Raw genomic sequence first — 115,343 nt, forward strand, 5'->3', positions numbered from 1 at the left:
CGCTAAACCAACTAACATCTCTAAGTGGGATTTGTTCTAAATAGTGATTTGCGCTTTTATAATCGCCCTGTGAAATAGCCATCTCAGAAAGCATTAACCATGGCCGCACGGAATGCTCATCTGCGTTGATTGCCTTTTGAAGATACTTTTCGGCTTGTGTATTTTCTTGTAATTTGAGTAAACCTTGTGCCCTTTCACAGTAAAAATGAGAAATGCACTGACACAATTCCTCGGAATCCCCATGATTGCCCATCATGCTTTCCGCTAACTCAATTGCTCTGTCCCATTCTTTGGTTGTTTGATAAATTCCGAAAAGTTGCAATTGAGCTTGAACATAATAGTCCCGACTGGTTAACAACTGAAGAAAAGTGCTTTCTGCTCTTTCTAAAAATCCGGCTAACGCGTAGTCTCTGCCAAGTTCGAACAATGCGGTTTCTTTTGCCGTTGACTCTATTCCATCACGAGAAACAAGTGTTTGATGAATCTTAATCGCGCGATCTAATTCACCTCTATGGCGAAAGAAGTTACCCATAGAGACATGGGTTTCTGCGTTGGCAGTATTCACATCAATCATTTTGATTAATGTATCGACCGCTTTATCTGGTTGATCTGATAAAAGAAAGTTAAGGCCTTTGAAATAATGCTTGGAAAGAATACTAGAAGATTTTCTTTGTGCTTGTCGCACACTATTCCGCCCCATTACCCAACCATAACCGGCAGCCACTGGAAGCAACAAGAACAACAATTCAAGCATTTAGTTAACTGGATGTTTGTTTAAATTTTTGAGCTTTTTATCTAGGGATGAAATTTTCATTCTGAGTTTCAAACTGAAAAGCCCCCAAACAGCAGACGCCAGTATGACACCAACGATAAAGCTCAACGCTATTAATACGGCCAATGTGAAGGAGTGTGTCCCCCAGAAGTAATCCAACATGACTACGCCTGTATTATTAGCGCCAATAATAATGGCACCGACAAGCACAGTTAGCGAGATAACAATAAGAAAAAACAGCGTCAAAGTATTTCCCCTTAAACGACAAATAGAAGGCTAGCTTAGATGGTAATTCTACGCGTAAATCTATATGGAAACGACTCTTTCAACAAGCCAAATTTAAGGACAACACAATAACAAAAACGGCACCCTAATTGGAGTGCCGTTCTAAAGTTTTTAAATCTGATTATTGGTCAACGCCATTAACACGTTCCCGCAATTCTTTGCCGGGCTTAAAATGAGGGACATACTTCCCATCCAATTTAACAGACTCGCCCGTTTTAGGGTTTCGTCCTACTCTTGGAGCGCGATAATGCAGAGAGAAACTACCAAATCCCCTAATTTCAATTCTTTCCCCTTTTTGTAGGGTTTGTGCCATTTGCTCAAGAATCTCCTTAACAGCAATTTCAACATCTTTTGCCTGCATATGCCGGGCTTTTGCGGCCAATCGCTCGATAAGTTCTGATTTGGTCATGTAAACCTCTTCGTCAACCGGAAATAATCTAATTACTTACAATTAAAAAAGGGGTGAATAATCACCCCTTTATACTATAAGCATAGCAGCGAAGTGCTTATTCTTCTCCCTTCGCAGCTTTGAAAGCTTCAGCCATTGCATTTGAGAAGCCAACTTCTTCAGTTTTGTTGACTTTAGCCATCGCTTCTTTCTCTTCTGCTTCGTCCTTAGCACGTACAGAAAGGTTAATAATGCGGTTCTTACGATCAACGCCTGTATATTTAGCTTCGATCTCATCACCTTCATTAACTACTGTAGTTGCATCTTCAACACGCTCACGAGCAAGATCCGCTACACGAATGTAGCCTTCAACTTCTTCAGCTAGCTGTACGGTCGCGCCTTTCGCATCAACAGAGATAACCTTACCAATAACAATAGCACCTTTCTTTTTATCTGTCAGATACTTATTGAATGGATCTTCGTCAATTTGTTTAACGCCTAAAGAAATACGCTCGCGCTCTGCATCGACTTGTAGAACAACCGCTGTGATTTCGTCACCTTTCTTATAGTCACGAACTGCTTCTTCGCCAGTTTTGTTCCAAGAAATGTCAGACAAATGAACTAAGCCATCGATGCCGCCATCAAGACCGATGAAGATACCAAAGTCGGTAATTGACTTAATCTTACCAGTGACTTTGTCACCTTTGTTGTAAGACTTAGCAAACTCTTCCCAAGGATTAGCAATGCACTGTTTCAAGCCTAGTGAAATACGGCGACGTTCTTCGTCGATTTCAAGAACCATAACTTCCACAGTATCACCCAAGTTAACCACTTTAGATGGGTGGATGTTTTTGTTAGTCCAATCCATTTCAGAAACGTGAACTAGACCTTCAACGCCTTCTTCAACTTCAACGAAGCAACCGTAGTCAGTTAGGTTGGTAACTTGACCTGTTAGCTTAGAACCTTCTGGGTAACGAGAAGCAATTCTCTCCCAAGGATCGCTGCCCATTTGCTTCATACCAAGAGAAACACGAGACTTCTCTTTGTCGAACTTCAATACTTTAACGTTGATTTCATCACCAACGCTTACAATCTCACTTGGGTGCTTAACGCGTTTCCAAGCCATATCAGTGATGTGTAACAAGCCATCTACGCCGCCTAAATCAACGAACGCACCATAATCAGTAAGGTTCTTAACGATACCTTTAACTTCTACGCCTTCATCTAGGGCTGCTAAGAATTGCTCGCGTTCTGCACTGCTTTCTTCTTCGATAACAGCACGACGTGAAACAACAACGTTGTTACGCTTAGCATCTAGCTTGATTACTTTAAATTCTAGTTCTTTACCTTCAAGGTGAGTAGTATCGCGAACAGGGCGAACGTCAACCAATGAACCCGGTAGGAATGCACGAACTGCGTTAACTTCAACTGTGAAGCCGCCTTTAACTTTACCGTTAATGATACCAGTAACTGTTTCTTTCTCTTCGTAGGCTTTTTCTAACTCAACCCAAGCTTCATGGCGCTTAGCTTTTTCACGAGAGAGGATAGTTTCACCGAAACCGTCTTCAACAGCATCAAGAGCAACATCCACTTGATCGCCAACTGCGATTTCTAATTCGCCTAGAGTATTTTTAAATTGTTCAGCAGGAATAGCACTTTCTGATTTTAAGCCAGCATCCACCAAAACAATGTCTTTATCGATGGAAACTACAGTACCGCGAACAATGGCACCTGGACGTGTTTCTAATTCTTTTAGGCTTTCTTCAAAAAGTTGAGCAAAATTTTCAGTCATAATTAAGTTTTAAATGTCAGTCCACCGCAATCCATCACAAGTGGGGTAGTTAAATAAAAGCGCCGTCTTCCTTATTTGGCACTCACAGTAGATGTTAGCTTTTTAGCTTCCCATCGATTAAAATTTCTATTTTTTCAAGAACTTGCTCTATCGACAAGTCCGTTGAATCAATTAGTATTGCGTCTTCGGCCGGTACTAACGGCGCCACCGAACGACTCGAATCCCGCTCGTCTCGCGCTTTTATATCGGTTAAAAGGCGCGCTATGCTAACATCACGCCCGGAGTCTTGCAAGATTCCAGAATTCAGTAACTGATTATAGCGACGCTTAGCGCGTTCTTCTGCCGAGGCGGTCAAAAAGAACTTTACATCTGCATTTGGAAATACAACCGTACCCATATCCCGTCCATCGGCAACCAAGCCGGGCACTTCTTTAAAGGCACGTTGTCGGCGCAATAAAGCCTCTCGAATTCGAGGTAACGAAGCGATTTGTGAAGCAGACTTACCCACTTCTTCTTCTCGAATGGCAAAGGTGACATCTTCCCCTTCAAGCACCACTCGAGGTTGCCCCTCTTTTGTGGTCTCGAAGTTCACATCTAAACTTGATGCCAAAGGCACTAATGCGTCTTCGTCATCCGTTGATATGTGGTGATGCATGGAAGCTAATGCGAGTACCCGGTAGATAGCGCCGCTATCTAAAAAATGCCATCCTTTCTTCTTTGCCAGTGCTTGACTGATAGTCCCTTTACCAGCTCCACTGGGGCCATCAATTGTCACTACCGGTGCTTGCTGCATATTGTCTCCACATATGTTTTGCCCGAAAAAAACGGCGCAATTATACGCCGTTAGTATTTAGGTGCAATGACGGAATGTTTAAATTTCATTAAACCTTATAGCTAATTGTCTCAAAGCGCTGAAAATAATCCGGGAACGTTTTTGATGTACACTTGGGATCATTAATAATTACTGCCGTATTACTCAACGCGACTAAAGAAAAACACATTGCTATACGGTGATCATTGTAGGTGTCAATTTCGGCTAATTGAATTTGTTTAGGCGGCGTAATTTCAATAAAGTCATCCCCCTCAACAACATCAGCTCCCACTTTACGTAGCTCTGTCGCCATCGCATTAAGTCTATCAGTTTCTTTTACACGCCAATTATAAATATTACGAATTGCCGTTGTACCTTCAGCGAATAAGGCAGCCGTAGCAATTGTCATTGCGGCATCAGGAATATGGTTCATATCCATATCCACCGCTTTAAGCGGCGCACCTGTTACCTTGATGTAACTATCGTCCCACTCAATTTTTGCTCCCATAGCTTCAAGCACTTCAGCAAATTGAATATCCCCCTGAACACTACTTTTACCAATGCCTGTGACTTTGACCTCGCCCCCCTTTATTGCGCCAGCGGCCAAAAAATAAGAAGCCGATGATGCATCACCTTCAACCATGTAACGACCCGGAGAGCAATACTGCTGGTTTCCCTTAATTCGGAACACCTGATAGTTGTCATTTTCAACGACAACACCAAAAGCCTTCATAATATGCAAGGTGATATCGATGTAAGGCTTAGATACCAATTCACCAACAACATAAATTTCTGTATTCCCTTCAAAAAGAGGCGCAGCCATTAATAATGCAGTGAGAAACTGACTCGATACACTGCCATCAATATTGATTTTTCCGCCTGTTAAGGGCTTACCTAAAATATTCAGAGGTGGATAATCTTTATTTTTCTGATAGTCAATTTGAGCGCCTGCTTGAGCTAAAGCATCAACTAATGAACCTATTGGACGCTCTTCCATTCTGGGCTCACCCGTGAGTTCAAATGTACCATTCGACGTTGCCAATACTGCACATAAAGGCCTCATTGCTGTGCCTGCATTTCCTAAGTACAAGGTTTGCGCCGCATCAACATTAAATCGGCCCCCTATCCCCTCGACAACGCACTCCGTTTTATCAGATGACAACTCATAACTCACGCCCAACTGCTTTAAAGCAACCAACATATGGCGAATGTCGTCACTGTCTAGAAGGTTAGTAACACAGGTTGTGCCTTTCGCTAGTGCAGCTAATAATAACGCCCGATTCGACAAGCTTTTTGAGCCCGGCACATTTACTTCTCCTGAAACTTTTAAGATCGGCTCTAAGCGTAATTGTTCCAAAATTGCTTCCTTCTAATAACAGTTTTGACAATGGTCTAAAAACAAAAGTCCCCCAATAAAGGGGGACTCGACTTATCAACAAAGCGCCCTTCAATCAGGCACTAGATTATTCTTATTCGATATCTTCAGCGTTATCCGAAGAACCTTCACTGGTACCTTCAACGTTTGTCTCTGCTGAATCAATAGTCGCTGACTCATCCCCTTCTAGGGCATCGTCACCAACTAATTCAGCTTCAACTTCTTCAATTCGCTGAAGTCCAACAACTTGCTCTTGATCACTGGTTCTAATCAGAGTAACGCCTTGAGTATTCCGACCAATAGTCGAGACTTCATTAACGCGAGTCCTAACCAACGTACCTTGATTAGAAATCAACATAATTTCATCATTTTCATCAACTTGAACAGCGCCAACAACTTTACCATTTCTTTCTGTCACTTTGATGGAAACAACACCTTGTGTTGCCCGACTCTTAGCAGGGTATTCCTCCAGAGGCGTACGCTTACCGTAACCATTCTCAGTAACAGTTAAGATGTCACCATTCTCATTCGGTACAATCAAAGACACAACTTTCTGACCATCTTGCATCTTAATACCACGGACACCCGTCGCATTTCGTCCCATTGGACGTAACGCCAACACTTCTTCACCCGTTTCTGGATCAAGCTTTACTGCGCCAGTTTCAGAATCTTTGACTTTCTCATTAAAGCGTACCACTTTCCCCGCGTCTGAGAATAACATGATGTCACTTTCACCGTCGGTCAAGTCTACGCCAATAAGCTGATCCCCTTCATTTAGATTCACGGCAATAATACCGCTCGAACGAGGTCTTGAATACTGTGCTAGAGAAGTTTTCTTTACTGTTCCATTCGCTGTCGCCATTAACACAAACTTGCCTTCTTCAAATTCTTGAATCGGCAATATAGCGGTAATTCGCTCGTCATCTTGCAACGGTAAAATATTAACTATTGGCTTACCCCGTGCACCACGGCTGGCAAAAGGAAGTTGATAGACTTTCAGCCAATATAAACGGCCTCGGGTAGAGAAACATAAAATATGGTCGTGGGTATTTGCCACCAACAACCGCTCAATGAAATCATCATCTTTCATCTTCGTGGCAGACTTACCTTTACCACCACGGCGCTGAGCCTCATACTCAGAAAGCTTCTGATATTTGACGTAACCTTCACGAGATAAGGTCACAACCACATCTTCTCGCTCAATCAAATCTTCAATATCAATGTCATGAGAGGCTGCCGTAATCTCTGTACGGCGAGCATCGCTATATTCATCACGAATTGCGATTAACTCTTCGCGAATCACTTCTAGTAAGCGCTCTGGGCTACCTAAGATGTGTAATAATTCAGCGATTAAATCAAGTAACTCTTTATACTCTGCAAGAATCTTATCGTGTTCTAAGCCCGTTAACTTATGTAGGCGTAGATCCAAAATAGCTTGCGCTTGAGGCTCTGTTAAAAAGTATTTGCCATCACGAATACCAAATTCTGGCTCCAACCAGTCTGGGCGAGCGGCATCAACACCGGCTCGTTGCAACATGTCAGCAACATTCCCCAAGTTCCACGCTTGAGCAACTAAGCCTTTTTTAGCCTCTGCTGGGCTTGGAGAAGCTTTTATCAATTCAATGATTGGGTCAATGTTGGCAAGAGCAACGGCTAAACCTTCTAGGATATGTGCACGTTCTCTTGCCTTACGCAGTTCATAAACCGTTCTGCGTGTAACCACTTCACGACGGTGTAAAACAAACGCTTCAAGTAACTGCTTAAGATTAAGTGTTTTAGGTTGACCATTATCAAGAGCAACAATATTGATACCAAATACCGTTTGCAACTGCGTATTGGCGTACAAGTTGTTTAACAATACTTCCGCAGACTCTGAACGCTTAACCTCAACAACTATACGCATACCGTCTTTGTCGGACTCATCACGTAAAGCTGATATGCCTTCAATACGTTTTTCTTTAACCAGTTCCGCAATTTTCTCAATTAAACGGGCTTTATTAACTTGATACGGAATTTCGGTAACAACAATAGTTTCTTTACCATTATCTTCCGTTTCAATCTCTGCACGGGCACGCAGATAAATTTTCCCACGTCCTGTACGGTAAGCATCATCAATGCCTTTACGCCCACTGATCATCGCAGCAGTTGGGAAGTCGGGGCCAGGAATAAAGGCCATCAGTTCATCAATGGTAATTTCTGGATTATTGATAAGTTCAATACAGCCAGTAACAACTTCCCCTAAGTTATGAGGAGGAATGTTCGTTGCCATACCAACCGCAATTCCCGACGAACCATTTACTAATAAGTTAGGCACTTTGGTAGGTAAAACATCTGGAATTTGCTCTGTACCGTCGTAGTTCTGTACAAAATTAACGGTTTCTTTATCGAGATCGGCTAAAAGCTCATGAGCAATTTTAGCCATTCTAACTTCGGTATAACGCATTGCAGCGGCAGAATCACCGTCTACTGAACCGAAGTTACCTTGTCCATCAACAAGCATATAACGCAAGGAGAAAGGCTGGGCCATGCGAACGATAGTATCGTAAACGGCAGAATCACCGTGGGGGTGATATTTACCAATAACATCCCCGACAATCCTTGCTGATTTTTTATAAGGCTTGTTGAAGTCATTTTTCAATTCATTCATAGCGAACAGAACACGACGATGCACTGGCTTCAAGCCGTCACGCACATCGGGAAGCGCCCTACCCACGATTACACTCATCGCATAATCTAAGTAGGAGTTTTTAAGCTCTTCTTCAATATTTATAGGAAGAATTTCTTTGGCGTTATCAGTCATACACTGCCTTGTTTTTATTATCTCTACTTGCTTCGGATACCGCGTTGAGGAAATCGGTTCGAAACTTATTAGGACTATTTAAAATTAGCCAAACCGCAAAACGAAAAAAGTAATTTGTGAAAATGTACTTTTATATTTGCGGGGGTTTTTGGGTTGTCCGATTCTATCACTGAGGCTTATTAAATACCATTACCTACTTTCCTTCCTTTTCATACTTAAGTACCAGAGGTTAAAACTAGGCATAGACTACTAATTCATCCAGTTTTATTTATAATGCCCAACAAAAATTAACAAGCCTCAAGTAAAAATGAATGTCGATCATCACGAGATAGAAAAGTTTGAGCAGCTCGCTTCCCGTTGGTGGGATTTAGAAGGTGAGTTTAAGCCTTTACATGCGATCAATCCTCTGCGTTTGGACTTTATTGCGACCCACTCAAATGGCTTATTTGACAAACATATTGTTGATGTCGGTTGCGGTGGAGGAATACTCGCAGAAAGCATGGCGCAATCAGGTGCAAAAGTCACAGGAATCGATATGGGGGAAGCGCCGCTCCAAGTCGCTCGGCTTCACGGGTTAGAAAGTGGCGTTGAAGTTAATTACCAACAAACTACCGCTGAAGATTTTGCCCTCGCGAATCCAGAATATGCAGATATTGTGACTTGCATGGAAATGCTTGAGCATGTGCCATCGCCAGAATCTGTGGTGCAAGCCTGTGCAGCCATGTGTAAGCCTGGAGGCAAAGTGTTTTTCTCTACTCTCAATCGCAATTTAAAATCTTACCTAATGGCTATTGTTGGTGCAGAGAAGCTCCTACGTTTAGTGCCACAAGGTACACATGACCATAGCAAGTTTATTAAACCTTCGGAGCTATTGCGTTTTGCAGACAACACTGGATTAAAAGCTCGGGTAATAACTGGGCTACATATGAACCCTATTAGTCAAGAGTTTTACTTGTCAGACAGCAATGTAGATGTGAACTACCTCGTATATTGCGAGAAGATTTAAATAGGAATTTTTTCCATGAGTATTCATGCTGTTTTGTTTGATTTAGACGGAACCTTGCTAGACACTGCTGATGATCTTGGCCGCGCATTGAACTTTGTACTTCAAGAAAAGTCGATGCCTACTTGCCATCCTGAGCATTATCGAACAAGTGCCTCACATGGGTCCAAAGCAATGCTCAACCTTGGATTTGGTGAGCATATTGAGCGCCATGATTTCGAAGAATTGAAATCGCTATTTCTGGACTTTTACCTCAATAATATTTGTCATCACACTTGTTTTTTCCCCGGTGTAGAAGAATTACTATACACTCTCACTGAAAACGACATTCCATGGGGAGTTGTCACCAATAAACCAGCTTATTTAACTGAGAAACTGCTACCTCACTTTGATTTATTCAAACACTCTAAAGTTAATATTTCTGGCGATACTCTAACGAAAGCTAAACCGCATCCTGAACCATTACTTTTTGCTTTGAAGCATATTAAAGTGGCCCCTGAAAACACATTGTATGTGGGCGATGCGGAGCGGGATATAAAAGCCGCAAAAGCGGCCAACATGCCATCGGTTTTGGCGGCCTATGGGTATATATCAGAGCAAGACGATACCGAAAGTTGGCAAGCTGATTTTATTATCGACAACGCCTTGGATGTTTTGTCGACAATCAAACACAAAACCACAACATCTTGAGATTAAATAATCAACATGTACTACATATGGTGGTTAGCAAATCTACAGTCACACAATTTTTTTTGTGATGATATTTATTGAAACATTAGCTTGATTTCAAAACTTGATGCATGGATTTTGAAGTTTTAAGTTAGCCTCTACTAACAGAGAAAAAACATGTATGTGAGGTTATACCTATACCCCTATATCTTGGGTTGAATTTATCGTAAAACCTCACTATCTTGTGTTTCAAAACGACGAGCGGAAATTTCTAGTTCGTCTTCTCAGAATGGCTACCAAATAACAATACACTCAAGCTATTCGCGTATGCTTCCGCATGTCGACTAACTACGCGATGCTGTTTCGACGTGCTCGTAAATTACATAAAAACTAAAAATGGCTGATCAGTATGAATAATGACCTCTTCGTCGCCAAGCGTAATGGCGAAAGGGAACCTCTCGACTTAGACAAAATTCATAAAGTAATCACTTGGGCCGCAGAAGGCTTAGAAAATGTCTCTGTATCACAAGTCGAAATCAAAGCTCACATTCAATTTTTTGATGGAATCAAAACCGAAGAGATTCACGAAACACTCATCAAATCGGCGGCCGTTTTAATCTCTAAAGAAGCCCCCGATTATCAATACTTAGCGGCCCGACTGGCTATATTCCACTTGCGTAAGAAAGCCTACGGCCAATTTGAGCCCCCTCCGCTGGTTGATCATGTTCGTAAGATGATTGAAATGGGCAAATACGATGAACATATTCTAAACGACTATTCAGAAGCAGAATTGCAAGAGCTTGATGAATACATCGACCATTGGCGTGACATGAACTTCAGCTATGCAGCGGTGAAACAGCTTGAAGGTAAGTACCTCGTACAGAACCGTGTGACAGGCGAGATCTACGAAAGCGCTCAATTTTTGTACATTTTAGTGGCAGCATGCTTATTCTCGAAATATCCCAAAGAAACTAGGCTCGATTACGTAAAACGTTTTTATGATGCCACATCACAGTTTAAGATTTCATTGCCAACGCCAATTATGTCAGGCGTACGCACACCAACAAGGCAATTCAGCTCTTGCGTATTAATTGAAACAGGCGATAGCTTAGACTCAATTAATGCGACCGCCAGCGCTATTGTTAAGTACGTAAGCCAACGCGCCGGTATTGGTGTTAACGCAGGTCGAATCAGAGCATTGGGCAGTTCAATTCGTGGTGGAGAAGCATTCCATACCGGGTGCATTCCATTTTACAAATATTTCCAAACGGCGGTTAAAAGCTGTTCACAAGGCGGTGTCCGTGGTGGCGCAGCCACCCTCTTCTACCCGCTTTGGCATTTAGAAGTAGAATCGCTACTGGTACTAAAAAACAACCGTGGTGTAGAAGAAAACCGCGTTCGTCATTTAGATTACGGCGTGCAATTCAATAAGACCATGTATCAGCGCCTTATTAAGGATGATTACATCACGCTATTTAGCCCTTCCGATGTACCGGGGCTTTACGATGCATTCTTCGCAGATCAAGATAAATTTGAAGCCTTGTATACACAATACGAAGCTGACGATAGCATTCGCAAGAAGCGCATAAAAGCCATTGAATTGTTTAGTTTATTTATGCAAGAACGCGCTAGCACAGGTCGTATTTACTTGCAAAACGTGGATCACTGTAACACTCACAGTCCATTCGACCCAACGGTCGCCCCTGTTCGTCAAAGCAACTTATGTTTAGAAATTGCTTTGCCAACTAAGCCACTAAAACATGTTTACGATGAGGAAGGCGAAATTGCGCTATGTACGCTTTCAGCCTTTAACTTAGGTTCGATTGAATCACTTGATGATATTGAAGAGTGGGCAGAGCTTGCCGTTCGCGCTCTAGACAACCTTCTTGATTACCAAGATTACCCTGTCCCTGCGGCCTATAACGCAACGATGGGACGTAGAACCTTGGGTATTGGCGTTATCAATTTCGCTTATTATTTGGCGAAAAATGGTGTCAAATACTCAGATGGCAGCGCCAATGCCTTAGTACATAGAACCTTCGAAGCCATTCAGTATTATTTACTCAAAGCGTCAATGAATTTGGCGAAAGAACAAGGCGCGTGTCCTAAGTTTAACGAGACGACCTACTCACAGGGTATTCTGCCAATCGATACATACAAAAAAGATTTGGACGCTGTGTGCAGCGAGCCACTCCATCTTGATTGGGAAGGTCTTCGTAAAGACATCGTTAAATATGGATTGAGAAATTCAACATTGTCGGCCTTAATGCCGTCAGAAACGTCGTCACAAATTTCTAATGCAACCAATGGTATTGAGCCACCTAGAGGCCATATCAGCGTTAAGGCAAGTAAGGACGGTACGCTAAGACAAGTTGTACCTGAATACAGAAAGCTAAAAGACAATTATGAGCTTCTATGGGATATTCCTTCAAACGATGGTTATATCCAACTTGTCGGTATTATGCAGAAATTTATCGACCAAACGATTTCTGCCAATACCAATTATGATCCAAACCTGTTCGAAGGGGGTAAAGTTCCCATGAAGCTGCTGTTAAAAGATTTATTAACAGCATACAAACTTGGGGTGAAAACGTTCTACTATCACAACACGCGTGATGGTGCTTCGGATTCATCAGGTTCAGATACTAAAGATCAAAAACCCCAGGAAAATCAAGAAGAAGTTGTCATTCCTGAAGATGACGACTGCGCTGGTGGCGCTTGTAAGATTTAAGAGGAGCCTTTGTTACTCTTGGCGTTATTTGGATTTGGATTGGACAGCAGAAAGTAGAAAATGAGATATACAACCTTTAATCAGTACACTACTAACCCGCTAACGGAGCCGATGTTTTTCGGAAATCCTGTTAATGTTGCGCGTTATGATCAGCAAAAGCATAGTATTTTCGAGAAATTAGTCGAAAAGCAAATCTCGTTTTTTTGGCGTCCAGAAGAGGTGGATGTAAGCAAGGACCGAATCGATTTTCAGAAGCTCAGTGAGCCTGAAAAGCATATTTTTATTTCAAATTTAAAGTACCAAACGTTGCTAGACTCCGTTCAAGGACGCAGTCCAAACATCGCCTTTCTACCTATTGTATCTCTTCCTGAGTTAGAAACGTGGATTGAAACATGGTCGTTTTATGAAACCATTCATTCACGCTCCTACACCCATATTCTGCGTAATCTATTCAGTGATCCGGGTGAGATTTTTGAAGATATTGTCGTAAATGAAGAAATTAAGCGCAGAGCTACCGATATTTCTAAGTACTACGATGACCTTATTTTCTTCACTCAGCTTTGGCAGACACAAGGAGAAGGTGTGCATTCTTTGGACGGCAACCACTATACGGTGACCAAAAAAGAACTAAAGAAAAAGCTCTATTTGTGCATGAATTCAGTGAATGCGTTAGAAGCTATTCGTTTCTATGTGTCTTTCGCTTGTACCTTCGCTTTTGCCGAAAGAGAGTTAATGGAAGGTAACTCAAAAATTATCCGGCTTATTGCGCGGGATGAACATCTACACCTGACTTCTACTCAGCATATCTTAAACCTTTGGGCAAAAAGCAAAGACGACCCCGAAATGGCCGACATTGCTGAGGAATGCAAAGAAGAAGCGAAACATATCTTCTTAACCGCTGTTGAGCAAGAAAAGCAATGGGCTAAGTACCTATTCAAGAATGGTTCAATGATTGGTTTGAACGAAGATATTTTATGTCAGTATGTTGAGTTCATTGCTAATGAACGTATGAACGCAATAGGTTTTGGAAAGCCGTTTGAAATAAAAAACAATCCACTACCTTGGATGAACAATTATCTCAACTCAGATAATGTTCAAGTAGCACCTCAAGAAGCTGAAATTAGCTCCTACCTTGTAGGGCAAATTGATAGCGAAGTTAGTGCCAATGAATTTGATGACTTCGACCTTTAGTTTAGGTCGATGTCTGATCATTCAAACTCTCGCTCTGTAAAGGTTATTTCTCACCAGCTAGAGGTTCAACACCAAGCTGGTGAGCCCCTTCTTTTGTCCTTAGAAAACGCACAAATTAACATTCAATATCACTGTCGTGAAGGTTATTGTGGCGCCTGTAGAACACGTTTAATCAAGGGTAACGTAGAATACACCACTGCCCCCCTCGCCTTCATTGATGATGATGAAATACTTCCTTGCTGTTGTGAGCCTGCAACGGATATTGAAATCAGTATTGAATAATTTACAGAGCAACATATCACTCAACGATGGATATACTTCGTGGTATGTCTATTAGAAATACGAGATATGGTTGAATTAAAGATGTGCGTAAAATAAAAAGCCACAGCAATAAGCTATGGCTTTTTAAAATATTTGAATCGTTCGGCTTTAGGACTAAAGCATTAACCCTAAACGACCTGCCACCTCTTCATAAGCTTCAACCACACCACCCAAACCTTGGCGGAAACGGTCTTTATCCATTTTTTCATTGGTTTCTTTATCCCATAAACGGCAACCGTCTGGAGTGAACTCATCACCCAATACCAGTTCGCCTTTAAATAAACCAAACTCCAATTTGAAATCAACAAGGGTCATGCCACCATCAGCAAATAGCTTAGAAAGCACTTCATTTACTTTGAAAGTAAGCTCTTTCATTTTGGCGATTTGTGCTTCCGTTGCCCAACCGAAAGAAACAATGTGATAGTCATTCACCATAGGGTCGTGCAACTCATCATTTTTCAAAAAGAATTCGAACGTAGGCGGTGTTAAGGGAATACCTTCTTCAACACCCAAGCGACGACACATTGAACCCGCAGCGTAATTTCTGACAACACATTCAACGGGAATCATATCCAGCTTTTTCACTAATGCTTCATCGTCGGAAAGCAGCTCTTCAACCTGTGTGGCAACTCCGGCCTCTTCTAACTTATTCATAATGAAAAAGTTGAATTTGTTATTCACCATACCTTTGCGTTGAAGCTGCTCTACTTTTTGTCCATCAAAAGCAGAGGTATCATTACGAAAGTGCAAAACCAAATAATCTTCATTATCGGTGAGGTAAACAGTTTTAGCTTTACCTCGGTATAGCTCTTCACGTTTCTGCATGTTCTTTTACTGCCCTAAAGTGCGTGTCTTACAAATGGGGTAGATAACATCTACCCATAACGGAAAGAGCACGTTTCCGTGCTCTTAAAAACTATAGTGAAAGTGTTTGTGTTTAACACTCTCTCCCATTAAATATCCAAATTATCTGTTGCCATAACCTCAGACATTGGCTGGAAAATCTCGGTAAGGGTTTTAGAAGGAAGTGTCTCCCCTTCATTATTTTGGAGAGTAATACTTGTTTTTTGCCCCTGCTCTTTGAGAATAAAACGATAGTCTGTTTTTTCTAAAGTCAGTTCCTCTGTACCGCCCCAAAGATCACTCCACCAACTTGAATCCACGCCAGAATAGCTAACGAAGAGTAATCCGTTTGATTGGTCTAAATCTTTAACATTGAAACCGAGTTTACGAAGCACCAGCAAAATACGAGGCCAAGTGATGTCGTAGCTCGCATCAACCACGAAGGCAGGTTCTCCACCAGCATTAAAGCCCAGTTCCATGGAAAGACCTTGCTGAATCTGGCGTAAACGACGTGCATCGGCAATACGAATCTGTTTGGCATAATGACTAATGACTTTATTGAGCACCTCAACTTCATTTCGGCGACGCTCACTGTGATCAATTTCACCCACCACTTCATCATTTATTGTTTCAAGGTAATCTTTTAAACGCACTTTTAACGCAGCGGTTCTACCATGTGGTTTCACTTCTAAATTAAACTCAAAGCGTTGACCCACACTACGTTCGGTTTTCGTCCAGCTATACCAAGACGAATCACCATTATCTTCAATAATCATCCAATCAGATAGCAGCAGTTGTTTGTCTTTATCAAATTCAACAACACCAATTCCCTGCTCTTCAAGAAAGCTCAAGAGGGAATTCCAGATAGTCGTGTCTAACGCTTGACTATCATCAATTTGATCAAACCAAATAACCGCCTCTTGCGAACCTTCAGTAATATGAGAACCCGACACTAACGGCAAAACGAGCTGTGGAGAAACCACGGTTAATTTCGGTCCGACTAAGGATGTTGGTGCTCTTTCGCCCAGTTTAGGTAGTTCATAATCTCGTGAAAATTTAGGGGTTTCTTTGCCCTCGGGCACCTTCAACGAAATGGTTTTGGCTTCCTGTAGGTACTCAAACTCGCCACTTGCTATTTGGCGCTCATGACTTGAACTACAAGCTGTAAGAGCGAATACGGCTCCCAAACAAGATAAAACGTGCTTTTGCAATGTCAGTCCTCTATGCAAGAATTCCCATAGCCTGAAGCAACTTCTCTATTGTTGCTTGGCTTGTGGATTCTGGTTCAACCATTGGTAATCTTAGTGTTGGATATTGTGCCAGTCCCATTTTATATAGGGCCCATTTCGGGATGACTGGATTAGGTTCGATAAATAAAGTGGTGTGAAGTTCCACTAATTTTTCATTTATTTCTCTTGCTGTTGCAAAATCCCCTGATGCAGCCGCTTTACACATTTGACTCATTAACGCGGGAGCTATGTTAGATGTGACAGAGATAACACCATGTCCACCGTTACACAAAAACTCGCAACCACTAAGGTCATCACCGCTAAACAATAAAAAATCATCAGCGACTTTGGTTTTTAAATCTGCCAAGCGTGATAAGTCACCTGTTGCGTCTTTAATACCAATAATTTGCTTATGGTGACTTAATTCAGCTACAGCATCATTGTCTATATCGGCCACAGTTCGGGAGGGAACATTATACAGGATAACGGGAACAGAGGTAGCGTCAGCAATAGCATTGAAGTGCGCTATCATGCCTCGTTGTTGAGGTTTGTTGTAATAAGGAACCACGCTCAATAACCCTGAAACACCTAAATCTTGCATTTCGTTGCCAAGATCAATCGCTTCTTGGGTTGAATTCGCGCCAGTACCCGCTATAACAGGAATAGCGCCATCGGTGAATTGAACGGTTTTCTTAACAACCTCTACATGCTCTGTCACTGGTAATGTGGCCGATTCGCCAGTAGTTCCAACGGAAACAATTGCATCAGTTCCGTTTTCTACATGGAATTGCACTAGCCTCTGCAATGAAGCATAATCGACCTCGCCTGACGGCTGCATCGGAGTGATAAGAGCGACAATACTGCCTTTGAACATAATAACTCCCGAGAAAATGAGCGCCTAATGGTAATGACCTAGGTCTGTAAAAACAAGTCACCAAGCGGTATTAATCTAAGCTTTATGACAAAAAGATTGTCAGCTAAGCCACACGAAATTTAGTATTTATGAAGCATCAATTAATTGTGACCTTTTTAGGTGCCAATAGAACTGGCATTTTGAGTCAAATCGCTAATTTAGCGAATGAACATAAATGTAATATTCTGGATAGCCGACAAGTTATCTACGGCGAAGATTTATCGCTCACAATGATTTTGGAAGGCACCATAGGGTGTATTACCAAAATGGAATGTGAGCTACCAAACCTATGCCTGAGCTTGGACTTGCTATCCATGATGAAAAGAACGAAGCATCACAGTAAGCAGCACCTCGAACGTTTAGCCGATATGAACTTTTTCGGCAGCGGTGCCGTAAACCGCATCGCAGACATTCTCGCATTTTGTGCTTCGAAAGGTATTCGAATTACCGCGTTTAGGCAAACCAATCACGATACAGAAAACGTCAAATGTAAAATGATTGCCAGCTTGCCTCAAGACATTTCATTTGAAGCACTTCGAACCGATTATTTTGCGCTTCTTAATTCATTTGAACTGGAAGGCCAGTTCGACGAAAAATCTCATCAACAATAGAAAAGAACAGGATACGATTTATGCCTCCACTACAAGCCGGAACCCCCGCACCTGCATTTTCTTTGCTGAACCAAAATGGCGAAACCGTTTCGTTATCAGATTTCGCAGGAAAGAAAGTCCTCGTTTACTTTTACCCCAAAGCCATGACTCCTGGCTGCACTGTTCAAGCTCAATCCCTACGAGATAGCAAAGCTGAACTTGAAGCGAAAAACTTGGTAGTTTTGGGTTTGAGTCCCGACCCAGTTAAGCGGTTGACCAAGTTCACTGAGCGCGACGAGTTGAACTTCACTTTATTATCAGATGAAGATCACGCTGTCGCTGAAGCTTATGGTGTTTGGGGGCTGAAAAAGTTTATGGGTAAAGAATACGATGGTATTCATCGCATCAGTTTTTTAGTCGACGAAAATGGCGTAATTGAGCATGTTTTCGACAAGTTCAAAACCAAAGATCATCACCAAGTGGTTTTAGATTATTTGAGCTAATTAAACATTTATCTTGATAAATCCTCAACCCTGCTTACTCATGAGGTTGAGGATTTTTTAAATATCAATGCTAAGCATTAATTCTCAATGCTATGAACAAAGTCTTCAGGAGAGGACCACGCATTAAACAAGGCTCGAACTAAACTCGCTAAAGGAATAGCAAAAAATACCCCCCAGAACCCCCAAAGGCCGCCAAAAACTAAAACCGCAACGATGATATAAACAGGATGTAAGCTAACCGCTTCGGAAAACAATATTGGCACCAAGGCATTACCATCAAGCGCTTGAATCACACCGTACACAATCATAACGGTCCAAAAATCAGGTGTTACTCCCCACTGGAACAACGCAACAATTGCAATAGGAATAGTAACAACAGCCGCACCGATATACGGAATCAACACAGAGAAGCCAACTAGAACTCCGAGCAACAAGGCATAACGTAAATCCATTAAAGCAAATGCAATTGCTGAAACGGTGCCAACAATAATTATTTCAATCACCTTGCCACGAATATAGTTGAGGATTTGAATATTCATTTCTTGCCCAACTTGTTTTATTAGGCGTCTTTCTTTTGGTAACAGTTTGGCAAAATTACTGAGTAATAGATTTTTATCTTTCAGCATAAACAACAACATAATGGGCACTAGAATCAGATAAATAAGCAAAGCCGCCGCACCAAATAATGAACTGAAAGACGCAGAAAGAACTTGTTGTCCTATATCAATCACTCGTTGTTCAAATCCCTGAAGCAAGTTTGCGATTTGGCCACTTCTAAAAAATTGTGGGTAGTCATTCGGTAACGCCAATAAAACTGATTGTAACTGCTGCCAAATTTGAGGAATTTCGTTTAAAAAATTGAGCCCTTGCTGCCACACAACAGGCACCAAAGCCACGGCGGCAAAAATGGATAAACCAACAAAAGCAACTAAAACCAATAAACTTGCATACGTTCTGGTTAACCCTATTTTTTCCAAACGATTAACCGGCCAATCCAGTAAATAAGCTAATACAACCGCGACCAAGATAGGGGCCAATAAATCTCCCCAAAAAGTTAAGATTAAGGTGGCAACAACCAGTAGCATCAGTAATACTGCGGAATCAGGATCAGAAAACTTACGTTTATACCAACGACCAAAAACTTCAAACATGTTGTACCTTTAAGGATAGGGCTTGATTGGAAAGCAAACTATTTACGCTGTAAATTAGGGAAGATGCCTTTTGGACGCAAAAACATTCTTGTTTCAACGCCTTATTACTCATCGTCTGTCTTATGCGATATAGTAATTGAAGTTCAGCCATTTTCACAACAATGGAAGACACAATGTTAGATCAACCAACTCTAAAAGAAATCAGCAACCTCAAAAAGAAAATTAATTGGGGAGAACTTCCTCCTTTTTTCCATATGGTTTCAAATTCTCTCGCCGATTTAGAGGGCATACACGCACATGGATTTGATCATGCCTTAAAGCGACTCATAGACCGTAATAACTGGAATCTTGAGCGATTAGAAGGGCACTACAACGAAAGAAGAGAAGTCGTTGTTAAACGCAAACCAGAAGTCATCCTATTCAGTCACTTTAATAAATCAGACTATGAGATTGGGTGCGCTCCAATGAGCCAAGGTGGACCGGTAATGGTATTCACCAAAGGCGACCCATTTATTGATTTCAAAGTGTGGGAGCCAGCAACCATGTCAAGTATTGTTCGCCTACCACGTTTCGCAGAATTTATTGTGTATGCTTATCAAAAGGGGGATGAAGCAGATCGCATGCTTATCAACTTTGCTGCACAAACCATTGATAACCTGCTCAAGATATTGTCCGATGAAGTCAATATTATTGAATTTAAGGGTCAATCGATCTTAGATTTAGTCAAAGATATTGAATCGCAATTTAATGTTAACCACAGGCAAACAACTAAACCTTAGCTGAACAGTCAGGTAAAACGATTCGTTTATCAGGTAAAGAGTGGTAATTTCTTCTTTACTAACGGAACTAAACCTATCGTCTACGTTTCCAAACAACAGTTTAATTGATTGAGCATATTTGAATCCATGAAGAAAACAGGCTTTTTCCTACTCTTTTTTTTCCTCAGTTTTAGCGTGACGGCGCAGTTCTCTAATCAACATAGCCAGAAAAACACCTTGCCGTCTATTGGCGTTGTCGCAGCCAACGCTATTAGCATTGAAAAAGAAATGCAGATTGGCGATGTTTTCATGCGTCAGTTGCGAGCCAGAGCGCCTTTGGCAATGGATCCAGTCTTGGAAGAATACTTAAATGACATAGGCAACCGCTTGGTTGTTCAAGCTAATGATGTGCGCTTCCCATTCTCGTTTTTCTGGGTCAACAGCCCAGAAATCAACGCTTTCGCCTTTTTTGGTGGTCACATTGGCGTGCATACGGGATTAATGCTTAACGCAGACAATGAAAGCGAGCTTGCGTCGGTACTTGCTCACGAAATTAGCCACGTTACTCAACGTCATATTGCCCGCTCCATTGCTGAGCAGCAAAAAAACTCACCACTGCATCTTGCTTCATTACTGGGAGGGCTTCTCCTCGCCGTTGTCAATCCAGAAGCGGGGATTGCAGCTATTTCAGCGGGTAATGCCGCCAATGCCCAACTAGGCATTAATTACACACGCTCCAATGAACAAGAAGCCGATCGCGTGGGTTTTCAAATTTTATCCAAGTCAGGCTTTGATACTGCTGCCGCTTCCAGCTTCTTCGGCAAACTAGCAGCAAAATATCGCTCACGTTCAAAGCCTCCTGCTTTTCTATTAACCCACCCCTTGCCAGAATCTCGTATTGCTGATGCCCGTAACCGTCAACAAGGAGAACCAACAAGTCGGCGTCCACCCAGCTTATCATTTCACTTAGCGAAGGCGCGGGTGATAGCGCGTTACTCCCATGATAGCCGCTACAATGTTGCCTTTTTTAGAAACATGCTCGAAAAAAAATCGTATGTATTTGAACAAGCTGCACTTTATGGTTTAGCCATTTCATTGTTCGATGACGGTCAATTAAAAGCAGCAAAAAATATAATAGAAAAACTGCTCGACACTGCGCCGAATAACCTATTTTACGTTGACGTTGCCACGGATATTGATATTGCTCAACGCAAAACTCTCGACGCGATAGAACGACTAGAAAACGTCGCTCAAATGATGCCCAGAAATCGCGTGATTTCCTTAAACTTGGCAAATGCGTCCATCAAACATGGCAGTTACCAAAAAGCCAACAACATTATTAAAGACTATCTCCTAACTAACCCAGAACACGCGTTGTCATATCAATTGTTGACTGAATCTTACGGGGAAAGTCAGCGTTTCTTGGAAATGCACCAAGCTAAAGCCGAATGGTTTGCCCTACTTGCTGCTTACCCTCAAGCTATCGATGAGCTTCATAACGCTTATAACTATGCAAGAGAAAACAACTTAGAAAAACAACGCATTCGAGCTCGAATAGAGCAGTTAAGAGAAGCACAAGAGCAAATGAAAAAGCTATGATTGTGCTTGTTTAGCGCGCGCAATCGCATTAAACAAGGAGTCTTGTGTTTGTTCACCCAACAATGTTTTTACCACTTTTCCCTCTGGTGAAATTAAAAAAGTTGCCGGTAATTGCTGAGGTTTAGTGACAGGCAGTTTAGGTTCGGGAAAAGATTGGATCAACGCAAAATGCATATCGTATTTACTTTTCAAAGCAGCTAGTTCGGTAGCATTCAAAGCATCGAAGCTTGCCGCAAATAATTGGATATTATGCCCATCAATAGCGTGGCTAAATGCATTAAGTTCAGGTACTTCTTTTAAACACGGTACGCACCACTCAGCAAAATAATTTAAAACGATCCAGTCCCCTTGCAACTCCCGCCATGTTAATTTTTCTCCTTGTAATGTCGAGAAGTCTGCCCGCGAAAATTGGTAGGAAAGTGCCCCTCCCCCAATGGCAATCACTCCCATTATTACTAAAGCTAACTTTTTCAAGATGCCTCCTTGAAACCTATCTCTGTATTTTTACGTATCTAAATTACAGTGTAGAATAGTGCAATCCATTAATAGTACAAAAGATCCCATGACAAATATTAGCATTCTTCATAATCCTCGTTGCTCCAAAAGCCGACAAACACTGCAATTACTCAACGATGGCGGCTATGCAACGACTGTAGTCGAATACCTAAAAACTCCGCCAGATGCGACAACATTGCAACAAATTAAAGAAAAACTTGGCTTAGCGTCTTTTAAAGGCATGATGCGAACAAAAGAAGCCGAGTTCAAAGAAATGGGCCTCAACAACGATGATGTTTCAGAAGAGACTTTACTCAACGCCATGTTAACGTGTCCAAAATTGATTGAGCGTCCAATTGTTATTACCGACGACAGCGCACGCATTGGTCGCCCTCCTGAATTAGTATTGGATATTCTCTAATGCCAGAGGTATTAGTTTTATACTACAGCCAAAATGGCAGCACTCAGCAACTTGCTTATCAAATTGCAATGGGAATTGAACAGGCTGGATGCAGTGCCAAAGTGCGCACAGTCGCCTCATTAAATTCAAGCGATGATGCCACATTACCCGATCCTGTTGTCAGCAAAGCCGACTTGGAGGCTTGCCAAGGACTTGCACTTGGAAGCCCCACTCGCTTTGGTCAAATGGCGAGTGCATTAAAACACTTTTTAGATTCCACCAGTGACTTGTGGCTAAAAGGCACTCTTCAAAACAAACCGGCCTGTGTATTTACTTCCAGCTCAAGTTTGCATGGTGGTCAGGAATCCACACTGCTTTCAATGATGTTGCCACTACTGCATCACGGCATGCTTTTAATGGGTATCCCCTATTCAGAACCGCAACTTCACACGACACAAACGGGTGGAAGCCCATACGGTGCAACACACTTAGCACATCAAGGTAACGTTGCTTTATCTCAGGAAGAAAAAAACCTCGGCATTGCGCTTGGCAAACGCTTGGGTGAAACTGTCTTAAAATTGGAAGCTTGAAGTTTTATGTCTGATCAAACTAAATTTTTTAGAAGGCTAGCCCTTTTCGGCTATTTTGGCTTACTAATTTGGGTCATTTTATGGCATTTCGTATTAGCGCCATCTCAATACTCTGTTGGTTTTAGAATTGCACTCGCGGTGGTTCCTTTGCTATTACCCATGGTTGGCATCATCAAGGGTAAGCCCTACACTCATGCATGGGCTAACTTCATCATCATGTTCTATTTCTTACATGGCTTTACAGCAATCTATACACACCAATCCGAATGGTTTTATGCGTTGGTCGAAATTTTGCTGGCAACGGCCATGTTTATCGGTTGTAGTTATTACGCTCGATTCCGAGGAAGAGAGTTAGGCTTAGGCTTAAAAAAGTTGAAATCCAGTGAAGATGCTGGATAAATCATATTTCCATTGTAATTAACAAACGACAGAGCACCCACTGTTACCTGAAGCGTATTGCCTGCTGGCTGGAATGGAGAGATACGATGAAAAATAAACGACTTCGCTATGCGACGATTGGGGCGCTAAGCTTTACTACCTTAGTCAATTGTGGCGGTGGTGGTTCTGCCTCTACCCCATTGGCCCCACCCAGCAATCCCGTGCCACCAGTCAACAGTTCAGCACCGTTAAGCGAGCGACTCACGTTAATTACGCCCGAACAAGTAGAAACCAACCAGTCAGTGGGTCTTGTCGCAACTGTCACCGCTGGCGCAGAAATAACACGTTCAAACTGGATTCAAACTGCAGGCCCTAACGTTCAATTTCTAGCTAAAAACTCTCAGGTAATTGGTTTCGACGTAATCCAATCAGGCGACTATCGTTTTACCTACCAAGGCACTGACGCTAACGGTGATACTAGCGAAAAAGAAGTAAGCTTTAGTGTTAGTGAGTCCGATGCATCGGCAAAGGCAATGGTTCGTTTGGATCATGCTGTCACAGAACAAGGAAAAGTGTCACTTCGTGTTGATAGTAGCGATGCGAACAATGCCAATGCTCAAATAAGTTGGCGACAAATTTCAGGGCCAACAATCTCCCAAGATCAACTCACTGTGCATGGTCACTTCCTCTTTTTCGACGCGCCTGCGGTGACACGAGACACCTTACTTGAATTTGAAGCAAGATTACGTTTTAGCGATGGTTCAGAAGATACCGACAATGCGTTCGTATTAGTCAAAAACACTGACATCAATGGAGGTGGCTTTTTCCCTGATGCCTCATCGCGCATAGTGAGTGAAGATGTGTACACTTATCAGCCACAAAGCCCCTATGCCAACGTATTGGTCAATTGTGTTTATAATAACCAAATTGACACCTCCTGCCCTTTTTCGACTTTACCATTAATCGGGGGAGATTCTCCGAACCCCGACATAGACGATATTATGCAACGCGTTGTGGTATCCCATGACTGGATGGCCGAGCGCTTTCGAGAATACCTCGAAACTTCTCCGGTATCTAACGATATAATAGGGTTGTTAAAAGCCGTTACAGCAATCGTGATTTCCGTCGATGTTCGCCCGTCATTTTACTGGGCAGCGACTGGAGCCATTTATTTAGATGCCGCCAATTTTTGGGTCACGCCCGAAGAAAGAGACACGCTCAACGATGTACCGGATTTCCGCTCCGCATTTGGCAATGAATTGCGCTTTATTATGCCTTGGCGTTACGCTGAAAATGGGGAAGACTACTTAAACCGTAATGATTACTCGCGTATATTGCGGGAGACTCGCTCTCAGGAAGATGTTCAGGCCGACATTACATGGTTACTTTTCCACGAATTAGCCCATGCCAATGACTTTTTTGATCCGGCTGTGCATCAAAGCTTACCCGGCAATATTTCTCCTTTGCTGTATGCAAATCAAAATGGCACTTCGAGTGAACAATTGGTTCAAGCCTTACCCTTATCCTCAAACCAAATGAAAGGCTTAGCACAAGTAAGCTTTGCAGGCGAAACGGCCACCTCAACCCAACGGCGTTACGATGCTGCTGACATCGAAAATGCTTTCCGTCCTGATGGCGCGGTGATGTACTACAGCTATTTTACTTCACGAGAAGATTTTGCCACCTTATTTGAACGCTTCATGATGTCTTATCGTTTAGGTGTTGATTCCGATGTCGCAGTGATTAGCCGAGAAGATAATCCAGACTTCCTAGTGCAGTGGGGGCAACGTAATCGTTTTAATTCGCCTCAGGTTAGGCAAAGAACCCAATTCGTTGTAAACAGCATTTACCCTAACTTAAATGTAACCGCAGCGCTAAACACTCTACCTGCCCCACAAGATATGATCCGTGGTGTCAGTTGGTTCGACAATTTGATGAATAGCACTGACCAAAGTAACACAAGTGCTCATCGCCACACGCATACCGAAGCAGAGTTACATATGAATGAAAGAGAGTTGCATTGGAATCGCCCTGTTTTGCCAAAGGTGCAATAGCAATAATCAGATACAAAACGTAGAAGTAGACAAAAAACGCTTTAAAAAATAAGGACATTAACAATACGGACGCAAGAAGAAGGCAATTAAAGGTCGGATTAAGCGGTTTAACTACAGGTTTAATTCGGCCTTAACGAAGGGGATGGTTAGGTTTTTTTGAGTTTTTAGTGAGCGTTCATCTAATTGCTCAAGCACCACCACTAAACTGCTCATATCGCGTCTAAAATGTTTAATTAAAAAACCAGCCACATCTTTAGATAACTTCAAGCCCTTTGCACTTGCTTTACGCATTAAGGCTTCCACTAACTGTTCATCCGTTAGCGGCTTTAAATTGAAGCTTACTCCCCAGTCTAAGCGTGAAACCAAATCTTTTAACTCAATATCAAGCGATTTAGGTAAGCCAATACCGCTAAACACAATATAATGCCCCACCTCCAACACGCGATTAATAAGGTCAAACACCGCTTTTTGCCATGGCAAACTAGTCTTCACGAGATGGATATTATCCAAGCACACTATTTTGTACTGTTCTAGTCCAGCAACACATTCCACACTTAAAGGCAGCAAAGCACTTAGGTCAAGGTAAATAACAGGAAGATCGTTCGACTCAGCATGCTCTGCAACAGCATGTAATAGATGGGTTTTCCCAGTACCTGCTTTCCCATTGAGATAACACAAATGTGAGCAATCAGGCTTTGCTTTAATTAACCCTTTTAAATACTGAACCACTTGCTCATTTTCGCCAGAATAGTAGTCATCGAAACGAAAATACTCCGGTGGGGCAACGGGCAAAACAAGTTGATCAGCGATTATGGGTTCCATACGAACTCCAGTTCACTTGTTGGACGACCAAACGCATCTGAAACACGTTTTACTCTATCATCCAACTTAAGTGCATTAAGTAAGTCGACTTCTCGCCCTGTCAACAACACCTTAAACTGCGCTTTTTGCGATGCTAATGACACTAACTGAACCGACGAGACGGCCTGTAAGGACTCAAAATAAGACTTAACCTTAACATAGTCAGAAATCGACGCTAGATTCACTAAGGAAATAAGCGATTCCCCGATTTGCTCACCTTGTAATAGCGTGGTTTTAACCGCGTATCTTTCAGCGAGTTCATCTGCCAACGTATCGACTAACATAGGTGATAATAAGGCTTTTTCCTCAGCTTCGAACGACCCTGTTAAGATCTTACCCTCAATAATAAGCATCCAGTCCGCCTGCCAACCTTTTTCTTTTTTATCTTTACTATCAGCCGATTCACTCTGTGCAGTAATTGCCTTTTGTTGAGCTGTTTTCAATGCATCTAAGCGTTGCTTCTCTGCTAACGCCTCTTGCTCGATTAACTCGGAAATATCTTGTTCACCAATCCAACCTGCTACCACTTTAGCTTCATCAACAAACGGTTCATCTGGTACTTCAAATTCAACGGCTAATTGTTGTTTTGGATAAATGCGAGCGGACATCACCACTTCAACATCATAGCGCTGACTTGCTTGCACAATGTTGTCAGTAAACTGCCCCCATACATCATAAATCATGGATTGCGTGTTTTCAGCAATATCCGCTAGAGGAAAAATTAAACTAACGCCTCTGCGCTTAGCATCATCGAGCACAACTTCTTTTAATGGGTTTTGGAGGTACTCAGAATACAATTGACGCTCAAGACTGGGCTTTTCTTCTACCAACCATAAAATAGTAGATGGTCGATAGCTTCCCCAAATGGGAAAACGCTCGCGGCGCAGTAAGGTATCCACTTTTTCAGCATCAAAATCAGCAACAAACATCAACGCTTGGTTTTCGGTTTCAAATTGATACTGGCGTAAAAACTGTCCGGCTCGTTCCACTTCTGTTTTGATAACCGTCTCTTCGATCAAGCTCTTTGAACCGCTCACTTTGATTAAAACTTGTTCAAATGCAGCTTGAATTGCTCGTTCTTGTGCCCGACTCGACTGATCAGTCACTTTAACTTTAGCCTGATATAAATCCGACACGACATCCGCATGGAGCCTGACAGTAACCAAAAGCAGGAGAAAAAAAGGTAATTGAATGAAAGACTTTAGCAATTTTCTATCGTCAACATAAAACAAAACTGAGCCTGAATTGTTATTCATTATGAAGCAAAGATCACCCTTTCTTTTTGATTTGTTTAATTAATAGCAAAATCTTGCGGTTGTTATGCTTACTGGCATACCCAAATTAAAGATATGTCGCTATAATTCGCACCTGAAATTAATCAATCATCTGTATGCGAGAAGTACCTTGGCAACACCTCCTACCTCACTCAGTTATAAAGACGCCGGTGTCGACATCGACGCGGGCAATCAATTAGTCGAAAGAATTAAAAACGTTAGTAAACGCACCTCACGCCCGGAAGTAAAAGGCGGTTTAGGTGGATTCGGCGCATTATGTGCTATTCCAGAAAAGTACCGTAAACCTCTGTTAGTTTCAGGCACAGATGGCGTTGGAACAAAATTGCGTTTAGCGATGGATTTAGAGCAACACTTTGGTGTTGGCATCGACTTGGTTGCGATGTGTGTTAACGATTTAATCGTACAAGGTGCAGAACCGCTATTTTTCCTTGACTACTACGCAACAGGAAAATTGAATGTTGATGTAGCTGCAAAAGTGGTCTCGGGTATCGGCCAAGGTTGCGAATACGCAGGTTGTGCATTGATTGGCGGAGAAACCGCAGAAATGCCGGGCATGTACCACGGCGACGATTACGACATTGCAGGATTCTGCGTGGGCGTGGTTGAAGCTGATGACGTTATCGACGGCTCAAAAGTCGCAGCGGGCGATAAAATTATTGCGTTAGCCTCAAGCGGCCCGCACTCCAATGGCTACTCACTGATCAGAAAAATATTAGAAGTCAGCGGTGAAGATGCACAATCCATGCTCGGAGACAAAAGTATTGCTGAACACCTGTTAGAACCGACTCGCATCTATGTTAAGTCTGTTTTAAAAGTGCTTGAAAACGCCAAGGTTCATGCCATTTCTCATATTACCGGTGGCGGCTTCTGGGAAAATATTCCACGCGTATTACCAGACAACGCCAAAGCGGTTGTTGACGGCTCAAGTTGGCAGTGGCCAGAGATTTTCAACTGGTTGCAAGAAAAGGGTAACGTCACTGAGTACGAAATGTATCGCACCTTTAACTGCGGTGTTGGCTTAGTCATTGTTGCTCCAGAAAACGAAGCTGACGCCATTATCAATCAACTGAATGAACTAGGCGAAACCGCGTGGTTGTTGGGTGAAATTGAAACGGCTGCCGATGACCAAGAACAAGTTGAGATAAGAAGTTAAATGAAGTCCATCGTCGTACTTATTTCAGGTAGTGGTTCTAATTTGCAAGCCATTATCGACCAAATCCATACGACTCGATTTCCTGCCAAAATTAGCGCAGTTATCTCGAATAAAGCCAACGCTTTTGGGCTCCAGCGAGCCCAAAATGCGGGAATTGCAACTCATGTAATCCCCTTTCAAAAAGGTCAGGCGCGAGAAGAGTTTGATCGGCAAATCGCAGAGCAAATAGACGCCTATCAGCCAGATCTTGTAGTATTAGCAGGATACATGCGTATTTTAAGCGACGATTTCGTGTATCACTATCGTGGCAAGCTCATCAACATTCACCCTTCCTTATTACCTGATTTCAAAGGCTTGCACACGCATCAACGAGCCTTAGATGCAGGTGTAAAACAACATGGCGCCAGTGTACATTTTGTGATCCCTGCACTGGATGAAGGCCCTGTTATTATTCAAGGGAAAGTGGATGTAGAAGCCGACGATAGCGCTGAGTCGTTACAGCAAAAAGTCCATAAGCAAGAGCATATTATCTATCCTCAAGCAATAAAGTGGTTCTGTGAAGGCAGATTAAGTATGCTAGATAACCGAGTTTATTTCGATAATAAGGAGCTAAACATTGCTGACCTTCCTCCATACACAACCTGAACAATCCATTAGTTTAATCAAGCGCTTAGCTCGCTTTTCCAAGTTTGGGTTGGTTGTATTAGCGTTTTTAGGCGCAAGCTTTAGCGCACAGGCGCAACTCCTCGACCCTTTCTACGCTAAATATGTGGCCTACCGAAACGGTTCAGAAATTGGATTCGCTGAGTTAGAACTCAACAAACTGGCAGACAGCAAATTCAAACTGCGATTCTACAGCGACGCCTCATTATTTCTTATTTACGATAAACGTGAAGAGATTAGCGAGTTTATTATTCAAGACAATAAGCTTACACCGGTCAAATACGCGTTTACCAAAAAAGGCACATTTAAAGACAGCAACCTAAATGCAAGCTTCGATGCCAGCCAATCGAAAGTAAAAATGGATAACAAACCCGATCTTGCATGGCAAGGTGAACTTGATAACCAACTGTACAGGCTATCCGCACAGAAAATGTTAAGTCAGGGTAAAACAGAATTTGATTTTGATTTAATTAATTATCGCGGCGAAAAAAAACATTATGCATTTAAGGTGGAAGGTGAAGAAACATTAACGCTTCCTTTCGGCGAGCTAAAAGCCTTAAAAGTAAAAACCATTCGTCAAAACAGTTCTCGTGTTACCTATAGTTGGTTCGCCCCTAAGCTTAATTACCTAATGGTGCGCTTGCAGCAATTTAAAGACGGTAACGAGCAAGGCGATATTCAATTATCGACCTTTACCCAAAATAAATAGCCGGACGATTAAGCCAATAGATAAGCATTTATATTCTGTTGGCTTCCCCTCCTTGTTTCAGTTGCTCAACACCAATTGGCAACCACGGCCTCGAAGTTTCACTGCACGTTGAAAAACGCTCCTCTTCACCATTAACCCACAATAATTGACTATTTATTCAATCTGCAAATAAAGCTCGGTAAAAGTGAAGCAAAATAGAATAATAATTCGTTATTAATTTCAATAAGTTAAGAACAAAAACTGTGTTACCTCAAAAAACACTTAAACACCTGTTTGAATTTTTACTTTTTTTAGATACATTATAGTCACGAAATCAGGACAACCTTATCTGGTTAAGAATCCTTTAACATTGGAGTGATTATGCACATCTTAGTCTGGTTATTGGTATTGGTTGCACTTCTGGGTGTAAGCAGCTACTTCAGAATCAAGTTATTTAATGCCACTGCCGCGGTAGCACTGTGGATGCTTATTGGCACCTCAGCCGACGTAGTGGGCTTTTTAGGTTGGTTGGTCTTTTTAGCCATTGCAGTACCTCTCAACACAGCTTCGCTTCGTAAGCAATATTTAACTGCGCCAGCATTGAAAGCATACCGCAAGGTAATGCCCGAAATGTCTAGCACAGAAAAAGACGCTATAGATGCAGGTACAGTATGGTGGGACGGTGAAATTTTCAGCGGAAACCCTAACTGGCACAATCTTCACTCTATCCCAGAAGCGCGTTTATCAGCAGAAGAACAGGCGTTTTTAGACGGTCCAGTTGAAGAAGTCTGTGGCATGGTCAATGAGTGGGACGTTACTCATAAGCGTGCAGACCTTTCTCCAGAAGTCTGGCAGTATCTTAAAGACCATAAATTCTTCGCAATGATTATCAAAAAAGAATTTGGTGGTTTAGAATTCTCGGCTTTCGCTCAGTCGCGTGTATTGCAGAAGCTTTCAGGTGTAAGCAGCGTACTCGCAAGTACCGTTGGTGTGCCTAACTCTTTAGGCCCGGGTGAGTTACTCCAACACTACGGTACAGAGGAACAAAAGCAGCATTACCTTCCAGGTCTTGCGAACGGTTCAGAAATTCCTTGTTTTGCTTTAACAAGCCCAGAAGCGGGCTCTGACGCAGGCGCAATTCCTGATTTAGGAGTTGTCTGTAAAGGCGAATGGGAAGGCAAAGAAGTGCTTGGCATGAAGTTAACCTTCAACAAGCGCTACATCACCCTTGCTCCTGTGGCAACCGTTGTTGGCCTAGCCTTCAAATTGGTTGACCCAGACGGCCTACTTGGCGACGAAAAAGAAATTGGTATCACTTGTGCACTAATCCCCGCCTCTACAGAAGGCTTGGATATCGGCAACCGCCACTTCCCACTAAACGTACCTTTCCAAAACGGCCCTATTCGTGGCAACGACATTTTCGTACCGCTTGATTTCATCATCGGTGGCGCAAAAATGGCGGGACAAGGCTGGCGTATGCTTGTTGAGTGTTTGTCCGTTGGCCGCGCGATTACCTTGCCATCAAACTCTGCGGGCGGCGTAAAAGCAATTGCTTTAGCAACAGGGGCTTATGCACGTATCCGTCGTCAGTTCAAACTGCCTATCGGTAAAATGGAAGGTATCGAGGAAGCGTTAGGCCATATTGGTGCCAATGCTTACATGATGGATTCCGTTACCCGCTTCGCCACTAAAGGTGTCGATCTTGGTGAAAAGCCCTCTGTTATTTCTGCTATTGCCAAATACCATATGACTGAAAAAATGCGCCAAGTAGTGACACATTCAATGGATATTCATGGCGGTAAGGGCGTTATGTTAGGCCCCAACAACTATTTAGGCCGTGGCTATCAAGGTGCGCCAATTGCCATTACCGTTGAAGGTGCGAACATCTTAACGCGTAACATGATGATTTACGGTCAAGGCGCAATGCGTTGTCACCCTTATGTGTTAAAAGAAATCCAAGCGTCTGCCATTAGCGATAAGCATCAAGCAATTGATGAATTCGATAAAGTGCTATTCGGTCACATTGGTTTTGCTGTAAGCAATTTTGCCCGCAGTGTGTGGTTTGGCTTAGGTGGTCATCGTTTGGTTAGCACGCCTTACAGTGACCAGACAAAACCCTATTATCAAGCCATGACGCGTTTAAGCTCAAACCTTGCCTTGTTATCCGACCTATCAATGGCGGTACTTGGCGGTGAATTGAAGCGTAAAGAGCGTATTTCAGCACGTTTAGGCGATGTGCTTAGTTTCATCTTTATTGGCTCAACAACATTGAAACGTTTCGATGACGAAGGCCGTCAACATGACGATTTACCGCTAATGCACTGGGCGATGCAAGACTCTTTATATCAGGCTGAAACCGCGATTATCGACTTGTTGGATAACTTCCCAATTGCAGCTCTTGGTAAAACATTAAAAGTATTGCTTATGCCATTTGGTCGTAGCTATAAGAAGCCTAGTGATCAGCTAGATCATAAAATTGCGGGTATCTTACAAACGCCGTGTGAATCACGTACTCGTCTAGGCCAAGGCCAATATCATGCGTTTAATGACAATAATCCATTTGGTTTATTAGAAGTGGCATTAAAAGATATCTTAGAAGCTGAGCCATTATTTGACAAAGTATGTAAAGCAGCAAACGAAAAGCTTCCCTTTACTCAGCTTAACTTAGTGGCTGATAAAGGTTTAGAGCTTGGGGTTATTAACGAAAAAGAAGCTGAATTGTTGCGTAAAGCAGAACAAGAACGCTTACAAGTGGTTAATGTTGATGACTTTGCTCCTGAAGAGTTGGTCGCTGGCGTGCAACCTGCGACAAAATCAAAGTCAAAACCTAAAGCGGCTTAAACCCAAACTTAACTAATTGTTAATCAATGTAGTAAAAGGGACTTCGGTCCCTTTTTTATTGGTTTTTTAAACAACCATCTATAGATAATTCAATCTAGGACCAAATTAATTGCAACGCTACACAGAAGTTGCTTGCTTGACTCTTATGAATCTGAAAGCGTCTCGATAGTTTTCCCCCTCTAAAGAGAATTAAGCACGAATCCTTAGCCGCAGGGAAGTATTCACAGTGAGTTTGCGGTAAATTGCTTTTGGCTTGTAACACGTGATTGATAAGGACTGTTTTAAAGCACAAAAAAAGCAGCGATTAAGCTGCTTTTTCTCTACATCAAAGAAGTAATAGAAACACTATTTCTTCTTACGCTTATCCTCAACCGTCCACTTTCCATCTGTGTACCAAGCTGCCCATCCAGTTGCTTTCTTCGACTCATTTTCCGTCATCACATACTGCTGCTTGGTTTTACGGCTAAAGCGCACAATCGCTTGATTGCCATCTGGATCTTTTTCCGGTGCATCCGCTAGGTAAACCAACTTTTCTGGCAGGCGATCACGGAAACGCTTTAACTCCGCAACCAAAGGCGCTCGCGTTTCTCTTGATTTCGGGAAGTCATGAGCCGCAAGGAATATACCTGACGCGCCATCACGCAAAACAAAGTGTGCATCAGACTTAGTACAGGGCAATTCTGGTAAATCTACAGGGTCACACTTTGGTGGCGCAACTTCACCATTTTTCAACAATTTGCGCGTGTTAGCGCAGGCTTCGTTAGTGCATTTGAAGTATTTGCCAAAACGACCGTTTTTCAACTCCATGTCGGATTCGCATCGATCACACTCGATAATCGGTCCATCGTAGCCTTTAATTTTAAATGTGCCCTTTTCAACCAACACACCCGGACATGTTGGGCTATTACCACAAATATGCAATTTACGGGTCTCGTCTACCAGATAGCTATCCATTGCTGTGCCGCATATCTGACAGCGTTTTTTCTGGCGTAGTGCTTCGGTTTCTGACTCTTCGTCATCTGCACTCACCGCTTCTTCGCCCGGCGTTAAGTTCATTGTCGTGGTACAACGTTCTTTCGGCGGCAAATTAAAGCCAGAACATCCCAGAAATACGCCCGTTGACGCGGTACGAATATTCATTGGACGACCACAAGAAGTACACGCAATATCAGTCTCAATTGCCTGATTTAATTGCATACCACCTTCTTCAGGATCTTTTTCAGCACTTAACAACTTGTTGTAGAAATCTTCGTAGAAATCGTTCAGGACCGCCTTCCAATGCAGCTTACCTTCGGCGATTTCATCCAGATGGTGTTCCATATTTGCGGTGAAATCATAACTCATCAAATCGGAGAAATTGCCAAGCAAACGGTCGCTTACAATCTCGCCCATTTTTTCCGCATAAAAGCGTTTATTTTCAAGGCGAACATAACCACGATCTTGAATTGTCGAAATAATGCTGGCGTATGTAGATGGACGCCCGATACCCTTTTTCTCAAGCTCTTTAACCAACGCGGCTTCACTAAAACGTGCCGGTGGTTTGGTGAAGTGCTGCTTAGGATCAAGCTGATTTAAATTAAGCATTTCACCCACTTTCACATCAGGCAACGTGGTATCTTCATCGCCTTTACGTTTGACTTGCTCTTGAACCCGAGTCCAACCATCAAATTTCAACACACGACCTTTCGCGGTCAGTTCATAATCACCGGCTTTCACCAAGATTGTGGTGGCGTCATATTTGGCAGGAACCATCTGACAAGCCACAAACTGACGCCAAATAAGGTCATAGAGGCGCTGTGCGTCTCTCTCCATGTCTTTTAACGATGAGGAATGCACTATGACGTTTGAGGGGCGAATAGCTTCGTGAGCTTCTTGTGCGCCCTCTTTGCTTCCATAGACGTTTGGCTTTTCCGGTAGATAGTTTCCACCGAAGTTGTCAGTGATATATTCTCGACAACTGGCAACCGCATCCGCGCTCAAATTGGTTGAATCGGTACGCATATAGGTGATGTGACCAGCTTCGTATAAACGCTGCGCCATCATCATGGTTTTCTTTACTCCAAAGCCCAATCGAGAACTTGCTGCCTGTTGCAAAGTTGAGGTAATGAAAGGCGCAGAAGGTTTGCTTTGTGTTGGCTTCGATTCCCGAGACAACACTTCATACTGTGCGGCATTTAATGCAGAAACGGCAACATCCGCTTCATTTTTGTTTTTTGGTTTAAACGCTTTACCCAAATGCTTATTGACCAGCATTCTAAGCTCGGTTTGATTAGCGTTTTTCAAATCGGCGTGAATATCCCAGAACTCTTCTGGAGTAAAAGCTTTGATTTCTCGCTCGCGTTCAACAACGAGCCTTACTGCAACCGATTGAACTCGCCCTGCGGATAAACCTCTTGCCACTTTTTTCCAAAGCAACGGAGACAACATGAAACCCACAACGCGGTCCAAGAAGCGACGAGCCTGTTGGGCGTTAACCCTTTCATTATTGAGCTCGCCGGGATGTTCAAACGCTTCTTTGATGGCATTTTTGGTGATCTCGTTAAACACCACACGATGGAATTGCGTATCTTTTCCGCCAATAAGCGATTTGAGGTGCCAAGCAATGGCTTCCCCTTCTCTATCCAAATCCGTTGCGAGGTAAACATGCTCAGCACTTTTTGCTAGCTTCTTTAACTCGTTAACAACTTTTTCTTTACCTTCCATGATTTCATAGTGTGCTTCCCAGTCATTTTCAGGATCAATTCCCATACGGTCGACTAGTTTGGCATACTCATGTTTGCGTAGGTATTCCGCTTTTTCTGTCTCTGAGTACGTTTTTAATTCTTTTGCTGTTTTCTTCGCTGGCGCTTTGCCAAGAGCCTTCTTAGGCAGGTCACGAACGTGACCAACACTGGATTTAACAATAAAATCCTTTCCTAAATATTTATTTATTGTCTTTGCTTTTGCCGGTGACTCTACAATTACCAGAGACTTTGCCATATTCGTTTGCTAAACCTTATTCTGCTTGGGATTGGGGGGATAGGAGCCGGAAATGTTAATGGCTGTTACTTATTATCCTTTTTTAAAGATATATCTTCAAAGTGAATAGAAAACAAGTTCTTCTTTATAGTTATGTATAAAAACCCACGAATCCCTTGAAGTTAGTGGCTTGTGCAATTGGCAGTTAACAAAAAAATCGTATATTCTGCTCGCGTTTTTAAGACGCAGCACATCGAACCAAGCACTTTTGCTCAGGTATTTGTAGGAGAAATGTTAATGAAAAACCGCGAAGTAAATTTTGATGGATTAGTTGGTCCTACACACAATTACGCAGGTCTGTCATTTGGCAACGTCGCCTCGCTAAATAATGCCAATGCCAAAAGCAGCCCTAAGCAAGCAGCACTTCAAGGATTGGGCAAAATGAAGGCTCTGGCAGATATGGGAATGGCGCAAGGCGTACTCGCTCCACAAGAACGCCCAGATATTCACATGCTGCGTCGTTTAGGTTTTTCTGGCAGCGACGCCGACGTATTAAAAGCGGCAGCAGAGAAAGCCCCAGAGGTGCATTTGGCGTGTTGTTCAGCGTCTAGTATGTGGACAGCAAATGCGGCAACTGTGTCACCAAGTGCCGACACAGCCGATGGAAAGGTTCATTTCACCCCAGCAAACTTAACCAATAAGTTTCACCGCTCTCTTGAACCAGAGGTAACGGGCCGAATTCTGCAAGGTACGTTTAGTGACAGCAAGCATTTTGCGCATCACAAACATTTACCAGACAACGAGCATTTTGGCGATGAAGGTGCTGCCAATCATACTCGTCTTTGCCACGATTACGGACAAGAAGGCGTTGAGCTATTTGTTTACGGTCGCCATGCCTTCGACCAATCAAAACCTGCACCAACCAAATACCCCGCCAGACAAACCTTTGAAGCTTGCCAAGCCATTGCGCGTTTACACGGCTTGAGCGATGAAAATGTGGTTTATATGCAGCAAAATCCGGCAGTGATTGACCAAGGTGTTTTCCACAACGATGTCATTTCTGTGGGCAACCAAAATGTGCTTTTCTATCACGAGCAAGCCTTCTTCGATACAGAAGCCAAGTTGCAAGAAATTCAGGAGAAATTTGGCGACAGGCTGCTGCATTTTATTAAAGTATCTACCGAGGCAGTATCAGTTCAAGAAGCTGTTCGCACCTATTTGTTTAACACGCAAATCATCACGCTACCTAATGGTGAAATGGCAATTATCGCGCCTACTGAGTGCGAAGAAAGCGAGTCCGTTTCACGTTATTTGAGTGAGTTAGTGACCCTTGATACCCCGATTAAAAAAGTGCATTACTTTGATGTAAAACAGAGTATGAGAAATGGCGGTGGTCCAGCATGCTTACGTTTACGTGTTGCGCTTACCGAGCAGGAGCTTGATGCAGTTAACCCAAACACCCTGATGAACGATACCTTATACGCCAAACTCACAAACTGGGTGAATAAGCATTACCGTGAAGAATTAAGTGTTGCTGACTTGTCCGATCCCACTTTGCTAATCGAGTCCAGAACGGCACTAGATGAACTCACGCAAATTTTGAAGATTGGTTCAGTTTACCCTTTCCAACGCGTCTAGTTCGCAGCAGATAGAAGCACGATGCAAGCGCAGTCAACTTAGATTGCACTTGCATCTTTGCAAAATTGCTTAAGGTTTTGACCTCTGTTTTTTTATTCTACAATAAATAACTTAGGGTAAAAATTGAGCAATAATATTGTCACCCCAGCGCGTAGACGACCACGAATATGCGTCATCCGACATCCCCGATTCCCTCGCATAATTCACCCTCGATACCGATTCTGCCTTGGACAAATATCCACCAAAGGTTACGGCGTAAACGGAAGCACCTGCAACAATACCGCCTATCGCCGCCTGAATTAACCCAGTAAAAGGTAAATTCCACCACTTTTGTGATAAGCGACTCTCTATTTCGACGCGTTCTTTATCGAACTTTAACCGCTCGGCATCATTGCGTTTAGTTTCTGAAACTAACTTGGCTAATTCCGCCTGCTCAAGATTTTGCATGCTCTTACTATGCTCCAACCTGTCTCTTTTCATCATTCAATTATAGACAGATTGGAGTATAAAAGGTGACACCTCAAGGGATTTACAATACGTTAGTGCAGGTTAAACCGGAGCCATCGTCGATAAGCGAACCTGGGTTAGCAGGGTCATCTACAAAGTTACGACCATCACCAAACGGATTCACATTCGGGCGCACATCTTCTATTGCTAAATCGCTTGATGCCGCGCCAAGTGTATAAAACTGGCTCACTCTCGATTCCGAACCCGCTACGCTAGTGCTCACCGCTACTTTAATCGTCACCCAAGCTGCAAACGTTTTCGGGTAACGCAGTTCAACAATAGCCTGCCCATTTTCATCGGTGGTGATATTGCCATCTATCGCGACAACGTTCCCCGGAGAAATGTTGCCATCACCGTTGACGTCTTCCTCGGGATCAAGAATGGCATCATCGTCGATGTCTTCATTGGCACAACCAAAGGTGTGTACCGGTACCCAGAATTCAAATGCCTCTGCACTTGGGAACGCTGACCAATAACCTTTATTATATGCCGCGCGGATCACTTGGTAATTGGCGTCGCCCGGTTCTGCGTTAGGGTCTAATAATTCCGTGTATTTTACCGGAGTGCCGCTGACGGTTAGGTCAACATCAGATACCGGATTGGAATTGGCGTCCGTCACAAATACCGAGAAACGTTTCAAATAGGTGGCATCATCTACAATCTCAATGCGATTGCCTGTACCAAGGGTAATGAATAAGGCTCTATCACCTACAGTTAAGTTTGTTGACGCTTGAATATTAGATTCTGCTTCCGTGGCGGTAATGGTAATGGCGTCTTCGCTTGTAACCGTGTTCGAGGTATAAACCGTTGACGCTATACCGTTACTGTCCGTCACTACAGAGGCGGGAGAAATACTACCACCACTCACATCATCCGCTGTGAAATTAACGGTTTTACCTTTAACAAGGTTGCCCGATGGGTCCCGCAACACTGCGGTAATGGTGCTTTTCTGACCATCCGGCCCTATAGATTTAGGACTCGCTTCTATCAAGATGTTGTCCACTTGTGAGGCAATAAACTCTACATTGCTTCTGGCGTTAACAATGGTGCCTAGAGTGTCATCCCCTTGAGCTAATATCGTTGCGGTGCCTGCATTACTACTTTGAATGTTAACTCTCACTTGCCCATTTGCATCGCTAATTAATTGTGACTGCGACAACATCCCTCGGGTTGTCGTTAAAGTGACAAACCCGTTCGCAAAAGGTTCTCCAGCTCTTAACCAAGTTATCACTAGCTCCGCGTCAGTATTCAGTGGAATGTCGTTTGTTGGCACGCTCGAAAAGCTGAATTGGTCTTGCTGAACGGTTAAATTACCAACACCAGTCGCATTAAGTGCTGTTGCTGTAATCACGTCAACACCGGGGTTAAGCGCAGTGTAATTGATGGTAATTTGTCCGGTTTCGTCGGTTCTAGGGGATGTATTACTGATGCCATTTCCATTTGCAGAGGAAACCGCAACGACTTCATTGGCAATGCCTGTGCCATCAGAGTCGACAACGGAAATCGTAACTTCAGCCGTATCGTTTAGAATGACTGACGCAGGAGTATTTACTCTAACTTCTGTGCCAACCACTTGAACATCAATGGATTGAATCAAATCGCCAACTTGCGCAGACACAGCAAAAGTTCGATTTTCTGGATCGGTTTGAGAAGATAATACCGCACGAGCCGTGCCATCAGCAGCTGTAGTTGGTTGTGTTACTTGCAATTCACCGGATTCTGAGAAGAATGTCACATCAATGTTTTCGAGCAAAATATTCTGTGCATTTTTTACCAATGCAATAAGTTCTATTTGCTCTGAACCACTTGATGATAACTGAATAGCACTGGCAAATAACTCAAGACTTGAAGGTGTCACAGGCGCTTGGGTATCACTGCCAGCAGAAACAAAACCAACTTCAGCACTATCGCCTGAATTCAAGGTAGCAACCACTTTTCCAGCACCGGCTTGCTCACCCACTAACACATCAATACTCGTTTGCCCTTGGGCGTTAGTTAGCGCCGAACCTGTTGCAGGGTCAAATACCGCTAAGTCATCTTGAGTGAAGCTAAATTGAACCACTTCATCGGATATTACATCACCAGAAGCATTCGTAACAACTGCCAATACCCGAAGCGGGTTGGAAGCATTTAAGTCATTGCTTTCTTCCCCAGTTGCTTGACTCACAATGCTTAACTCAATTTGCAGCGATTCATCAGGGGCTCCCGGGTTAGGCGAGTCATCGCGGGAAATGCTCCCTCCACCACCACAGGCCGAAAGCATGGCGAGAAGAGTGAGAAGCAAGATTTGTCGGCACTTGTGGATTAACTGAGAACGGATTAATCGAGAATAATATTGCTGAGTGGTCACTGGCGTCATCCCCATGCTTTTGATTTTAATTTTAATTTTTAGTTCAGGTTCAATAGCAAAATTGTTACGCTAATTGAAACAACAAAAATTAAGCAACTTATTAATATGAAAGCCTCTTTTGACTCTCTCTCCTTAACGAGCAAAATCTTCGTCGGTATGGTCTTAGGCATACTCACTGGCTTTTTGCTTCAACTCGCTTTCGATGATAGCGGAGATTTAACTTTTAGCCTACTTGGTGCCGAATTTTCAACGTATGGATTTTTCGTTGATGGTATTTTTAACGTTATTGGTCAAGTATTTATCTCTAGTTTGAAGATGATGGTTGTGCCTTTAGTTTTCGTTTCGTTAGTCTGCGGCACCTGTAATTTAAGCGAACCTAGTCAACTTGGCCGCTTAGGCGGAAAGTCCATTGCGCTATACATTATTACAACAGCAATTGCTATCACATTAGCTATTACGATTGCTTTACTTGTGTCTCCCGGTGAAGGTCTCGACCTAACCACCGATGCAACCTTTACAGCAAAAGAACCGCCCTCGCTAGCACAAGTCATTATTAACATGGTGCCTTCTAACCCAATTAGCGCAATGGCAAACGCTAGCATGTTGCAAGTTATTGTCTTTGCACTATTGTTTGGCGTTGCAATGGCAATGTCTGGTGAAGCGGGAAAACGTCTTGGTAACTTTTTTGAAGATGTTAATCACGTCATCATGCGCTTAATTACCATCATCATGAATTTTGCACCTTATGGGGTTTATGCTTTGATGGCGAAGCTATTCTCTACCATTGGATTAGACACCATCCTTAGCTTGATTAAATACTTCCTGCTAGTGGTTGCTGTACTTATCACCCACGCATTAGTGGTGTATCCCCTCATTTTGCGTATTTTTGCAGGGTTAAGCCCAGTGATGTTGCTGCGAAAAGTCAGAGAAGCGGCGATGTTTGCCTTTTCGACAGCCAGCAGCAGTGCAACCTTACCCATTACATTAGAAACGGCTCAACGTAAGCTGGGGATTAAAAATGGTGTGGCATCATTTACTATTCCGCTTGGCGCAACCATTAACATGGATGGCACTGCCATTATGCAAGGCTGTGCAACCGTGTTTATTGCTCAAGTTTACGGTGTAGATTTATCAGTTAGTGATTATCTAATGGTCATTCTAACCGCCACCTTGGCATCAGTTGGAACAGCAGGCGTCCCCTCTGCGGGTCTCATCATGTTAGCCATGGTTTTACAGCAAGTTAATTTACCCGTTGAAGGAATCGCACTCATCATTGGTGTTGACCGTCTACTTGATATGACACGCACGGCCGTTAATGTCACTGGAGATTGCACAGTGGCCACGGTTGTTGCCAAGTCTGAAAAGCAAATCGACCTTGATGTTTATAATGATCCTAATGCAGGAGATCGTGACGAAGATGTCGACTTCAAACACTTCGAATCAAACGAAGAGATCAAATCCTGATAACATAATCGATATTAATGTAGGTCACTAAAACCAAAAAGGCGCTTCTTCAGCGCCTTTTATAATTCTACAAAACAGCATTACACTTTCGTTTGGTTCTTCTCCCAAAGCTTTGATAATACGCCGTTAATTGTTAATGATGCAGAGTTTGACAGCCTTTCTGCCATAGTGGGCTTTCTTCTATATTCTACTTTGAATATAGGTTTATCTCGGAAATGCTTTAATAAGAAATCATCTGAGGTTTGAATATCATCAACCAAGCCGACATCTTTAGCCTTAGTGCCATGCCACGTTTCCCCTGTAGCAACCTTTTTTATATCCAGTTCTGGGCGATGAGAAGAAACAAATGTCTTAAACATTTCATGTATCTCTTCTAGCTCTTGTTTAAACTTCTCTCTACCGGAGTCATTGTTTTCACCAAACATGGTCACAGTGCGCTTAAAGTCACCTGCGGTGTGTTGTTCGAATTCGATATGGTTATGCTTCAATAATTTATTAAAGTTTGGTAGCTGGGCAATCACGCCAATGGAACCCAAAATAGAAAACGGGGCAGCAATAATTTTATTGGCGACACAAGCCATCATATAACCGCCACTCGCTGCAACCATGTCCACACTGGCAGTTAGGTGAATATTGTGATCTCGTAATCGTTGTAGTTGAGAAGCCGCTAATCCGTACCCATGAACGACTCCTCCGGGGCTTTCTAAACGCAGTAGCACTTCGTCCTTTTCTTCTGCTAAGTTAATGACCGTTGAAACCTCGTTACGCAAACTTTCTACTTCGTGCGCATCCATGGAGCCTTTAAAATCAATCACATAAATTTTGCCTGAGTCCGATTGCGCTTTGTTGTCTTTACTGGCTTTTTTCTGAGCCTTGCGCCAAGCCTTCAATTCATCTTTGGATAATATTGCTTCTCTTGCCTGCGCTTCCGTATCCGCTAATGCATCCGATAAAGACGTAATCTGTAACTCGCCTTTTTGTAATTTCTGTTTTGACGCCAAGCCAATAATACCGCCCACCGCCAGTAATAACGCCACAACAATCGTGACCGCTTTTAATAGAAACATCCCGTATTCAGATAAAAATTCCAAGGTAATCCCCTATTTGATAATTCTGCTCCCCCAATAATATGGGCAAATTTGCAAAAAAAAACCGGGGAATGAATCCCCGGCTTATTTCTATGTAAATTTAAAACAATTAGTTAGCGACAACACTTGTATCAGTTACCGCAATTGTCTCACCTTGTGTTGCCAAGAAGGTGATGGTTTGCAACTGCATTTCTGTTGTTGCAGCCAAACTATCTGCTGGGCTTAATAATGAACCATGCCCACCCGCAATAAAGCGAACCAAGCCGCTACCTTGCGTCGTTGAGCTAACACCCTGCAAACCCATTAACGCCGCAAGAGGTTCCGTACCAGCAAGAGGCACAGCCGCAGTGTTAGGGATCACTTGGTCTGGTAAAGCAGTAGAGCCATCATCATTGGTTCCCCCACCCACAACTTCATGCACAAGGATAGGCGTGTTAGACGCTAGCAATGCTGCATAATTGTTAGGGTCGCCTGCATCAATAATAGTTTGTGCAGCGAAAGCAAATGATGAGAACGTGCTGTTAATTTCAGCCAACTGCTGTGCATTTAAGTTCTCTACAAATGCTTGGAATGCGGGTACTAGAGCCTGCTCTGGAGATAAACCATTTTGCTGAGCAAATTGACCTAGGAATGCCTGGAAGTCTGTTGAAGAAGCTGCCAACAACGAACCTTTAATCAATGGGCCAAACGATGGAGAATCAAGTAGGAAGGAAGCAATACCGCCACCTGGTACAGATAACACTGCCGCTTTAAACTCATACATACCATCAAATGCAGATAAGTCGCCACCTAGTGTGTTGTTTGCGTTAGCAACTGTACCGATGCCTGTAATTGACCCCAGACTTTGACCAACGAAGTAAACGTTATTTTCGTCTAAATCGACTGAGCCGCCGGTTAAGTCAACAACCGCATTCAAACCTAAACGCAAGCCTAAAGTGTCCACAATACTTTGACGCAAGTTGTCGCGAGCTGTCACCAAACTACTTAAGTTCAAGTAATCCGTTGGCGAACCACCAAACCCTGAAGAAGCATTAATCACTTCACCATCGATAGTGTAACCACGGCTACCATGTAATGGGTGGTCAATTGCGACGGTTGCAAAACCTGCTAATGATAATGACCCCGTCAACGCCAATACGTCTTCTTTCTTGGAAGTAATACCGTGTTGAATCACAACAACAGGCCAACCTGACTCAGGTTTGCTAATTGGGTTAACACTATCACTTAAAGCCGCTAACGTATTAACAACGTTAGTGTCTGGCACGGTTACTTGTACAGAAACGGTTTCTGTACCATCAGGGTTGGTTCCCGAGCGCGCAGGCACTGGGCTAACCTTGGTTAGATTACGAGGATCGTCGATGCCAACAGCAGCCAAATTCAAATCAAGTAATTGACCACCAGAAGCCGCCTGACATAAATCGTTGTTTGGACCAACCGCATCAGCCGCGACCAAACTGCCAACCGTTTCCTCACCCAATGATCTTAACATTGCACCGTTAGTACACGCTGCGCGCCACCAGTCACCAAGAGGGTTTGTCGTACTCAAGTAATGTGGAAGGTTTACACTACCGGCTTTAAGGCTTGATGCACAAAAAGAACCGACTTGTGCAAACGTGCTAGCCGCTGTTGGGAATAATGGACCCGCTGGATTAGCTAGGGCGGCCATTAATCCGTCACATGTATTTAGCCCTACAGCACCTAATTGAGCAAGTTGTTCAGGGCTTAGTAAAGACGGCGCTAATACGTCGAATGCGGTATCGACCGGCGCATCATTAACTTGTACTACAGGTAAAAACTGTGCGGCAGCTTGTGCGGCTGTTGCTTGATCAGCCCCTTGTGCTAGAGCCGTTGCAAACGCCTGAGCGAAACCACCAATTTGTAACTGCTTGACAGTGTTAACTACAACACCTGCTGACTGTGTTGAGAAATATGCTGCATAAGAAATACTGCTACGCGGCACACCTAAGGCTTCAATTGGGTCAACAATCGCATTGACTAATCCTTGGATCTGACGCTGTGCATCGGTTGCAAGAGGTAAAGTATCAATATCTTGGCGAACCAGTTCCCATGTTTCAGACCCTCTTACACCTTTGCCTTCAGTGTCTTGAAGGGTATCAGTAACGACAAGTACATAACCTTGTCCTGGTTTAAGTGGTTTCAGAGGAACAATAGATACGGCTCCTGGGCCTACTTTTTGTGTAACAAAGTCAGCCCCAAACGTCAGCTCTTCACCAATTTCACAGGGGACACCCGGTGCACCTATTGCAGCCGCTATGCCTTGACAAGTGGCAGTCGTTCCTTCTAGTGCTTGTGTTGCTTCGAAAAGGCGGATAGCTCCCGGAATAGAAGCAGAGTTACCATCAATTTCTAAACCATCTGGTAAATTAATATTAACAACGAAAGGATGTTGAGTTGACCACCCATCTAAAACGCCAAGCGCTTGCTGAGGATCAGCTGGGTCAAATGTATCCGCTTCGGTTTCTAACGTAAAATCAAATAGGTTACCCGAGGGAAGTGTTAACAAATCGTTGGGTACATTTAGACTTCCGTTTGCTGGGTCAAAAATGATGCGCGCAAAAGGCTTCACATCGGGTGTTTCTTCCTGCACTGTGGTGAGGGCTTCTCCGCCGCCTCCGCAGCCAGACAACCCCAGCGTGGCAGCAATCGCAGAACTAACTAGCAATTTTTTCATATGATTCCCCGGATCCTCTTGTAATTATTCTTCCACCTTTGGAATACCCATAATCCTTCACGAGGCTATGTGCTCTTCGGTGTTCATTAGTGTGTTTTAACAAAGTGGTCGACATGTACGACCAGTTCAATTTCGTTAATCTTATTGACAATAACAGAGATTTGCAAAGATTTGTTAATTGAATGTAAGCATCATGTATAAAGACTAAACTCAACCACGCGGTAAATTTAATAATCTCATTTGGCAATATTCTATTCGCAATGAAAAAGGAGTACCTAAACTAGCTGTTACTTATCTTTCACCGATCACTCAGGCATTAATCTGAATTTACATTCATCGAACACGGAGAAATCTTTGTTATTTCAATATCAATAATAATGTTAACGACAAATAAATGCTAAACTGCACGAATAATTTTTTGTAACCTTCCCTGAAATAAGATTTTGTAACTATGACCCTGAGCATTCACGACTTTAACATTCCAAAAGATATTGAATTAAACAATAAAACCATCTTGGTTACGGGTGCAGGTGATGGGATTGGCAAGGTCGCAAGTTTGACCTTTGCCAGCCAAGGTGCGACCGTCATTCTTTTGGGGCGTACCGTCGCTAAGCTTGAGCAAGTATATGATGAAATTATGCAAGCGGGTGGACCTGAACCCGCTATTGTTCCACTTGATTTAAACGGCGCAACACAACGCCACTACCGAGAAATGGCCGCAACCATTGAGTCGCAATTTGGGAAATTAGATGGCGTGCTTCACAATGCAAGCCTACTTGGCGATATTCAGCCTTTTGCGCAAATCTCGGAGAAACAGTTTAACGAAGTCATGCAGGTCAACCTCAACAGCACGTTTTTAATGACACAAGCCCTACTCCCTGCATTAACAAAAGCAGATACGGCTTCCGTTATTTTCACGTCCTCTGGAGTAGGTAATCAAGGCCGTGCATATTGGGGGACTTACGCTATTTCAAAATTTGCAACTGAAGGGATGATGCAAACCTTAGCAGACGAATACAGCAACACACCTTTGCGGTTCAATTGTATCAATCCCGGCGCAACGCGCACCGCCATGCGAGCCAAAGCCTTCCCAGCCGAAGACAGAGAAAGCGTCACTCCACCAGAAGCATTAATGCCGCTATATAGTTTCTTGATGAGCGATGAAAGCAAATCAGTGACAGGCAAAACAATTAAAGCGCAATAGTCAGCCTGTGATGTAAAGCGCTAATGCGAACAAACGACCAAAAAAAAGAGTCCATCAAGGACTCTTTTTTATTACCAATTAAGCAGCCAGTAAACAACACTAGTGATTCATTACTCGCCCATTTTCGCCCACGTATCACGTAGCGCAACGGTTCGATTATAAACAGGCAATGCTTCAGAGCTATCTTTGTCACGACAGAAGTACCCTGTACGCTCAAATTGCATACCGACGCCAATTTCCACGTCTTTAATCGAAGGCTCAACAAAGCCTTGAATGACGGTTAATGAATTCGGGTTCAACGCTTCCGCTAACTCTACTTTATTTGGGTTTTCAACATTGAATAAACGGTCGTAAAGTCTGAATTCTGCAGGCACTGCTTGCTTCGCCGCCACCCAGTGAATAACGCCTTTGACTTTACGTCCATCCGCAGGTGCTTTACCTAAAGTGTCTGGATCGTAGGTACAGTAAATGGTAGTTACTTCACCGTTTTCGTCTTTCTCAATGCGTTCAGCTTTAATCACATAAGCATTACGTAAACGCACTTCTTTTCCTAAAACAAGACGCTTGTACTTCTTATTAGCTTCTTCACGGAAATCGTCTTTTTCTATCCACACTTCTTTAGAAAATGGAATTTTGCGCGTGCCCATTTCTTCTTTCGAGGGGTGATTAGGTGCATCTAACCACTCAACATCGCCTTCGAAGTTTTCAATAATAAGCTTCACAGGTTCAAGCACTGCCATAGCGCGTGGCGCATTTTCATTCAGATCATCGCGAATACATGACTCTAGAACGCCCATTTCCACAACATTATCTTGCTTAGTTACACCAATGCGCGAACAAAACTCTCGCACAGAAGTTGGCGTATAACCTCGACGACGAATTCCCGCAATGGTTGGCATGCGTGGGTCATCCCAGCCAGAAACGTGCTTTTCTTCAACCAATTGAATGAGCTTACGCTTACTCAGCACCGTGTATTCTAAGTTCAGGCGAGAAAATTCATATTGCTTCGGCGTTGCTTCAACGCTGATATTGTCAATCACCCAATCGTATAAACGACGGTTATCTTGAAACTCTAATGTGCATAATGAATGTGAGATATTTTCGATGGCATCCGAAATACAATGAGTAAAGTCGTACATCGGATAAATACACCATTTATCACCCGTTTGATGGTGATGCGCAAAGCGTACGCGATAAATAACTGGGTCCCGCATACACATGAAAGGCGAAGCCATATCAATTTTCGCCCGTAGGCAGCATTCGCCTTCTTTAAAGTCACCTGCCGCCATTTTTTCAAATAGCGCAAGATTCTCTTCTGGCGACGAATCACGATATGGACTTAATTGCCCCGGTTCGGTTAACGAGCCACGCATTTCACGCATGGCTTCTTGCGTTGAAAAATCAACATAAGCCAAGCCTTTGTTGATCAACTCTTTTGCGTAACCAAATAACTGATCAAAATAATTCGATGAATAACGGACTTCACCATCCCATTGATACCCCAACCAAGAAACATCTTCCTTAATTGCGTTAACGTAATCGATGTCTTCTTTTTCAGGGTTAGTGTCGTCAAAACGTAAATTACAGGTTCCCTGATAGTCCTGCGCAATACCAAAGTTCAAACAGATAGACTTAGCATGACCAATATGCAAATAACCATTTGGCTCTGGTGGAAAACGGGTATGTACGCTGGAGTGCAATCCTGTTTCCAGATCTTTATCAATAATTTGACGAATAAAATTGGTTGGGCGGGATTCAACCTCAGCCATATTCAGCAACCCCTAAAGTTAGAATGTCGTTATACAAAAGGCCGACATTATATCGCATTAGCTAATCACAAGTCAGCGACGATTTGTTGGATCAAAGCAATATTTACAAATGAGAATATTTTAATGGTTTTCCGACATTCTATAAAACGATACAGATCAGGGTAAACGTGGACTTTGGCAATTAACAAAATATTCATTTTTCTTTGCTCTACGGGCTGTCTTTGTGTTACAAGAATTTAAATAAAAACTAAAAAATGAAGCAAAGCACTGGTTTTTCGCTCATGCACCCTTTGTTATTTCTAACATTTTTGTTTCTTCAAACAACAAAATCGTAGTAAGAAAAAATGAAAGACAAAGCAACCTCTTTTGACATAGCCCACATGGCAGGTGTTTCGCAATCTACCGTTTCCCGGGCGTTACGTAATAGCCCTTTGGTTAGCATAGAGACACGCAATAAAATCAAAGAGATAGCAAAACAGCTCAATTATAAAGTCGATAAGAATGCCAGTAATTTACGGCAACAACAAAGCAAGACGATTGCCTTGTTGTTATTTGAAGATCCCACTTCAGACGACTCTAAAATTAATCCTTTTTTCTTAACTATGTTAGGAAGCATTACTCGTGCCTCCGCAGATGCAGGATATGACTTACTAATTTCATTTCAACAATTTAGTAACGATTGGCACGCTGATTTTGAAGATACACACAAAGCCGATGGAATTATTTTGTTAGGTTATGGCGACTTCGTTAACTATCAAGATAAAATCGACAAACTGGTACAACAAAGCACACACTTCGTGCGCTGGGGCGCGATTAATGACACCTCACCCGGCATTACCATTGGCGGCGATAACTACAACGGTGGACGCATGCTCACTGAGCATTTGCTAGCGCTTGGTCATCAACGTTTTGTTTTTATTGGCGGGGCGAATAGCAGTTGCCCAGAGTTTCTGGATCGTTTTAATGGATTTAAAGATGCGTTATGCCATGCAGGTGTGCTCGATACCAACCAAACCGCGCACCACTGGGATGCTATTTCTACGGAAACTTCGGGCTATAATGTGGGTAAAGCGTTAATTGAATCTGGCGAGCAATTTGATGCCATTGTCTGTGCCAGCGATATGATAGCGGTGGGCGTTATGAGTGCGCTGCAAGAAGCCGACATCAGGGTGCCAGATGACGTTGCCGTTGTTGGCTACGACAATATCCCACTCTCTAAATTTACCTCTCCTCCACTCACGACGATCCGACAAAACACACAACTGGCAGGCCGTTATTTAGTGGACGCGCTGGTTAAACTCATTAATAAACAACCTGCTGAGAATATTTCCATTCCTGGTGAGTTAGTAACACGACGCTCTTGTGGCTCAACCGCAACACCAAACATCACTGAGGAACAGGAACACCTTCTAGAAGAAGATTTAACCTAGTCCACCAGCAATGCTTATTGTAGTAAACGATTTAATGCGCTTCCTTCACTCGTAGCGTTAGCAAACCAGCTAATATCATGCTGACTCCACCAATTAACAACGCATAAATTGGTTGATTGTCGAACACACGACTAACAAGGAAGCCTAAAATACTGGCGGCTAGAATTTGGGGAAGCGTAATGAAGAAGTTAAAAATCCCCATGTAGATCCCCATCTTATTATTTGGCAAGGCATTAGCGAGCAACGCATAAGGCACAGACAAAATCGACGCAAAGGCAAAACCAACACCCACCATGGATGCCAACAACCAAACTGGGTCCTCAATTATCAAATAGGACGCTAACCCCAAACCGCCTAACAGCAGATTAATGAAGTGCGCCACACGAAGATTGGTTTGCTTAACGAGGATAGGAATAACTACAGCGGCAATAGCAGTAAAGCCATTATATGCACCAAATAACACGCCAACCCAGTTTGCTCCTTCATTGTACAATGCGGAGGTAGGGTCGGAACTGCCATAATGATAAGAAGTTACCGCCGGCGTACTGTAGATCCACATTGCAAACAAAGGGAACCATGAGAAAAACTGCACCCATGCTAATTGTTTCATCGTTTCGGGCATAGCGAATAGGTCGTCCATCATGGTTTTGAATCCGTGTGAACTTTTCGTCGATTTGGCAAACTGCGCCGCCACAAATTGGGCAACACCAAAAAAGATCACCATGCCACTAAGAATAAACAATTGTTTGTCTAAGTGCGCTTGAAACGCGGCAATAATCGCGGTTAACACAATACCAACTGCGGTCCACTGAATGGCGCCTTGTGTGTACTTTTCGGCACTACGTTTAACATGCACCACAGGCGTAGAAGCCGCTTCAAACTCTCGCTCTGCTTTTTCAAAGGCTTCTAGCTCTTCAGGCGAGTATTCCTTCGTTGAATAAACCGTCCACCATACTGCGGCTAAAAACACAACCGCGCCTAGGTAGAATGAATATTTTACGGTATCGGGGATCTCCCCCGCTCCAGCAGTATTACTAATTCCCAAAAACTCCGCAAAGATATACGGCATTAGGGAGGCAACCGTGCCACCAATGCCAATAAAAAAGCTTTGCAAAGCATAGCCTGTTGGGCGTTGCTTTTTCGGTAGCATATCGCCAACAAATGCGCGGAACGGCTCCATGGAAACATTAATTGAAGCATCCATAATCCATAACATACCAGCAGCAACCCACAAATATGGGGAGTTAGGCATGATGATGAGGGCTAAACTCGCCGCTAACGCCCCCCATAAAAAATAGGGTCGACGACGACCTAATTTGTTCCATGTGTTGTCACTCATGTGACCCACAATAGGTTGAACAATTAATCCTGTGATCGGAGCGGCGATGGCCAAAATGGCCAGATTGTTATAATCGGCTCCCAAAGTTTCGAAAATCCGGCTGACATTTGCATTTTGAAGCGCAAACCCAAATTGAATCCCCATAAAACCAAAACACATATTGAATATTTGCGAAAAGCTTAATTCGGGTTTGGTCCGCTGCATGTTTTACTCCTATTGCTCGGCCTTTATGCAAAAGCCGTATTCTTATTATTTAAATTTCGCGCCCTTGTGTTTGACGCTTATCCGAAACGGTAAACCAGCTAACGGCTGAAATCGCTAAGCATAGCGCTGCTATCCAAAACACGACATTTTTGTTTTCTGCTCGGCTCATTACTAAGCCAACCCCTAAACTAGCAACCAATTGCGGCAACACCACAGAAAGGTTAAACAACCCCATGTAAAAACCCATTTTAGATTGCGCTACCTTCTGCGACATGATGGCGAAAGGCAGACTAATGGTTGCCGACCAACCAATACCTAATAGCGCCATCACCACAAAAAATAACGTTGAATGACTCCCAACCACGGACAAGAGAAAATACCCCAACGCCATCGATGCAATGCAGACAGCGTGAGTGACTAAGCTGCCTTTTCTTTTCGCGATAGGTTGCAAAACCAAAACCGGCAAAATAGCGGCAACTAAGGACAGAATTAAGAAGCCGATATTGACCATAGAACCAACAGCATCATCGCTAATGTCAGGCTGGTTATATTTTAAGAAGGCCACCATGTATATAAACATGGATTGAATACCAACCCAGGTAAAAGAGTGTGCCGCCAGCACTTTTTGAAAGCCCACATGCGGGTTGCTACCGCCTTCTTTTTCCAGCAAGGTTTTGCCAACAAACAATACCGTCACAATAAAACAGACAATTTCAACAAAGAAGTGATCAAATTGCACATCAAACAAACGCGCAACCAAAGCATAAATGCCATAGGCTAAAAAGCCCCAAAGTGGGCGAATAATAAGAAAACCTTGCCCTAAAGAAGCGGTTTGTGCGGGCTTATCATCGGAAGGTAAGTTGTCTTGCGCAAGTTGGCGCGATTCAGTAACGAAAAATACAGGCACAACAGAAAACACTAACACTAAAAACGCACCAATATAAATCAGCGCATAGTTACTCCAAAACGAGCCAATGGCATAGGCTAATACACCGAATGTACCAGACACCGTTTGCATCCATGTGTACCCTTTGGTGCGCTCATGCCCTTCTGGTGTTACATCAGCAATAATACTGCGCGTCGGGTTGAAGCTAATATTAATGGAGAGGTCGAGAGCTAACGCGACGGTAATAGCAACACCGAGAATTCCCGCCATCTCCAATGAAGATGAAATAACATCAATATTGGGTAGCGCTAATAACCCTAATGATGCGAAAACGCCACCAATTAATATAAATGGACGCCGACGCCCCCCCCAAAACCACACTTTGTCGCTAAGCATGCCAATAATCACTTGCCCTAAAATGCCTGCAATGGGACCGGCTGCCCACACAAAACCAACATCGTGAATATCTAACCCATATTGTGTTGTTAAAATCCAACTTAGTGCGGCTATTTGAACAGAAAGCGCAAAACCCATCGCAGTAGAGGGTAAGCTAAGAATAGCGTAAAACACGCTACTCAGATTTTTTTGTATTGTTAACATATTGTTTACACGGTTAATTAAAAGAAGAAGTCCACTGTTTGCAACTTCTTAGGCCGTTATTTTTATTGGCATTCACTATAAGTGTTTGGTGTTAATTTACATCATACATACGTATGCAAAACTACGTTAACAATTTACAACATAAGCGTTTACAACCTAACCATACTGAATAGTTAATCACCTTTTAAGGCGAATACAGAGCGACGATTAAGCCATTCTAAAATGCCCTTAGCGACTTAATTAAAGCAGGAGAAATGCTGCCAGTTTCCATCGATAATTCGTTATTTTCCACGATCAGCCGGACGGAATATCCTGTTAGCAAACACAGAAAATCCTGTGGATAAAATTAACAATAGGGTAAATATATATAACACATTTCCTGTGTAACCTATTGAATTTAAAACACTCTATTTTTTTTAATAAAATAGTTTATTTAATCACAATAGTTGCGCTAAACTTATCTGCCTAAGTAAGATTTATGCGTTTAGGCTGGCCGCTCGTTTTTAAAAAAACGTAAAACAGCCTAAGTTCACATCAGTTAGCGCACGGCTCATATCGTTGAGCCATTCCCCTAGCCCAGAGTTGATTTCATCTCTGGGCTTTTTTTATTGTTTACTTTTATTCGCATAAACTTGTGTGAACAAGTCTTAGATAAACACGATTCAGTAATATGAATAGTGGGCAGCCACAAAAAAGAAAACTCAGCCTTTAGCTGAGCTTTCTTCCACGATACATGTCCGACTAAACAGAGAAATTATTCTTTAATCTGCAAAGAAGCTTTGTACTGTTTAGCGTTGTCAATATAGTGCTGAGCAGACGCCTTTAAGCCAGCAATTTGCTCTTCAGATAACTGCTTAACCACTTTACCGGGCGATCCCATAACCACTGAGCCATCTGGAATTTCCTTACCCTCAGTCACTAAAGCATTGGCACCAATAACACAATTTTTACCGATTTTGGCACCATTTAACACCACCGCATTAATGCCAATTAAGGAATAATCTCCTATCGAGCATCCATGCAACATAACTTTGTGTCCAATCGTCACGCCTTTGCCAAGGGTCAATGCAAATCCTGGGTCAGTATGCAAAATTGCGCCATCTTGCACATTTGAACCTTCTCCAATAGTAATTGCTTCACAATCACCACGTAACACCGCGTTAAACCAAACACTGCTGTCTTTTTCCAGTCTCACGTCACCGATAACGTGGCTACCCGGTGCCACAAACGCACTATCGTCTTTTTTAACTGTTTTTTCGCCTAATGAATAAATCACGTTTTCTCCAAGTATCGAATCATGGCTTATGCTTCTGGAACTTTCCTGATCAAGCCTTCCTGTGTTGTTGAAGCGACTAGTTTGCCATGAATGTCAAAAAATTGCCCACGCACAAACCCTCTGGCTCCACTAGCACTTGGTGAGTCTGCGCAATACAAATGCCATTCATTGAAGTTAATAGGGTGGTGAAACCAAATGGCGTGATCGATAGTGGCAATGCGCAAATTCTTGTCGGTTAATTTCACACCGTGAGGCAGCAATGATGTCATCAAAAAATGATAATCAGAGGCATATGACAAGGCCGTCTGATGCACTAAATTCGACTGTTCTACAGGCTCTTTTAAACGCATCCATGTATAACGCTTCGCTTCCTTATGTTGGCCCGGTATGGTGACAGAACGCAGATCGATGGGCTTGTGGTAGATAAGTTTGTCGCGAAGCGACATAGAAATATTTGCATCGGGATGTTCAAAACGCTTAATGTCGGGTTCAATATCGTCGGGTCCTGGCACATCCGATGGGATTGAAAAGGTTTGATGCTCCAAACCTTTTTCAGCTTTTTGAAATGAGCAAACAGAATCAAAAATAACGCGTCCATGCTGAATAGCTTTCGCTCGTCGAGTAGAAAAGCTTCGCCCATCTCGCACGCTTTCAACCTGATAAACAACGGGCGCTTCTGCATCACCCGGCAAAATGAAGTAACAATGAAATGAGTGACAGGACATCCCCTGATCAACCGTATATTGTGCGGCTGCCAACGCTTGCCCCATAACTTGCCCACCGAACAAAGCCCGAAAACCTAAGTCCCAACTCTCACCTCGGTAAAGACCTTCTTCCAACTTTTCTAGCGTTAATAGATCCGCTAACTTGGGTTCTTTCACGGTAAACCTCCACATACTTATTAACTCGCTATTACAACTTTAGCTGATACTCAATATATGACCTAAAACCCACGTTACAATAGCACCTTAGCTTAAACTTGCTTTGGATTGCGTGGATAAAAGCGCTCCGGCAAATGATCGTGATGCTCGAAGAAACGAGTGTCCTTGTATGGAAGCTTCATAAAACCTGAGATCCCAACCCCTTCGATTTCTGGAATAAGTTTCACTAGGCGCTGCAAGCATGAGCGAAAATCAGCTTCTTTTTTCGGGTCTAATAACTTGTAGTAGCTGTGAATTTTCATATGCAATTCTAAAGACTCAAAAATAATGCAACCAGTATGATGAATTAGGTTTAACTCTCGAATAATCGCCAATATGGCATCAGGCAGTTTCAATAATTCATCTGGATCATCGCCATCCTCAAAATACGAGTGCATGCGACTTTCATCGTTGTCCAATGTCGCATCAAAACTCACTTCATAAGGAATCTTCATTGTGTCCCGAGCAATAAAAGGCTGATTGATGTCTGTCCTTTCCAAGTGCAAAGTGTCTTTGGCATTAAACATACAACTTTTGAAAATCCCAACGCGATGAATCGCTCTTGCCAGATTCACTACATTATTCAATACGGTATCGAAAGAATACTTAAGTGTGTGATCGTAAAGATTTAGACTGGAATCAATGTAAACACCGGAGGGCTCCCAACGCACGGCGATGCCCCCCACCACCGGAAAACGTCCTAATCGAGCAACTTCCGAAACAAACGCTTTTTCGGTTTCACCCATACCTTGCATATAATTTTTGTAATAGCGTTCAAATTGGGCGTCGTTAATATAACGAAGCTCGGCATGATAGTTTTCCGCCCGCAGAAACGATTTGCGCGAGCTGTATACAACGGTTTCAATTTCTTTATATTCTGCATGATGTCGGGCGGGAATTAGGCGTTTAACCGTCGGTTGTACATAATCCGCAAACACCATGTTTTTCATATAATGTGCGTTATTGATTAAATAGTCACCCGCTTGCTGGCGTGTACGCATGTCTTCACTAAGCAACCCGGTTAGCACTTCTGCAAGCATAACTGGCAACCCCAAGGAACGCGGAGTTATAACTTTAGTGCCAAAGCGACAAGATTGACCCGATGCGAGTGCATATAAGGTACTAGCCACTCCCTGCTCATCAAAGCGAGGCGTAGATAACCCACCGTTTAATTGCTCATCACCGATAAAATACACATCTCCCAACCTTGCGTTCGTTTGGTGTAAATCGCCGGACATTAAATCCATCACATTATTAGCAATATATTGGCCTTGACTATCCATTTGCGCAAACACCGAAGATCCCCAATCAATCAGGCCAATTTCTTCTGTTTCGGGATTAAATACGATGTTGGAAGGCTTGATGTCACCATGCACAATAGGTTTTTTCTGCTCATTGATTGTATGGTTGCGCAGGGTGTTGAGGATATCCGTTAGCTGCACCGCAATTTTTACCACCAAACGCGGTTCTAACGGCCCTTTTTGTAAGGAAAGCTGTTCTAAATCCACTCCTTGCGCACGCTGCATGACCAAAATTGCTTGTTTACCGACTTGTAGAAATTCCACTAGGCCCGGCACCAAAGGATGCTCAACATTCCCTAACATAAACGCTTCTTCTTCAAGTCTATCTTGAACATGTTGAGGGAGATTGGCACGCGAGAACTTAAATACCAATGCTTCGTTGTCGGGAGACGTCCCCCCGAACGCAAATCCGTAAGCTCCTTTGCCAATTAGCTCTATCTGACGAAATCCCAATTTTTCTAATTGTGCAATACAGAGGTTGATCCAATCTTTCAACTTTTGGGCATCGGCATGGGAAAGCAGATAAATGGACTGTTCTTCTGGAATATAAAAATGCTTTAGATTAGAAACGGGCACTTTGTTTAAGTCCTTGCAGAAAACAACGTTTTTACGTTATCAGGGTTTAATAAATCTGAACAGCAACAAAAAGCCCGCTAAAATCAGCGGGCTTTTTGTTGCTGTTCAGTGTTCTCAACTAAGTGTTCTCAACTAAGTTATCTCAACTCACTAAGCATACTCAGTGGATTCTCTAAGTAAGACTTCCAAAGATTGCAGAACTTCACCATGGTTGCGCCATCAATAATACGATGATCACCGGACCAGCTAACATGCATGATATTCACGGCTTTCACTTGGTCATTTTCATCGAAGCGCGGTAATTTTTGCATTTTACCTAAAGCGACAATGGCAGATTCTGGCTTATTGATAACAGGAACCGCAACTGTTCCACCAATGACACCCACGTTAGAAATGCTGATAGTGCCGCCTTTTAAATCAGCCTGAGACAATCGTCCCTCACGGGCCTGATCCACTAATCGATTTGCCTCTTTTGCCACATCAAGCAACGACAAATTCTGCACTTGCTTGATGTTTGGCACAACTAAGCCAATTTTTGAGTCCACCGCCATACCAATGTTGTGATCATCAAAATAGGTCAATTCCGTGCAATCATCATTCACCTGACTATTAATAATCGGGAAATGCTTGAGTGCTAATGACATGGCTTTGATGAAGAAAGGCATATAAGTTAATTTCACACCTTGCGCTTCAAACTCTGGCTTTAACTGCGCGCGAGCAGCAATTAACGCATCCATAATCACTTCTTCGCTAACACTGAAATGCGGAATGGTATAAACCGATTCTGTCATTTGCTTGGCCATTGCCGCTTTAATGCCACGAATTGGCTCTGTGCGCTTACCGCCAGAAGGCGCGCTGCTTGTTGCAGGTGATGATGTGGTTTGCGCTGACGCCGATTGTTGATTCACATGGCGCTCAAGGTCTTCTTTCATCACACGGCCTTTTTTGCCGCTGCCTTGTACCAAACTAATATCGATGTTCATTTCTCTAGCGCGGCGTCTTACCGCTGGGCTTGCAACCGCTTTACCCGGACGCGCAGAGACTGGTGCTTCATTTGATGAGGTTTGCGCCTGCGCACTCGTAGATTGAGCAGGAGCCTGAGCGTTTGTTTGGCTGCTGGCTGGCGCGGCTGCTTGGCTAGTGCTGCCCTCCACTTCCATAGCAAACAACGGCGTATGAACTTTAGCAATTTCGCCTTGCTGATAATACAAACGCACAACTTTACCGGTATGTTTAGCTGGAATCTCAACAACGGCTTTATCGGTCATCACTTCAGCAACTGGCTGATCTTCTTGGATCATATCGCCTTCTTGAATGTGCCACTTTACTAGCTCACACTCAACGATACCCTCACCGATGTCGGGCAAAATGAAGTCTTCAATACCACTGGAAGCTGTCGAGGGTGCGCTTTGTTGGCTTTGTGTGTTTTCTGCTGGAGCTGCACTTGCTGAATTATCAACCTTTACATCGTTTTCCGTGCTTTTTTCACCTTCAACACGCATCGCAAAAAGTGGTTGATGAACCTTGGCAATATCACCTTTTTGGTAGTACAACTCTTCCACTGTTCCTGAATGCATGGCAGGAATCTGTACCACCGCTTTGTCCGTCATGACTTCAGCAACAGGTTGATCCTCAACAATCTGTTCGCCTGCACTGACCAACCATTCAACTAATTCACACTCTACGATGCCTTCTCCGATGTCGGGCAAAATAAAATCTGTTCGCATTTTTTACCCTCTCTTAGAAGTTCATTGAACGTTTAATGGCTTCATATACCTTAAGTTCATCAGGCATATATTCTTTTTCATGCGCCAGTGGGAACGGTGTATCTAAACCGCACACGCGCATAATTGGCGATTCCAGATACAAGAAGCAACGCTCTTGTACTTTAGCCGAAATCTCGGCAGCGAAGCCACCTGTTTGCGGCGCTTCATGGCTAACAATTAAACGCCCTGTTTTTTCAACAGATGCACAAACGGTTTCCGCATCCCACGGTAAGATGCTACGCAAATCAACAATCTCGCAAGAAATCCCGTCTTTTTCCGCCATTGCAGCCGCTTTTTCCATCACTTCCATTTGTGCGCCCCACGCAAGCAAGGTGATGTCTGAGCCTTCTTTTACTACTTCAGCTTTGCCTAGAGGTAACTCGTAATCTTCTTCGGGTACATCACCCACAGAAGCACGGTAAATACGCTTCGGCTCCATGAATAAAACAGGGTTGTCGTCGCGAATAGAAGCCAGCAACAAACCTTTCGCTTGATAAGGGTTACGTGGTGTCACGATTTTCATACCCGGCGTGTGTGCAAAGTAAGCTTCTGGTGATTGTGAGTGATACAAGCCACCTGCAATGCCACCGCCATAAGGGGTACGAATGGTCAATGAGCCAACAGAGAACTGACCGCCAGAACGATAGCGCCATTTAGCTGTTTCATTCACGATTTGGTCAAACGCTGGGAAAATGTAATCACCAAACTGAATTTCCGCCACCGCTACAGAGCCTTGAGACGCGAGACCATTTGCAAAGCCGATAATGCCTTGTTCTACTAGTGGCGTATTGAACACACGTTCTCGGCCAAACTTTTCTTGTAAGTTACTGGTTGCTCGGAAAACGCCACCAAAGTGACCCACATCCTCACCGAGCACCATGACGCGCTCGTTTTCTTCCATTGCTGTCATAAGTGCATTATTAACAGCTTGCAACATATTCATTTGTGCCATTATTCAACTCTCCCTGCAGTTTTAGGGTAATGTTCAGGGTACTTTTTAATGTGTTCTTTTAAGTCTTTAAGTTGCTCTTCTAAATGCCATGGCACCTCTGAGTAAACATCGGTTACAAGATCATCAATTGGGCAGACTGGCACTTTCTCAACACGCTTGAGTTCTGTCAGTACATCTTGTCTCATGGCTTCAACATGCTTGGCATTTTCTTCTTGGTTCAACCAACCTTTACTCACCAACCAATTAGCCATGCGGGCAATGGGATCTTTCGCTTTCCACTGCGCTTCTTCTTCCTTCGAACGATAACCCGTTGGATCATCCGATGTAGAATGCGCGGCCAAACGGTAACTCATGGCTTCAATCAATACTGGACATTTTTCGGAAACGGCAATTTCACGTGCCTTTTGGGTTGCCGCATAAATGGCAAGTGCATCATTACCATCAACTCGAATAGTTTTAATACCGTAGCCGATACCACGGGAAGCAATACCATCCCCTTTGAACTGTTCATCTGCTGGTGTAGAAATGGCGTAGCCGTTGTTACGACAAAAGAAAATAACAGGACAACTTAACACCGCCGCCATATTCAAACCCGCGTGAAAATCCCCTTCTGAAGCCGCTCCTTCACCGAAATAACAAATGGTCATGGCATCTTTGCCTTCCATTTTTTGCCCATAAGCGTAACCCGCAGCTTGAGGGATTTGAGTACCAAGAGGAGAAGAAATAGTCATAAAGTTCAGTTCTTTCGCGCCATAGTGAATAGGCATTTGACGCCCTTTATTTGGCTCCTTTTCATTACTGAACATTTGGTTCATGAATTGTTCGGTTGTGTACCCTCTATAAGCAAGAGCCGCTTGCTCGCGGTACTGAGACATGATCATATCATCAAAAGAAAGTGCAGCAGCACTGGCTGCGGAAGCAGCTTCTTCACCGGTTGAAGCAAGATAGAAGCTGATACGTCCCTGTCGCTGTGCGGCAACCATACGCTCATCAAGTACGCGTATAAATTGCATGGTCTGAAAAATTTTCAGCGCAGTTTCTTTACTTAGCTCAGGCTCTACAGCACCTTCTAGGACTGTGCCGTCTGGCGCTAAGATTTGCAGCATAGGAATATCAATTAATCCATTCGATATGATATTAACTTGATTCACTACACCAACATCTGACAAGTGATTTCTGGTTTTCATGTTAAGCCTCGCGTGGTGCCCACAACTTTCAATTAAGTTAGGGAAGTACAGGAAAGGTCAGTGCATTAAAGCCGCTTTCTGGCCGCTGCAACTTTACCCGTATTTTGAGCATTTTTAACTGGCCTAATGGTAGAGCAAGCATGTAAACAAATTGTTGCTTTTTAGTATTGTAAGGAAAGCTTCAAAAACAATAATTTCCTAAAAAACAGAGTTTACTAGGATATAACAACTTCAACATAGGGAATACAAAGAATATATTTGCAGGAGTGTAGAATATCCATCCTACTAGGGTAAATAAACAGAACGTGGTTTTATTAACATGTGACTGGGGACGAAGCTTTATCAACCCCAGCCCAATAAAGTGGATTAATAAGTGGCTTTCCCCTGCGCCTTCGGGTCATGCCACAATTGTAGCTCAGCACTTTTCACAAAGGGTAATGCTTGAATCGCATTGTATTGCTCTAGCATATCTGTGTCGGCATTAAACGAAAGCTCGAATACACCTTCCGTTAACGTCTTCATTGTACCGAGTTTTTCCAATTGTGTTTTAGCCGTTGCTAGCGCCAAAGCTTGTTTATTAGCCATAACAACCGCAATACGCTCAGTTACCTTTACCTTTGTTTGTGATGCCGCATGCGTCACATATACTCCCGGCTTTATCATCGCCGCACTGTAAAGGTATTTTTCACCATTAATAACAACGGATTTTGTCATTTTTTTCTGCTCAACAACAACCTTATCTTGCAGTTTTGGTGGCGCTGCTTGCTCCAGTTCTTTCGACTGCCCCTTTTGCTCAATTTTATTCTCACCGGAATCACAAGCAATTAACACAAAAGAACTTAATGTAAAAACAGCTCCCTTCAAACTCAGCTCAAACACTTTGTTCATGCATACTCCATTAAAATGTTATAACCCTAACAAATGCGGGATATCGACTTATCAAAATAGCAAAGGCATTTTAATAAAACGAATGCTTTTTTAATCACTATAGCTGAATGCTTTATGTTGTCTCACTATACTCACGCTAAAGCCTTGAGGAAAATCAATGTCCTACTGTAAACCAGCCATAAATCACGCAAAATTCTGTCCTCGAACAGATTTAGTTTAATTTCCAAGTATTTTTGTAAAACTGGGAAAAATCGCCTATAACCTGCATTGCAGCTAGATTTCAGATCATCTTTGAATTAATTCATTACAATTTACAGGTAATAGTTTTAACCGATAATGAGCTTTCAGCTTTTGTTCATATTGCAATGATCAATTCTAGCGAGTTAAAGTTAGTGGGGATATACGAGAGTGAGTTTGAATTCTCGGCCCATCAGTAATACATCAGAATTCACCAAAATGAATGTTCTAGGATGAGCTAATAATAATAACCCACTCACTCTCTTTATCATTCGTAACATAATAATATTGAAGGAATTAAAATGAGAACTTACCGTCCAACTCTATTGGCGACTTTAGTTTCTGCGGCCCTCTCCGCAACGACAGCTAATGCAGCCATAGATGCCAACAACCAGCTCGTTGCACCTAGTAATTTTGATAAAGCCAGCGTATCTAAACGCGTTTTTTCAGGTGACGTATTAGCACAGAAGAAACTTGCAGAAAGAGCAACAACAACCGGAATGCGTAGTCATTTCGATGCTAATCTTGGCAAAGCCACTTTCGTTTGGGGCGGTCAATCTTTTAGCAAGCCCGATTTAAGCATCGTGGCACCAGAGCATCGCACCGAATACGCAGCGAACTTTTACCTTAACCAACTAACCGGTTTTTCCGCTGAAGCTACCAATGTTGGTAACAAAGCTAAACTTGCTTACACTCATGACCTGAAACGTGGCGCAATCGTTGCCAAATATCGCCAACAGGTCCACGGCATCGAAGTATTCAACAAAGAATACAACGTGATGATGGACAGAGAATATAACCTTGTCGCAGGCTCCGGTTATTTCGCGAATAAAGCCCCCGAGAGCAAAGCCTTGTCGATGCTGGCAAACTTTGGCTCTGCTGAAACAGCGCTACAAACAGCCATTGCTGACTTAAGCAGCAAACAATCTCAAGTACATTTAACCCAAACAGAAAAGAAAGGTGGTTATCAATTATTTGAAGCAACCACCACAAGCGGCCCCCTTGTTATCGGCCAGCCTCGCACGAAAAAAGTCTTCTACGATGTCAATGGCGACCTTGTTTCTGCCTATTATGTTGAGGTGTCTTTAGGTAGCGCTGACGACGTAACAAGTATCGATCACAGTTATGTTATCGATGCTAATTCAGGCAAAATCTTGTTCCGCAACAACTTGGTTGCACAAGAAGGTGAATTCACTTATCGCGTTTACGCTGACCCTGATGGTTTCCCTTGGGAAGGTCCTCACGGTGATGTCATTCCAGCGGCCGTGCCAGATCAAGACACTTCCGTTATTTTGGATGCGCCATTGGTCACAGTTCGTAACTTCAACAAAATCAGTACAAATGACCCTTGGTTAACTGATGACGCTACGATTACATCCGGTAATAACGCCTTTGCTTATGCTGACGTAATTTCACCTCAAGGCTTTACTGACGGTGACTACACTGCGGAAATAACATCAGATAAAACCTTCGATTACCAACTTTCTGGTGACTTAAGAGCATCGAATCTAACGAACGGTAAAGCCGGTGTCGTTAACTTATTCTTGTTGAACAACTTCCTTCACGATTGGTGGTATGACCACGGCTTCGATGAAGCGGCTGGTAACGCTCAGCTTCTCAACTATGGACGAGGCGGTGTTGATGGAGATCCTCTAGAAGTTCAAGCACAGGATTTCAGTGGTTTAAACAACGCAAACATGGCGACACCTGCTGATGGTGGTAGCCCTCGTATGCAGCAGTACCTGTATAATTCAAAAGATGCAAAAAATGGTGAAGATCAAGGTCTAACCATTACTTCTCATCCTGAATTAGGCTTATTGCAAAGCTTACAACTTTCTTCTTTCGGACCCGTTCAATATGACTCCGTAGGCGGCGAAATTGTTCGCTTAACCGACGCGAACATTCCTGGTGATATAACCGAATTTGATGGTTGTGAAGCAGCAACAAACCCAGAAGCCCTCACAGGTAAAATTGCCATCATCGATCGTGGTTCTTGTGCTTTTACTGACAAAGTATTAAATGCACAGGAAGCGGGTGCAATTGCGGCAATTATCGTAAACAACAATGATGATGGCACACCTGCCCCAATGGGTGGTGAAGACGTAAGGGTAACAATTCCTAACGTTGGCTTGAACTTCCAAGATGGTCACGCAATCTACGACCTATTAGCAGACGGAGATACCGTTACTGCTGAAATGTTCAGCAACTTCCCACTGAAAGATTCATCATTCGATAACGGTATTGTTGCTCACGAATGGGGTCACTACATCCAGAACCGCTTAGTTGGTAATGCTAACGGTCTAATCAATTTCCAAGGCCGCGCAATGGGCGAAGGCTGGAGTGACTTCCACTCTATGATGTTCTTGGTGAAAAGCGCTGACCGTGACATCGAAGGTAACAGCGAATTCCAAGTGCCTTATGCAACCGGAACTTATGTAGAAGACTTCTATCGCGGTATCCGTCGTGTACCTTACACGCCAAATATGGAAATCAACCCACTAAACTTCAGACACATTGAGTCTGGAGCAGGTACAGATGTTGGCCTTCCGGGCACTAACGTTGCCTCTCCTCACGCAGCGGGTGAAGTCTGGGCAACCGTATTGTGGGATGTTTACGTTAATCTACTCAATACTCACGAGTTCGATGTTGCACAAACTCGTATGGCTGATTATTTAGTTGCTGGATACAAGTTAACGCCTATCTCACCAACTTACACTGAAGCTAGAGATGCATTACTCGCGGCAATGTATGCAAATGATCCAGCTGACTATGAGTTAGCGCTACAGGCATTTGCTCGTCGTGGTATGGGCTTGGGTGCAGTTTCTCCAGATAGATCAAGCACAACAAATGAAGGTGTAATAGAATCATTCAACACAGAACTTGCTTCGTTCTCCGCTGAAGAAATTAATATTAATGCCGCATTTGATGGTGTTGAAGTTGGCTTCTGCTCCAACGACAACATCTTTGATAAAGGTGAAACAGCAGAAGTTACCGTCAAAATTAGAAACGCCGGTAGCCAAGCTCTTGAAGGGCTTCCTGCTCGTCTGAAAGTCACAAGCGGTCATGATGTCACTATCGAAAATGATGGTTTGATCACATTTGGCAACCTTGACCTATTCGAAGAGCTTAGCAGCACGCCATTGAAAGTTACGCTAAATGAGGCCGACATGGCTGATGCGGTAACGTTCGAAGTTGAGTTCCTAGAGGCAGAAGGCATCGAATTACCTGCACCAGCACAAATCACAACCTTAGTTAACATGGACTTCACTCCACGCGCGACAGTAAATAATGCATCTACTGACGACATGGAAGACTTTGCGTCCATTAATAACTGGCCTATCAATATCATGGAAGGCGGTGATCAGGCAGCGGATACGCGTCGATTCGACACAGAAAACACAGGTTTCTTCGCTCAATTAAATGCTGGCGTTGCATTCGGTGAGCAAACCATGTTCATCCGTAACAACGATTTCAGTTCTGATGTCGCAATTGAATCTCACCCAATTGAAGTCGGCTTTGGCGGTAACTTTGAGGTGAACTTCTGGCACTTCTACTGGTTAGAAGATAACTTCGACGGTGGTGTTGTTGAAATCAGCATTAACGGCGGTGATTGGGTTGATGTAACCAGCGTTGGAGGCGAATTCGACGTTGGTTACAGCAGCACGTTACAAGATGAATTAGCGGGACGTGAAACCTTTACGGGTATAAATGGAGATTTAAATTCAACAGCGGGTAATACAGAAACTATCAGCTTTGGCGACTCACTGGACGGTCAAACGGTTCGCTTCCGTTTCCGTGTTGTTTCTGACGTTACTGTCTCTTCCGGTTTCGGTTGGTACATTGACAACGTTACCTTCTCTAACATTTCGTCACCTGTTTTCACTGATTTAGTGCCTGGCGATACTTTCGCCTGTGACAACTCAGCGCCTAAGCTAACCTTGTCTGATACAGCGCTAACGGTTAACGAAGGAGCAAGTGGTACAGTCTCGGTTTCACTAACAGATAGAAACCCTGACGATACGCACACGTATGCGTGGACGCAGGTTGATGGTCCAGAAGCAACACTTTCTGGCGCAGACACGGCTGAACTAAGCTTTACTGCTGGAGAAGTCGCATCAACTTCAACCATGACATTCCAAGTTGCCGTTAACGATGGCACGGATACCGTAGCATCTTCTGTCACTGTGACAGTAAATGATGTGCCTGACGCGCCTGTTGAGCCGCCAAGCTCAAGCAGTAGCGGTGGTTCTGCACCTTGGTATAGTGTTTTATTGTTACCATTGCTTGCACTTCGCAGACGTAGCAAGAAGTAACACCCAAAACATCGATTTACTCGCTAATACTTAGCGAACTTAAACTAAAACAGAGAGCGCGTTTTACGCGCTCTTTTTTTATGCCTTCAGGTATTGCATCATATTGTTCATTAGGTCAATACTGACGCCTCTCAAACGCCAGAACTCATTACCACAAGTAGGAAGATTCAATGCAACAAAGCCACTTATTTGCCCACCTTGCCAGAATGAAACTCATTAATCGTTGGCCATTAATGCGCAATGTTTACCAAGAAAATGTTCAAGAGCACAGCCTACAAGTTGCCATGGTTGCACATGCATTGGCTCTCATTAAAAATCACTATTTTCAGGGAACCCTAGACGCTAATAAAATTGCGACAGTGGCCATGTTCCACGATGTGTCGGAAGTGCTTACGGGCGACCTCCCAAATCCAGTAAAATATTTCAATGAGGCAATCAAAGAAGAATATAAGAAGATTGAAAAAATCGCCGAACAGAAGCTCATTGAAATGGCCCCAGAAGCATTACGAGAAGACTACGCAGAACTTATCCATCAAGATGCCTGCAACCAAGAAGAGCGCTTTATTATTAAAGCCGCCGATGTCATCTGCGCTTATTTAAAAACCTTGGAAGAACTCTCTGCCGGCAATAAAGAATTTGGCCTAGCGAAAAAACGTCTGGATGATCAACTCAAAGAATATCATTCTGATGAAGTTGCTTTGTTTTTAGAGTTATTCGTCCCTAGCTTTGATCTTAGCTTGGATGAAATCACGCTACGAGAATACTCAATTTAAACTTATCTCTGAGGAAAATACGCTCATGATGGCTGCACACTGGACCGAACGACGTGAAATCATTCATTCTCAAAGACAAGGCGATCACCGATCTATTTTCCAAAGAGACAAAGCGCGTATCTTGCACTCAGCGGCATTTCGGCGGCTACAAGCAAAAACCCAAGTTTTAGGCGTCGGTAACGGCGATTTCCACCGCACGCGCCTCACACACTCGCTTGAAGCCTCACAGATTGGTCAGGGTATCGCTATCCGTCTTGCCACTAAGCACCCTGACTATGCTCAACTCTTGGATCTTGATCCCACCCTCATAGAAGGGTTATGTCTTGCTCACGACATCGGCCACCCGCCCTTTGGTCATGGCGGCGAAATCGCGTTGAATTATATGATGCGTGATCACGGAGGTTTTGAAGGCAATGGTCAAACCTTTAGAATCATAACCAAACTTGAGCCTTACACACCAAACCATGGCATGAACTTAAGCCGACGTTCGCTACTTGGATTAGTCAAATACCCCAACTTTTTGAATAACGCCAACCGTACATCAAAACCCAAAACCGTTGCAGACCCGAAACAACTCAAAGCTCAAGACTGGCTGCCACCAAAAGGATTGTTTAGTGATGATGAAGACGCGTTTAATTGGCTAATTGCCCCATTATGTCAGCAAGATAAAGACACCTTTATCGAAATGAGACCTGCCATATCGGACGACCAACATCGTAAAACTCAACATAAATCATTTGATTGCTCCATCATGGAATTAGCCGACGACATTGCGTATGCGGTTCACGATTTAGAAGATGCCATTGTCATGGGAATTATTCACCCACATCAATTTGCACAAGAATTAGTGGTCCCCATTAAAGCTTTGCAAGCGGAATGGATAAGCAAAGAAATAGATGGGCTTGGAAGCAAATTATTCGATAGCGAACATTATGAACGCAAAGACGCCATTGGCGCTTTAGTGAACCATTTCATTTCTGCTATCGATATTGTCGACAAGGCTCCCGAATTTAAAGAAAACCTCCTTCGATATAATGCAGTTATGCCCGCGCAACAAGAAGCCGCTCTCAAAGTATTTAAGGAGTTTGTTTATCAGGGGGTTATCCAAAAGCCGGAAATGCAACAGTTAGAATACAAAGGTCAGCAAATTATTATCGACCTATTTACCGCATTCAGTTCTGACCCTCAACGGCTCTTACCATTAAACACCCGCAAGCGCTGGCTCGAAGCCCAACAACACAACAAAGAAGCGCGTGTTATTTCAGATTACATAGCAGGCATGACCGATGGCTTCGCTTTTCGAATGCACGCCAACCTATTTTTACCACAAAATCAGGGGCTAACCTTCTCCGGCTTTTGAGGACAATTGGCAGGAAGCGCAATTTCGCCCTATGATAAAAATGTTGACGCAGCCAATATCATGGTTAGGGCGTGTTGATCGAGCAACACACCCTAGAGATAGCTAAAGTTTTACTGGCATCAACAGATTAATATAACGAATAACTCCTTGAAACAGGTACACAATGAGCCAAGATTCCATCATAAATGCCACACCAAACGAGCATGAAGACGACCTTTCACTAGAAGGTGAGCCCGAATTGGAATTTGAAGATGAAGAATTTCATGAACAGGAAAGTGCTTCTATCCTTCAGGTAGATTCTGTCATTGATTCAAATGGTCATATGGACATGGCGCACCATTCAGGTCATTCTCCAGTTGAAACCGCTAATCAACAATTTGCAACGGGTGTGCATCAAATAAAAGCGATGGGCAACCATTACTTAGGGGCAAAATGGTTTCGTAAAGCGGGCATGCAAGGCCATGCAAAAGCGCAATTTTATCTTGGCTTGATGTTCATTAAAGGAGAAGGTGTGCCCAAAAGCTTATTTCATGCCTATTGCTGGCTAAGCTTAGCGTGTTGTCAAAACTTTGAAGAAGCCAAAACAGCACGCAAAAACCTTGAACCCTATCTAACAGCCAAAGAAATGAACTCAGCATTACGCCTAGCCGCAGATAGAATTGAACAAATCTTCGAACACTAAGGTTTTTCTCCCATCGCGAGGTTTTTTTCGTTATTTCGTAATTTTTATTAGTGTTCCTCTTTCTTCCTTTACATGTCCAGTTCAGTGTGACTTCTGAGGCTATTGCCACGAAAGCCACGAAAACCGTTTTGTAATGAACGCTCATAGATGTAGGTAGAGCCAATATGTTGATAAAAAAGACGAAAAACAGTGACGAGACAGAGAACAACGTCACCGACGAATCCATTTTCAATGACCGTCGACGCATTATAAAAGGTTTAGGCTTTGCCGGGATGGGTTCACTCCTAGCGAGTTCTCAACAAGCTCATGCCCTATCTTTGTTTGGCTCATCTGATGAAGACTCCCTTTTCAAAACTCGAGAGCTATCATTCAGTAAACCGGAAAAGTATCAAATAGAAGAACCCCTCACGCCTGAACTTAAAGCAACACGATATAACAATTTTTATGAATTTGGCTTGGGTAAAGACGACCCGTTTGAAAATAGCCAGTCTTTCTCCACCGATCCTTGGAAACTGGTCATAGATGGCGCAGTCGAAAACCCAATCACCCTTGATTACGACGACCTTTATTCCCTATTCGATATTGAAGAACGCATTTATCGCCTGCGTTGTGTCGAGGCTTGGTCAATGGTAATCCCTTGGGTTGGATTTTCACTCAACAAACTGATTGCAAAAGCAAAGCCATTAAGTAAAGCCAAGTACGTTTCATTTAGAACTGTCTTCAGCCCGAAGCAAATGCCGGGTCAAAAAAGCCGATATGTAGGTGGCGGGATTGATTACCCCTACCGTGAAGGATTGCGCTTGGATGAAGCCATGCACCCGCTCAGTTTTATGGCAGTCGGTGTTTATGGCAAAACCCTTCCTCCACAAAATGGCGCGCCGATACGTTTAGTTATGCCTTGGAAGTACGGCTTTAAAAGCATAAAATCCATCGTTCGGATTGAGCTAACAGAAGACGAACCTAAAACCACTTGGAGCATGCTTGCTCCCAATGAATATGGCTTTTACGCTAACGTCAACCCAAAGGTTTCTCATCCTCGATGGAGTCAAGCCAAAGAGCGTCGAATTACCTCTGGCGGCCTTCTCAACCGCAGTAGAATCGATACGCAAATGTTCAACGGTTATGACGAAGTCGCCTCGTTATATAGCGGAATGGACCTCAGTAAATACTATTAACCTTCATCAGTATCAGCTATGTATCGAATTAAACCCGCTCACATAACGGGGATAAAAGTGATCACCCATGGCATTTGTCTTGGGTTTATTGCGCTATTTTATTATTGGGGATTTACCGACCAACTGGAAGGCGACCCCGTTAAAATCCTCATTCATCAAATGGGGATTGCCGCGCTCAACATGCTGCTATTAACACTAGCCCTGTCACCAATAGCCAAGACCTTCCGACAAAGCGCCCTGATAAAACTCAGACGTTTATTCGGCCTATACAGTTTTGCTTTCGCTGCGCTGCATTTCACCAACTATCTTGTTTTCGATTTACAGTTAGACTGGGCAAATTTGTTCGAGGACATCATCAAACGACCTTACATGACGGTTGGTTTTGTCAGTATTATCATCCTGTTTGCATTAAGCATTACTTCTCCTGATAACGTTAAACGAAAAATGAAAAAGCATTGGCAAACATTGCACAATTTTGTTTATTTATCCGGCGCTTTAGGTGTTTTACACTATATTTGGTCAGTAAAGACCAGTGTTGGAAAACCACTTGTCTATTTGATTATTATCACTATATTATTAGTGCTCAGGAAGGATAAGGCAAAACACTGGATAAAAAAACAGTTTAAAGCTTGATCTGTACAAAATTTCGATATACTGTTCACTTATACAGTATTTCGGAGATGTCATTATGACTCAATTAGCAACTCGTTACGTTTTCAACGCTCAGGCTAATATTGCTTCGCAAGTGCAACCCACACCTGAGCGCTTATCAATTCAAACTTATGCAAATGATGTCAATAGCTTAGGCTTTTTATTACAAGCTCTTAGCCAAAGCAGACGTTGGGTATACTCGTTTTGTCATGACTTTAAAATACGCACATCAAACCAAAATATTATGCAAGTGAAATACGCGCAAGATAGCCCTGTAGTTGTGTGGATAGAGAAGGTCATTTCTGCTCAACAGTGTTCGGCAATTCTGCTTGAACGTTGCCCCCAAATAGATATAGATATGAAAAAAGTACGTGCGCTATGCGAGCTTGCTGGAATAACGCTTATTGTCATCGATCCTCGCCAATAGTCTGTTAACAAGGTTAGATTTACGCAAAAATCCCTTGTAAGCTATTGGGCAATTTAGTCAACGAGAAACGCTGATGAACACTTGTCCTTGTGGCAGTAACAAAGATTTCGGCTCCTGTTGTCAACCTCTTATTAATAAAGAACAGCAGGCCCAAACTCCAGAGCAACTAATGCGCTCCCGATACAGCGCTTTTGCAACAGAACATTATCAATACATCCTAGATACTTACCTAGGCAAAGATAAACAAGACGCGAACAAAGAAGCTCTAGCCGAAGATTACGATGGTATTCAATGGCTAAAGCTGACTGTGGAGTCCACAGAAATGGATGCCGCAAATAGCAACCACGGTTTCGTTACGTTTTCTGCTTATTTTGGAATGAAAGGAAAGCTGTTTGTTTTACAAGAGCGTTCTGCATTTGAAAAAATGGATGGCAGTTGGTTTTACTTGGCGGACGTATCAGAGTCTTCCAACACACGTTTAAAGCTCTCACGAAACGATATTTGTTTTTGTGGTAGTGAGAAGAAATTCAAAAAGTGCTGTGAGCATAGGTTAAACTAAGGTTCGTTATGCAGCGGGTTCAAAGCTTTGAGTTTGCTCGCCTTTTGCTTTGCCAATCACATCATAAATTAGTGTTGGGTCGACCTCTTTTTCATGAGATTTATTCTCTATCATCCGCTGCTGACAGAATACATCGCAATTTGCCACCACCTCTTCAGCAATAAAAGCGGGATCATTTTGCAGGGCTAATGGTGGTGGATACATTTGTTGCAGTAAGCGTACATTTGCGAAATCAGCATTAGCCATAGCTTGTGTCACCTTAGCTTGTTGCTTCCAATGAATATCCTCTGCGGATAAGGGCGTTTCAGGATACGCATTTTCAATGAATGCAAGTTCCCGCTCTCGAGTGTCTTTAACGGCAACGGGCTGAGTGTCAGTTAAACGCAATTTATTGGTAATGTCTTGCTGCAACATAGCCAATAACAGAGCAAAATCTTGTTTGCCCTGTTGCGACAATGTTCTAGATAGCGCCCCTTTAAATTCGGACTCTATCAGTGCTTGAACTTGGTTATCAGACATCCCGACCTCAACTAAAACTCAGTTTGTTATCGGCGTGAGATCACTAATCTAAACCTTAAATTTTAATTCTTTCCCTACAATGGAACGCCTAACAATTAATTGTTGAATAAGGCAACGCTTAACATCAATTTCGTTTCTTTATTCGGCCTAAAAGGGTAAGCTTGGATTCAGTAAACTAGGTATTTTTCAGTCATGTCTATCGCCTTGGGTATAAATTAGAAATTGTAGGTTAAAACCCCAATGCGTAAAGCGCCTACCTAAATCAAATTTACGCTTGCGTTTATGTTATCTAAACCAGTAAATTTCATCTTTTAAATTAAACTTTGGAATATTTTCAGTAGCACCATGGCACAAGTAGATTTCGGGAACATGCGTGTCCTTGTTGTTGACGACCAACGTCCATTCCTTGTTCTCCTTCGAGGCATGGCAAACGCGCTTGGAGCAAAATCGGTCGTTACCGCCCAAAATGGGGAAGCCGCCGTTGTTGCGTGCCGTAAAGAAAAATTCGATATCATCGTTTCCGATGTACACTTGGGTAGCGACAAAAAAAATGGCTACCAATTCTTAGAGGAAATCCGCATCCTCAACTATGTTAAGCCAGAAACCGTATTCGTTATGGTAAGCGGTGATAATCAACGCCCTGTTGTATTAGGCAGCCTTGAACGCCAACCCGATGACTATTTAATCAAGCCATTTTCACAAGCGCAGCTCTCCAATCGATTACAAAAGGCTTATCTAAAAAAACAAGAGTTAAAATCAGTTTACAAGCATTACATGAAAGGTGATATCGACGAAGCTATTAACGTGTGTCGTGAACTTATTGCTAATGGTTGTAAATATCGTCAAGCTTGTAGTTATCTATTAACTGAGCTTTATTGGAAAGCGGGCCAATTTAAGCAAGCTCAGCACATGCTAAAACCGATAATGCTACACAAACCGGTGCCTTGGGCGATGGTTGCGTTAGCAAAAACCGAAATGCATCTGAACAATTTTGATGGTGCTATTACGTTAGGCAAACAAGTCGTCAAAAACCGCGTTTTGGCTGTTGAAGGCCATGACATATTAGCTCAATGTCATTGGAAAAAGGGTGACTTAGATGAAGCAATTAAAGAAATTAAGCGCTCTATCTCGTTGTCTCCTTTTTCGCTTGATAGGCAGTATTTAGGTGCCAACTTAGCTCGAGAAAACAATGATTTCGATTTCGCCAAACAATGCTGTAAAGCAATTTTTGAGCAAACAAGACGCTCTGTTTACCGCGATGTAAAACATCTTTGTAATTTTGTACGCAGTATTCTTGATGCAGCAGAAAATGCCGCAGAAAAAGGAGACCGTAATAAGTTTCAGCAAGAAGCGTTAATTACCCTTCAGCGCCTTCGAAGTGACGACATAATCAGCCGTTTGAATGAGCCTTTCGATTACACAGCGTTTGAGGAAATCATCAATGCTCGCGTAAACTTCCTTGATGGCAAAGTTTCTGAAGCGAGAAAGTCGATCGCTACGGCCAGAGAATCTTTAGAAGAACAGTTCGAAGATTTACCGATTTCTCTAGTACCTGACTCGCTGAAAGTCTATTTTGACCTAGGCGACTATGACGAAGCTCAGGCATTGTCTCGCCGTTTAGCAAATGAAGATGTGGAAATTGATGCCAACCTTGAATACCTGCTTGCAAGAACAAATGAGGGAATAGCCAATAAAGCGCTTGAGTTTGATCGACTGTGTAAGGAAGGTAAAACAAGCTATAACGCAGGTAAGTTTCAAGCGGCTTATGAAGCCTATTCTGAGGCGCTCAAATACTCTCCTACTAATGCCGACGCCATTCTTAATTTACTCCAATGTTTATTACAAATTTTAGAGCGGTTTAGTAAACCCGAACTAAAACTCGTAGTCGATAGTAAAAAATATCTCAAATTAGTCAATGAACTGAAAATGTCACCAGGGCAAACAGCAAAATACAAAGATATTCGAGAAGGCTTTAAAAAACATATGGATTTACCATGATAACCAAACTCCCCGTATTGCTCGCTTTTACCGCTATTCCTTTACTTTCAAGCTGCGCTTCCAGTAATCCACCCTGCGAAGAAATCAATGAAGTCAATCGTCAACTGCGTGAATGTGCGGAATTGAAGAAAGTGCTTTACGACAATAAGCACCCACAAAAGGCCCTAACAGCACGCCAACTATATGAAGAAAAGTGTGTCAATCTACGTTACTACCGTGACGAGTACGACACCATTTGTAAGAAAGACGAAAAAGCCATTGGCGAGCGCAAAAAGTAAACACCACCACTCTTAAAGAAGGGACGAGTCAGCAGGCTTATTAATGGCCGCTAATCGTCCTCACTCAACTCTTCAAAATCTTCGATATAATCGTCAATCTTGCCCAATACCCGCTTCTTTTGTTTATCTGTCATCACTTCATACAAACGAATGACTAATTGAGCATAAAGCTTTTGGTTAGCATCGTTACGTTTAACCAATTCAGGATGGCGATAATTTTCAGGCTCCGACATCACTTTTAATACCTTATTTTCAAACTCTGGATCTGTGTCTTTCTGCTCGAAAATATCTCTGGCCACCTGCTGAACCCGGCGACGATATTGCAGCCAGTGCTTTGAAGTAGAATAAAACTCGGGTGCCATATCTACAATAATCTGATCTTGTTCTGGAGTTAATTTCCCAAGCCACTCCTTGATATTATCCTTCAAGCCTGAAACGCGTTCTTTGCTTTTTTCTTCGTCTGAACTTGCATCAAACTCAGTAATTTTCTCCTCTCGTTCAATATTTTCTTTTTCTATGGCATCAAACAATTCGGATACTTGCTCTTGTGTTAATAATTTTGACAAGGGCACAAGATCGGGGGCAACACGATTACGTAGGCTCACCCAATGCTCTCGAATTCTATCAAAGTGCGTTTTTATACTTTCTTCAGAAATACTTCCGCTGGCGATGTCGTGGCGGATTTCTTTAAGATGCGCTGCATATTTCGTCAATTCTTCTTGTCGGTGCCAGTTGTGCCAGACCTCAAACTTTTCATCGAAGATTTTCTTCTGAGAGCGCTGCAAATCGATGTAGTCATCTAAATACCAATGAATCATCCAATCCATATTGTTGTACACAAACTGTGAGCTACAGCCCCCTAGTAAGAGAACGGTTAATGCGCAAATCCACTTTTTCACTTCAATTATCCTCAGAAAATACGTCGCGTATTTAAAGACTAAAAACTATAGCAATAAGTTCACCGATCAAAGGTTTAAAACGTAAATTTATTTAACACGATGCCTAACGCCATGATTTACGTTATGCTTCTGCTCAATGAATTACGATAAATTGACTCTTATCACAGCAGCGAGAAAAAACGACCTATGAAACGAATCGCAGTGTTAACTTCGGGCGGCGATGCCCCAGGTATGAATGCATGTATCAGAGCCATCGTTCTGACTGCGGAACACTACAATATTGAAGTTTTTGGTTATCGTCACGGATATAATGGATTGCTTAATCAAGAATATAAACCACTTGATCGAGATAAAATAGCGAACATATTACAAGCAGGCGGCACCGTCTTACGAAGCGCTCGTTGCTTGGAATTTAAATCGGAAGCATCGGCTCAAAAAGCTGCCGCAAATCTCGATGAATTAAATATTGAAGCGCTATTGGTCATTGGTGGAGATGGCTCATTTCGTGGCGCTCATCACTTGAGCCAATACTGGGATAAGCAAATTATTGGCTTACCAGGAACCATTGATAATGACATTTGGGGGACTGACGCCACCATCGGTTATTTTACCGCGATTGAAACCGCTCTAGACTCCATTGATAAAGTCCGAGACACAGCCGATGCATTTGAGCGTATTTTCCTTGTTGAAGTAATGGGACGTCACGCAGGGTTTATTGGATTGTCCGCAGCCGTAAGCGCGGGTGCTGACCAAGTGCTATTACCAGAACTCATTAAAGACAGCACATCTGCCCTACAGAGTATTCTTTATCATATTCAAACGGCAAGAAAAATTAAGGGCAACACCAGTTATATTATTGTGATTACGGAGAATCTCTGGCCAGGTGGCGTCACCGCGTTATCTGAAGTGTTAACAAAAGAAACGGGCACAGATTGCAGACCCGTTATTTTGGGGCATGTACAAAGAGGTGGTTCCCCTGTCGCCCAAGATCGGATGTTAGCAACAAAATTAGGCGCTTATGCGGTTGAAGCAGCAATAGCCGGAAAAACGCATATCATGATTGGCGAAAGCGCTCATCGCGTTGTTGAAGTCCCATTGGAAGAGACATGGAGCAAAACCAAAGAGCTCGATCCTTATCTTGTTAAGATCCAATCTCAACTCTTTGATATTGCACAAGGGCATATTGCACAGAATTTAGATTAGTGACGATCAACACGCCCTAGTCTCTAATCATTTTCTTAACTTGGTCTCGGTGGCTCCGACTCACTTTCAGCTCGGTGCCATTATCCAATACTACGTGATATTCACCGCTCACATGGCTAACTAATTTAGCGACATACTGCAAATTCACAATAACGGAACGATGTACTCGGATAAACTTTTTAGGATCCAACTCTTCAACAAGTTCCTTCATGGTTCGGCGCATAATATGGGTGTCCTTATCGGTATGCACACACATGTAATCTCCTGCCGCATCAATCCACTGGATACTATCCACCTGAACCCGTGTAATTTCAGAACCATCTTTAATTGCCATCACATCGGGATAAGCATTTCCAGAGACTAATTCTTCACCTTCAGCCAACTTACGTAAGACTTCTTCACAATCATCACCAATGAAGCCTGCCACAAGATGCGCAAGCTTTGCCTTATGTTCCCCTTCCGTTTGTAACCTTAAATGTGCTTCCGCTTTGTCAATCGCCTCGGCAAGACGACTTTCATCGACCGGCTTCAAAACATAATCCAACGCATGTAAGTCAAAAGCTTTGATGGCATAGTCATCATAGGCAGTAACAAACACCACCAAAGGCAATGTCGACACCCTATTCTGCAATTCGTTGATAACCTGAAAACCGTTTAACCCAGGCATCTGAATATCGAGGAAAACAAGATCCGGTGCAAACGAGGGAATACTCTCCAGTGCCTCTCTGCCGTTTTGACACTCTGCCACAACTTCCACATTGGGAAACTCGGCAAGCCTAAGTGAGAGCCCTTTGCGCGCAAGCGGCTCATCGTCGACAATGATCACTTTCATAAACTACTTCCGATCTGCTGACTCAAATGGGATCGTAATATTCACTACAATTCCTGTGGGTTCATTTGGCTCTATTTTGAATTGATACTTGCCTGCATACAAGGCGCTTAAGCGCTCTTTAATATTTTTTAAGCCAACGCCGTTTGTGCGGTGTAATTGACCATCGATAATTTCAGCACCCGGCCCATTATCAGAAACACTTAACATTAACCGACGTCCAAATGTTTTCGCCGAAATCAGGATGTTTCCTCCCTGCTCTATCTTTGAAATAGCGTATTTGATGGCATTTTCGATTAGAGGTTGCAGAATGAGGCTTGGAACCAAAGCCTTCTTAGAATCGTCTTCAACATCCCATTCAACATGCAAGCGAGTATCAAACCTTACCTTTTCAATATCTAAGTATAGCTTTAATGCGTGCATTTCCTGCTCTAATGGCACTTTTTTGATGGGATCTTTATCCAACGAGTAACGCAAAAAGTCACTCAAACGACTTACCATACCACCTGCTAGGCTGTAATCTTTCATGAGGATCAACGTAGAAATGGCATTCAGCGTGTTAAATAGGAAGTGAGGATTAAGTTGGTAGCGCAACATTTTTATTTGAGCTTGGTGCGCCATTGCTGTCGCTTTTAAAGCATTTTGCTTTTCTTTTTGTAGCATTTGGTAGTTCTTAATACCAAAGTACAATCCCGTCCAACACATCACAAGAAAGAAAGAATCGACACTATTCGATAAATACAAATACCATTCATCGGGACGGAATCCGTGTTTGTAGATTTCCCAATAGTGCAAGTTCTTTGCAACCGTCCACAGCATGGCAATAACATAGCCAGAGACAGCAACAAGGGCAAACATTTTCCATAGCACTAAGGACCATGCAAAACGAAAAACGTATCTTAAAGGAAGTGTTAGTAACCAACCAGCAATGGAGTTAAGAATGATAATAAAGATCCATAAGCCTCGCATATCGTGCAATAGCGAACCGATATAATAAACAATGGCAAATCCTACCCACCCCAAGGTGTGTAAAAACCAGAATAATCGCTCTCTATCGTCCAAAAATTTTCGCCAGTAGTCCAAGAACATTACTCATCCAAAAATGATGTGAATTATTATACGTTTAGGAACAGATCAACTTGCGGCTGTTGAGCGTGGTCTCACTACCACTTATCGCATTTCATACCCCACAAAGCAAAAGAGCCACCAAAAAGGTGACTCTTTATCTGCTGGCTGAACCGCTTTTAATAATGGATATTCATTCTTCTTAACCAGTGAACCCACCACCAAGCGGGCCCGACAAGTAAAAAGCGTAAATCAGCCAAAAATGATGGACGCTTTCCTTCAATATAGTGACCAATGAATTGTAAAGCCCACATCACAGCAAACACCGCTAAACTTGCTCGCCAAACCTCAATTCCCATACTTTCCATCAAATTAATTAACAGAAAAACAACGAATGTTAGCAATGTCATCGCTGCCCCTATCGGGCCTGATAACATGAAATAGTAGTAAAGCACCGGGATAGACACGATGTGCGCCCACGTAACATCAAAAAACGCAATGAACTCAGGTGTAGGGATAGACCCAATTAGGGCGATTGTAACGAAGTAAATAACGGGTACAGCAATGGCGTGAATAAAAATGTTGATCTTATTCTTGTGGCTTTCACCATACTCATTCAGAAGTTGCTCAATTCGACGCATTAAAGTCCTCCAACCAAACTATTGTTATTATATTTTTATATAAAAGGCGTACACGGCAAAACCACATTTTAGAACAACATCGTGTTTGGCCCATAAAACTTACCATAGCACATAAATTTTATAAATCCAGATACTTTATTGCTTAAAGTTCGACCATTAATCGTTCAATGAGATTTTCGACTTCTTCTGCTGAGGTCGAAAACTTAATTCCATAGTTAAAAAATAGCTCATCTGGCTTAGTATTCATAATTGAACCTTTCAGCTCAAACGGCTCATTGCGCTGGCCATTGAGGCGAATCAGAATATCTTTTTGCGCTATTCGTTTGCTCCGGGTTTTTTGAGTCGAAATACGACAACCGCTGTTTGAAATATCAACTAATGTTCCCGATGCAAGGGTCTGTTCATCTTCTGCGTTAAGTATAGATACAGGTACCCTAATTTGCGCACGTTTTTCTGCTCTTAGCCCTTGGCTTTGGATAGAAGTAGGAAAAGCTACAAATATAATAGGCACCGGCTTTTTAATAACGTGAAGAATTTTGGTTTTAAACGCAATGACTTCCCCTGTTGCGTCTTCAAGAATAAAACGGACTATCATGGGCTTATCCGCATAGATTGCATCCGCCAAATTACCCCACTTAGCTTCGTCGGGATAGCGAATCATAATCGAACGCATAGCGTCCATTCCTAAAAACTCGGTTCTAACGCGTTTTGCTGTTGATGTTGTAGAAACCTGAATATCAAAAGGCATTCCTGGCCTTAGAGAACGCATTTTATGCAAATCTTCACTCGATAATCCTTGTACCTCTTTCAGTATTGCCATTCAGTTATATTCTCCAATCATTATTCTTGCCATTGATGAGGCACATGAGAGTCGTATTAATTTGTGCTGTATTAATTGTAATACAAAAGTCAAATTTGAAACACCATTTGCAATGCCTTGTAAAGCCTGTAAATTTAACGGTTATAGCCCAAAGATACTGAGCAGTTTTTAAAAAAGGCAGGATCATTCACAATGCAACAACCTTCTCCCATAAAATACAGCGTTTCGATACCCAATATAGCCAACCACCAGTTTCATATTCTTCTCAATATTACCTCACCAACAAATAAAGGTCAGATATTAACACTACCAACATGGATCCCGGGAAGTTATATGGTTCGCGATTTTGCCAAAAATATTCTTTGGCTGACGGCGAAAACGGCACAAGGAGAAGAATTGAATGTCACTAAGCTTGATAAACAAAGTTGGCAAATTGCACCTCATACCGGCCCAATACAAGTGGAATACAGCGTTTATGCACTAGATTTATCAGTGCGCTCAGCCTTCCTCGACACCCAATTCGGCTTTGCTAATGGCACCAGCTTATTTTTAGAGGTAAAGGAACAACGTCATGTACCTGTTGATGTAGAAATCAATCTTCCTGACAACATGCCTAATTGGACGCTTGCCACCACATTACCCAAAGTCGGCACTCAACCTAACAAGCAACTTATTGGCCGATGCGAAAATTATTTAGATCTCATAGAGTACCCACTGTTATTTGGTGAGTTAGATATTATTCCGTTTAGTGCACAAGGCGTTAACTTCGAATTAGTATTTGTTGGGGGACACAATGCCGATCGGGAAAGGCTGGCTAAAGACCTCAGTAAAATAGCAGACCATCACTTATCGCTTTTCGACTCTGATACTCCTATCACTCACTACCAATTTTTAACGATTTTAACCGAATCAGATTTTGGTGGCCTTGAGCACACTTCCTCCACAGCGCTGGTGTATAGCCGTGATGAGCTTCCAACCGTGGCGCAACGCAACATGATGTTCCCCGGCTACCGCACATTCCTCAGCTTATGTAGTCACGAGCTTTTCCATACGTGGCACGTTAAGCGCACTAAGCCAGCGTGTTTGATTGATCCTGATTTGAGTCAAGAGGTATACACAGAGCAACTTTGGATATATGAAGGTTTTACCTCATATTACGACGATTTTAGCTTGCAACGCGCTGGGGTAATTTCCAATGCCAGTTATTTAGAGGTGGTCGGACAGAACCTCACTCGACTGTTACGTAATGCTGGTCGCTTTAATCAAACCGTAACCGAATCTAGCTTTGACGCCTGGACCAAGTTCTACAAACAAGATGAAAACGCAGCTAATGCAATCGTAAGTTATTACGTGAAAGGTGGCATTATTGCCATGTGTTTGGATTTAAAACTACGCTTAGAAAGTCAAGGAAATCACAGTCTTGATGACATTATGAGAATGCTTTGGGAGCAGTATGGCGCCAAAGGCATCGGCACTCCTGACAATATTATTCATCAGTTACTTAATCAACTGGGTTATCGCTTTGATGAATTTTTACATTCAGCCTTGTACACAACTGAAGAACTGCCTACAGAGTCCTTATTAAACGCCTTTGGTGTCAGTGTTAACAAGCGCAGTAGAGCTGGCGTAAAAGACCAAGGTGGTCGAAAAATGCAAGGGACAAAAGTCGCCTTCGGAGCCAACTTTAAAGGCAGTGCCACAGGAATTGAAATTACTCAAGTCTTTACAGGTACGCCCGCAGAAAAAGCCCGTTTAACCAAGGGAGACAATATTATCGCCTTGAATGGGGTAAAGGTGTCTGATGCCAAGTTCCAAGCAGAACTGGACAAGTTGCCACTTTCAGACAACGAAGCAAGGCTGCATTATTTCCGCCGAGGCTGTTTAGAAGAAACGCGCTTACCACTGACTGCGCCCGATGAAGATACCGTGTATTTAGAAATCACGGATAAAACCTTAGCACAACACTGGTTGGGTATTTTCCCTGAAAACAAAACACAAGAAACGCGCGCGAAGGATTAATCTAAAAACGACTGTAATTTTTGCGGCTGCAAGGACGCAGCCTGAATCTACAAGAGCCTTTTAAAACATGTGCAATTAATGCATTGATTCCCGTACCTACTGTGCACTATTTGGCATATCTGGCACCAAAACCGTTGGGTCAACGCGCTGATTAAGCCAATTCATCCGCCAATCTAAATGCGCTCCGGTTACTCGACCTGTCGCACCAATCTCCGCAATTAACTCGCCCTGCTTTACCTTTTGCCCAGCTTTTACATGACCTTTGCTTAAATGCAAAAAAGTAGAGGTGATACCATGACCATGATCGATGATAAGTGTGCCACCAGAATAATACATATCAGGATGATAAAGAGTCACGATACCATCAGCAGGCGCATATACTGGTTGCCCTACGGGACCAGCTACATCGACACCAAAGTGTGGACGTTTGGGCTTGCCATTTAATACTCGTTGGCTACCGTACACCCCGGAAATTGGCCCTGTTGCTGGCCAAATAAAGTCTTGCATAAAATCGATACGGTCATCACGTAATTTCCGCGCTTTTGCCACCGCTTGGTTATCTTCACGAATCCGTTTCAACACGGACTCTGGCGGCGTTACCATTTTGGGAGGTAATCCTTCAATCTTTTGAATTTTATAATCGCGTTGAGTTAACGTGATGTCATGTTGATGAGTCTGGCCTTTGTGAGTCCATTTTACAGTTTGTTTTAACTCAGCATCACGATTAAAACCTAAAGCAAAGAAACCTGATGTCGCTACTTGAACCGCTTTATCGTTTAGCCAAACCTTATCCCCTGATGCTACCTTGCCACGCAATAATGTGCCTTGTGTTAATTCACCAAATAAGGTTAAGCCGTTTCCTTGATAAACCTGAGATTGGCTTAACCGAGGCCCCGGAAGCGATGTATTAGAAATAGCAAAGCCCGAAAAGGCTAATAATAAAAGCGCAACAGATAGAGGAAAAACAGCATTTAGCTTAGGCATTAACAATGGCTCCTTTGCCCACACCTTCATATGCAAGAACAGTGACACTTGCCTCTGGCGTCATTTTCTTCTGCTCATCTGCAACAAATTGTGCAAGGCATTCAACGGTGGAATCAGTATCGATAATTTCGCATTCTGCTACAGGGATCGCAAGTTCAAAGCGCCCCTGAGAAGACTCATAAGCAAATATGTAATGTTCGCCACTGGGTTGAGAGTTTTCCTCGCCAGAAAACAAAGCAGACTCCTGAACTCTATCTTCTTGTGTACCAATATAAATATCTTGCCAGCGGTTTGCCCAAAACGCTTGCCACTGCTGGCTGCTTTTTCCATCTAATTGAATGTCAATTTTCGAACGGTGCCCATGGGCAATGCGTTGACAGTTGCCATCATGCTTTTTTAAACCATGAGTATAGTGATAAAACGGAGTATTAATGACTTCTGTGCGCAGCACTAATTCAATCGCAGCCACATTACCCGGCAATTGTGTCGCGATAATTTCTTTCAGGTATTGCTTTACCGAATCCATGGTGACTTCTTCGGCATAAATAAAGGCATAAGCTTCGTCAGGACAATTTAAGTGAATGCTTTTGTTAGGACGATTAAAGTGCACTTTTACGGAGTCGTCTTTGGATTGATGAAAGACCTTTGTAAAAGGATGCTCCATCGGCACAAGAAGTTTGTGGTCAACGTATAAATCAATCAGCCCTTTAAGCTGTTTTTTTACTTTACCGAAGTCCAGCACCATGCTTTCTTCGTTTAAATCACCGTTTAAAATGACATCAACAATCCAACTTTCTCCCACCATTCCACGTTTCGGGCATAAATAGGAAAAATCCATCACTGTCAGATCATTTACAAACAATTGCATTAAAATTACAAACCTCTGATTACAACACCACTACGTTTTCTTTATATGACTATTGAGAGAAACTGAGAAAAACGTGGGTCGCCTAAGTAAATTGGGCCGAGATTATAAAGTGATAGCAGTCTAAACACCAATTCCAAAATCATCGCCCTTTGCTAACGTTTTTGTCTGTGCCTCAATTGCAACTTCAGATTGTCAGCCACCCACAGACCTTTATCGCAGACTCAGCGTCAATGCAATGGCCGTTATTCTGTATATAAAATACGGATTGGGCTCATTGCAATAGTCCCCCTTGAGCATTAAAGCAACAACACGCCTCAAGCGACAACTCAACACAAATCGAGGATTGCGCTGGAATGGGGACCTCGCTTTTAGTCACGTATGTTTCAACACTACCCTTCGACGTTGGCTGTGCCCAAGACCAATACACAAAGAATTGCCCATTAAGCAACTCTGTTCGTTCAACCCTTCCTTTAAATCGCATCTTTTTATGATATTTACTGAACGCCACCAAGGTGTTGATTGCGTCTGAAACGGCCAACGGCGTACTTTCTTTTACTAACCGCCATGCATCTGGGCGAACACCAACATAACAACACTCCTTTGCTAGCAATTTGCGTAGATTACGCTCAAGGTGTTCAACGCCGATCACATTGATCTGGGGTGAACCTAATACTTTTGCCACTTGAACAGTCGCTGGCTGAAAATACACCTCTGAAGCCGAGGCAAACTGTAATAATTGCGTGCCCGTATTCTGCTTTGTCGTTTTTTCGCGGGTTATGGCACGATACTCACCTTTGTTTTCTTTGCCTAATACCGCAATTCTATCAGCCAGTTGTGAGGCTTCTTCTTGATCATGAGTCACATACAAGGTAGTAATTGCAAACGCTTGCTGTACCTGTTTAATCTGTGCTTGGAGCTGAGTTTTAGATTGGCTATCGAGTTTTGAAAGCGGTTCATCCATTAAGAAAATTTTGGGTTGCTGAGCTAAGCATCGCGCCAACGCCACACGCTGCTGTTGCCCACCGGAAAGTTGATGCGGATACCGGCGCAGAAAATCCGTTAATTCTAAGTTCTCAGCAATCAGTTGCAAACGCTCTTGCTGCACGACTTTTGCAATCGAACTCACTTTTAACGGGAAGCAAATATTGTCCGCCACATTAAGGTGTGGAAATAAACTGCCTGATTGCGTCATCAAACCAAATTGGCGCTTTTCCGGTTCAAGATGTCGAACAGACGCAGAATCTAACTGAATATCACCAGAGAAGCTCTCATCTAGCCCTGCAATCATGTGCAATAACGAGGTTTTTCCACACCCGGACTCGCCCAGCAAAACCACAAATTCACCCGAATGAACATGCAAGTCAAGTTGGTTAAATAACGTTTGCCCGTTAGGTAAGCGTTTGCTGAGCGACGATAGCGTTAGTCTTGCCATCGATTCAATTGGTCGCGCAAATTAGCCGGTAAGCCTTTTATGGTTAAAATATCGTTTTGTGCATCGTAAAATACTTTTTCACCGAGCAATTTGCGATCAAAGTTCATACTGATACCGCCTCCTTGGCCAGAAAATTTATTCAATGTTTTAATCGCTGCTCTATCTGGCTGAAAATTCTCTTCTAGCGGCTCTTCTAAGCTTTGAGCAAAAGCGTAAAAGTCTTGCTTTTGATCATCTTTAGATAACGTTTCTGCGATGTCTTTTACCGTAACATCTTCGCCAGCTTCTAACTTTTCCTTGTAGTAATCGACCAACATTTGACGACTTTCTTGTTTCTCATGTGGGTCAAACTCTTCGTTTTCCAAATATTGCTCTACATTTTCAAGTAACTGTTTGTTTTGCTTTTTAATGTCGACTAATTCTTCACAGCCCAAGAAATGCATGAAAAAGTCCGATACTTTGCGACCAATACGACCTTTAATAAAACTAATGTAGCGATTTTGCGCAGGCGAAGTTTGATATTGGGTAATATCCACACGCGCAGCTAATTGCATTTTGGCTAAATCCAAGTGAGAGTTAATGCTGAAATCCAACTCTCCGCTCACTTCCACATGCTCTTTGGTGTCGAGCAACGAAATAAGTAAGTAATCCGTGGCTAAAAATTGGAAATGGCTAAACACTAAAAAGCCCGTTTCATCTGTCGACATCGACTGCAAATGATAAGCCAGCAATCCAGCCACATCGCGAGAAAAAGAGACAAAATCGTGCTCTCCTGCAATAAGTTTATCAAGCTGAAGCTGAAATTCATTTAAAGCATAGGGATTCATTGGTGTTGCTTGTGGAATGGCCCCTTCTTCTGGTTCAGGCGCATCCTGTTCCAATTCTTCTTTGGCGCGTTCTAACTCTGCTACCGATGAAAAGCCGCCAACACCTTTGCCCGGCTTACTGTTGTAGATATGGTTCAATTCTTGTGCAAGTTGCTCAATTTCTGGCGCAACCTCACAGGTATCTTGGCGTGGCAAAACAACTAACTGTTGTTCCTTTGCAGCAATTCGGTGCACAATAACATTGTGGATAATAAGAGACATATTCTAGTTTAATCCTTGTACGAACAAACAAATACTCAGCACTAAGTTAAAGCGCTATGCTAATGGAGCTAGAGTAAATTTGCTGATATATTCCCCATTCAATTTTTTAGGGAGTGGCTATGCCGCAACAGTCTAAATATTCTGATCAACAATTTGAAGACTTGATGACAAGCATTGTTGAAGTCCTTGAGCGAGAAAATGCTGATCGTGATCTATCTTTAATGGTGCTAGGCAATATCATTACGCGAATATTCCAACATCAAATACATGAAAAAGATCGCAAAGAAATGGCTCAGCAATTCACGCAAATACTCTTAAAAAGTATTCAATAAATAATAATAAGTAAAACTGTATTTAATATGATTATTACCGAAACACCCAGACGCCAACTTGTCAGCAAGCTTGTCGCTTGGGGACACTGGTTCACTTCAGCCAATATTGTGATTGCCATTGCTATTTCCGGTGTCTATTTATTTAGCTCTCGCATTCCCGATACCGGCCTTGGTCTTGCCTATTTATTTAGCAACTGGTTTAGCCATGTTGGTTTTCTCACCTTTATCGCTTTTATTATTTTTATTCTCCCGATTTGTTATCTCGTGCCAAACAGTCGATTTTTGCGGGGTTACGGTTCTTTTGCCGCGGCTTCTGCCCTCGCATTATTAGCACTAGATGCACTGCTATATACGCGCTACGGCTTACATTTATCGTTTCAAAGCGCGGAGTTTATTCGCAGTCACGCCAACATAGCAGTTGCAGAACTCAGCACCCGACAATGGGGCTTTTTCATTTTGTCTTTTATTGGCTGGCTTTTACTGCAATTGGTGATTGCAAATGCCCTGTGGAAACGCATTGAACGCTTACAAAAACTAAAATGGGGGTTGCCGATTGGCGCAGCCTTCACTGGCATGTTTGTATTTAGTCACGCCACCCATATTTGGGCTGATGCGGAACTGTATCACCCGGTTATCCAACAAGATGACATGTTTCCATTATCCTATCCTGCTACCGCTAAAACCTTGATGTCGAAATACGGTTTATTAAGCATTGAATCATATGAACAGAAAAAGCAGCTAGCACTGAATTTAAATAAGCGAGATGTTGCTTACCCCACCGAGCCTTTGTACTGTGTGGTCGACACGCAACGCAAAGTTGCACTGTGGTTTTTAAGTGAAGGTGATGCGCTTCCTGAAATCGATAAACGCTTGAACTTGCTGCCGTTGAATCAACATTTTGATTTAAGTTTAAATCAACAAGGCGCGGTAAAAAGTATTTTATATGGCCTACCGGATTTATATCATTGGCAATTGCGTAATCACCTGCCAATCATGGCTGATCTACCAAACAAATTAGGTTTACCCGTTCATTTATATGCCGAAAATCCCGCTTTAATCGACAACATCAAAGGACAGAAAACCGAAACATGGGAAAGCTATTTCAATGCTTTTCAAACACAAAGTTCTGGATTATTTATCGGCTTTATTGGCCCTGATGAATTAGAGCAATTGCAAAAAGTATCTCATTCCAGCAATCACATTTTCATAAGCCAATTGAATGCCAATAGTGCCGTAAGCGCTTTTTCAAATTTTGATATTCACGACTCCTATACGTTGAGTCATCATGAAGATATTGCCGCTACGACCTTGTATGAATTAGGTTGTAATGTAAAAGACAGCCTGCACAGTACAGGCCAAAAACTTCAAGGCGCAAATCGTCACTGGTTAGTCACCAGTCAAAACGATAAGGTTTTAATTTTATATCAACAATTAAAAATAGAAGTCGATTCAAGTGGCAACTTCTATATCTATAATCTTGATGGTTCGCCCAATAATGCTGCTGAATTAAATACAGGTTTATTAAGCCAGGCAATCAAATTGCTGAGTCGTTTTTCAGAATCCGAGTAAAAAAATGGCAAAAACATAATAAAAAGGGTAATCTTCTCGCCCGGTAGTTATTGGGAATTTTCGACACTCTTTTTTATGCTCAGGCAAATCTATTTTTACATCGGATTCGTAATCGGCAGCTTGCTGAGTTTTAATGTCCTTGCAGGAAGTGGCATTGCAGTGGTTTATCCGAGTGTCCCCTCCCCCTTCAACGAAATTTTCAAAGAGATTATTTCTGGTGTGGAAGAAGCATACCAAGGCGAAGTTCAAACGCTTGAACTTGCTAAAAAGGATAATCCAGAAAAAGCCGTCGAGTGGATAAACACCGCCAATCCTGCTGCGGTCATCGCACTTGCATCACAAGGGTATCGTGTTGCAAAAGTAATTAACGGTACACGTCCTGTTTTAGTCAGCGCTTTACCCATTTCCCCAACAGGATTATCGGGCATCAGTTTAGTCCCAGCCCCCTCTCAATTATTTAGCGCTTTAGAAGAGCTTGCCCCATCAGTAAAAAGCATCAATGTGGTATACAGTCATAGAAGTGAGTGGATTATTCCGCTAGCACAAGCTGAAGCATCTCGGCGCGGTTATCAACTCAATGCGGTTAAAATCGGTACCGTTAAAGAAGCGCTTGAAGCTTATAATAAAATGCTTTCAACCTTTGATATTATTCGTGAAGCATTATGGATTCCACTTGACCCAATTTCCGGCAACGAGCAAGTCATTGTTCCAAATTTATTAGAACGCTCTTGGGAACAAAATCTCATTTTATTTTCTAGCAAACCTGCCCACGTAAAACGAGGCGCACTGTTTTCGTTGTTCCCCAATCACATAAAGCTAGGTAAGTCACTTGTTACCATGCTGCAAGAAGAACAAAACTTGATCGACAATCCCATCATCAAACCCATGACAGATACTGAGCTTGCCGTCAATTTACGAACCGCAGCGCATTTGGGCTTCGAGTACAAAAACCAACAGAAAAGTCAGTTTTATCTGACTTTTCCAGAGTAGCGTGCCTTATGAATAATGTGAAAAGACCCAAACTGCACCGCATGAACATCAAAAAGATGCACCTGAATGCAAGTATCCGCCGACGCTTGCTGAGCTACATCGTTGCAGGCGTTATTATTTTGCTTTTAACCTTTACTGTGGTGACAAGTTTGCTCACCACTAAGCAAACCTCAGCAAAATTAGTTAAAAACGCAAAGCAGGTAGCCAGCGCCTTGGCGCAACAATCCACGCTTGCCTTGTTAACCGCTAGCAGCATCAATGCTGAAAGTGCTATGGATCAGGTTCTGGAGTTCCCGGATGTTGATGGCGCAGGTTTAGTAGGCCGTGATGGAGAATTTTATGTCTGGCGCGGCCATGCTCAAGGAAACAACTATTTCTCGAAAATTTTATGGGAAAAAACCACTGAATTGACGCTGTTCGATGAAGACGAAAACCATTGGTATATTGCCTCCGCTATTATTTTATATAACGCCGACATAGAAGATACTGGCGATACGGTTGATGAAAAACTCGGTTATGCAATTGTCAGTTTTAGTAAAAACAGTCTTTATGAAATTAATCGAGACATCATTCTCACAATTGCGATTACAGGAACAATTGCGTTAATTGGCTTGATCATTATTATCGGCAGCGCCATTAAAAATCAGCTCTCGCCGCTCAGAGCACTCACCGAAATAATGGTATATAACCACCAAACCGGCGAACACAACATTGCGGATGTACGTGGTCCGAGAGAAATCGAACAAATGGCAGATTCTTTTAATGCCATGATGAAAACACTCGATGAGCAAGACGAAAAGCTCCGACATCATAGAGATCAGCTAGAAGCGGAAGTAAAAATACGCACACGCGAATTAGTCGAAGCCCGTGATGCAGCGCTCTCTTCGAGTCGACACAAATCAGAGTTTCTCGCCAACATGACCCATGAATTACGTACACCGATTCAATCAATTATCGGTTATGTTGATTTATCTCGAGAAGAAATTGAATCCGAAGGCTTATTTCATGTCTGTGAGGATTTAGACAAAATCACACGCAATGCTGAACGTTTATTGGGCATGATTAATTCCGTTTTGGATTTATCTAAAATTGAAGCGGGACGATTAGAATTAAATATTAATTCAGTGTATTTATTCGATTTAATTCGTAATGTGGAAGAAGCTACTGCGCCATTAATTCCAAGTAATAATAACCAATTCCAATTAGTGAATCATTGCAATAATCTTTTGTTAAGAATTGATAATGAAAAAATGTTGCAGGTATTGATTAATCTCATAAGTAACGCCTGTAAGTTCACACAAAATGGAAAAATCCAGCTTGAAATTAAAATTCAAGAAAACAGACTTATTTTTGCAGTTAGTGATACGGGTATTGGTATCGAGAAAGAAAAACAACAACAAATTTTTAAAAAGTTTATTCAAGTAGACTCTAGTGAGAGCCGCCGCTTTGGTGGAACAGGGCTAGGTCTCGCAATTTCAAAGCAATTTTGTGAACTGATGAAAGCTGAAATTAGTGTCGCCAGTGAATATGGTAAGGGAACGACGTTTACCGTGTCTTTACCGCTGTAGGTTTAAAAGAAAGCCACGGACTTGATAAGCATTTTTTTAAATTATTGCTATATTGAATTGAATAATAAAAGAAAATAACGGTTATTTTTAAATAAGTCGCATATTTTAAGTAAATTAAGCTTAAGTTCTGATAATTAGAATAAAAGAACTTGAGTAAAATCAGCAAAAGATTAGACTAAAAAGCTAATCTATTTGCTGCATTATTGAGCAGTATAAAAAAGAAGGGTTGAAGGCCCCATACGCTGCGTGTTGAATGGTGAAGCCAAAGGGAAACACTATGAAAAAAAACAGACTCGTATACAGCGTGCTCGCTGCACTGAATTGTATGCCCTATACAATTCATGCTGAGAATTTAAGTCTGGATTATCAAGGTAATCTGGAAGACGAATTCATGGATTATTATGGTGGCGAAGAATTTGTTAGTATCGCAACTGGCTCACAAAAATCGGTCGCCAAAGCGCCAGCTGTCGCATCCGTAATTACCGCTGATCAAATTACCAAAATCGGTGCCACGAATTTAGATGAAATTCTTGAGTTAGTTCCCGGCCTACACGTTTCACCCTCGACGGTTAGTCGCTTAGACCCTGTTTATTCAATTAGAAGTTTACAAACTGGGTTTAACCCTCAAGTATTGGTTTTGCTCAATGGCACTGAATTTAAAAACAGCTTTTCTGGCGGGCTTCCCTTTACTTTCCGTCTTCCCGCACAAAATATTGAACGCGTTGAAGTTATCCGAGGCCCCGGTTCAGCTCTTTACGGCGCAGATGCATTCTCGGGTGTTATTAATATTGTCACCAAAGATATACCAAATGACTCCCTTACGCTTGGCGCGAGAGTCGGTTCTTTCGAATCAAGGGACTTCTGGCTGCAATTTGGCACACAATGGAATGACATCGAGTTCGACGTTTCCATAGAATCACAAAACTCCGATGGAGACCCAGATCGTATCGTAACAAGCGATCTCCAATCGACTATCGACAGTATTGTCGGCACAAATGCTTCCCTTGCACCCGGCCCCCTGCAAACAAACTACGACATTCTTGATATTCACGCTTCTGCAAAATGGCGAGACTTTAAATTAGAACATTGGATTTGGGAGCAAAATGATGGCGGCTTAGGCCCAGGCGGGGCTCAGGTACTAGACTTTACAGGGACCCAAAATGTCAATCTGTATCGTACTAAGCTAACCCATAAAACCAAGTTATCAAATAATGTGTTCTTAAGCTCGGACGTTTCATATCTTTCAGTCGACAGCGTCACTTTCTTCACTTTATTCCCAGAAAACGCGCTGCTTCCCATTGATAGTAACGGGAACCTCAGCTTTGCCAATCCAGTCAATACGGTGTTATTTACCGATGGCTATCTAGGTAGCCCTCACAGTGATCACAAAGATACACGTATGGGTTTTTCTATCGATTACGATGGCATCCTGAACCATGAATTAAAATTTGGTTTCGGTTGGTTTAAACAGGAACTGGATACCAGCGAATTTAAAAATTTCGGTCCGGGTATCATGGATGGAACTGAGACAGTTGTTGGCCCAGAATTGACCGACATCAGTAACACGCCATATGTTTATGTACCTGATTCAGAAAGAACAAACCGACACCTTGTGGTTCAAGATGTCTGGCAGATTAGTAATGACTGGGAAGTGACCCTTGGCCTACGCTATGACGACTTTTCAGATTTTGGTAGCACCACAAATCCTAGGATGGCTGTGGTATGGGCTGCGGATCACGATCTAACCGTTAAAGCGCTTTATGGAAGCGCCTTTAGAGCGCCATCATTTAACGATCAATTTTTACAGAACAATCCGTCTGCTGTCGGTAATCCAAACCTTGTTCCTGAAGAAGTCGACACCTTCGAATTGGGTTTTAATTACCAAATTAACTTCAATACAAAATTGGCGCTTAACTTTTATTCATTTGAAGCTGACAAGTTAATTACCCGTGTTCCCACTCCAAATTCCAGCTTACTGCTAACTCAAAATGGCTCGACCTTAGATGGTAAAGGGGTAGAGCTTGAATTAAATTGGTCTTACGAAAAATTCAATGTAGATTTTAATTTCTCACATCAGGACACCAAAGACCCAAACAGCGACGACCAAATCCCCTTTGTTGCCACCAATATGGCTTACCTTGGCGCTTTCTTTGATGTGTCGGAGAAATTATCTGTCGGTATCACCAGCCATTGGATTTCAGGCCGTGAGCGAGCGAGTGATGATAACAGAGATGAAAGTGATGATTACTTTCTATCCAACCTTTCTGTTAACTACATGATCAATAATCAGTTTAAAGCGAAAGTTATCGTTAAAAACCTATTAAATGACGATATTTATGAGCCAAGCAGCGGTACAATAGAAGACGACTTTAGAATGCCAACGCGCAGCCTTTGGTTAGAAGTTGAATCTAAATTTACCTTTTAAGTATGTTAATTAATGCTGTATGACAAAAGATAATTTATCTGGAAAAGTAACCACACAAATATGCTTAGAGATACCAGACAAAACCAACCCATTCATTTGCGCTGAACAATTTTTAGCGGGCTATAACACCCTCTCTTTAGCGACATCGTCGACTTTTGTTGATGTTTTATTGTTGCTCTTTAACTTGGAGCTTCCATCAGAAGCTGATCGTCACTTATTGGAAACGCTAATGATCGGGTTAATCAACCCGGGCCCTCGACACCCTGCGACAAAAGCAGCAATGGCTTCTGGGCTTAGTAAAACCAATGCCGAACATATTCTTCCCATTGCAGCATCCACTATCGGTGGAGAAAGAGGGGGAGCAAAAGAAGTGTTTTATGCTCACCACTTTATCAAAAATCATCTTGATGAAGATGTGCAAAATTTAGTCTGCACCCGTCTTCATGATTCTGCTGAGCGATTTGCGCCGGGGTTTGGTACACATTATGGAAACCGCGACTCTTACATTGAATCACTTAGCTTGACCATTCAAAAACATTGTAAAACAGGCAAGCATTTTGATTGGGTTATGGCGCTAACCTCGTGCTTACATGAACAGAATTCAGGTTTGCTGGATGTAGGATTGGCGGCTGCAATATTTTGTGACCTCGGGATAAAAGACAGAGAAAGCATAGGTTTATATCAATTTATTCGTTTGCCCGGAATGCTAGCCCATGGCCTTGAACAAACCCGTCGCCCGGTATCTGACGTTCCCCTTTTAGAAGATGAAAACTATGTCTACACTCCATAATACTGAGTCCCAAACGCCGCCAAGAGACGAGTTTGAATCCAGCGCTAAAGATGAGCAATGGCAACACTATCGAGGTCGAATAGAGTCAAAAACCGGAAAATGGATAGGCGGGGACGATGTCAATATCCGAGGCTATTCCCTCTTTAATGATTTATTCGCCAAAACATCCTATATGCAAATTCTGGTGCTCAATGCAACAGGCAGGTTAATCTCTAAGGAATTAGCTTGCTGGCTAGAAAACAATTTCATGTGTATGAGTTACCCAGATTCTCGTATTTGGTGTAACCAAGTTGGCGCGCTACACGGCTCAATGAGAACTACCCCAACGGCTGCAACAGCGTCGGGAAGCTTAGCTGCGGATTCTCGTATTTATGGCGGTAGCCAAACCTCTCAAAGTGCAATGCGCTACCTTGCACACGCTTTTCAACGATACCAATCAGGCACATCTATCGAAACACTGATAAACGATGCCCCAGTTCGGAATGGTAGACCTGCTATCATCGGTTTTGCTAGGCCAGTATTCCGTAACGATGAGCGAATTCAACCGCATCGAGAAATGTCTGAAACGCTTGGTTTTGAAGAAGGCGAATACATGCAGTTTGCCAATGCTTTATCACACTACTTAGAAACCCATTACTCTATGGGAATTAACATTGGCGGTTACACGGCAGCATTTATGCTGGATCAGGGATTTAGCCCGAAGGAAGTCTATACCATTAAAAATATGTGTGTTGCCAGCGGTGTAACGGCCTGCTACACCGACTTCTTTGAAAAAGCTGAGCACAGCCACCTACCACAATATTGCACTGATGTGCGCTACACAGGCCCTTCTCCAAGGCCCGTACCAACAAAAAACCGGAGTTAATATAAGCTCCGGTTTTCCCGTTATCCTCCAGGCGTCGCTGGCATAGCGGCCATTTCACCATTTACCGCCAGTCCTTTGACCCTATCTCCCATCGGAGGAACTTCTTCTTTATCAATTCGTACATCAATCAGCGTAGGCGCAGTCTTAGTAAACAGACGATCAAAATCCACATTTTCAAGCTCGGCATTAGATGTCACAACAATCCCTTCAATCCCCATTGCTTCCGCCATTTTAGAAAAATCGACCTCACCCAATTCAAAGCCAATTTGCTCAGCACGACCTAATCGCTGCCCATGCATGACCATGCCTAACACACTGTCATTCAGTACCATAAATACAACAGGTAACTTCAACTGCTTAGCCACTGTGATTTCCTGTGCGCTCATCAAATAACTGCCATCACCGGTAATACAAACGTGCGGCGCAATCCCTGAACTTCCCGCAGCAGAGCCTACTGTTGCCCCCACAGCCCAAGCCATGGCGCCTAATCCCATTGCTAAGTGGTATTGTCCATCATGTTCTGGTCGCTGAAAATATTGAATTGACCAAGACCAAGCGTTGCCTGCATCAACAAATACACGAGTATTCTTGGGTAAAGCGCGACTTAAGAAAGTAAACAACCACTGTGGTTTTACTGGGCTTGACGTTTCAAAACATTTTGCTTCTTCAATCAGCGACGTACAACAACCGTTAATATTACGCGGCCGAGCATTTTTACTACGCTTCGTATTCCACAATTTGCGAACTGTTAGCAATCTATCGTTAATGATCTGGAAGATTGAGGGTAAATGCCCACACACATGCAATTTTGCCATATGGGAGCGAGAGAAGTGCTCTACTTTGGAATCAATATGCACCAACTTATCATTGAGTAATTTTTGGTTCCAACCTGATGTACCTAACTCGCCGAGTGCTGCACCAATAGCAACAACCAACTCAATATCTTGATTATCGGCTAACAATTCATTGGCGCTATCATGACCCGAAAAGCCATACACACCTCGATACAAAGGATGCGTTTCGTCGACCCAGCGTTTACCCATGGGCCCGGTAATAATAGGAGCATTTAGTAATTCTGCAAATTGCATTATGCCCTCTGAAGCCCCTTTGCAACCGTCCCCCAAAAACAACACAACGTTGTCGACTTGCTTAAGAGCCATGACTAATTTTTCAATCGCGCCGTGATCTGTCAGGTTAAAACGGTTGTTCAATGAACCGTAGTCAATGGTAGAAGGTTTTGTGGCTGGTGTACGTAATACGTCTGATGGCACACTGATATGCACCGGCCCAGCGGGTTCATTGCACGCCGCCATCACTGCGGAAATGAGTTTGGTTTCAAGTTGCTCATGATGACTGACTAATGTGCTGTACTTACAGCAATGTCTGAATATCGAGACAGTATCAATTGCGCTGCAAGAGGAGTCCTGCAAGGCTTTCTTACCAAATTTAGGTAGTGGTGTTTGGGCTGTGATAACCAGCATTGGAATGTTGTCCGCATAAGCAGATGCAACGCCCGTAATTAAATTGGTCGCCCCTGGACCTGTTGTCGCACAACACACCCCTATTTTATCAGTTTCTCTCGCATAACCGTCCGCCATAAACGCTGCGCCGGCCTCATGCCTTGCAACGACCGCTTTGGCTCCACCAAAACGTTCACTGATTGCTAATGCGTTATAGAGTGGTTCGATAGCCCCACCGGGAACACCAAACACACAATCGACCCCCATTTGATTAATGTAATCAACAATGAGATCGGCAAACGAAAATACATCCATGTCAACGTGTTCCTCCCCACCAGGACTCGCCATAGACATAAGATTACCGCCTTCAACAGTTTTTATTTTTTATCGGTGCAGTAATTTACACAAAGTAGAGCAAATTGAACAGCAGGCACGAGATTTTACTGGATTATTCCTAATTTACTACTAAAATAGGAGACTTTCGTCTTCGACAATACCACGGTCAGTATACTTACCCTCTATCATTTTTATGTCCAGAGGTTTGCTAATAAAATAGCCTTGAAGGTAGTCGACTCCCATCTCTTTTAGCGCTTGCAACAATTCCACATTTTCAACAAATTCTGCAACCGTCGTTTTATTCAATGCTTTGGCAACGCCAACTATTGATTTCACCACAGCATAGTCAATTGGATTATCCAGCATATCCTTAACAAATGAGCCGTCTATTTTCACAGAGTTGGCTGGTAGCTGCTTCAAATAATTAAAGGTACTGAATCCCGTCCCAAAATCATCTATGGAAAACTCACAACCAAGCTCCATGAGTTGAATGATCATATCGCGCGTCGCCACTAAGTTGGTCAAACTAGCACTTTCAGTGACTTCAAATATGATTTGCTCAGGACGAACATGATAACGAGATAACTTTTCTTTGATTAAAGGTAACAAGCGTTGATCGCTAAAAGCTTGAGCTGAAAGGTTAATCGCTACTTTCGTTAAAACGGTGTGTTTATGCATCATATAGATGGCTTTCGATATAACCTGATGATCCAATAGGGTCATATCTTCCGCTCTTTCCAGTGCGGGAATGAATTCTCCTGGCATGATAAGTTTATCGTCAACGTCTAAACGTACCAGCGCCTCGTAATAGTGTACGGAACGATTCTCAGCATCAATAACAGGCTGGAAATGCAATACCAGCTGATCATTGATAATCGCTTCTTGCATTGCGCGAACCCAATGTACGGCCACTTGAAAGTCTTCACTGTCTCTGTCTTCTTTTTGAAACAAATGAACTAGGTCTCGTCCCCGACGCTTAGCCACGTACAAGGCAATATCAGCTTGTTGCAGATATACGGCGGGATCAGCAAACTCACCTTTAATTTCCGTCACACCAATACTGCAACTAATCTTATAAACACGATCATCAAATTTAAAGTGTCCACTTTTCAGGCTATTGCATATCTCTTGTGCGAAATCAGTTGCCTCAAGGCAATCGGTATTAGGCAGCAGTAACGCAAATTCATCGCCACCAACACGACATAAAATATCCGTTTCACGCTTTTTACGCTTCAACGAAAATGCGACTTCTTTAAGGATCATATCGCCTTGGTAATGCCCTTGGGTATCGTTTATAACTTTGAAGTGATCTAAATCAAGATAGAGTAAGGAGTGAACCTGCCCTTCCTTTTTAGCGCTCTCTGTTAACTCTGTTAATTGAGAATCGAAATAATGACGATTAAATAGGTCGGTTAGCGTATCGTGGGAAGCAAGGTGATTTAGCCTAATCTGTGCCAACTTACGCTCATCAATGTTGTCCAGGGTTGCTGTTACACCAATAATGGTGCCTTCTTTTTCCAGCACATTAAATTGCGCTTCAACCCATAGCGATTGACCACTTTTGCAACGAATTTGAAACTCAACTTTTCGATACTGAATCACGCCCGAAATAATACTAATCAAAATATGCTTAATGGATGGATGTTCGCTTTCAATATTCAGAACTGGACGTTCAAAAGACCACAAGCTCCGGCCTATCGTATCTCCATAGCTAAATTCAGTAAGGGTTTTCCATGCTTCATTAACGAATCGAATTTGCCCATCTAAATCCAACTCCATCACTACGGTAGAAAGATGATCTAAAAGCCGCTGATGTTCTTCAAGTAAATGCTGATACTGTTCCTTACTACGCTTGATAGCCAATACTTTTTCTTCAAACTGGGCATTGCTAATCAGGTAGCTTTCTCTGTGAGCTGCAATACTCATCACTTTTCTTAATTGCTCAGCTTTAAAAGGTTTTTGAATAAAATCTACTGCGCCCGCTATCATCAATTCTTCAGCTAAATCGCTACCGCCATGCGCCGTCATAATCACAACAGCCTGACGTGGAGAGAGTTTCATAATGTGCTCGAGCACTTCACCCCCACTCATCTCCGGTAATTGTACGTCTAGCAAAACGATATCAAATTTCCCCGGACGATAAGTATTCACCGCCGTTAGCCCGGTATGAACGGTTTCAACTTCGTAATTCGGTTTGAGGATTCGGCTTGCCAATTCAGCAATATGTAAATCGTCTTCAACGATTAAAACGGAGAGGTCAGATGTGACCGACACATGATCCTGACTAAAGTGACTAAGTAAGTCCGGTAGCAGGTAAAGCTGCTCATCACCGACAACCTTATTAATAGCAAACGCACTTGCTGTAGACTCTGCAATATGTTCGCAATAAGTTGAGGTTAGCAGGAAAAAAGGAGTGTGGCTCGGGCAAGCAAACAGATTCGCTCGCACCATTCGGGCAAGTCGCCAACCATCGAGATTGCCAATATCAATATCGGAAAGAATAGCGCTGTAGCTAAATTGCTTTAACTTTTTAACTGCGTCATTACTATTCGTTATCCATTCAATTTCAGAACACACAGGTTCCAAAATATGCATGATTTCTTGAGATTTGACCTTATCGTTGGTCACTAATAAAACTGAGAGCTTACGTGCCATCCGCTACCTACAACAAATATTCATCTTTGCGCTATGGTCCGTTGAGCAACGTTGTTCAACATACCCGAAAAATACATAGACAAGGAATTTAACTCTTTCTCCGAGGACAAACAACTTACCAACACAATAAATTGCAAATTCATTGATTTAAATCGTGTTTTTATGTCAGGCATTTCATGAGCTTATTACGGTGAGTGCTGGCAAAACTCAAAGCTTATGAAAAATCAGTGGAAGCCTAGTGTAACGTCAGATAGACGCGGAAATGTCCGATAACCCTGAGTTAACGTTGGTGATAATACTCGCTCATTTACAAGGATACACTCTTTGCAGCCGGCTTTTTCGCCCGCTTGCATATCGGTGAGGTTATCACCAATCATTATGGATGCGGAAAGATCTAAATCGAGTTCCCGAGCGGCTCTTAACAACATTCCCGGGTTAGGTTTACGACAATCGCAATCTTTCAGGTACTTACCATGACCCGCGGTAGGGTGATGTGGACAGAAATAAACCCGCTCAATTTCAATGCCATGCTTATCAAACTGACCAATCATCCAATTCGTTAGCTTAAAGAAATCGTCTTCACTGTAGAAGCCGCGGGCTATTCCAGATTGATTGGTTACAACAACGATCTGATAGCCTTGGAAGATAAAGCGCTTACATGCCTGAAAGACACCATCGATAAATTCAAAATCTTCAATTTTTGAGGTGTAACCTGTATCGTGGTTAATCACCCCATCTCTATCTAAAAAAACAGCCTTGTTTTGCGCCATATTCTCTTAATATCTAAACCCTCACACCACCATCTAACTCAAGTGTACGACCTGTGAAGTAATCGTTTTCAAAAATATATTTTGCTGCATGTCCTAACTCTTCTGGTTGAGCTAAGCGACGCAATGGAACGGTTGACAAAAACTTCTCAAGCATTTCAGGTCGCATTTGTGCAACCATCGCCGTGTCGACCAAACCTGGTGCAATGCACGCAGCCCTGATACCGAAGCGTGCCAATTCACGTCCCCAACTCACCGTCATTGTTGCCACTGCTGACTTGGATGCGGAGTAATTCGTTTGCCCCATATTGCCTGCTCGCGATACCGACGAAATATTGATAATAACGCCTTTGCTACCGGTATCAACCATGCGTGCAGCCGCTTCTCGTCCACAAAGGAAAGTCCCCGTCACGTTTACATCTAATACAGACTGGAATTGCTGTTTAGACATTTTATCGACGACTTTGCCTTCTTTGACTTTCAGCAGCATACCATCACGCATAATCCCCGCACAATTAATCAAGCCATTTAACTTGCCATAGTGTGAAATAATGGCGTCGAATGCGGCTTCAACAGCGCTTTCGTCAGTAACATTCAATGCAAAGCCCTGTGCGTCGACACCTTTTTCAGACAATGTCGCCGCAGCAGCTTTAACAGCGTCTTCTTGCATATCTAATAATGCGATATTCGCGCCCGAAGCTGCTAGGCTTTCTGCCATTGCAAAACCTAAGCCCTGAGCCCCACCAGTAATTGCGATAACACTATTTTTTAATTCCATCGATAACCTCTAATTACTTCTGCTCGGATTGTAATAACTTGAAGATGCTAGAAAAGTCTTTCTTGCCTGCGCCTTGATTACTCAGCAAGGTGTACAGACTATTCGCCAACGTTCCCATAGGCGTTACACTACCGCTATCTACTGCTGTTTGTTGCGCTAACCCTAAGTCTTTACGCATCAAATCAACCATAAATCCACCTTGATAATCATTAGAAGATGGCACATTTTCCATCACATCTGGACATGGGTTATACAGTTCAAGCGTCCAGTTTCTACCCGAGCTTTGCTTCATAATTTCAGACAATACTTTAGGGTCTAAACCGTTGTTTATTCCCATATTTAACGCTTCCGAGGTGCCTACCATTAAAATAGACAAAAGCATGTTATTGCAGATTTTTGCAACCTGACCGGCTCCCGTATCACCCGCATGGAAGATGTGTTTTCCCATTGCTTCTAAAACAGGCTTAGCTTGCTCAAAGTAAGCTTGGCTGCCACCAACAATAAACGTTAACGTGCCAGCCACTGCGCCACCAACGCCGCCAGAAACAGGAGCATCAACAAAGTGAATACCTTTTTCACCAAGCGCTTTACCCACTTCGATGGCACTTGCTGCATCGATGGTGCTTGAGTCAATGACCAATTTTCCTGCATCAAGCAAATTGATAAGGCCATCTTCTCCCAAATACAAACTCTTAACGTGTTTACCCGCAGGCAACATGCTAACAACAACATCTGCGCCAGTGGCGGCGTCTTGCGCACTCGACGCTGCATAAGCACCGGCCTCAGAAATGTCATCTAAAGCCGATTGAACCAAATCAAAAGCACGAACTTGATACCCGTTTTTGACCAAGTTTTTGGCCATCGGACCGCCCATGTTTCCTAATCCAATAAAGGCAATTGTTTTCATGTGTTCTCCAACTTAAGACTTTGCCAACAATGGATGTTCTCCATCCCATTGCGGTTCAAAAAACGATTCGACCAAGGCTGATGGCACATCATCTGGCGAGGCATACTGCCACTTGGGTTGCATGTCTTTATCAATTAACAATGCACGAACGCCTTCTTGGAACTCACCCAATGTTGTACTTCTATACGCCATTGCCAATTCCATTTGAAAGCACTGCGCTAAACTTAACACTGCGCCTTTTTGTAGTTGCTGATACACCAAATGCATAGTGATTGGTGAACCGGCTTTTAAATTCTTTTGTGCTTTTGCCAGCCATTTATCATCCGTCGAAGGCATCTGCAAAATGTAGCTAACAGCCTGCGATAATGAAGTACACTGTGCCAATCCCTGCATCGCTTTTACGTGTAGCTTAAACTGCGCTTCTGGCATTAGATCATCGTTGGCTGCATGTTTAACTTGGCACAATTGATCCAACTGCTTGCTTGCATCGCGCGCTTTCCACTCAATATTTTTAAGCTCAGAAACGAACGAGTTGAGATTTTCGGCACTATTAAAATAGTCAGCCAGACCCAGCTCAATGGCATCTGATGCGTTAATCATTGCGCCAGTTAAACCACAAAACAGGCCACAGCCTTTTGGCATTCTATTGAGGAAATAGCTGCCGCCGACATCAGGAAACAAACCAATGGTAATTTCCGGCATCGCTAAACGCGACGTTTCCGTAACGATACGGTGGCTCGCGCCCATCAACAGGCCCATGCCTCCTCCCATGACAATACCACTTCCCCAAACAATGAAAGGTTTTGGGTATTCATGAATGAAGTTATCTAACTTGTATTCTTCACGGAAAAAGGTGGCTGCCATGTCGGGCACACTGCTTGGGTCTTCGTTGTCTTTCATTGCGTTATACAAAGAAACAACATCACCACCAGCGCAAAATGCTTTTTCGCCAGCACCTTTAAGCAAAACAGCGGAAATATGATCTTGGTTTGCCCAAAAGCGAAGCTTTTCTAGCAACAACTCAACCATAGTCAGGTTAAGAGAGTTAAGTGCTTTGGGTAAGTTTAATGTGGCAATACCTAGTTTACTGCCATCTGCACAGGCTAATTCTTCAAATAAAACAGGCGCTCCAAGCATTACAACAACTCTCCGGCATCTTCTGCAAGTACACGGCGCCCGATAATCACGCGCATAATTTCGTTAGTGCCTTCTAAAATTTGATGCACACGCACGTCACGCAAATGACGCTCTAGTGGGTACTCTTGAATGTATCCGTAGCCACCGTGAATTTGCAATGCGTCATCGCATACTTTTGTGCCAACGTCGGTTGCAAAGCGTTTAGCCATAGCGCAATAAGCAGTTTTTTCTGCATCGTTGCCATCTAACTTAGCTGCGGCTAAACGCACCATTTGACGCGCTGCGACAAGCTCAGTAGTCATATCAGCAATTTTGAATTGCAATGCTTGAAACGCCGCTAACGGCTTACCGAATTGCTGACGCTCATGCATGTAATTCTTTGCGGTATTTAATGCTTGCTGTGCCGTACCAACCGAACAGGTGGCAATGTTAATTCGACCACCGTCTAACCCTTTCATAGCAAACTTAAAGCCTTCGCCTTCGTTACCAAGCAAGTTTTCAACGGGTACACGCACATCTTCAAAGGTGACGAGGCGCGTAGGCTGCGCATTCCAGCCCATTTTTTCTTCGGCTTTACCGTAAATAATGCCGTCAGAGCCGGCGGGAATAGCAATAGCCGAAATGCCTTTCGGACCTTCCCCGCCAGTTCTCACCATCACTACCATTACATCGGTTTCACCCGCACCCGAGATAAACATCTTGGAGCCGTTTACCACATAATGGTCACCCTCTAACTTTGCTGTTGTACGTAAAGAGGCAGCATCAGAGCCAGAACCCGGCTCAGTTAAGCAATACGACGCTATTTTCTGCCCTGTTACCAAAGCTTCTGACCACTGCTCTTTGAAAGAGTCTGTGCCCCAGGTTGTCATCATCCACGCCGCCATATTATGAATGGTCATCATGGCGGTCGTAGCAGTACAACCCATTGCTAACTGTTCAAAAATAATTGAAGAATCCAAACGGCTTAAACCAAGTCCTCCTTGGTCTTCAGGACAATACAAACCACAAAACCCTAGTTCACCCGCTTTTTGGATTACTTCTTTTGGGAAGTAATGTTCTTTGTCCCAACGCGCTGCATTTGGGGCTAGCTCTTGGTCTGCAAATTGTTTAGCCGTTTCAGCGAAAGCTTGTTGGTCTTCAGTTAAATTGAAATCCATTGTTCTACCTCTTATTACTTCAACTAGCTCAAGTTAATTGTCATGTTAGGACCAGATGGAATGTCGTCTTCAAACCATCTTGCAGTGACTGTTTTGGTTTCAGAATAGAAACGAACAGCTTGCTTACCATAAGCATGTAAGTCACCGTAGAACGACTTTTTCCAACCTGTGAACGAGAAGAAAGGTAATGGCACAGGAATTGGCACATTAATACCCACTTGACCCACTTCCACTTCGGTTTGGAACTTACGAGCAGCCGCACCACTGCCAGTAAAGATAGAGGTACCGTTTCCGTATTCATTAGCGTTGATTAACTCAAGCGCCTCATCCAATGTATCAACGTGCATACAGCACAATACCGGACCAAAAATTTCTTCTTGGTAGATGGTCATATCTTTGGTGACACCGTCAAATAACGTTGGACCAACCCAGTTGCCTTTCTCATAACCCGGCAACTCGAAGCCAGAGCCGTCAACCAAACATTTCGCGCCTTGGTCTTTACCTGATTGAATGAAGTTAAGTACACGCTCTTTTGCTTGTGCGCTAATAAGTGGACCAAACGCGGCATTTTCATCGTCCCAAACGCCCGGTGTCACTTCTTTGAACTTAGGAATAAGCTCTTCAACCCACTCTTTTGAGCTACCCACGAATACCGCAACAGAAATAGCCATACAGCGCTGACCTGCTGCGCCAACAGATGCACCAACAAGGTTGTTAATCACTTGCGCTTTGTTTGCATCTGGCATGATGACCGTGTGGTTTTTCGCACCCGCAAAACACTGAGCACGTTTCATGTGCTTGGTTGCCGTTTGATAAATGTACTGACCCACAGGCACAGAACCAACAAATGACACCGCTTTGATATCTGGGTGTTCGAGTAAAGTATCGACTTGCTCACGGCCACCGTGAACCACGTTAAGCACACCTTTTGGAGCACCCGCTTGTTGGAACAGCTCAGCCAATTTCATTGGCGTTAATGGATCTTGCTCGGAAGGCTTAAGAACGAAAGTGTTACCTGCTGCAACCGCCATTGGGAACATCCACAATGGAATCATTGCAGGGAAATTAAATGGCGTAATACCAGTACAAACACCCAATGGTTGAACATAGCTATACGTATCAATTGAACGCGCCACGTTTTCAACGGTTTCGCCCATCATTAAAGAAGGCATGTTAATGGCTTGTTCAACCACTTCAATACCGCGCCAAACGTCGCCTTTTGCATCTGCAAACGTTTTGCCAGTTTCTTGGCTTAAAATTTTTCCGATTTCATCGATATTTTCTTTTAACAACGCTTGATAACGCATCATTAAGCGTGATCTTTCGGTAACTGGAACTTTTTTCCACGTTTCGAAAGCTTCTTTTGCAGAAGCAATCGCTTGCTGCATTTCCGCATCGGTAGCAACAGGCGTTTGCGCAATGACTTCGCTATTGACAGGATTGGTGACATCTATGAATTGAGTAGAAGACGAACGAACAAATTCGCCGTTAATTAACAAAGGTACATTTTGCATGACAGTTTCTTGATGGTTCGTTGTGAGAGGCTAACATTAACAGGTAAACACCTTTACGTTAACGTTAACGTGAAAAAACTAAAGTTAACGAAATATGGCAAGGCGTACAATATTGAATACAACTAATATATGTAGACCTTTAGCGTAATTATTTCGGCCAACATCGGCAATAACACTTTAAAGAGTACGGTTTTTACACTGATATATTTCTATCCAGCATAAAAACAAAGAATCTTGTGCTAGAAATATAGGATGTCTCTTTTTTTGAGGGCTTCCCATGAAGGGGGTCATTCTAGTCAAACTCGGGGAGTTTGTTGAATCGGTTTTTGACGATGCACTTTGGGATGAAATGTTAACGGAAGCCAATTTACCAAGCCAAGGTGCCTACACAACGGTTTCAAATTACGACGACAACGAGTTTTTTCAATTAATCGATTTAATTAAAACTAAAAAAGGACTCCCAAACGCCGATATCCAGCGCGCTTATGGTGAATGGTTATTCGAGCACTTGCTTACTCTGGCGCCGGAACATGCGCTCATTATTAAAGACACTTTCAGCTTTTTGCACAAAGCACAAAACCTCATACACGTAGAAGTCAAAAAACTTCATCCCGAGGCCATCATACCCAACTTCACCTTTATTCATCAAAGCGAGCAGGCGTTAACCATGCGCTACCAGTCACATCGTGGCCTATGTTTCTTATGTGAGGGAATCATTTCAGGGTTAGCCATTAAAACTAAAGAGCAGCTAAGCATCAGCCAAAGTCAGTGCGTCCATAAAGGTGATACCGAATGCATTATCGAGGTGCTAAAACATGATGACAAATGAAGAAATGTCAAAACGTATCGACTTACTAGAACGCAAGCTCAATAGAGAAAAGTGCGCAAGAGAAACAGCTGAAAAAGCATTGGAGGGCTACTCAAAACAAGCTTGGTTAACCAACCTCAATCTGGAAGAAGCCTTAACCAATCAAACCAAACGTACCCGAGACTTAGAATATTTAATTGCTTGTGCATCGGTGAAAGATCCGGGTATTACGCTTGAAGATTTAATACGTGAGTTCGTTGAAATTAGCTGTCAATTTACACAATGCAGCGCAGCAAGTTACAGCCTTCCCTCGCCTGAAAAGCCCGATACCAATTTTGAATATGTCTTTTTGATGAACGACAAAACTTGGCGACGAGAACCTCAAATCAATGCAGAAATTCAAGAACAGCTTGTAACGTCGGAGGGCCAATACAAAAATAAAAACTGGATGATTTGTCCCGCTGATTTTAAGCTTAGTTTTCACGATAACCCCATGAATTGGCTGTACCGATTTCACTTCAAAGTTGATAACAATTTACAAGCTTGGCTGTGTTTTTTCTCTGATCAGCCAGAAGTTGAAGAAGAAACCATTTACGTTCTAAATACCTCAGAAAGCATTTTTCTAAACAACATTCAAAAAACCTTGATCAAAGCTCGCTTAGTGCGTCGAAATGAAGAGCTTCAAGCAACGGTAAAGGAGTTACAGTTCGCACAAAATCAACTCGTGCAGTCGGAAAAAATGGTGGTACTTGGTCAACTGGCCGCAGGTGTAGCACATGAAATCAACAACCCTATGAGTTTTATCAAATCGAATTTGCAAATCCTAACCGATTACATTGATGAAATAGAGACTTGCCAAAACTACCTCACGGCTAAAGTTAATGAAGAAGGCACTATCGATAGCACGACATATTCACAAGCACTTTCCAACATCGACTATCAATTCATCATGAGCGACACTAAAGAAATCCTAACCTCCGCAGCAGAAGGCGCAAAACGTGTTTCTGAAATCATTAGAGACTTAAAAAGCTTTACTCACCGAGGTTCAGGTGATTTTACCTTAATGGATTTGGGGGATTGCTTAAACAGCGCGATAAAAATCGCCCAGAGTGGTCTAAATAAAAATTGCATCATCGAAAAGCACATTCCTGAATTATCAATGATTCATGCGAGCAATGGTCAGCTACAACAAGTTTTTATCAATTTATTTGTGAATGCAGGGGATGCAATGGCGCCCAATGGAGGCACCATTAAAGTCATCGCCGAAGAAACTCAAAATAGCATTATTATTCGCGTTTCTGATACGGGTTGTGGCATGGACGAGCTAACACGCAATAAGCTATTTACCCCTTTTTTCACCACTAAACCCGTTGGTCAAGGAACGGGACTCGGACTTTCCGTTTCCTTTGCTATTTTAGAGTCCCATGAAGCCACCATTGAAGTTGAAACCGAGCTAAATGTTGGCACCACGTTTATCGTTACATTTCCCGTTAAAAACCTTTAATACTGATAACAAAAGGATCAACTAAGCGAATTCCAACGCCTTAACTTCGGAGGATAATGACTCAGCGTCTCCACTATTATTGGTTTCCCCACTTAACTGCGTAGCCAATTGCTGCATATTAAGCGCAAGCTGAGACAACTCCCCAGCCGTTTCCGAAACATTTCCGATATTTTCCACAACTAGCTCGGTCAATTCTCGAATCGCGTTTAATTGGCTGGCGATCTCATCCACCGCTTTAGATTGCTGCTCATTCGCAGTTGCTATTTGCATACAACTATCTCGCACCGTAGCAAAGCGCGACACGATTTGGCTCATGCTAGCATCTGCTTCACCAGCCAATTCAACCCCTTGCTTCACGGTGCTCATGCCGGAACGCATACTGCCTACCGTTTCTTCGGTTTCCGTTTGTGAGCGACCAATAGTCGCACCAACATCGTTTGTCGCTTGTTGCGTTTTTGACGCTAAACTTCTCACTTCGTCAGCAACAACAGAAAAACCACGTCCGTGCTCCCCTGCTCTTGCAGCCTCTATCGCTGCATTTAATGCTAATAAGTTAGTTTGGTCGGCTATCACCTCAATCACTGAAATCACTTTGCCAATCTCCTGACTACGCGAGCCCAGCACTTCAATATTATTTGCGGAACGAGCAACGGCCTTCTCAATTTGAATCATAGATTCAATGGTTTTTTGTACGGTTTGGCTTCCTTCATGCGCAATTTCCGTAGCTTGTTCAGTTTGTTCAGCCATCTTATTAGAGTTTTCACTAACCTCTTGCAGTGAATGCGTCATTTCATCCATTGAAGAGGCAGCCGTAACCGTTGAATCTGATTGCTTTTGCGCCAACTTACTTAGCTCATTTCCCGACTGGTACACTTGGTTTGCTCGCATCGACACTTGCTCTGCTATATCGCCCAATTGCTTTACAGAAGAATAAACATTTGAACGGATCTCATCATGCATACGCCCCATCGAGTCGGTTAAGAACTTGCTTTTCTTAGCCAAAGCAACGTAATCCAGCACGATCCCAAAGCATGGAATGCCATACGCCAGCACTTTTAATGAATGCCCCACAATAAATCCATTATCAAACAAAGCCGACGAGAAAAACGCCATATAAATTTGTGCTAGCACTTGAGGAACCATACTAAGAATTAAAGTTGCGGCGAATATGCTCGGACGATTTTTATACAAAGCAGGCAATACAAAAACACCTAAAACCACATAAATGGCTAAAGGAACAATGTCGTAAGGGCGGGCGAATAGCCTGTCAGTAAACATGCTGGGAGGCAAAGAGTCGCTTGAGGCTGTCATACCAATTATGACACCAGAACTCACCAACAAAGTAATCGTTGTTCCTACCAATAAAGGCACATGCCAACGCATTTTCGGCTTTAAAATCAATAATATTAAAGCCATAAGCACCAAGGTAATTGAATTGAATAACCGAGCTTCGGCCCACGTAAAAGGAATAAGTTGTGAATTCGGTGCAGTTGACTCAATCATGCGCCCTGCTGCAAAGGTATGAAATGCATCCATAAAACCGGCACAGAGTAAAGTAACCCCCACTAAAGGAACAATTAAGTTTCTCTCTACACGATAATGAGCAAAAGATAGAATTGCTGCCAAAAAGGCAATCGTAATAGCTCCTACCTCAAGTAATGTATGCCATAGCCCACCAGCAATCCCATAAAACATATGATCAATAAGTCGAGGGATATTTTGTGCTTCGCCATTGGCAACTCCTGCGATGGATTCTGCCTGTTGAGCAAATTGAAAATGGTTTTCAACCATGGAAGAACCATGATGATAGGCTACAATAGAAAAATCTATGCCTAAAAGATTAGCTAAAACAGGGAAAAAACTAGCGAATAAAATCCCACCTATAATCGGCTTTGAAAAATTTGTTGTTCCAACTGGATTCAAATTCAAAAAGTCTACTTCTTTACGCGACTGCGTATAGTCCATACTTACCACCCGTTGTCGTTCTAATTATGAAATATTTAGCCCAGTACATTTCGGTTCAGCAATCAACGATGCAACTGCATCTAAAGCATCAGCCTTAAAAACAAAAAAGGATTTAATTTACACCTACGACAACAAACGTAAACAAGAATTAAACAACACCCCTATAAAGTCCCAATACAATACCTTACCAAGCTATCGGCATAAATCATTTATTTTTTATTAGTAACGCGGTAAATATAAGGAAAATATGTTGGAGGGCAAAATAAAATAACATAAAGAACTTTGGCAACTCAGGATGAGTAACTTAATTGACAAATAATTACATTTATTGGCTTGTATATCCAGACAAAATAAGCTCAAAACTTTTAGCATCAATCTTTAAAGAAGGTGAAATGTCACTTTCCTTTAGAAAGGAACGACGCAATCGGGATAAATTTTCCTGTTTCCACTCTTCACCATTTCGAAACCCACATTTATCAAAGTCGATTAACCAAGGTGCGCCTGTGCTATCTAGCATAATATTTCGAATATTTAAGTCGTGGTGATATATGTTTTTATCGTGAAATGCGCGGATCATCGTACCAATATTACGCCACTGCTCGTCGGCCAAAGCTTGTTGACACAACACTTGATGTAAATCCTGTGCGCCCGTAATTCGCTCAGTGATTAAAAACGAACGAAATACAAAGTACGAGCGTGTTGTTAACGCTGCAACCGGTCGAGGCACAGGTAAACCAAGCTCTCGCATCTCCTGCAACAAGGTATACTCTTTCCAAGCACGGCTATCGCGATATCCTGCGTGAAAGAATTGGTCTTTTAACAGTTTGCGGATAAAGCCACCACGCAAATAACGCCTCAACACATATTCTTTGTCATTTAAACGAAAGAACCATGCCGTACCTCTTCCAGAAGCACTCCCTGTTAGCATATGATTGCGCTGCAAATAATCCGACGAAAAAAGATCAAAAGTGAAATTGGGAAAGTCGGTGGCGTTATAAAGTGCAAATTGATTGCCGCTTTGTATCTCCCGCAGGGCACTTTTTTCGGCAGAAATAGCGGAAGATGAGAGTGCTTCAGGTGCGGGGGAATGCTGCGAACTGTCAAATGTCTGTTTCATCAGATTGTAGTTTTCCGGCATAGTCGAACGTCAAAACTTAACGAATAACGCATTCAATGAAAATGGCTACGAAGTATATGCCTTTTTAAAAACCGATTCAGGTAAAAGAGTATTATAGTGAATCAAAACGCAAAATTATGCATTCTTCGACTCTCGGCCATCGGCGATGTATGTCACGCTGTGGCCTTGGTAAACCGCATTCAAACCACTCGCCCCGATATTCAGCTTACTTGGGTCATTGGCAAAGTTGAATACCAACTTGTTAAACACTTACCCAACATCCGATTTGTTATCTTCGACAAAAAACAGGGGAAAGCCGCCTTTAAGGCATTAGAAGCCGCGCTAGGCAATGAGCAGTTTGACGCGCTTTTTGTGATGCAAGTTGCCTTTAGAGCCAACTTAGTGTCACGCAAAATCAACGCTAAAAAAAGATATGGCTTTGATTGGCACCGCAGCAAAGAGTTGCACTGGTTATTCACCAACGCCCATGTTAGCGCTCATCCGCAATGCCATGTGTTAGATGGATTCATGGATTTTGCCGACGCTGCTGGCATTCCTCCTCTTGACCCTGTTACTTGGAATTTCCCTCTACCTGAAAAGGATGAAAGTTGGGTGGAGAATCAGCTTTCCCCACATTTGAACACTGGACAAAAGCTAGCCGTGATTAACCCCGCAGCCAGTAAGAAAGAGCGAAATTGGCTGAGCGAAAACTACGCAAAAATCGCTGATTACTTGACAGAAAAAGGTTGGCTGGTCGTGTTAAGTGGCGGCCCTGCGGAAATGGAAATCACACTAGCGGAGGAAATAGAAAAACAAGCGTCCCAGCCTTTAGTGAATTTCGTTGGGAAAACCAGCTTGCCACAATTAGCAGCCCTGCTAAAACGGTGTAATTTAGTCATCGCTCCGGATACTGGTCCTGCTCACATTGCCGCAATGATGGGTTGCCAAGTGGTTGGCTTATATGCACATAGCAACCCTCGCCGCACGGGTCCATACCATAACTTGCACAATGTTGTGTCAGTTTATGACGACGTCATTGCACAGCAAAAAGGCAAGCCTTGGATGCAGTTACCTTGGGGCACAAGGGCCAAAGGAAAAGAGCTCATGCAAAAAATCACATTAGACGCTGTGAAAGATAAGATTGATAATATCGTTAATTGCGATTGAGTAACTTTCCTTCCAAGCACCTTCATAAAAACGAAATTGAGCACTTGAAAACATTTTATTACAAATTGCTTTACGTACCCAACACCGGGTTTAAAAAGCACCATAAGGGGCGCGATTTTAGCCTCCTGTTAGGCAACCCCTTAATAACTATAAAAAAGACATATAATTCCACATATGGATAAATTTACCTACCATTTCACATTTATATAAAGAGCGTTTTACTTGCCTACATAAATAATTAATTCTAATAATTAGTCTCCTTAACTCGGAAGTGACTAAAAATGAAAACAATTAAATTAACAACTCTCGCAGCATCGCTACTCATCGCTAACGTAGCATTAGCAAAAGGTATTGAAGTCGACCTTAGCACCGCATCTCAAAGCATTACAGCTAAAGAAGACTTAACTATTAGCGTTACTTTTACCAACACGGAAAGCGAACCGCTTAAGCTGTTGAGTTGGTACATTCCAACGCAAGACACCAAGGAAGCCTTGTTCAAAGTGAAAAAGGACGGTTACAAGCAAATGTACTTTGGTGCACATGCTAAGCGCGCAGCACCTCAAAGTGAGGACTACATTGAGATTCAGCCGAATGAGAGTGTTTCTTACGAAGTAGAATTAACGGGTTTGTATGACTTAAGCGTAACGGGTAACTACAACATTCAATACGCAGTTAACTACGCATCATTGGTACAAGATAGCAACAATCAAACAATGAAAAGCCGCCTTGTTTCTAAGCCCGTTAACGTGTGGGTAGAAGGCCGTGGCGAAAGCTTCGATGACAGAACAGCGGCCAGCGATATTACCACGCAAATTCAGGGAATTAGTTACACTGGTAGCTGTTCAAACACAGAGAAAAACACGCTTTCTTCTGCTTTACAAGCAGCCAGCAGCATTGCCAACAACTCTGTTAGCTATTTAGGCAACGAATTTGGTAACCGTTATAATGCGCGTTACGATACATGGTTTGGCAATTATTCTAGCAGCCGCTGGAACACGGTTAGAAATAACTTCAACGCAATCAAAAATGCCATCGATACAAAAGGCATGACTTTCGATTGTAGCTGCAACCAAAGCTATTTCGCGTATGTTTACCCTTCACAACCTTATAAAGTGTACTTCTGTAACGCTTTTTGGAATGCGCCGTTAACAGGCACAGACTCAAAAGCAGGTACGATTATTCATGAGCTTAGCCACTTCAACATCGTTGCTGGCACGGACGACATTGCTTATGGTCAATCCGGTGCGAAGAGCCTTGCGAATAGTTCACCATACAGCGCTATTCAAAACGCAGACAGCCATGAATACTTCGCAGAAAACACACCTTACCAAAACTAAGGTCTGCTAAGTGTTCCGCTTGAATAAAAAGCTGAATACTCAGAAGCGCAAAGTGCTAAGCTTTGCGCTTTTCCTGTTTATCAGCAATGGCTGTGCAAACTCCATGACCCAAACACCTCCACTTGGCTGCAACATGCAATTAGTCACTGCATCTGCAAATGCCCTCAACATCGAATTCACCTTAACCAATAACACGGATAAGACACTTAAGGTTTTACCGTGGGGTACAGCGTGGGAAGGTTGGTTTAACCGTTTTTTGGACGTTTCTTTAAATAAGGAAAAAGTCGAATATCAAGGCCCTATGATGAAACGCGGCTCTCCCAATGTCGCTGACTTCAAAATACTCGCAACTAAAGCAAGCTGGAAGGCCACACTCAACTTGCGTGATGTGTATGCTATTAACTCGGGAGACTTAACCCTTCAATACAAAGGCGCTGTAACCTATGTCGAAAACGATATCAATGCACCTCAACTCGCCTTTTTAGATTGTGCCTTGAACATTCAAATTTAAGCGAAAAACAAATAAAATTTGGCGAAACCCATAAGTTATTTTAGAGTGCTTGTCCGTCTTTTAATGCAGCATCGAATAGCAAAAATGCAGGACTTATGAAAATACCAACTTTTCTGATTAGCCTATTTTTCTTAACCGCTTTATTCGCACAATCTCAAGAGTCCAATGCACTACAGACCTCCCCTCAAAACATCAAGCAATGGCAAACAGCGGTAGAAGCCAGTGCATTTTCGGGCTTAGTTTTGGTTGCACATAAAGGCGAAGCCTTATTTCAATACAAGTTCGGCTTAGCTAATCGAGAAGAAAACATTCCATTTTCTCAGGAAAGCATTTTCGACATTGGCTCCATTACCAAACAATTTACCGCAACCGCCATTATGCAGCTTTCCGAGGCAGGAAAACTGTCGGTGCAAGAGCCTATCACCCGATTCTTCAAAAATGTGCCTGTCGATAAACAAAACATCACTTTGCATCATTTGTTAACGCATAGTTCGGGTTTGCCTCAAGGCTTTGGTTTGTATCAAAAAGTGGATAAGCACGCCTTCTTGCAGGAAGTGATGTCGGCTGAGCTTATTGCAGCACCGGGAACGGAATATCACTACTCCAACGTAGGCTACAATTTGCTAGCCAGTATCATTGAAAGTGTCACAGGGCAAAATCAAGAAGAATATGTTTTAAAAAACATACTTTACCCAGCGGGTTTAAGCGAAACCGGCTATCAACTCGT

The 115,343-nt window shown here is 42.8% G+C and carries 95 protein-coding genes (2 of these 95 only partly in view); 46 read left to right on the plus strand and 49 right to left on the minus strand.

Annotated elements, in window-relative coordinates; genetic code table 11:
* The 7 genes from lapB to gyrA all read right to left on the minus strand — a co-directional run.
* Positions 1–754 carry the 5' portion of a lipopolysaccharide assembly protein LapB gene (gene lapB / locus HJG39_RS01445; RefSeq protein WP_268405946.1) on the minus strand. The gene continues 416 nt to the left of window position 1, outside the view, so 754 of the gene's 1,170 nt are visible here — the first part of the coding sequence; it begins with the start codon at positions 752–754; the stop codon falls past the left edge of the window.
* Positions 755–1,018, minus strand: coding sequence for a LapA family protein (locus HJG39_RS01450; protein ID WP_268405948.1), 264 nt, complete (start codon positions 1,016–1,018; stop codon positions 755–757).
* Positions 1,019–1,178: 160 nt separating this feature from the next.
* Positions 1,179–1,466, minus strand: a complete 288-nt coding sequence (gene ihfB, locus HJG39_RS01455) for an integration host factor subunit beta (RefSeq protein ID WP_268405951.1) — start codon at positions 1,464–1,466, stop codon at positions 1,179–1,181.
* Positions 1,467–1,563: 97 nt separating this feature from the next.
* Entirely contained in the window at positions 1,564–3,237 is a 1,674-nt protein-coding gene (rpsA, locus tag HJG39_RS01460) for a 30S ribosomal protein S1 (RefSeq protein ID WP_268405953.1), read from the minus strand.
* Positions 3,238–3,331: 94 nt separating this feature from the next.
* Positions 3,332–4,030, minus strand: a complete 699-nt coding sequence (gene cmk / locus HJG39_RS01465; RefSeq protein ID WP_268405956.1) for a (d)CMP kinase — start codon at positions 4,028–4,030, stop codon at positions 3,332–3,334.
* Positions 4,031–4,118: 88 nt separating this feature from the next.
* Entirely contained in the window at positions 4,119–5,405 is a 1,287-nt protein-coding gene (aroA, locus tag HJG39_RS01470) for a 3-phosphoshikimate 1-carboxyvinyltransferase (RefSeq protein ID WP_268405957.1), read from the minus strand.
* Positions 5,406–5,517: 112 nt separating this feature from the next.
* Positions 5,518–8,223 (minus strand): DNA topoisomerase (ATP-hydrolyzing) subunit A, encoded by a 2,706-nt coding sequence (gene gyrA, locus HJG39_RS01475; protein WP_268405960.1) that lies wholly within the window; start codon positions 8,221–8,223, stop codon positions 5,518–5,520.
* Between the two features lie 307 nt (positions 8,224–8,530).
* Here gyrA and ubiG point away from each other — a divergent pair, with 307 nt between their 5' ends.
* The 5 genes from ubiG (at position 8,531) to yfaE (ending at position 14,099) form a co-directional block, all read left to right on the plus strand.
* Positions 8,531–9,229, plus strand: a complete 699-nt coding sequence (gene ubiG / locus HJG39_RS01480) for a bifunctional 2-polyprenyl-6-hydroxyphenol methylase/3-demethylubiquinol 3-O-methyltransferase UbiG (RefSeq protein ID WP_268405962.1) — start codon at positions 8,531–8,533, stop codon at positions 9,227–9,229.
* Between the two features lie 15 nt (positions 9,230–9,244).
* Positions 9,245–9,916: an HAD family hydrolase gene (locus HJG39_RS01485; RefSeq protein ID WP_268405966.1), complete on the plus strand. Its 672-nt coding sequence runs from the start codon at positions 9,245–9,247 to the stop codon at positions 9,914–9,916.
* Between the two features lie 388 nt (positions 9,917–10,304).
* Positions 10,305–12,626 (plus strand): class 1a ribonucleoside-diphosphate reductase subunit alpha, encoded by a 2,322-nt coding sequence (gene nrdA / locus HJG39_RS01490; protein WP_268405968.1) that lies wholly within the window; start codon positions 10,305–10,307, stop codon positions 12,624–12,626.
* A gap of 60 nt (positions 12,627–12,686) precedes the next feature.
* Complete coding sequence (gene nrdB / locus HJG39_RS01495) at positions 12,687–13,817, plus strand: class Ia ribonucleoside-diphosphate reductase subunit beta (RefSeq protein WP_268405970.1); 1,131 nt, start codon at positions 12,687–12,689, stop codon at positions 13,815–13,817.
* Positions 13,818–13,826: 9 nt separating this feature from the next.
* Positions 13,827–14,099: a class I ribonucleotide reductase maintenance protein YfaE gene (gene yfaE / locus HJG39_RS01500; RefSeq protein ID WP_268405971.1), complete on the plus strand. Its 273-nt coding sequence runs from the start codon at positions 13,827–13,829 to the stop codon at positions 14,097–14,099.
* Between the two features lie 153 nt (positions 14,100–14,252).
* Here the strand turns inward: yfaE and purC are convergent, their stop codons facing one another.
* The 3 genes from purC to dapA all read right to left on the minus strand — a co-directional run bounded on the left by purC (position 14,253) and on the right by dapA (position 17,084).
* The gene (gene purC / locus HJG39_RS01505; protein WP_268405973.1) at positions 14,253–14,963 is read right to left on the minus strand and encodes a phosphoribosylaminoimidazolesuccinocarboxamide synthase; all 711 of its coding nucleotides are present in this window, start codon (positions 14,961–14,963) and stop codon (positions 14,253–14,255) included.
* A 128-nt stretch (positions 14,964–15,091) separates the two neighbouring features.
* Complete coding sequence (gene bamC, locus HJG39_RS01510; protein ID WP_268405976.1) at positions 15,092–16,192, minus strand: outer membrane protein assembly factor BamC; 1,101 nt, start codon at positions 16,190–16,192, stop codon at positions 15,092–15,094.
* Between the two features lie 10 nt (positions 16,193–16,202).
* Positions 16,203–17,084 carry a 4-hydroxy-tetrahydrodipicolinate synthase gene (dapA, locus tag HJG39_RS01515; protein ID WP_268405977.1) on the minus strand — a complete coding sequence of 294 codons (882 nt, stop codon included), beginning with the start codon at positions 17,082–17,084 and terminating at the stop codon, positions 16,203–16,205.
* Positions 17,085–17,212: 128 nt separating this feature from the next.
* Here dapA and HJG39_RS01520 point away from each other — a divergent pair, with 128 nt between their 5' ends.
* Complete coding sequence (locus tag HJG39_RS01520) at positions 17,213–17,734, plus strand: glycine cleavage system protein R (RefSeq protein ID WP_268405979.1); 522 nt, start codon at positions 17,213–17,215, stop codon at positions 17,732–17,734.
* 20 nt (positions 17,735–17,754) lie between these two features.
* Positions 17,755–18,216, plus strand: a complete 462-nt coding sequence (gene bcp, locus HJG39_RS01525; RefSeq protein WP_268405981.1) for a thioredoxin-dependent thiol peroxidase — start codon at positions 17,755–17,757, stop codon at positions 18,214–18,216.
* A 77-nt stretch (positions 18,217–18,293) separates the two neighbouring features.
* Here the strand turns inward: bcp and HJG39_RS01530 are convergent, their stop codons facing one another.
* Positions 18,294–19,367, minus strand: coding sequence for an AI-2E family transporter (locus HJG39_RS01530; protein WP_268405983.1), 1,074 nt, complete (start codon positions 19,365–19,367; stop codon positions 18,294–18,296).
* Positions 19,368–19,540: 173 nt separating this feature from the next.
* Between HJG39_RS01530 and HJG39_RS01535 the strand changes: the two genes are divergently transcribed.
* On the plus strand, positions 19,541–20,146 hold the full coding sequence (locus tag HJG39_RS01535; RefSeq protein ID WP_268405986.1) for a hypothetical protein: 606 nt from the start codon (positions 19,541–19,543) through the stop codon (positions 20,144–20,146).
* Between the two features lie 126 nt (positions 20,147–20,272).
* Complete coding sequence (locus HJG39_RS01540; RefSeq protein WP_268406268.1) at positions 20,273–21,724, plus strand: beta-barrel assembly-enhancing protease; 1,452 nt, start codon at positions 20,273–20,275, stop codon at positions 21,722–21,724.
* Here the strand turns inward: HJG39_RS01540 and HJG39_RS01545 are convergent.
* Entirely contained in the window at positions 21,719–22,198 is a 480-nt protein-coding gene (locus HJG39_RS01545; protein ID WP_268405989.1) for a TlpA family protein disulfide reductase, read from the minus strand. The two genes, HJG39_RS01540 and HJG39_RS01545, sit on opposite strands and share 6 nt — an antisense overlap.
* Positions 22,199–22,286: 88 nt before the next feature.
* Here HJG39_RS01545 and arsC point away from each other — a divergent pair, with 88 nt between their 5' ends.
* The 4 genes from arsC to HJG39_RS01565 all read left to right on the plus strand — a co-directional run bounded on the left by arsC (position 22,287) and on the right by HJG39_RS01565 (position 25,641).
* Positions 22,287–22,640, plus strand: coding sequence for an arsenate reductase (glutaredoxin) (arsC, locus tag HJG39_RS01550; RefSeq protein WP_268405992.1), 354 nt, complete (start codon positions 22,287–22,289; stop codon positions 22,638–22,640).
* The gene (gene wrbA / locus HJG39_RS01555) at positions 22,640–23,209 is read left to right on the plus strand and encodes an NAD(P)H:quinone oxidoreductase (protein ID WP_268405995.1); all 570 of its coding nucleotides are present in this window, start codon (positions 22,640–22,642) and stop codon (positions 23,207–23,209) included. Before arsC ends, wrbA begins: the two co-directional genes overlap by 1 nt.
* 6 nt (positions 23,210–23,215) lie before the next feature.
* Entirely contained in the window at positions 23,216–23,608 is a 393-nt protein-coding gene (locus tag HJG39_RS01560; protein ID WP_268405996.1) for a DUF2069 domain-containing protein, read from the plus strand.
* Between the two features lie 86 nt (positions 23,609–23,694).
* The gene (locus tag HJG39_RS01565) at positions 23,695–25,641 is read left to right on the plus strand and encodes a hypothetical protein (RefSeq protein WP_268405997.1); all 1,947 of its coding nucleotides are present in this window, start codon (positions 23,695–23,697) and stop codon (positions 25,639–25,641) included.
* 111 nt (positions 25,642–25,752) lie between these two features.
* Here HJG39_RS01565 and hda read toward each other — a convergent pair whose 3' ends face one another.
* Together hda and HJG39_RS01575 are read right to left on the minus strand one after the other, a co-directional pair.
* The gene (gene hda / locus HJG39_RS01570; protein ID WP_268405998.1) at positions 25,753–26,463 is read right to left on the minus strand and encodes a DnaA regulatory inactivator Hda; all 711 of its coding nucleotides are present in this window, start codon (positions 26,461–26,463) and stop codon (positions 25,753–25,755) included.
* Positions 26,451–27,758, minus strand: coding sequence for a DUF2066 domain-containing protein (locus HJG39_RS01575; RefSeq protein ID WP_268406001.1), 1,308 nt, complete (start codon positions 27,756–27,758; stop codon positions 26,451–26,453). The genes hda and HJG39_RS01575 overlap by 13 nt, the downstream gene beginning before the upstream one ends.
* Positions 27,759–27,906: 148 nt before the next feature.
* On the opposite strand from HJG39_RS01575, the gene purM reads away from it, so the two are divergent.
* The 4 genes from purM to fadE all read left to right on the plus strand — a co-directional run bounded on the left by purM (position 27,907) and on the right by fadE (position 33,142).
* Positions 27,907–28,950 (plus strand): phosphoribosylformylglycinamidine cyclo-ligase, encoded by a 1,044-nt coding sequence (gene purM / locus HJG39_RS01580; RefSeq protein WP_268406002.1) that lies wholly within the window; start codon positions 27,907–27,909, stop codon positions 28,948–28,950.
* Positions 28,951–29,595, plus strand: coding sequence for a phosphoribosylglycinamide formyltransferase (gene purN / locus HJG39_RS01585; RefSeq protein WP_268406004.1), 645 nt, complete (start codon positions 28,951–28,953; stop codon positions 29,593–29,595).
* Positions 29,567–30,322, plus strand: coding sequence for a DUF3108 domain-containing protein (locus HJG39_RS01590; RefSeq protein WP_268406006.1), 756 nt, complete (start codon positions 29,567–29,569; stop codon positions 30,320–30,322). The genes purN and HJG39_RS01590 overlap by 29 nt, the downstream gene beginning before the upstream one ends.
* A 360-nt stretch (positions 30,323–30,682) precedes the next feature.
* Positions 30,683–33,142 (plus strand): acyl-CoA dehydrogenase FadE, encoded by a 2,460-nt coding sequence (fadE, locus tag HJG39_RS01595; protein ID WP_268406008.1) that lies wholly within the window; start codon positions 30,683–30,685, stop codon positions 33,140–33,142.
* A gap of 345 nt (positions 33,143–33,487) precedes the next feature.
* On the opposite strand, the gene topA is transcribed toward fadE, so the two are convergent.
* Positions 33,488–36,121, minus strand: coding sequence for a type I DNA topoisomerase (topA, locus tag HJG39_RS01600; protein WP_268406009.1), 2,634 nt, complete (start codon positions 36,119–36,121; stop codon positions 33,488–33,490).
* 276 nt (positions 36,122–36,397) lie between these two features.
* On the opposite strand from topA, the gene astB reads away from it, so the two are divergent.
* The gene (gene astB / locus HJG39_RS01605; RefSeq protein ID WP_268406011.1) at positions 36,398–37,738 is read left to right on the plus strand and encodes an N-succinylarginine dihydrolase; all 1,341 of its coding nucleotides are present in this window, start codon (positions 36,398–36,400) and stop codon (positions 37,736–37,738) included.
* A 111-nt stretch (positions 37,739–37,849) separates the two neighbouring features.
* Here astB and HJG39_RS01610 read toward each other — a convergent pair whose 3' ends face one another.
* Both HJG39_RS01610 and HJG39_RS01615 read right to left on the minus strand, forming a co-directional pair.
* Entirely contained in the window at positions 37,850–38,185 is a 336-nt protein-coding gene (locus tag HJG39_RS01610; RefSeq protein WP_268406014.1) for a hypothetical protein, read from the minus strand.
* Between the two features lie 82 nt (positions 38,186–38,267).
* The gene (locus HJG39_RS01615) at positions 38,268–40,604 is read right to left on the minus strand and encodes an Ig-like domain-containing protein (RefSeq protein WP_268406017.1); all 2,337 of its coding nucleotides are present in this window, start codon (positions 40,602–40,604) and stop codon (positions 38,268–38,270) included.
* Positions 40,605–40,700: 96 nt separating this feature from the next.
* Here HJG39_RS01615 and HJG39_RS01620 point away from each other — a divergent pair, with 96 nt between their 5' ends.
* Complete coding sequence (locus HJG39_RS01620; protein ID WP_268406018.1) at positions 40,701–42,059, plus strand: dicarboxylate/amino acid:cation symporter; 1,359 nt, start codon at positions 40,701–40,703, stop codon at positions 42,057–42,059.
* A gap of 80 nt (positions 42,060–42,139) precedes the next feature.
* Here HJG39_RS01620 and sohB read toward each other — a convergent pair whose 3' ends face one another.
* The gene (gene sohB, locus HJG39_RS01625; RefSeq protein WP_268406021.1) at positions 42,140–43,150 is read right to left on the minus strand and encodes a protease SohB; all 1,011 of its coding nucleotides are present in this window, start codon (positions 43,148–43,150) and stop codon (positions 42,140–42,142) included.
* 106 nt (positions 43,151–43,256) lie between these two features.
* On the minus strand, positions 43,257–45,839 hold the full coding sequence (locus tag HJG39_RS01630; protein ID WP_268406024.1) for a VolA/Pla-1 family phospholipase: 2,583 nt from the start codon (positions 45,837–45,839) through the stop codon (positions 43,257–43,259).
* A 451-nt stretch (positions 45,840–46,290) separates the two neighbouring features.
* Here HJG39_RS01630 and HJG39_RS01635 point away from each other — a divergent pair, with 451 nt between their 5' ends.
* Positions 46,291–47,043: a YciK family oxidoreductase gene (locus tag HJG39_RS01635; protein WP_268406026.1), complete on the plus strand. Its 753-nt coding sequence runs from the start codon at positions 46,291–46,293 to the stop codon at positions 47,041–47,043.
* Between the two features lie 110 nt (positions 47,044–47,153).
* Here the strand turns inward: HJG39_RS01635 and glnS are convergent, their stop codons facing one another.
* Positions 47,154–48,812 carry a glutamine--tRNA ligase gene (gene glnS, locus HJG39_RS01640; protein ID WP_268406029.1) on the minus strand — a complete coding sequence of 553 codons (1,659 nt, stop codon included), beginning with the start codon at positions 48,810–48,812 and terminating at the stop codon, positions 47,154–47,156.
* A 344-nt stretch (positions 48,813–49,156) separates the two neighbouring features.
* Between glnS and HJG39_RS01645 the strand changes: the two genes are divergently transcribed.
* Positions 49,157–50,242, plus strand: coding sequence for a LacI family DNA-binding transcriptional regulator (locus HJG39_RS01645; RefSeq protein WP_268406031.1), 1,086 nt, complete (start codon positions 49,157–49,159; stop codon positions 50,240–50,242).
* Positions 50,243–50,273: 31 nt separating this feature from the next.
* On the opposite strand, the gene HJG39_RS01650 is transcribed toward HJG39_RS01645, so the two are convergent.
* The 9 genes from HJG39_RS01650 to HJG39_RS01690 form a co-directional block, all read right to left on the minus strand.
* Positions 50,274–51,785, minus strand: a complete 1,512-nt coding sequence (locus HJG39_RS01650; protein WP_268406034.1) for an MFS transporter — start codon at positions 51,783–51,785, stop codon at positions 50,274–50,276.
* 49 nt (positions 51,786–51,834) lie between these two features.
* Positions 51,835–53,271 (minus strand): MFS transporter, encoded by a 1,437-nt coding sequence (locus HJG39_RS01655; RefSeq protein WP_268406036.1) that lies wholly within the window; start codon positions 53,269–53,271, stop codon positions 51,835–51,837.
* Positions 53,272–54,025: 754 nt separating this feature from the next.
* Positions 54,026–54,547 (minus strand): gamma carbonic anhydrase family protein, encoded by a 522-nt coding sequence (locus HJG39_RS01660; protein ID WP_268406039.1) that lies wholly within the window; start codon positions 54,545–54,547, stop codon positions 54,026–54,028.
* A gap of 26 nt (positions 54,548–54,573) precedes the next feature.
* Positions 54,574–55,428, minus strand: coding sequence for an acyl-CoA thioesterase (locus HJG39_RS01665; RefSeq protein WP_268406041.1), 855 nt, complete (start codon positions 55,426–55,428; stop codon positions 54,574–54,576).
* A gap of 92 nt (positions 55,429–55,520) precedes the next feature.
* Positions 55,521–57,344, minus strand: coding sequence for a protein kinase domain-containing protein (locus tag HJG39_RS01670; RefSeq protein WP_268406043.1), 1,824 nt, complete (start codon positions 57,342–57,344; stop codon positions 55,521–55,523).
* A gap of 137 nt (positions 57,345–57,481) precedes the next feature.
* Positions 57,482–59,071 carry a dihydrolipoyllysine-residue acetyltransferase gene (locus tag HJG39_RS01675; RefSeq protein WP_268406046.1) on the minus strand — a complete coding sequence of 530 codons (1,590 nt, stop codon included), beginning with the start codon at positions 59,069–59,071 and terminating at the stop codon, positions 57,482–57,484.
* 13 nt (positions 59,072–59,084) lie between these two features.
* Positions 59,085–60,062, minus strand: coding sequence for an alpha-ketoacid dehydrogenase subunit beta (locus HJG39_RS01680; protein WP_268406048.1), 978 nt, complete (start codon positions 60,060–60,062; stop codon positions 59,085–59,087).
* Complete coding sequence (locus HJG39_RS01685; RefSeq protein ID WP_268406050.1) at positions 60,062–61,249, minus strand: thiamine pyrophosphate-dependent dehydrogenase E1 component subunit alpha; 1,188 nt, start codon at positions 61,247–61,249, stop codon at positions 60,062–60,064. Before HJG39_RS01685 ends, HJG39_RS01680 begins: the two co-directional genes overlap by 1 nt.
* A gap of 366 nt (positions 61,250–61,615) precedes the next feature.
* Entirely contained in the window at positions 61,616–62,137 is a 522-nt protein-coding gene (locus HJG39_RS01690; protein WP_268406052.1) for a hypothetical protein, read from the minus strand.
* A gap of 539 nt (positions 62,138–62,676) precedes the next feature.
* Here HJG39_RS01690 and HJG39_RS01695 point away from each other — a divergent pair.
* From HJG39_RS01695 to HJG39_RS01730, 8 genes are all read left to right on the plus strand, one after another.
* On the plus strand, positions 62,677–66,687 hold the full coding sequence (locus HJG39_RS01695) for a rhombosortase-dependent M36 family metallopeptidase (RefSeq protein ID WP_268406054.1): 4,011 nt from the start codon (positions 62,677–62,679) through the stop codon (positions 66,685–66,687).
* A gap of 170 nt (positions 66,688–66,857) precedes the next feature.
* A complete protein-coding gene (gene yfbR / locus HJG39_RS01700; protein ID WP_268406056.1) occupies positions 66,858–67,460 on the plus strand; it encodes a 5'-deoxynucleotidase in 603 nt (200 codons plus the stop codon).
* Between the two features lie 25 nt (positions 67,461–67,485).
* The gene (locus tag HJG39_RS01705) at positions 67,486–68,820 is read left to right on the plus strand and encodes an anti-phage deoxyguanosine triphosphatase (protein WP_268406058.1); all 1,335 of its coding nucleotides are present in this window, start codon (positions 67,486–67,488) and stop codon (positions 68,818–68,820) included.
* A 163-nt stretch (positions 68,821–68,983) separates the two neighbouring features.
* Positions 68,984–69,502: a tetratricopeptide repeat protein gene (locus HJG39_RS01710; RefSeq protein ID WP_268406061.1), complete on the plus strand. Its 519-nt coding sequence runs from the start codon at positions 68,984–68,986 to the stop codon at positions 69,500–69,502.
* A 164-nt stretch (positions 69,503–69,666) separates the two neighbouring features.
* A complete protein-coding gene (gene msrP, locus HJG39_RS01715) occupies positions 69,667–70,677 on the plus strand; it encodes a protein-methionine-sulfoxide reductase catalytic subunit MsrP (RefSeq protein WP_268406062.1) in 1,011 nt (336 codons plus the stop codon).
* Between the two features lie 18 nt (positions 70,678–70,695).
* Positions 70,696–71,310, plus strand: a complete 615-nt coding sequence (locus HJG39_RS01720; protein WP_268406064.1) for a protein-methionine-sulfoxide reductase heme-binding subunit MsrQ — start codon at positions 70,696–70,698, stop codon at positions 71,308–71,310.
* A gap of 55 nt (positions 71,311–71,365) precedes the next feature.
* Entirely contained in the window at positions 71,366–71,755 is a 390-nt protein-coding gene (locus tag HJG39_RS01725) for a hypothetical protein (RefSeq protein WP_268406066.1), read from the plus strand.
* A gap of 73 nt (positions 71,756–71,828) precedes the next feature.
* Positions 71,829–72,314, plus strand: coding sequence for a YchJ family protein (locus tag HJG39_RS01730; RefSeq protein ID WP_268406068.1), 486 nt, complete (start codon positions 71,829–71,831; stop codon positions 72,312–72,314).
* Between the two features lie 6 nt (positions 72,315–72,320).
* On the opposite strand, the gene HJG39_RS01735 is transcribed toward HJG39_RS01730, so the two are convergent.
* Positions 72,321–72,833: a VC2046/SO_2500 family protein gene (locus HJG39_RS01735; protein ID WP_268406071.1), complete on the minus strand. Its 513-nt coding sequence runs from the start codon at positions 72,831–72,833 to the stop codon at positions 72,321–72,323.
* A 345-nt stretch (positions 72,834–73,178) separates the two neighbouring features.
* On the opposite strand from HJG39_RS01735, the gene HJG39_RS01740 reads away from it, so the two are divergent.
* Together HJG39_RS01740 and HJG39_RS01745 are read left to right on the plus strand one after the other, a co-directional pair.
* The gene (locus tag HJG39_RS01740; RefSeq protein ID WP_268406073.1) at positions 73,179–74,831 is read left to right on the plus strand and encodes a tetratricopeptide repeat-containing response regulator; all 1,653 of its coding nucleotides are present in this window, start codon (positions 73,179–73,181) and stop codon (positions 74,829–74,831) included.
* Positions 74,828–75,109, plus strand: coding sequence for a hypothetical protein (locus HJG39_RS01745; protein WP_268406075.1), 282 nt, complete (start codon positions 74,828–74,830; stop codon positions 75,107–75,109). Before HJG39_RS01740 ends, HJG39_RS01745 begins: the two co-directional genes overlap by 4 nt.
* Positions 75,110–75,159: 50 nt before the next feature.
* On the opposite strand, the gene HJG39_RS01750 is transcribed toward HJG39_RS01745, so the two are convergent.
* Positions 75,160–76,008: a DUF6279 family lipoprotein gene (locus HJG39_RS01750; RefSeq protein ID WP_268406076.1), complete on the minus strand. Its 849-nt coding sequence runs from the start codon at positions 76,006–76,008 to the stop codon at positions 75,160–75,162.
* Positions 76,009–76,194: 186 nt separating this feature from the next.
* Here HJG39_RS01750 and HJG39_RS01755 point away from each other — a divergent pair, with 186 nt between their 5' ends.
* Complete coding sequence (locus HJG39_RS01755) at positions 76,195–77,211, plus strand: 6-phosphofructokinase (RefSeq protein ID WP_268406078.1); 1,017 nt, start codon at positions 76,195–76,197, stop codon at positions 77,209–77,211.
* A gap of 16 nt (positions 77,212–77,227) precedes the next feature.
* Here the strand turns inward: HJG39_RS01755 and HJG39_RS01760 are convergent, their stop codons facing one another.
* From HJG39_RS01760 to HJG39_RS01775, 4 genes are all read right to left on the minus strand, one after another.
* Positions 77,228–78,043, minus strand: a complete 816-nt coding sequence (locus HJG39_RS01760; protein ID WP_268406079.1) for a LytR/AlgR family response regulator transcription factor — start codon at positions 78,041–78,043, stop codon at positions 77,228–77,230.
* A gap of 3 nt (positions 78,044–78,046) precedes the next feature.
* The gene (locus HJG39_RS01765; RefSeq protein WP_442780988.1) at positions 78,047–79,129 is read right to left on the minus strand and encodes a sensor histidine kinase; all 1,083 of its coding nucleotides are present in this window, start codon (positions 79,127–79,129) and stop codon (positions 78,047–78,049) included.
* A 155-nt stretch (positions 79,130–79,284) separates the two neighbouring features.
* Entirely contained in the window at positions 79,285–79,746 is a 462-nt protein-coding gene (locus HJG39_RS01770; protein ID WP_268406084.1) for an Mpo1 family 2-hydroxy fatty acid dioxygenase, read from the minus strand.
* A 142-nt stretch (positions 79,747–79,888) separates the two neighbouring features.
* A complete protein-coding gene (locus tag HJG39_RS01775; RefSeq protein ID WP_268406086.1) occupies positions 79,889–80,566 on the minus strand; it encodes a flagellar brake protein in 678 nt (225 codons plus the stop codon).
* A gap of 192 nt (positions 80,567–80,758) precedes the next feature.
* Here HJG39_RS01775 and HJG39_RS01780 point away from each other — a divergent pair, with 192 nt between their 5' ends.
* Positions 80,759–82,585, plus strand: a complete 1,827-nt coding sequence (locus tag HJG39_RS01780) for a M61 family metallopeptidase (RefSeq protein WP_268406088.1) — start codon at positions 80,759–80,761, stop codon at positions 82,583–82,585.
* Positions 82,586–82,681: 96 nt separating this feature from the next.
* Here HJG39_RS01780 and HJG39_RS01785 read toward each other — a convergent pair whose 3' ends face one another.
* The 4 genes from HJG39_RS01785 to HJG39_RS01800 form a co-directional block, all read right to left on the minus strand.
* Positions 82,682–83,569: a M23 family metallopeptidase gene (locus HJG39_RS01785; protein WP_268406090.1), complete on the minus strand. Its 888-nt coding sequence runs from the start codon at positions 83,567–83,569 to the stop codon at positions 82,682–82,684.
* A complete protein-coding gene (locus HJG39_RS01790) occupies positions 83,562–84,437 on the minus strand; it encodes a 6-carboxytetrahydropterin synthase (protein WP_268406092.1) in 876 nt (291 codons plus the stop codon). Before HJG39_RS01790 ends, HJG39_RS01785 begins: the two co-directional genes overlap by 8 nt.
* Positions 84,438–84,708: 271 nt before the next feature.
* Positions 84,709–85,869: an ABC transporter ATP-binding protein gene (locus tag HJG39_RS01795; protein ID WP_268406094.1), complete on the minus strand. Its 1,161-nt coding sequence runs from the start codon at positions 85,867–85,869 to the stop codon at positions 84,709–84,711.
* Positions 85,857–86,957: a nucleoid-associated protein gene (locus HJG39_RS01800; protein ID WP_268406096.1), complete on the minus strand. Its 1,101-nt coding sequence runs from the start codon at positions 86,955–86,957 to the stop codon at positions 85,857–85,859. Before HJG39_RS01800 ends, HJG39_RS01795 begins: the two co-directional genes overlap by 13 nt.
* A gap of 119 nt (positions 86,958–87,076) precedes the next feature.
* Here HJG39_RS01800 and HJG39_RS01805 point away from each other — a divergent pair, with 119 nt between their 5' ends.
* The 7 genes from HJG39_RS01805 (at position 87,077) to HJG39_RS01835 (ending at position 95,496) form a co-directional block, all read left to right on the plus strand.
* A complete protein-coding gene (locus tag HJG39_RS01805) occupies positions 87,077–87,289 on the plus strand; it encodes a DUF1414 domain-containing protein (RefSeq protein ID WP_268406099.1) in 213 nt (70 codons plus the stop codon).
* 27 nt (positions 87,290–87,316) lie between these two features.
* Positions 87,317–88,858: a DUF3413 domain-containing protein gene (locus HJG39_RS01810; protein ID WP_268406100.1), complete on the plus strand. Its 1,542-nt coding sequence runs from the start codon at positions 87,317–87,319 to the stop codon at positions 88,856–88,858.
* A 75-nt stretch (positions 88,859–88,933) separates the two neighbouring features.
* Positions 88,934–89,848, plus strand: coding sequence for a hypothetical protein (locus HJG39_RS01815; protein ID WP_268406103.1), 915 nt, complete (start codon positions 88,934–88,936; stop codon positions 89,846–89,848).
* Positions 89,849–89,856: 8 nt separating this feature from the next.
* Positions 89,857–91,416, plus strand: a complete 1,560-nt coding sequence (locus HJG39_RS01820) for a sensor histidine kinase (protein ID WP_268406105.1) — start codon at positions 89,857–89,859, stop codon at positions 91,414–91,416.
* A gap of 277 nt (positions 91,417–91,693) precedes the next feature.
* The gene (locus tag HJG39_RS01825) at positions 91,694–93,841 is read left to right on the plus strand and encodes a TonB-dependent receptor plug domain-containing protein (RefSeq protein ID WP_268406107.1); all 2,148 of its coding nucleotides are present in this window, start codon (positions 91,694–91,696) and stop codon (positions 93,839–93,841) included.
* A gap of 19 nt (positions 93,842–93,860) precedes the next feature.
* Positions 93,861–94,631 (plus strand): hypothetical protein, encoded by a 771-nt coding sequence (locus HJG39_RS01830; RefSeq protein ID WP_268406110.1) that lies wholly within the window; start codon positions 93,861–93,863, stop codon positions 94,629–94,631.
* Positions 94,615–95,496, plus strand: a complete 882-nt coding sequence (locus HJG39_RS01835) for a hypothetical protein (RefSeq protein WP_268406111.1) — start codon at positions 94,615–94,617, stop codon at positions 95,494–95,496. Before HJG39_RS01830 ends, HJG39_RS01835 begins: the two co-directional genes overlap by 17 nt.
* A 20-nt stretch (positions 95,497–95,516) precedes the next feature.
* On the opposite strand, the gene HJG39_RS01840 is transcribed toward HJG39_RS01835, so the two are convergent.
* From HJG39_RS01840 to HJG39_RS01875, 8 genes are all read right to left on the minus strand, one after another.
* Complete coding sequence (locus tag HJG39_RS01840; protein WP_268406112.1) at positions 95,517–97,310, minus strand: thiamine pyrophosphate-binding protein; 1,794 nt, start codon at positions 97,308–97,310, stop codon at positions 95,517–95,519.
* A 111-nt stretch (positions 97,311–97,421) separates the two neighbouring features.
* Positions 97,422–99,947 (minus strand): EAL domain-containing protein, encoded by a 2,526-nt coding sequence (locus HJG39_RS01845; RefSeq protein WP_268406115.1) that lies wholly within the window; start codon positions 99,945–99,947, stop codon positions 97,422–97,424.
* Between the two features lie 224 nt (positions 99,948–100,171).
* The gene (gmhB, locus tag HJG39_RS01850; RefSeq protein WP_268406116.1) at positions 100,172–100,717 is read right to left on the minus strand and encodes a D-glycero-beta-D-manno-heptose 1,7-bisphosphate 7-phosphatase; all 546 of its coding nucleotides are present in this window, start codon (positions 100,715–100,717) and stop codon (positions 100,172–100,174) included.
* Between the two features lie 13 nt (positions 100,718–100,730).
* Positions 100,731–101,492 (minus strand): SDR family oxidoreductase, encoded by a 762-nt coding sequence (locus tag HJG39_RS01855; protein WP_268406119.1) that lies wholly within the window; start codon positions 101,490–101,492, stop codon positions 100,731–100,733.
* 13 nt (positions 101,493–101,505) lie between these two features.
* The gene (gene mmsB, locus HJG39_RS01860; RefSeq protein ID WP_268406122.1) at positions 101,506–102,399 is read right to left on the minus strand and encodes a 3-hydroxyisobutyrate dehydrogenase; all 894 of its coding nucleotides are present in this window, start codon (positions 102,397–102,399) and stop codon (positions 101,506–101,508) included.
* 12 nt (positions 102,400–102,411) lie between these two features.
* A complete protein-coding gene (locus HJG39_RS01865) occupies positions 102,412–103,536 on the minus strand; it encodes an enoyl-CoA hydratase/isomerase family protein (RefSeq protein WP_268406126.1) in 1,125 nt (374 codons plus the stop codon).
* Entirely contained in the window at positions 103,536–104,693 is a 1,158-nt protein-coding gene (locus tag HJG39_RS01870; RefSeq protein ID WP_268406128.1) for an acyl-CoA dehydrogenase family protein, read from the minus strand. Before HJG39_RS01870 ends, HJG39_RS01865 begins: the two co-directional genes overlap by 1 nt.
* Positions 104,694–104,716: 23 nt before the next feature.
* Positions 104,717–106,207, minus strand: coding sequence for a CoA-acylating methylmalonate-semialdehyde dehydrogenase (locus HJG39_RS01875; protein WP_268406129.1), 1,491 nt, complete (start codon positions 106,205–106,207; stop codon positions 104,717–104,719).
* Between the two features lie 277 nt (positions 106,208–106,484).
* Between HJG39_RS01875 and HJG39_RS01880 the strand changes: the two genes are divergently transcribed.
* On the plus strand, positions 106,485–107,036 hold the full coding sequence (locus HJG39_RS01880) for a heme NO-binding domain-containing protein (protein ID WP_268406131.1): 552 nt from the start codon (positions 106,485–106,487) through the stop codon (positions 107,034–107,036).
* Positions 107,023–108,519, plus strand: a complete 1,497-nt coding sequence (locus tag HJG39_RS01885; protein ID WP_268406134.1) for a sensor histidine kinase — start codon at positions 107,023–107,025, stop codon at positions 108,517–108,519. Before HJG39_RS01880 ends, HJG39_RS01885 begins: the two co-directional genes overlap by 14 nt.
* Positions 108,520–108,540: 21 nt before the next feature.
* Here HJG39_RS01885 and HJG39_RS01890 read toward each other — a convergent pair whose 3' ends face one another.
* Positions 108,541–110,484, minus strand: a complete 1,944-nt coding sequence (locus tag HJG39_RS01890) for a methyl-accepting chemotaxis protein (RefSeq protein ID WP_268406138.1) — start codon at positions 110,482–110,484, stop codon at positions 108,541–108,543.
* A 325-nt stretch (positions 110,485–110,809) separates the two neighbouring features.
* Positions 110,810–111,601: a 3-deoxy-D-manno-octulosonic acid kinase gene (locus HJG39_RS01895; protein WP_268406142.1), complete on the minus strand. Its 792-nt coding sequence runs from the start codon at positions 111,599–111,601 to the stop codon at positions 110,810–110,812.
* A 117-nt stretch (positions 111,602–111,718) separates the two neighbouring features.
* Here HJG39_RS01895 and HJG39_RS01900 point away from each other — a divergent pair, with 117 nt between their 5' ends.
* The 4 genes from HJG39_RS01900 to HJG39_RS01915 form a co-directional block, all read left to right on the plus strand.
* Positions 111,719–112,768 carry a glycosyltransferase family 9 protein gene (locus HJG39_RS01900; RefSeq protein ID WP_268406144.1) on the plus strand — a complete coding sequence of 350 codons (1,050 nt, stop codon included), beginning with the start codon at positions 111,719–111,721 and terminating at the stop codon, positions 112,766–112,768.
* A 281-nt stretch (positions 112,769–113,049) separates the two neighbouring features.
* A complete protein-coding gene (locus HJG39_RS01905; RefSeq protein ID WP_268406146.1) occupies positions 113,050–114,105 on the plus strand; it encodes a M35 family metallo-endopeptidase in 1,056 nt (351 codons plus the stop codon).
* A 19-nt stretch (positions 114,106–114,124) separates the two neighbouring features.
* Complete coding sequence (locus tag HJG39_RS01910) at positions 114,125–114,616, plus strand: hypothetical protein (protein ID WP_268406148.1); 492 nt, start codon at positions 114,125–114,127, stop codon at positions 114,614–114,616.
* A 95-nt stretch (positions 114,617–114,711) separates the two neighbouring features.
* Positions 114,712–115,343: the 5' portion of a serine hydrolase domain-containing protein gene (locus HJG39_RS01915; RefSeq protein WP_268406150.1), read on the plus strand. It continues 553 nt past the right edge of the window; only the first 632 of its 1,185 coding nucleotides appear in the window; the start codon lies at positions 114,712–114,714; its stop codon lies off the right edge, out of view.

This window comes from Alteromonas sp. a30 (assembly GCF_026788005.1).
Lineage (GTDB): Bacteria > Pseudomonadota > Gammaproteobacteria > Enterobacterales > Alteromonadaceae > Paraneptunicella.

Bases quoted from the DNA above. Each gene is read 5' to 3' on its own strand.
- ihfB (WP_268405951.1), bottom strand. From the start codon at position 1,466: ATGACCAAATCAGAACTTATCGAGCGATTGGCCGCAAAAGCCCGGCAT.
- rpsA (WP_268405953.1), bottom strand. From the start codon at position 3,237: ATGACTGAAAATTTTGCTCAACTTTTTGAAGAAAGCCTAAAAGAATTA.
- cmk (WP_268405956.1), bottom strand. From the start codon at position 4,030: ATGCAGCAAGCACCGGTAGTGACAATTGATGGCCCCAGTGGAGCTGGT.
- gyrA (WP_268405960.1), bottom strand. From the start codon at position 8,223: ATGACTGATAACGCCAAAGAAATTCTTCCTATAAATATTGAAGAAGAG.
- ubiG (WP_268405962.1), top strand. From the start codon at position 8,531: ATGAATGTCGATCATCACGAGATAGAAAAGTTTGAGCAGCTCGCTTCC.
- HJG39_RS01485 (WP_268405966.1), top strand. From the start codon at position 9,245: ATGAGTATTCATGCTGTTTTGTTTGATTTAGACGGAACCTTGCTAGAC.
- nrdA (WP_268405968.1), top strand. From the start codon at position 10,305: ATGAATAATGACCTCTTCGTCGCCAAGCGTAATGGCGAAAGGGAACCT.
- nrdB (WP_268405970.1), top strand. From the start codon at position 12,687: ATGAGATATACAACCTTTAATCAGTACACTACTAACCCGCTAACGGAG.
- yfaE (WP_268405971.1), top strand. From the start codon at position 13,827: ATGTCTGATCATTCAAACTCTCGCTCTGTAAAGGTTATTTCTCACCAG.
- purC (WP_268405973.1), bottom strand. From the start codon at position 14,963: ATGCAGAAACGTGAAGAGCTATACCGAGGTAAAGCTAAAACTGTTTAC.
- dapA (WP_268405977.1), bottom strand. From the start codon at position 17,084: ATGTTCAAAGGCAGTATTGTCGCTCTTATCACTCCGATGCAGCCGTCA.
- HJG39_RS01520 (WP_268405979.1), top strand. From the start codon at position 17,213: ATGAAGCATCAATTAATTGTGACCTTTTTAGGTGCCAATAGAACTGGC.
- bcp (WP_268405981.1), top strand. From the start codon at position 17,755: ATGCCTCCACTACAAGCCGGAACCCCCGCACCTGCATTTTCTTTGCTG.
- HJG39_RS01530 (WP_268405983.1), bottom strand. From the start codon at position 19,367: ATGTTTGAAGTTTTTGGTCGTTGGTATAAACGTAAGTTTTCTGATCCT.
- HJG39_RS01535 (WP_268405986.1), top strand. From the start codon at position 19,541: ATGTTAGATCAACCAACTCTAAAAGAAATCAGCAACCTCAAAAAGAAA.
- HJG39_RS01540 (WP_268406268.1), top strand. From the start codon at position 20,273: ATGAAGAAAACAGGCTTTTTCCTACTCTTTTTTTTCCTCAGTTTTAGC.
- arsC (WP_268405992.1), top strand. From the start codon at position 22,287: ATGACAAATATTAGCATTCTTCATAATCCTCGTTGCTCCAAAAGCCGA.
- wrbA (WP_268405995.1), top strand. From the start codon at position 22,640: ATGCCAGAGGTATTAGTTTTATACTACAGCCAAAATGGCAGCACTCAG.
- HJG39_RS01560 (WP_268405996.1), top strand. From the start codon at position 23,216: ATGTCTGATCAAACTAAATTTTTTAGAAGGCTAGCCCTTTTCGGCTAT.
- HJG39_RS01565 (WP_268405997.1), top strand. From the start codon at position 23,695: ATGAAAAATAAACGACTTCGCTATGCGACGATTGGGGCGCTAAGCTTT.
- hda (WP_268405998.1), bottom strand. From the start codon at position 26,463: ATGGAACCCATAATCGCTGATCAACTTGTTTTGCCCGTTGCCCCACCG.
- HJG39_RS01575 (WP_268406001.1), bottom strand. From the start codon at position 27,758: ATGAATAACAATTCAGGCTCAGTTTTGTTTTATGTTGACGATAGAAAA.
- purN (WP_268406004.1), top strand. From the start codon at position 28,951: ATGAAGTCCATCGTCGTACTTATTTCAGGTAGTGGTTCTAATTTGCAA.
- fadE (WP_268406008.1), top strand. From the start codon at position 30,683: ATGCACATCTTAGTCTGGTTATTGGTATTGGTTGCACTTCTGGGTGTA.
- topA (WP_268406009.1), bottom strand. From the start codon at position 36,121: ATGGCAAAGTCTCTGGTAATTGTAGAGTCACCGGCAAAAGCAAAGACA.
- astB (WP_268406011.1), top strand. From the start codon at position 36,398: ATGAAAAACCGCGAAGTAAATTTTGATGGATTAGTTGGTCCTACACAC.
- HJG39_RS01610 (WP_268406014.1), bottom strand. From the start codon at position 38,185: ATGCAAAATCTTGAGCAGGCGGAATTAGCCAAGTTAGTTTCAGAAACT.
- HJG39_RS01615 (WP_268406017.1), bottom strand. From the start codon at position 40,604: ATGACGCCAGTGACCACTCAGCAATATTATTCTCGATTAATCCGTTCT.
- HJG39_RS01620 (WP_268406018.1), top strand. From the start codon at position 40,701: ATGAAAGCCTCTTTTGACTCTCTCTCCTTAACGAGCAAAATCTTCGTC.
- HJG39_RS01630 (WP_268406024.1), bottom strand. From the start codon at position 45,839: ATGAAAAAATTGCTAGTTAGTTCTGCGATTGCTGCCACGCTGGGGTTG.
- HJG39_RS01635 (WP_268406026.1), top strand. From the start codon at position 46,291: ATGACCCTGAGCATTCACGACTTTAACATTCCAAAAGATATTGAATTA.
- glnS (WP_268406029.1), bottom strand. From the start codon at position 48,812: ATGGCTGAGGTTGAATCCCGCCCAACCAATTTTATTCGTCAAATTATT.
- HJG39_RS01645 (WP_268406031.1), top strand. From the start codon at position 49,157: ATGAAAGACAAAGCAACCTCTTTTGACATAGCCCACATGGCAGGTGTT.
- HJG39_RS01650 (WP_268406034.1), bottom strand. From the start codon at position 51,785: ATGCAGCGGACCAAACCCGAATTAAGCTTTTCGCAAATATTCAATATG.
- HJG39_RS01655 (WP_268406036.1), bottom strand. From the start codon at position 53,271: ATGTTAACAATACAAAAAAATCTGAGTAGCGTGTTTTACGCTATTCTT.
- HJG39_RS01675 (WP_268406046.1), bottom strand. From the start codon at position 59,071: ATGCGAACAGATTTTATTTTGCCCGACATCGGAGAAGGCATCGTAGAG.
- HJG39_RS01680 (WP_268406048.1), bottom strand. From the start codon at position 60,062: ATGGCACAAATGAATATGTTGCAAGCTGTTAATAATGCACTTATGACA.
- HJG39_RS01685 (WP_268406050.1), bottom strand. From the start codon at position 61,249: ATGAAAACCAGAAATCACTTGTCAGATGTTGGTGTAGTGAATCAAGTT.
- HJG39_RS01690 (WP_268406052.1), bottom strand. From the start codon at position 62,137: ATGAACAAAGTGTTTGAGCTGAGTTTGAAGGGAGCTGTTTTTACATTA.
- HJG39_RS01695 (WP_268406054.1), top strand. From the start codon at position 62,677: ATGAGAACTTACCGTCCAACTCTATTGGCGACTTTAGTTTCTGCGGCC.
- yfbR (WP_268406056.1), top strand. From the start codon at position 66,858: ATGCAACAAAGCCACTTATTTGCCCACCTTGCCAGAATGAAACTCATT.
- HJG39_RS01705 (WP_268406058.1), top strand. From the start codon at position 67,486: ATGATGGCTGCACACTGGACCGAACGACGTGAAATCATTCATTCTCAA.
- HJG39_RS01710 (WP_268406061.1), top strand. From the start codon at position 68,984: ATGAGCCAAGATTCCATCATAAATGCCACACCAAACGAGCATGAAGAC.
- msrP (WP_268406062.1), top strand. From the start codon at position 69,667: ATGTTGATAAAAAAGACGAAAAACAGTGACGAGACAGAGAACAACGTC.
- HJG39_RS01720 (WP_268406064.1), top strand. From the start codon at position 70,696: ATGTATCGAATTAAACCCGCTCACATAACGGGGATAAAAGTGATCACC.
- HJG39_RS01725 (WP_268406066.1), top strand. From the start codon at position 71,366: ATGACTCAATTAGCAACTCGTTACGTTTTCAACGCTCAGGCTAATATT.
- HJG39_RS01730 (WP_268406068.1), top strand. From the start codon at position 71,829: ATGAACACTTGTCCTTGTGGCAGTAACAAAGATTTCGGCTCCTGTTGT.
- HJG39_RS01735 (WP_268406071.1), bottom strand. From the start codon at position 72,833: ATGTCTGATAACCAAGTTCAAGCACTGATAGAGTCCGAATTTAAAGGG.
- HJG39_RS01740 (WP_268406073.1), top strand. From the start codon at position 73,179: ATGGCACAAGTAGATTTCGGGAACATGCGTGTCCTTGTTGTTGACGAC.
- HJG39_RS01745 (WP_268406075.1), top strand. From the start codon at position 74,828: ATGATAACCAAACTCCCCGTATTGCTCGCTTTTACCGCTATTCCTTTA.
- HJG39_RS01755 (WP_268406078.1), top strand. From the start codon at position 76,195: ATGAAACGAATCGCAGTGTTAACTTCGGGCGGCGATGCCCCAGGTATG.
- HJG39_RS01760 (WP_268406079.1), bottom strand. From the start codon at position 78,043: ATGAAAGTGATCATTGTCGACGATGAGCCGCTTGCGCGCAAAGGGCTC.
- HJG39_RS01765 (WP_442780988.1), bottom strand. From the start codon at position 79,129: ATGTTCTTGGACTACTGGCGAAAATTTTTGGACGATAGAGAGCGATTA.
- HJG39_RS01770 (WP_268406084.1), bottom strand. From the start codon at position 79,746: ATGCGTCGAATTGAGCAACTTCTGAATGAGTATGGTGAAAGCCACAAG.
- HJG39_RS01775 (WP_268406086.1), bottom strand. From the start codon at position 80,566: ATGGCAATACTGAAAGAGGTACAAGGATTATCGAGTGAAGATTTGCAT.
- HJG39_RS01780 (WP_268406088.1), top strand. From the start codon at position 80,759: ATGCAACAACCTTCTCCCATAAAATACAGCGTTTCGATACCCAATATA.
- HJG39_RS01785 (WP_268406090.1), bottom strand. From the start codon at position 83,569: ATGCCTAAGCTAAATGCTGTTTTTCCTCTATCTGTTGCGCTTTTATTA.
- HJG39_RS01790 (WP_268406092.1), bottom strand. From the start codon at position 84,437: ATGCAATTGTTTGTAAATGATCTGACAGTGATGGATTTTTCCTATTTA.
- HJG39_RS01795 (WP_268406094.1), bottom strand. From the start codon at position 85,869: ATGGCAAGACTAACGCTATCGTCGCTCAGCAAACGCTTACCTAACGGG.
- HJG39_RS01800 (WP_268406096.1), bottom strand. From the start codon at position 86,957: ATGTCTCTTATTATCCACAATGTTATTGTGCACCGAATTGCTGCAAAG.
- HJG39_RS01805 (WP_268406099.1), top strand. From the start codon at position 87,077: ATGCCGCAACAGTCTAAATATTCTGATCAACAATTTGAAGACTTGATG.
- HJG39_RS01810 (WP_268406100.1), top strand. From the start codon at position 87,317: ATGATTATTACCGAAACACCCAGACGCCAACTTGTCAGCAAGCTTGTC.
- HJG39_RS01815 (WP_268406103.1), top strand. From the start codon at position 88,934: ATGCTCAGGCAAATCTATTTTTACATCGGATTCGTAATCGGCAGCTTG.
- HJG39_RS01820 (WP_268406105.1), top strand. From the start codon at position 89,857: ATGAATAATGTGAAAAGACCCAAACTGCACCGCATGAACATCAAAAAG.
- HJG39_RS01825 (WP_268406107.1), top strand. From the start codon at position 91,694: ATGAAAAAAAACAGACTCGTATACAGCGTGCTCGCTGCACTGAATTGT.
- HJG39_RS01830 (WP_268406110.1), top strand. From the start codon at position 93,861: ATGACAAAAGATAATTTATCTGGAAAAGTAACCACACAAATATGCTTA.
- HJG39_RS01835 (WP_268406111.1), top strand. From the start codon at position 94,615: ATGTCTACACTCCATAATACTGAGTCCCAAACGCCGCCAAGAGACGAG.
- HJG39_RS01840 (WP_268406112.1), bottom strand. From the start codon at position 97,310: ATGTCTATGGCGAGTCCTGGTGGGGAGGAACACGTTGACATGGATGTA.
- HJG39_RS01845 (WP_268406115.1), bottom strand. From the start codon at position 99,947: ATGGCACGTAAGCTCTCAGTTTTATTAGTGACCAACGATAAGGTCAAA.
- gmhB (WP_268406116.1), bottom strand. From the start codon at position 100,717: ATGGCGCAAAACAAGGCTGTTTTTTTAGATAGAGATGGGGTGATTAAC.
- HJG39_RS01855 (WP_268406119.1), bottom strand. From the start codon at position 101,492: ATGGAATTAAAAAATAGTGTTATCGCAATTACTGGTGGGGCTCAGGGC.
- mmsB (WP_268406122.1), bottom strand. From the start codon at position 102,399: ATGAAAACAATTGCCTTTATTGGATTAGGAAACATGGGCGGTCCGATG.
- HJG39_RS01865 (WP_268406126.1), bottom strand. From the start codon at position 103,536: ATGCTTGGAGCGCCTGTTTTATTTGAAGAATTAGCCTGTGCAGATGGC.
- HJG39_RS01870 (WP_268406128.1), bottom strand. From the start codon at position 104,693: ATGGATTTCAATTTAACTGAAGACCAACAAGCTTTCGCTGAAACGGCT.
- HJG39_RS01875 (WP_268406129.1), bottom strand. From the start codon at position 106,207: ATGCAAAATGTACCTTTGTTAATTAACGGCGAATTTGTTCGTTCGTCT.
- HJG39_RS01880 (WP_268406131.1), top strand. From the start codon at position 106,485: ATGAAGGGGGTCATTCTAGTCAAACTCGGGGAGTTTGTTGAATCGGTT.
- HJG39_RS01885 (WP_268406134.1), top strand. From the start codon at position 107,023: ATGATGACAAATGAAGAAATGTCAAAACGTATCGACTTACTAGAACGC.
- HJG39_RS01890 (WP_268406138.1), bottom strand. From the start codon at position 110,484: ATGGACTATACGCAGTCGCGTAAAGAAGTAGACTTTTTGAATTTGAAT.
- HJG39_RS01895 (WP_268406142.1), bottom strand. From the start codon at position 111,601: ATGAAACAGACATTTGACAGTTCGCAGCATTCCCCCGCACCTGAAGCA.
- HJG39_RS01905 (WP_268406146.1), top strand. From the start codon at position 113,050: ATGAAAACAATTAAATTAACAACTCTCGCAGCATCGCTACTCATCGCT.